Genomic DNA, 113,956 nt, shown 5'->3' on the forward strand with positions numbered 1-113,956 from the left:
GACCGCTCATCCGGCGGCCCACTGACTGCGCGTAGACACACGACTTCGCGAAGGCCGCCCGAGGGGCGGCCTTCGGCGTTCGCGGACCCGGGTCGTTCCTCTCCGAGATGCACGATCCGAGAGAAGGACCGCACCCGATGAATCTGCTCGACCTGCTGGACGATCCCCGTCCGTTCGCCCTGCTGCGCCGCCGCACGCCGGGCCGCGACCACGACGTGGTCGAACTGCTGCTGGGACCGGTGCGCGAGGTGGAGCGCCTCGCCGACATCCCCGACGAGGGTCTCGCGCTGATCCCGTTCCGGCAGATCCGGGAGCGTGGTTTCGACGTACGCGACGACGGCACCCCGCTCGCGGTGCTCGTCCCCGAGGAACGCCGTGAACTGCCCCTCGCCGAGGTGCTGGCCCAGCTCCCGGACCACGACGTACGGGTCGAGGGCGGCGGCTTCGACGTCGGTGACGAGGAGTACTCCGGGATCGTCGAGCGGGTGCTGCGCGAGGAGATCGGGCGCGGCGAGGGCGCCAACTTCGTGATCCGGCGGACGTACGAGGGCCGCATCCCGGGGTTCGGACGGGCGGACGCCCTGGCGCTGTTCCGCCGGCTGCTGACCGGCGAACGGGGCGCGTACTGGACGTTCGTGGTGCACACCGGGGAGAGGACGCTGGTCGGCGCGAGCCCCGAGGTGCATGTGCGGATGTCCGCCGGGACGGTCGTGATGAACCCGATCAGCGGGACGTACCGCTACCCGGCCGGGGGGCCGACGCCCGAGGACCTGCTGGCGTTCCTCGCCGACGGCAAGGAGATCGAGGAGCTCTCGATGGTCGTCGACGAGGAGCTCAAGATGATGTGCACGGTCGGTGACATGGGCGGGGTGGTGATCGGGCCGCGACTCAAGGAGATGGCCCATCTCGCGCACACCGAGTACGAGTTGCGGGGCCGCTCCTCGCTGGACGTGCGGGACGTGCTGCGGGAGACCATGTTCGCGGCGACCGTCACCGGCTCGCCCGTGCAGAACGCCTGCCGTGTCATCGAGCGTCACGAGGTCGGCGGGCGCGGCTACTACGCGGGCGCGCTGGCACTGGTCGGGCGACAGCGGGAGGACGGGCCGGACGGCGGGCCCGGGGCACAGACCCTCGACTCCCCCATCCTCATCCGTACCGCCGACATCGACGCGGACGGCCGGCTGCGGGTGCCGGTGGGGGCCACCCTCGTACGCGGATCGGACCCGGCGGGCGAGGTCGCCGAGACGCACGCCAAGGCCGCGGGTGTGCTGGCGGCGCTGGGGGTACGGCCCGGCCGGCCGCGCCCCGACGGCGCCCGGCCGCGGCTGGGCGACGATCCTCGGGTGCGGGCGTCGCTGGACGGACGGCGGGCCTCGCTGGCGCCGTTCTGGCTGCGGATGCAGGAGCGGTCCCGGGAACTCACCGGGCACGCGCTGGTCGTGGACGCCGAGGACACCTTCACGGCGATGCTCGCGCACGTCCTGCGGTCGTCCGGGCTCGAGGTGACGGTACGCCGCTACGACGAGCCGGGACTGCGCGAGGCGGTCCTCGCGCACGAGGGCCCCGTGGTGCTCGGCCCGGGTCCCGGCGATCCCTCCGACGCGGCGGATCCCAAGATGCGTCTCCTGCGCGGGCTCACCGCCGAGGTGCTGCGCGACCACCGGCACGGCGTCCTCGGTGTCTGCCTCGGGCACGAGCTGATCGCGGCCGAGCTGGGGCTGGAGATCGTCCGCAAGGACGTGCCGTACCAGGGCGCGCAGACCCGTATCGACCTCTTCGGGCGGGCCGAGACCGTCGGCTTCTACAACAGCTTCGTGGCGCGCTGCGACGACGAGGCGCTGGCGGAGCTGTCCGCGCACGGCGTCGAGGTCAGCCGGGCCGCGAACGGCGAGGTGCACGCGCTGCGCGGTCCCGGCTTCGCGGGGGTGCAGTTCCACCCGGAGTCGGTGCTGACGCTCGACGGCGCGGCCGTGGTGCGGGAGCTGACGGGTCAGATCCGGGGCACGAGCACGTTCTCCGAGCGGCGGCCCTCGGCGTAGTCGAAGACGTTCGCGGCGGTCGCGTCGACGATCTGGCCCACGGCGTCCCGGGTGTAGTAGGCCTGGTGCGAGGTGACCAGGACGTTCGGGAAGGTGACCAGGCGGGCCAGGGTGTCGTCCTCGACGGTTTCGAGGGACTTGTCGAGGAAGAACAGCCCGGCCTCCGCCTCGTACACGTCGAGGCCGACTCCCGTGAAACGGCCCTCGCGCAGCTCGGCGACGAGGGCCTGGCTGTCGATCAGGCCGCCGCGGCTGGAGTTCACCAGGATCGCGTCGTCCTTCATGACGCGCAGGGCCTCGGCGTCGATGAGGTGCTGCGTCTGCGGCATCAGCGGGACGTGCAGGGTGACGAGGTCGGACTCGGCGAGCAGGCGCTCCTTGGAGACGTACCGCATGCCGAGTCCGAGGCACGCCGGGTTCTCGGCGATGTCCCAGCCGAGGAGGTTCATGCCGAAGCCGTGGGCGATCCGGGCGAAGGCCTCGCCGATCTTCCCGGTGCCGACGACTCCCGCGGTGCGGCCGTGCATGTCACGGCCCATCAGCCCTTCGAGGCGGAAGTCGAAGTCGCGGGTGCGGTTGGCGGCGCGCACGATACGGCGGTTGACGGCCATGCCGAGGGTCCAGGCGAACTCGGCCACCGAGTAGGGCGAGTACGACGAGACCCGGGCGACCGTCATGCCGAGGCGCTCGGCGACGTCGAGGTCGATGTTGTTGAACCCGGTGGAGCGCTGGGCGACGAGATGGGTGCCGCCGGCCGCCAGGGTCTGCAGGACGCGGTGGCCCAGGGCGCAGTTGACGCTGGTGGACACGGCCTCGTAGCCGGCGGCGATGGGCGCGGTGTCCTCACTGAGGAAGACGTCGAGGCTGCGGACCTCGTGGCGTCCCTCGAAGGCCTTCTCGAGCAGGGGCTTCTCGTCGGACTGGACGCCGAACGCCAGAATCTCCACCGGTCTCTCCCGTGCTGGGGTACGGGCCGAATATACGGCCCGTACCCCCGGAGCCGCTCGGGCACGGCCGGGTGCCGCCGTCAGCCGAAGAACACCCCGGCCTCCGTGTACAGGCCGGGGTCGACCGTCTTCAGCTTGGCGGTGGCCTCAGCGATCGGGACGCGGACGATGTCGGTGCCGCGCAGCGCCACCATCTTGCCGAAGTCGCCGTCGCGGACGGCCTCGATGGCGTGCAGCCCGAAGCGGGTGGCGAGCCAGCGGTCGAAGGCGCTGGGCGTCCCGCCGCGCTGGACGTGCCCGAGGACCGTGGTGCGGGCCTCCTTGCCGGTGCGCCGCTCGATCTCCTTGGCCAGCCACTCCCCGACGCCGGAGAGCCGGACATGCCCGAAGGAGTCCAGGGTGCCGTCCTTGAGGACCATGTCGCCGTCCTTGGGCATGGCACCCTCGGCGACGACGACGATCGGCGCGTAGGAGGCCTTGAAGCGCGAGGTCACCCAGGCGCAGACCTGGTCCACGTCGAAGCGCTGCTCGGGGATGAGGATGACGTTCGCGCCGCCGGCCAGGCCCGAGTGCAGGGCGATCCAACCGGCGTGGCGGCCCATCACCTCGCAGACGAGGACGCGCATGTGCGATTCGGCGGTGGTGTGGAGGCGGTCGAGGGCCTCGGTCGCGATGTTGACCGCCGTGTCGAAGCCGAAGGTGTAGTCGGTGGCGGAGAGGTCGTTGTCGATGGTCTTCGGTACGCCGACGACGTTGATGCCGTACTCGTCGCCGAGCCGGGCGGCGACGCCCAGGGTGTCCTCGCCGCCGATCGCGATGAGCGCCTCGACCTCCTGCTTGGCGAGGTTCTCCTTGATTCTGCGGATGCCGTTCTCTTGCTTCAGGGGGTTGGTGCGCGAGGAGCCGAGGATGGTGCCGCCGCGCGGCAGGATCCCGCGCACGGCGGGGATGTCGAGCCGTACGGTGTCGCCTTCGAGCGGCCCTCGCCAGCCGTCCCGGTAGCCGACGAAGTCATAGCCGTACTCCTGCACGCCCTTGCGGACAATGCCCCGGATGACGGCGTTGAGCCCGGGGCAGTCGCCGCCTCCGGTCAGTACTCCGACCCGCATGGAAAGTCCCTTCGCCACGTTTGGCTGTCGGACTCACGCTAATAGTGATCCACGTCACTTCGGCATGGTGCGGACGGGCTGTTCCGGTGAATTGTCGGGTGGTTGATCAATAGATCACCCGGAAGGTGGCATCCGCGGCGGTCACGCCCCGTCCAGGCCGCGCTCTATGGCGTAGCGGACCAGCTCGACGCGATTGTGGAGCTGGAGCTTGCCCAGGGTGTTCTGCACATGGTTCTGGACGGTGCGGTGGGAGATGACCAGGCGTTCGGCGATCTGCTTGTAGCTCAGGCCCTTGGCGACCAGGCGCAGCACCTCGGTCTCCCGGTCGGTGAGCTGCGGGACCCGCGGCTCGTCGGTGCCCGTGGCCGGAGCGGGTTCCGAGGCCAGCCGGCGGTACTCGCCGAGGACCAGACCCGCGAGGCCCGGGGTGAACACGGGGTCGCCGACGGCCGTCCGGCGCACCGCGTCGGTCAGCTCCTCCGCGGACGCCGACTTCAGGAGGTAGCCGGTCGCGCCGGACTTCACCGCCTCCAGCACGTCGGCGTGCTCGCCGCTCGCCGACAGGACCAGGACGCGCAGGGACGGGTCGGCGCCGACCAGCTCCTTGCAGACCTGGACGCCGGGCTTGGCGGGCAGGTTCAGATCGAGGACGAGGACGTCGGGTGCGGCCGCCAGCGCGCGGCGCACGGCCTGTTCGCCGTCGCCGGCGGTCGCGACCACGTCGAACCCGGCGGCCTCCAGGTCCCGGGCCACGGCGTCACGCCACATGGGGTGGTCGTCCACGACCATGACCTTGAGGGGGTTCTCCCCCGTCCGCGGCTGGTCCGCGGTCCCGCCCGTCATCGTCCCACCGTCGCCTTCGTCATCGTGTCCTCGCCTTCCCCCGCGCGTCCTTCGGTACCTTCAGCTCGACCTCGGTGCCCTGTCCCGGGACGGAGATCAGCTCCGCCGTGCCGCCCAGCTCGCGCAGCCTGCCGCGGATCGAGAGCGCCACTCCGAGCCGCCCCTCGCCCTCGGCCTGGGCGAGCCGCCCCTCCGGGATGCCGGGGCCCTCGTCGCGGACCGTCACGATCACGGCGTCGGATTCGTCCTCGACCAGGATCCAGGCGCGGGCGTCCTCGCCCACGTGCCTGCGGACATTGTCCAGGGCGGCGCCCACGGCCGCGGCCACTTCCCGCGCGGCGGGCGGGTCGAGCGGCACCGAGGCGCCGGGCTCGGAGAGGGTCACGCGCGCGGTGGCGTACGGGGCGAGCAGGACGCGCAGGTCGAGCGGCCCCTGGGGATCCTCGTCGTCGGGTTCGTCGACGGCGCGCACCAGCGCGCCGAGCGCGGCGTCCTCCGACACCCGGGAGACGGGCACCAGACCGCCCGACACCAGCGTGCGCAGCGCGGCCTCCTGCTCTCCGGCCATCCGGCCGAGCTCCGCGGCCTCGCCGCCGATCGCGCTGCCGCGCCGCTGCACCATGGCGAGGACCTGGAGCACGCCGTCGTGGATGTCCCGGGCGAGGCGCTCACGCTCCCGGGTGGCCGCCTCGATCTCCAGGGCGCGGGCGAGGGTGCGCTCGGAGGCGCGGGCGACCTCGACGACGTAGCCGATGGCGATGGAGGCGACCCAGACGAGGATCACGTTGTGCACGGTGTCCCGGGTCGGGGCGCCGCGCTCGACGATGTTGGCCGCGGCGACGAGCGTGGAGGCGAAGGCCGCCCAGCGCCAGCCGCCCTTGATCGCGAAGGCCAGGACGGCGCCGGCCGTCCAGATCGACGGCAGCGTCGGGCCGCCCGCGTCGATGCGCGAGGCGGAGTCGGCGACGCGGGTGAGCAGGATGCCGGTCAGCGCGACGGTGAGGTCGGCGGCGAGGAACCGCTTGGTGCAGTTGGCCGCGCCGGAGACCCTGGGGAGCGTGGCCAGCGTCCAGACGAGCAGGAACGCGAAGAACGCGACGGCGACCCACGGGCGGTCGAACTTGTCGTACGTCGTGGCGAAGAGCCCGATCGCGTACAGCACGGTCAGCACCCGGTAGCCGGTCAGCGCACGCCACAGCGGCTGCTCGACCGACATCCTCATGACTCTCTCGCGCTTGGCCATGCCCCCCACCCCACCCTGCCCCGCCCTGCCGACGTCCCTACGGACGCTCCGGGGAGCCGGACCGTTGCGTGTCGGCCGACTCCGTCTCCCCCGGACCGGCCGGCGGACCCGCCTGTTCCACGTCGTGCTCCGCGGCCCGCGCCTCGGGATCGGCCTGTACCTCTTCGGGAGCGGCCTGCTCCTCGGCCCGCTTCTCCACCTGGGGCCCGGCCTGTTCCCCGGCCGTCTGCTTCGCGGCCTGCTCCGCCTGCTTCTCGGCCTGGGCGAGTGCCGCCCTGGCCGCCTTCTCGGCGTCCTTCTCGGCCTTCGCCGCATCCGCGATCTGCCGCTTGGCGGCCGTCGCGTACATGTCGACGTACTCCTGCCCGGACAGCTTCATGATCTCGTACATGACCTCGTCGGTCACCGCGCGGAGCACGAACCGGTCGTGCTCCATGCCGCTGTAGCGGCTGAAGTCCAGCGGCTTGCCGATGCGGATGCCCGGACGCATCAGCTTGGGCATCAGCTTGCCGGGCGGCTGGATCTTCTCGGTGTCGATCATCGCCACCGGGATGACGGGCGCGCCGGTGGCGAGGGCCACGCGTGCGAGGCCGCCGGGCTTGCCGCGGTAGAGGCGGCCGTCGGGCGAGCGCGTGCCCTCCGGATAGATGCCGAACAGCTCACCGCGCTCGATCACGTCTATGCCGCTCTTGATGGCCGCCTCGCCCGCGCCGCGCGCGCCGGAACGGTCCACCGGGAGCTGGCCGACGCCCTTGAAGAAGGCGGCCGTCATCCGGCCCTTGATGCCCGGGGTCGTGAAGTACTCGGCCTTCGCGATGAAGGTCACCTTGCGTTCGAGGACCGCCGGCAGGAAGAAGGAGTCCGAGAACGAGAGGTGATTGCTCGCCAGAATGGCCGGGCCCTCGGCGGGGATGTTCTCGAGGCCTTCCACCCAGGGTCTGAAGGCGAGCTTCAGCGGCCCTCCGATGGAAAACTTCATTGCGCCGTAGATCACCCGCGTGCCTCCTGTGTCGTAGATCAGACCTTAACCCGGAGCACCGTCGAAGGACCCGACGACCCTGGTCGGTGTCAGTACGGTCGCGTACGGTGATGCACACCCGGAGTCGTTTTCCGCCCAACTCATGAACAGGAGACCGAGGTGCCGGTCCTTCCTGGAGCCGAGCCGTTCCGCCACGACGGCGGAGAGGTCGGCGTCCTTCTCTGCCACGGTTTCACCGGCTCCCCGCAGTCACTGCGTCCCTGGGCCGAGTATCTCGCCGACCGGGGTCTGACCGTCGCGCTGCCGCTCCTGCCCGGGCACGGCACCCGCTGGGAGGACATGCAGCTCACCGGCTGGCAGGACTGGTACGCGGAGGTCGACCGCGAACTGCGCGCGCTGCGCCGGACCTGCTCGCGGGTGTTCGTCTTCGGGCTCTCGATGGGCGGCGCGCTGGCGCTGCGGCTGGCGGCCAAGCACGGCGACGACATCGACGGCGTCGTGGTCGTCAACCCGCTGAACAAGGTGCACGGCCCGGCCGCGCGCCTGCTGCCGGTCCTGCGCCACCTGGTTCCGTCGACGAAGGGCATCGCGAGCGACATCGCGAAGGAGGGCTCCGAGGAGATCGGCTACGGCCGGGTGCCGCTGCACGCCGCGCATTCGATGCGCCGGCTGTGCGCGGTCGTGGACGCGGAGCTGCCGCAGGTCACCCAGCCGCTCCTGCTGCTGCACAGCCTCCAGGACCATGTGGTCTCCCCCGCCGACTCGGCGCGCATCCTCGGGCGGGTGTCCTCCACGGACGTGACGGAGATCGTGCTGGAACAGAGCTACCACGTCGCGACGTTGGACCACGACGCGGACCGGATCTTCGAGGAGAGTCACTCCTTCGTCACCCGGCTCGCGCCCGGTGCCGGCAAGGAGGCCGACGCCGGTCGGGTCGGCGGGCAGGAAGGGACGACAGCCGGTGACTGAGCACGACGCGGACCGCGGCGATTCCGAGGAGAAGGGCGTGCCCGTCGGCGAGCCGCTCGACGGTGCCCGCGGCGAGGGGCTGGGCGACGCGCTCACCGAGCCCGCGGGGGACCCGCTCGGAGAGTCGTCCGGCGACGCCCGCGGGAAGTCCGCCGACGACGAGCAGAGCGTGCCCTTCGACGAGGAGGCCGCCTGGAAGTCGATCGTCGAGGGGTACGGCGAGGAGCCGGCGGACCCGCCCGGCTCGCGGCCCTTCCGGTCGATCGAGGATCTGGCGCTCCCCGAGCCCGGTCCCGACACCGGCTCCGAGACCGGCGGCGCCGGCTCCGGGGACGGCACCGGTGAGGACGACGCCCCGGCTCCGGGCGCCGGGTCCGAGCCGGAGGCCTCCGGCGACCTGCCCTCCGCCGTCAAGCCGCTCGGCAGTTCGATCTCGTTCGCGCCCGGTGTCGGCGGCCCGCGGGACTACCGCTCGCCCGAGCCGTCCGAGGACGACTTCGACGAGGACGACGAGGGCCACTTCGTCCCGCCCGAGCCGCCGCCGCTGCCCGCCGCGGACACGACCGCCAAGTTCGCCTGGCTCGGCGTGCTCGGCGGCCCCGCCCTGCTGCTGCTGGCCGTCCTGTTCGGCTGGGACATGACCTGGTGGCTCACCACCCTCGGCATCGGCGGTTTCCTCGGCGGCTTCGCCACGCTGGTGACGCGCATGAAGGACGACGACGAGGACCACGAGGACCCGGGGCGCGGCGCGGTGGTCTGACCGCGGAGCACGGCCCCGGGTGGAACGGCGGCTCCGGGGGTGGCGTGTGGTCCGGGCGTGGCGGGTGGTTCCGGGCGCGGCAGGTGGTCCGGCCACGGCGGGGTGGGTCCGGGCGCCGCGGGTGGTCCGGGCGCCGCGGCGGTTCCGCGTGGGTAAGTGGTTCCGGCCGCCGCCTCTAGGAAGCGGGCACTCTGAGCGCGGCCAGTACGGGCAGATGGTCCGTGGCCGCCCTCAGGTCCGCTTCGCTCACGCCCGGGAGACCGAGCGGCACCCCGCAGCCGAGCACCTCGATGCCGGGCGTGGCGAAGAGGGCGTCGATGCGCCGGTCGGGCCCGGCGAACGTCCAGGTGTGCTCCCCGCCCCAGGGCCGGGTCGCCCAGCCGTCCTGGAGCGCGCCCGCCAGACGGCGGAACGTCGGTCCCGCCGGGCCTTCGTTGAGGTCGCCGCCCGCGACGACATGCGGAGTGCCGAGACCGGCGAGACGGTCGAGGAGCATGCCGCCCTGCTCCTGGCGCTCGTCCTTCCGGAGCGACAGATGGCAGCTCAGCACGCCGAGCCGGGCACCCCCGAACCGCACGACCGCCGTGGCGAAGCCCCGGCGGTGCTGCCCCGGGGTGAGCGGGAGCAGGACGTCCTCGGTGCGCTCCACGGTGGCCCGCAGCGTGCACAGCAGCGCGGGCCCGGCGGCGGTGGCGCCCCCCGACAGCATGACGAGACCGGATGCGGCCGCGAGACGCGCGAGTTTCTTGCGCCAGCGGAAGAAGCGGGGCGCCTCCTGGACCAGTACGAGGTCCGGTGCGCAGGCGCTGATCACTCGGGCGAGCGCGGCGGTGTCGTCGCGCATCGAGCGGATGTTGTAGCTGAGCACGCGGATCACGGCCGAGCCGTCGGCTTCGGTACGGGACGCGGGCAGCGGACTGGTGGAGGACCTGGTCGGCATGGCGATCAAGATACGCGCCCGAAGCCCCCGGAAAGGGCCGAAGAAACACATGGCCCGCGTTCGGGCGGAGAAAGGGGCGGACACGGCCGCGCCCGCCGTCCTGTGCGGGGGCGGCGGGCGCGGTCGTGCGAGACGGGCGGGACCTACATGATCGGGTCGGGCTCCCGGGCCAGGTCCGCCGCTCCGACGAGACCCGCCTTGTTACCGAGCTGCGCGGCGATCACATCGGCGACCGGGCGCCAGTTGCCGCCGACCAGCCACCGCTTGTACGACTTGCGGATCGGGTCGAGGACCAGCTCGCCCTCGTCCGACAGGCCGCCGCCGACGATGAAGGCGGACGGGTCGAAGAGCGAGGCGAGGTCGGCCAGACCCGCGCCGGCCCAGCGGGCCAGCTCACGGTAGGAGTCCACCGCGACGTGGTCGCCCTGCCGGGCCGCCATGGAGATGTGCTTGCCCTCGATGCCGTCCGGGGTGCCGTCGCCGAGCCCCAGGAGGACCTCCGCCGCCTCCGGGGTCGCGTTGGCCCGCTGCTTCGCGTACCGGACGAGCGCGCGCCCGGAGGCGTACTGCTCCCAGCAGCCCTGCGAGCCGCAGCCGCACAGCAGTCCGTCCGGGACCATCCGGATGTGGCCGAACTCGGCGGCCACGCCGAAGTGGCCGCGGCGCAGCTTGTTGCCGATGATGATGCCGCCGCCCAGGCCCGTGCCCAGGGTGATGCAGATGACGTTGCGGTGGCCCTTGCCCGCGCCGAACTTGTACTCGCCCCAGGCGGCCGCGTTCGCGTCGTTCTCCACGACGACCGGCAGGCCCACGCGCCGCTCGACCTCGGCCTTGAGCGGCTCGTTGCGCCAGTCGATGTTCGGCGCGAAGTAGACCGTCGAGCGCTGGCGGTTCACATATCCGGCGGCACCGATGCCGACACCGACGATGTCGTGACCGGCGCGCGCGCCCTCCACGGCCGAGGCGATGGCGTCCACGATGGCCTGCGGCGTGGTCGGGGTCGGCACCTTGTGCGTCGAGAGGATATTGCCTTCCTCGTCGACCACACCGGCCGCGATCTTCGTGCCGCCGATATCGACGCCGATGGTGAGTCCCATGAATCCCTCAGTTTCGGTCGAGCCCCGCTACGGCCAACCGTACCCGAGGGGTGATTAGTCCAAGTCGATGTGTTCGCCGGGACCGGCCTCGTCGTCGCGGGAACCCGTGTCCCGAGTGGTCCAGCGACGCTCCTGGTTCTCGACGGCCGAGCGGTAGGCGGCGAGCAGTTCCGAACCCGCGGCGGCGAGGTGGTCGAAGACCTCGGGGTTGCGCTCCAGCACCGGTTCCACGGCGGCCTTGGCCTGCTGCACGACCTGGCTGACCATCTGCTGGGCGGTGCCGGAGGCGACCGCGCCGAACAGCGGCGACTGGAGTCCGGAGAGCTTGTCGGCCACGGCGTCGACGAGTTTGCGCAGTTCCTCGGCGGCCGAGCCGGGCGGCGGGCCCTGCTGGGCGCGGCGGCGGGCCTTCTCCTCGGCGAGGTCCTCGGCGCAGGCCGTCGCCCAGGCGTCGTCGTCGGTGGCGTGCGCTTCCTCGACGGGTACCTCGTCGACACGCACCTCGTCGGCCGTCTCCTCCTGAGCGGCCTCGGACGGTGGGCGCTCTTCGCTCATGGCGGGACTCCTGCCTACGTTTTCCTTGCTTTCGACGTTACCCGAACGGGGGTATCCCGTTCACCGTGCAGGTGCCCCGGATCGGCCAGGGTCACTTCTCGCGCGGCCACAGCCCGGGATCCGGCGCGAAGCGCACCCGCAGCTCGCCCTCGCGCAGTGCGGCTCCGGCCACCGTGCAGCGGCGGAGCGCGGACGGCAGCGGGACGATCCTGCGGGACTGGCCGACGGTCACGACGAGTTCGTCGCCGCGCCGGATGAGGTCGAGTTCGTCGCGTATCGCGCCGGGCAGCGGAATGTGCCACACGAGCACGCCGTCGTCGGCGAGACGGTCGATGACGGGCCACTCGACCGGGGTGGGCGCGGTGTTGACGCCGGGCACTGGGAGCGCGGCGAGGTCGTCGGTGCCGCGCGGGTCGTGGCCGCGGTGCGGGACCTCGTGGACCGCGTACGTCTCCCGCCACTCGTCCAGGGCCTTGCGCTGCTGGGCCGCGAGGGCTCCCAGCCAGGCGTCGTTGGTGGCGCCGGGCAGCACCCGGTTCGCCACGAGGCTGTCGACGGGCAGTCCGCGCAGGGCGAGGGCGGTGGCGGCGGTGCGGACGGCGTCCGTGCCGGCCGGGCCGGGTTCGGCGACCAGCCGTACGGTCGTGGCGCGGTCCTCGACCACCGCCTGCACGGCGGCCAGTTCGATGTCCCAGCGCCCCGCGGTCTCGTACAGCCACTCGGCGGGCATGGGCACCCCCGCGAGCCGTCCGAGGACCGGGCGCAGGGCGCGGGCCGCCTGGCGCTCCGGCGGGAGCAGGCGGCGCAGATAGCGGCGGAGTTCCTCGGGCAGGGCGAGGAGGGCGAGGGCCTGGGGGGCCGGGGGCAGGTCCACGACGAGCAGGCCGTACGACTCCGACAGCGCGGCGTCGCGCAGGGCGCGCAGGAGGGCGAGTTCCTCGGCGCCGGGGAGCGGGGTGACCTCCTCGGCGTCCAGGCGGGAGGCGCCGAGCAGGTCGAGGGCGGTGGTGGCGCGGCGCTGGAAGGCGGTGAGGTCGTCGCGGAAGCGGGCTGCGGCGTCGGGGCGCCAGGCGGTGAGGCCGGGGGCGGCTTCCACGGGGTCGGGGCCGGTGGGGACACCGAGGACGGCACCGAGGGTGTCGGTGCGGTCGGCGGTGAGCACCAGGGTGCGGGTGCCCTCGCGGGCCGCCCTCAGCGCGGTGGCCGCGGCGACGGTGGTACGGCCTGTGCCGCCTTGGCCGGTGATCAGGATGGTGCGCATGGGGGTGAACGCTACCGGTGCGGCGGCCTCGACGGTTTCCGGGTCCGGTCCGGGTCCGGTGGGTGGGTCGGGGTCCGGTTCCGGGTCCGGTCCGGGTCCGGTGGGTGGGTCGGGTCCGCTGGGTGGTCCAGAGTCCGGTTCCGGCCGGTGGGTGGGTCGGGGCCGTGCCGGTGCATCAGCCCGTCGCCGTTGGACGGAGATGTGACCGTCGGTGGCGACGGGCATCGATGTACCGGCACGTCCCCGACGGCGCGCGGCCGACTGCGGGTGTGGAGTGGTGGCCGCGCCGACTGCTTCGGCATGCGCCCGACTGCGGGCGCGTCGTGGTGGCCGCGCCCAACCCTTCGGCGCGCGGCCGACTGCGGGTGTGGAGTGGTGGCCGCGCCGACTGCTTCGGCATGCGCCCGACTGCGGGCGCGTCGTGGCCGGGCCGATCCCTTTGGCGCGCAGCCGACTGCGGGCGCGTCGTGGTGGCCGCGCCCAACCCTTCGGCGCGCGGCCGACTGCGGGTGTGGAGTGGTGGCCGCGCCCAACCCTTTGGCACGCGACCGGCTGCGGGCGCGACCGGGCAACCATTCAGCCCCTCCGGCGTTTGAGGAGCGGGGTCTGGGGCGGAGCCCCAGGGTGGGACGGGTAGGGGCGGAGGGGGCGAGGACGTGGTTGTGGGGGGCCGCTAAACCTGGGGCGGGATCAGATGCCGGGGAGACCGGGCCGGGGGTGAGGGTGGGCCCCCTTGGGGGACTAGGCCGTTTCCTCTACGCGCTTCTTCAGGCCGGCCAGGGCACGGTCGATGATGACCTTCTCGGCCTTGCGCTTGATCATGCCGAGCATGGGGATCTTGACGTCGACGGTCAGCCGGTAGGTGACCTCGGTGGCCCCCTCGCCAGCGGGCTTGAGCAGGTACGAGCCGTCGAGCGACCGCAGCATCTGGGACTTGACCAGGGTCCAGGAGACCTCGTGGTCCCCGGTCCAGGTGTAACCGAGGGTCTGGTCGTCCTTGATCGCACCGGCGTCCATGACCAGCCGGACCTGCTCGGCACGGCCGAGGTCGTCCGACTTGAGGACCTCCGCCTCCTTCACCTCGCCCGTCCAGTCCGGGTAGCGGGCGAAGTCGGCGATCACCGCCATGACGTCAGCCGGTGCCGCCTCGATCGTGATGCTCGAACTGGTGTGTTCCGCCATCGCGGTGGCTCCTCCAGATGCGGTCCGGTGAGGGAGGGTGGTGCGCACGTGTGTGCAGCGTGAAGGCTACCGCGCACGGCCACGGGCGCCGTCACCCCGCCCGCCCTTCAGCGCCGTCGCGGCGTCACCACTCCAGCACCCAGGGGCGGCCCGACCCCGCGAAGTGCCCCACATTGACGCATTCCGTCGCCCCGACACGCATCCGGCGGGCGAGGGGCTGATGGACGTGGCCGAAAAGCGCGTAGCGGGGGCGCGTGCGCCGGATCGCGTCCAGCAGGGCAAGGGAGCCCCGCTCGAAGCGGCGCGCCACGGTGTCGTACACGAGCTCCGGCACCTCCGGCGGGATGTGCGTGCACAGCACGTCGACCTCGCCGACCGCCTCGATCTTGGCCGCGTACTCCTCGTCGCTGATCTCGTACGGCGTCCGCATCGGTGTCCGCAGTCCCCCGCCGACGAACCCGAAGACGCGTCCGCCGATCTCGACGCGCTCGCCGTCGAGGACGGTGGTGCCCGGCCCGGCGTACTCCGGCCACAGGGTCGGCATGTCGACATTGCCGTAGGTCGCGTACGTCGGATTCGGGAACGCGGCGAACATCTCGGCGTACTGCTTGCGGACCGCCTTCTCGATCGCCGCGGCCCGGTCGGTGCCGATGCCCGACCACAGCCGGGCGCCGAACGCGCGCGCCTCCTCGAAGCGGCGGGCGGTGCGCAGCTCGACGATGCGGTCGGCGTTCTCCACACCGAAGAGGTCCGGAAAGATGCCGCGCGCGTGGTCGGCGTAGTCGAGGAAGAGGACCAGGTCACCGAGGCAGATCAGGGCGTCGGCGCCGTCACCGGCCCGGGCCAGGTCGCGGGCGTTGCCGTGCACGTCGCTGACCACATGGATGCGCGTCCTCGGACGGCCGACGGGTGTGGATGCCATGACGATCAAGCGTAGGCGGGTGTGGCAAACGTGAACAGAGGCGGCCGGACCTGCGATTACTGGCATGCCCGGAAGGGCGTGGACTACTGTGCGCGCAGGAACGCCACCACGTGTGACGCATGGAACATCTCGCCGGGACCCCCTGTCGAAGAGGCCATACCGGCGGGTAACGTCCGGGCAGTCCAGTCGTACTCGGGATTTCAACAAATGATCTCTTGAGTACTTGCCCGAGCCTTGGACCGCACCGTCGCATCACACAGAGTCGTGGCGTCGGCGCCCTATGAGGAGCAGCAGTCTTGCGCGAGTTCAGCCTTCCGGCTTTGTACGAGGTCCCTGCGGACGGAAATCTCACCGACATCGTCCGCAGAAACGCCGCGCAGCATCCCGACGTAGCCGTGATCGCCCGCAAGGTGGGCGGCACCTGGACGGACGTCAGCGCCACCACCTTCCTCGCCGAGGTGCGTTCCGCCGCCAAGGGCCTGATCGCCTCGGGCGTGCGGCCCGGCGACCGGGTCGCGCTGATGTCCCGTACCCGCTACGAGTGGACGCTGCTCGACTTCGCCATCTGGAGCGCCGGCGCCGTCACCGTGCCGGTGTACGAGACCAGCTCCCCCGAGCAGGTGCAGTGGATCCTCGGCGACTCTGGCGCGCGGGCCTGCATCGTGGAGCTGCCCGCGCACGCGGCCTCCGTGGAGTCGGTGCGCGACCGGCTGCCCGCCCTCGAACACGTCTGGCAGATCGAGGCCGGCGGCGTCGAGGAGCTGGGGCGCCTGGGCGCGGACGTCAGCGACGCGGCCGTCGAGGAGCGCAGCTCGCTCGCCAAGGCGGACGACCCGGCGACCATCGTCTACACCTCCGGGACGACCGGCCGCCCCAAGGGCTGTGTCCTGACCCACCGCGCCTTCTTCGCGGAGTGCGGCAACATCGTGGAGCGGCTGCGCCCGCTGTTCCGCACCGGTGAGTGCTCCGTCCTGCTGTTCCTCCCGCTCGCGCACGTCTTCGGGCGGCTCGTGCAGATCGCGCCGATGATGGCGCCGATCAAGCTGGGCTGTGTCCCGGACATCAAGAACCTCACCGACGAGCTGGCCGCGTTCCGGCCGACGCTGATCCTCGGTGTGCCGCGCGTCTTCGAGAAGGTCTACAACTCGGCGCGGGCCAAGGCCCAGGCGGACGGCAAGGGCAAGATCTTCGACAAGGCCGCGGACACGGCCATCGCCTACAGCCGCGCGCTGGACACCCCCGCGGGGCCGTCGCTCGGTCTGAAGATCAAGTACAAGACGTTCGACAAGCTCGTCTACAGCAAGCTGCGCGCGGTGCTCGGCGGTCGCGGCGAGTACGCGATCTCGGGCGGTGCCCCGCTGGGCGAGCGGCTCGGCCACTTCTTCCGCGGGATCGGCTTCACGGTCCTGGAGGGCTACGGCCTCACCGAGTCCTGCGCGGCCACGGCCTTCAACCCGTGGGACCGTACGAAGATCGGCACGGTCGGCCAGCCGCTGCCCGGCTCCGTGATCCGTATCGCCGACGACGGCGAGGTGCTGCTCCACGGCGAGCACCTGTTCCAGGGGTACTGGAACAACGAGGCGGCCACCGCCGAGGCCCTGGCCGACGGCTGGTTCCACACCGGTGACATCGGCACCCTCGACGAGGACGGCTACCTCCGCATCACCGGCCGCAAGAAGGAGATCATCGTCACCGCGGGCGGCAAGAACGTCGCCCCGGCCGTCATAGAGGACCGCATCCGCGCCCATGCGCTGGTCGCGGAGTGCATGGTGGTCGGCGACGGGCGTCCGTTCGTCGGCGCGCTGGTCACGGTCGACGAGGAGTTCCTGACCCGCTGGGCCCAGGAGCACGGGAAGCCGGCCGGCTCGACCGCGGCGTCGCTGCGGGAGGACGCCGACCTGGTCGCCGCCATCCAGGACGCCATCGACGACGGCAACGCGGCGGTGTCCAAGGCGGAGTCCGTCCGCAAGTTCCGTGTCCTCTCCCACCAGTTCACCGAGGAGTCGGGGCACCTGACGCCGTCGCTGAAGCTGAAGCGGAACGTGGTGGCGAAGGATTACGCGAACGAGATCGAGGCACTTTATCGGGGCTGATGCCCGAGCGACCGGGTTCCACCCCGGCCGGGAACTTCACGGCTCGGCCCCCTTCACTGGAGGGGGCCGAGCCGTTTTCCGTCCCTGGGGCCGATCGTCCCGGTCCGTCGGGGGAGGTTCCGGCTCCCGCCGTGGGGAGTGGGGTTCGTCCCGGGCGCGAGGTGCGTCGTGGTTGCTCGCGCAGTTCCCCGCGCCCCTGAACGGTCGCCCTGGCGGGCCCGTCAGTGGCGCGGGGAACTGCGCGGCCGGCCGAGATGCTGCCCGCGGGCGCCGACGGGCAGCAGGCGGCACCCCCGTAGGCGCACCCGGTATCGCTAGAGCAGCTCTCGCAGGCGGGCTGCCAAGAGGTCCCAGCGCCATGTCTCCTCGACCCAGGACCGGCCTCGTTCGCCCATGCGGCGGCGGAGTTCGGGGTCGCCGAGCAGGGTGACGATGCGGTCGGCGGCCTCCTCGGCCGAGCCGCCTCGGACGACCCAGCCCGTCTCGCCGTCGAGCACGGCGTCGGGCGCGCCCCCCGAGTCTCCGGCCACCACCGGAAGGCCCGTCGCCGACGCCTCCAGGTAGACGATGCCGAGCCCCTCGACGTCGAGTCCGCCCCTGCGCGTCCGGCACGGCATCGCGAACACGTCCCCGGCCCCGTAGTGCGCGGGCAGTTCCGACCAGGGCACCGCCCCGGTGAACCGGACCGAGCCCGCCACCCCGGTCTCGTGCGCGAGCTTGCGGAGCTCCTTCTCGTACGGCCCGCCGCCGACGATCAGCAGCACCGCGTCCGGCTCCTTGGCCAGGATCCGCGGCATCGCGAGGACGAGGGTGTCCTGGCCCTTGCGCGGGACCAGGCGGGAGACGCAGACGACGACGGGCCGGTCGGTGAGGCCGAGCCGGGCCCTGACCTCGTCGCCGCCCGAGCCGGGGTGGAAGGTCCGCTCGTCGACACCGGGCGGCAGGTGCGCCATGCGCGCGGCCGCCTCGGGGGTCAGCGCGGAGGCGATCCGCGAGCGGGTGTACTCCCCGAGATAGGTGATCGTGTCGGTGGACTCACCGATGCGGCGCAGCAGCGTCCGGGCGGCGGGAAGCTGGGCCCAGCCGGCCTCGTGGCCGTGCGTGGTCGCCACGAGGCGTGTCGCGCCCGCTCTGCGCAGGGCCGGTGCCATCAGGCCGAGCGGTGCGGCGGCACCGAACCACACCGACGTGCAGCCGTGCTCCCGCAGCAGGCCGACGGCCCGCCGGGTGGCGCCCGGCGTCGGAAGCAGCATGGTCGTACGGTCCCGTACGACGGTGAACGGCTGCTCGGCGTCGAACGCGGCGGTCGCCTCGGCGCCCTCGTGGCCGCGCTTCCAGGTGGAGGCGTAGACGACGAGCCGCTCGGGGTCCAGGCGCAGCGCCATGTTGTGCAGAAAGGCCTGGATGCCGCCGGGGCGGGGCGGGAAATCGTTCGTCACGATCAGGGTCTTGTGCATCGTGTTCGACACTATCGAATCTATACTCACAGCTCCGCGTGGCCGCGCTTGACGGCTCGCACACAGACCGGTGCGTCACCCTGGGTCCGCGAAAAGCGCGGTGGCGAGACACACGGATTCCGGACGACGAGGGCCAGGTGGGCATGACCGGGGCACGGAGCACGAGGTTCCCCTTCGCCATGACCGCCCTGCTGCTGATCTGGGGTCTGACCAGGCTGGCGCTGCTGCTCTTCGTGGCCAAGGTCTACGTCTTCCCCGGCCCGGACGTCACCAGCGACGTCTCCGTGATCTACCACGGCTGGTACGAGGTCCTGCAGGACGGCCGGTTCCCGCTGCACGACGTCACCTGGCAGTATCCGCCGGCCGCCTCCCTCGCGATCCTCTCGCCCGCCCTGCTGCCCTTCCTCGACTACGCGCACGCCTTCTTCGTGCTGGCCTTCGTCGCCGACCTGGTGGTGTTCGGGCTGCTCCTGTACGCGGGCTCGCGCTCGGGCAAAAGCGTGCGGGGTGCCTGGGTGTGGATGATCGGGGTTCCGCTGCTCGGCCCGACCGTGTACGCCCGCTACGACGTGATGGTGACGGCCGTCGCGGTCGCCGCGCTGCTCGCCGGCTCCCGCCACCCCCGGGTGATGGGCTTCCTCACGGGCTTCGGCGCGATGGTGAAGGTCTGGCCGGTCCTGCTGCTGCTCGGCGCCGTGCGCAAGCGGGCCTGGGCCTGGGCGGCGGGCACGGCGACCGGGGTCGCGGCGGTGTTCTTCGCGACGATGCCGGGCGCCTTCGCCTTCCTGACCTTCCAGCGCGACCGCGGCACCGAGGTGGAGTCTCTCGGCTCCCTCGTCTTCCACGTGGCCAGGCATCACGGCTGGAACGGGCGGGTGCTGCTCAACTACGGCTCGGTGGAGTTCGTCGGTCCCTACGTCGACGTGGTGAGCACGGCGGCCCTGGTCCTGACCGGGCTCGCCTTCGGCTGGCTCATCCTGTGGCGGCTGTGCGCCAAGCGGTTCCTGTCGCACACGCTGGCCGACGCGGCCTTCGTCGCCGTCCTGATGTTCACCGCGACCAGCCGGGTCATCAGCCCGCAGTATCTGGTGTGGATCGTCGGGATCGCCGCGGTCTGCCTGTGCTTCCGGGCGAGCCGGATGGTGCTGCCCGTCTTCCTGGCACTGGTCGCGTGCTTCGTGACGGTGCTGGAGTTCCCGACCTGGTTCGGCGACGTCGTCGGCAGTACGGACCTCGGCATCACCCTCCTCGTGCTGCGCAACGGCCTGTTGGTGGCCGCCGCCGTGCTGGCCGGCCGCGAGCTGTGGCGCTCCACGGTCTCCCGGCCGGCGCCGGAACTCCCCGCTCAGGCCGCCCGCGCCAAGGAGACCCTGGCGTCCTCCTGACGCCCGGTCCGCGCGCTCCGCCGGGCCCACAGCCACAGGGCCGCGCACTGCACCGTCATGGACAGCGCGAGGGCCAGGCAGATGCCCGCGAGCCCGAGTCCCGACAGGGCGAGGGCGAGGGGAAGCTGGACCGCCGTGCCGGTCAGCGTCACCCGCAGCAGCACCGGCGCTCCCCCGCTGCCCTCGAAGACCCCGCCGAGGGCGATGAAGCAGGCCATCAGCAGCAGGTAGGGGCCGACGCAGCGCAGGAACAGCACGCCGTCGTGGGCGACCGCGGGGCCGGCGCCGAAGGCCCGCATGATCCAGGGAGCCAGGGCGGCGAGCAGTCCCGCGGCGAGGAGGCCGACGGCCCCCGAGACGAGGACGGCCTGGCGTCCGATGGCGCCCCGCTCGTCCCGGCCCGCGCCCCTGCTGTGCGCGGTGTGGATCGAGGCGGCCTGCCGGACCGAGTAGAACGCCATGGTGGCGACGTACATGACCTTGTAGGCGATCGCGTAGGCCGCCACCGCCGTGGTCCCGAGGCGGGCCACGATCGCGACCAGGACCAGGGCACCGCCCTGCCGCACGGTGAAGTCGGCGGACATGGGCAGTCCGGTGGTGAGCGTGCGGCGCAGGGCGGCGCCGGTGGCCTCGGCGGGCCTCGCGGTGGCCGCCTCGGAGAGCAGCGGGTCGCGGCGCAGGGCGCGCAGGCCGGCGACGAGGGCCACCGAGCGGCACAGGACGGTCGAGAGGGCGGCGCCCGGGACGCCGTACGCGTGGATCAGGAACGGGTCGAGGCCGAGGATCAGGCCGTTGGCCAGCAGGGCGAGGCGCATCGGGGTGCGGGTGTCGCCGGCGCCCTTGAGGATGCCGTCGACGAGGTTCTGGGCGAAGAAGACGGCGATGCCGGGCAGGGAGACCGCGAAGTACTGGACGGCGAGGGCCGGCGCGCGCCCGTCGCCGCCGAGGACCAGCCGGGCCAGCGGTTCGCGCAGCAGGAAGCCGCCCAGGGCGATCACGGGCGTGACCGCGGCGAACAGCGCCCAGCCGCCGCGGACGGCCGCGCGGACGGCGCCCGGGTCGTCGGCGCCCCGGGCGTGCGCGACCAGGACGGTGGTGCCGGAGGCGAAGACCAGGGCGACGCCGAGCAGCACGTTCTCGGTGTTCGTCGCGACGGCGACGGCGGCCACGGCGGCGCCGCCAAGTTGGGAGACCCACACGGTGTTGATGATCCCGGCGGCGACGGAGGCGAGCAGCGAGAGATAGACGGGGTGGGCGAGCGCCACGAGCTGCTTGCGATGGGCGTTCACAGAGGCTCCCTCGATACGAGCTACCTCGTTTAGAGGTAACTCGATAAGAGATATCATGGGTGGGTGAACCCCGCAACCACCCGGACGCGAAGGCCCCGCGGGCCGTCGGCGCCCACGAAGGAAGGGCCGGCCGGATGCTGGAGCTGTCGATCCTGGGCTTCCTGTACGAGCAGCCGCTGCACGGCTACGAGCTGAAGGAGCGCATCAAGGCGCTCAGCGGCCATGTCCGGCCGGTCAGCGACGGCGCCCTCTATCCGGCGATCACCCGCCTGGTCGACGGGGGCCTGCTCGACCAGCACACCGAGCCCGGCAGCGGCGCGGCACCGCGGCGCACCCTGTCGCTCACCGGGAAGGGGCGCGCGGACCTCATGGAGCGGCTGCGCCACCCCAAGCAGGCCGAGATCACCGACCAGGTCCGCTTCAACACCCTGCTCGCGTTCCTGCGCCACCTCGGCGACCCCCACGAGCAGGCCGCGGTGCTGCGCCGCCGTCAGGAGTTCCTCCTGGCCCCGACGAGCTTCTTCTACGAGGGCGACCGGCCCGTGCGCGCGGAGGAGGCCGACGACCTGTTCCGCCAGGGCATGCTGCGGGTGGCGCGGGCGACCGGCGAGGCGGAGCGGACCTGGCTCGCGGAGGCCATCCACCGGCTGGAGGGCGAACGGGCTTGAGGGCCGGCCGAGTCGGTCGAATTGACCGACTTCGCCGCCGAGGTGTCGGCCGAGCCGGTACCTGAACGTCGGCCGAGCCGGTGCCTGACGCGTCGACCCGGCCGGCCCCGACGCGTCAGCCCAGTTGGTCGCCGAGGTACTGCCGCCACAGCGTGGCGAACCGCTCCGGCGTCGTGTGCAGCACCTCACGCAGCGCGTTCTCGACCGCCCCCGCCCGCTTCCCGTGGTCGCCCACCGCGCGGTAGAAGTCGTTCAGCCGGACCTCGCCCCACCGGTCCGCGATCAGCCGGCAGGCCATCCAGCCGCCCTCGTACGCCCGCGCCAGCCGGCCCGCGTCCCCGGTGAACCCGAAGTCCTCGTCCTCGGGCAGCGCGGCGGGGACGTCCCCCTCGGACACCGCGCGCTGGAGTTCCGGAGCGACCTGTCCGGGTGTCCGCCCGCTGCCGCGATAGCCGGCCCAGTCCGCGTACCCCTCGGACAGCCACAACGGGGTGGCGGCCGTGGTGTGGGCCCGGGTGGCGACGTGCGTGGTCTCGTGGGTGAGCACGACCTGCTTGCCGAGGTCGCCGAGGACGCCGTACGCGTCCGGGTTGACGATGATCCGGTCCGCGGGCGCCTTCCCCGAGCCTCCCGCCTCACCGGTGGTGACCGCGGCGATCCCCCGGTACCCGGACGCCGGAGCCCCGAGCAGCCCCGCCATCCCCTCCAGCGACTTCGGTACGAGGACGACGACGTGCCGCGACCAGTCCGCGCCCCAGGCGTCCGACACGGCCGGCACGGCACGGTCAGCGAGACCCGCGAAGGCACGCAGCCGCTCGCCGGACTGCCCGACCCCCAGGACGAGGCTGTGCTCACCCCGTACGGCCGTCACCGTCCCCTCGTCCCACAACTGGTCGCCGCCCTTGCCGGCCGGCTCGTCGGAGGTGACGCGCCAGGTTCCGCCGGCGCGGGTCAGCCGCAGGGTGCGGTCCACCGTGACCGGTGCGGCGTCGTAGCCCGCGATGCGGTAGCGCAGTTCGGCGCGGGCGGTGGCGTGGTCGCCGGAGCGGCTCAGACCGGCCAGACGGTAGGACCAGGCCGCGAGCGGCACGTCCCGCAGGTTCGCGAGCCCCTGTCCGGCGCCGGCCGCGGCGCCGGTGGCGCGGAACGCGGCGTCGTCCCGGTCCAGGACCGCGGCCGCCCGCCGGTCCAGGACCCGCCGCACGTCCGCCGCCGCGGTGTCCGGCGCGGCCCGGCCGCCGCAGCCGACGAGCCCGGCGAGCAGCAGCACCACGGAGAGTCCCGCTCGCGACGCACACCTTCGACCGGCCATTCTCCCGATCGTACGGTGCCCGCGCCCGCCCGCCGGAACGTCCGCCCGGCCCGCCCGGCGCCGGGACCGCGCACCCGTCAGACCCGGGTGACGGACGAGATCGGCATCATCCCGACCGGGTCGTAGCGCACCGGTGCCCCCGGGTAGGGCGCGTGGATCACCTGGCCGTTGCCCACGTACATGCCGACATGGCTGGCGTCGGACCGGTAGGTCACCAGGTCACCGGGCCGCGCCTGGGAGAGCGGGATCTGCCGTCCGGCGAACCGCTGGGCCTGTGAGGTGCGCGGCAGGCCGACCCCGGCGTGCTCGTAGGACCACTGCATGAGGCCCGAACAGTCGAAGCCGCCGGGCCCGTTGGCGCCCCACACGTAGGGACGGCCGAGCGCCGAGCGGGCCGCCGCGACGGCGACGGCCGCGCGCGACGAGGAGGCGACGGAGCCGTCGAGGTCCGGCAGGTCGCCGCGGGACGCGCGCGACGCCCGGTCGTAGGCGGCGCGGTCGGCGTACGGCAGCGAGTTGAGCAGGTGCCGCGCCTTGGCCAGTTTGCCCTCGATGACCCGCTTGTTCCGGGCGACGGCCGTGCGGCTGCGCTCCAGTTCGGCCAGCTTCCCGTCGGCCTCGCGGCGTTCCTGGGCGAGGTCGCGCAACGCGCGCCGGAGCCCCTTGAGTTCACCGGCCTGACGGGTGCCGATCCGGTCGAGCGCGGAGGCCTGGTCGAGATAGCCGTCCGGGTCGGCGGAGAAGAGCAGCGCGAGGGACGGGTCGAGGCCGCCCGAGCGGTACTGCGCCCCGGCGAGCGAACCCAGCGCGTCGCGCATGGTGTTGACGCGCTCCTGCTGCCGGGCGATCTCGTCCTGCGCCGTGCCGATCTGCTCGCGCAGGGCGTCGCCGCGCTCGTCGGCCTTGTTGTACGCCTCGGTGGCCTTCTCCGCCTGGGAGTAGAGGCGGTCCACCTCGGCCCGGGTCTCGTCGTGTGGCGCCGCCGAGGCGGGCAGGGTGCCGAGCGCGGCGGCCGCCGCGGACATCACGCAGGCGGCGGCACCGAAGGCGCCGGCGCCCCGGTGGAAGCCGGTCGGTGCAAGGCGGCGATGGAACCCCACGGGTGGCCGCACTCCCTTCCGCTGACGGTCCCCCGCCGTCGGGGGATCGCGGCAGACAGTAACCGCGCGACCACGCGTCGATCAAAGACTCCCGCGGGCACGCACAGTGACGCCCCGCCGGAGACGCAGGTCACCGACGGGGCGTGGGGTCAGCGCGAGTTGTCGCAATTCGCCCGTTTGGGCGGTGCGGCGGGAGAGCGCCTCGGGCGGCCCGCATCCCGTGCGGAACCGCCCGTCCGGATCAGATCCGGACGCCGAACTGGAAGGGCATGTTGCCGATCGCCTCGTAGCGGACGACCGCGCCGGTGTGCGGGGCGTGCAGCACCTGGCCGTTGCCCGCGTAGAGGCCGACGTGGTGCTGGTCGCCGTAGAAGATGACCAGGTCACCGACCTGGAGATCGCTCTGCGAGTAGATGCGGGTGCCCGCGTTGGCCTGGGCCTCCGAGGTGCGGGGTATGGTCACGCCGGCCTGGGCGTAGGCCCAGGAGGTGAGGCCCGAGCAGTCGAACGAGCTGGGGCCGGAGGCGCCGTAGACGTACGGGGAGCCGATCACGCTCTGAGCGGCCGCGAACGCGGCGCCGGCACGGCCCGAGCCCTTGCTGTTGCCGAGGTCGACGCGCTCGCTGGCGCGGGTGGCCCGCTCCTGCTCCTTGCTGGCCAGCGCCGCCTTCTCCTGCGCGGTCAGCGTGTTGAGGAGCTTCTGCGCGGAGCCCAGCTTGCTCTGGACTTCCTTCTTCTTCTTGGCGAGCTCGGCCCGGGTGTCGGCGAGGTCCTTGAGCTTCGCGGAGGCCTCGGCGCGCTGCTGGGCGAGCGAACGCTGCTTCTCCTGGACCTTCTTGAGCGACTCGACCTGCTGGGCGCTGAGCTGGTCCATGGCCGAGGCCTTGTCCAGGAAGTCGTCCGGGTCCGAGGAGAGGAAGAGGGCCACGGAGGGGTCGATGCCGCCGGTGCGGTACTGGGCACTGGCCATCGAACCGAGACCGTCACGCAGCTCGTTGAGGTCTTCCTGGCCGCGGGCGACGTTGTCCTGGAGAGCGCTGATCTGCTTCTGCAGCTTCTGCTGCTTCTCCTTGGCGCCGTCGAGCTTCTCCGTGGCCTGCTCGGCCTCTTCGTAGAGCTTGTCGACCTTGGTCTTGACCTCGTCCTTGTTGGGCTTCTCGGACGGCGCCGCGTTGGCGGCATTCGCGCTCAGCACAACGGCTGCTGCGGCGGCGGTGGTGAGCACGGTCACACGGGTGCGGCTCGGCTGCTTGGGTCGACGGTGGGACGCCACGAAGGCGAGCTCCTTCTTCCTCCAGCCGCCTGCCGAAAACGCCGACGGGCGGTGCCCCTCCACCGTCACTCCTCATGAGTGATCACCCTAGTTGGAGGTTCGAGGCATGACCCTAGTGACCTACTTGTGATCAGTTCAAATCCAAACCTGAAAATTCTTTGTCACGGAGAGCATTCTTTGCCATCAACTCACCTGCAGTGATGTTCGCTTGACACTACGTCGCGTGAATGTCCGACGAATTCGGGCATCAGTCCTAGACGTTACGCATGGGACGTAGGGGATTCACGCGACTTAGGGAACCGATCGCCGACAGCACGGAATCCGGCCCGGACGCGCCCCGAACTCGCTCCCAAAGCAGAGCGAAAAGGGCGAAAAGTGGGAAAGAACGCTCAGCCGCGTGAGTGGCTCGTGCTCAACCGCGTGAGTGCGCGTATTCAGCCGCGCGAGTGCGCGTGCTCAGCCGCGCGAGAAGCGCTTGAGGAGCACCACGGACGCCACCGGCCGGGCACCCGCCTTGGCGATCCCGTCGGCCACCTCACGGTCGGTCGAGACGACGATGACCGGGCGGCCGGGCGGCTCGGCCCGCACGAGCTGACGGATCAGCTCGTCCGCCGTGACGCCGGGCTTGGAGAAGAGCACCCGCACCCCGCGCGGGGGCGCGAGCAGCACCGGCGCGGCCAGTTCGGCCCCGTCGAAGACACAGGTGACCTCGGCCCCGGTCTGCGCGGCGAGCTGCGAGAGCTGCCCGAGCAGCCGCAGCCGCTGCTTCTCCAGCGGCATCTGGGGATAGCCGGTCTTGGTGACGTTGTAGCCGTCGACGACCAGATGCGCCTGGGGCAGCGCGAGCAACTGGTCCAGGATCGCGGGGTCGTTCTCGGACAGCGCGCGGGTGGCAATGTCCTTCGGGGTCATCCGCCCCGGCTCGACCGCCTCGACCGTCTCTGCGGGCCGTACCGAGACGGGAGGCAACGCCAGCTCTCGGCGCAGCCCCTGGGCCGCCTCCAGCACGGTGTCGAGCAGCAGCCGCACCCGCATGTCCTCGACGCTGCGCCCCTCCCGGGCCGCCTTCCGGGTGGCCTCCAGGGCCGCCTCGGCCTCCGAGAGCCGCGCCTTGAGGCGCCGCGACTCGCTCTCGGCCGCGGACACCTGCGCCTGGCTCTCCGCCTTCGCCCCGTCCGTCTCGGCCTGGAGCTTGCGCAGGGCCGCCTCGCCGCGCTTGACGTCGCTGAGGGCCCCGCGCAGCTTGCGGTGAAGCGATTCCGCTTCCTTCCTGGCCGACTCCAGTTCCGTACGCAGCCGTTCGGTCTCGGCGCGGGTCTGGCCGCGGGCCTCCGCGAGGTCCGCGCGCAGCCGGTCCAGTTCGGCGCGGCTCTCCTCGCCGGCGCGCTCGGCGTCCGCCCGCAGGGCCTCCTCGCCCGCGGCGGTCACGAGCTTCACCCAGCCGGTCGGGCGCACGACGTAGGCCGCGGCCGCCACGTCCAGCGGATCCGCGGCCGGGGGCGGCGCGCCCGAGTCGAGAGCGCCGACGAGCTCGGACTGGGTCTCTCTGAGCTTCTCGGCGATGCGCTGTCTGAACAGCGGGTCCGTCTCCAGCGCCGCCGCCATCGCGTTACCGGCGAACTTGACGCGGCGATTGGGGGCGAACCGGGCGTACTGCCTCAATTGCGCGGGCAGTTCGGACACCATGAGCCCGCCGAAGCCGTCCGAGACGATCTGCACGACCCGACGGCGCACGCCGTCGGGCAGCGGACGGTCGAGCACCTCGGCGGTGCCGTCGTCCGGCTCCCCGCCTGTGGTCTCCACCATCCGTTTCACCCCAATATCCGTGTGGGGCCCGCTCCGTCAGGAGCCGGCGCCCGGCCTGTCCACGAGTTCGACCTGATCCACCGCGTTGCACCAACGGCACCGCACCGCCTCGATGGTCTCACTGACCACCTCGCGCTCCTCGACCTTGGGCTCACCGGCCAGGTCCAGGTGCACATACTCGACGACCTTCGACGAGCGCGTCACGTCGAAACGCGTGAGGTTGCCGCAGAGGGTGCAGCGCCAGCGGGTCTTGGCATCGGGCAGGGGAACCGTCATAGGGCAGCCGCTTTCCTTCTAGTGTCCGTCGGCGCCGGTTTCCCGGCGCTTTGGCTCGTAACCCTACGGCCTGGCGGGTACTCGACGCTCGGGTGTCCACGGCGGCGAGGCGGTCCGTACGCATTGGCGTGGTTACGTCATGCTCTGCACCATGATCGGCAATTGGAGTGCGACGGTCGGCAGGGCGCTGCGGGGCCGGTCCGCGCCGGTGACGTACGGACTGATCGTCCTGTGCTGTCTGATCTTCGTGATCGGTCCCGCCTCGGGGCTCGATCCCGCGTACGGCACCGGGGACGAGCTGCTGGTCGCGCAGCGGGCGTACTTCCGCCGCTGGGGCGTGGTGCCGGCCGCCCTGTTCGACGGGGCGCCGGGCGAGGCGCTCACCCCGGCGACCGCCCTGTTCATCCACGGAAGCTGGCTCCATCTCCTGGGCAACATGCTCTTCTTCTACGTCTTCGGGCTCATGACCGAGGAGCGCATGGGCCATCTGGAGTTCGCCCTCTTCTATCTGGGCTGCGGGTATCTGGCCCTGCTCGGGTACGCCGCCGCCAACGCGACCTCGCAGCAGTCCCTGGTCGGGGCCTCCGGGGCGATCTCCGCGGTGCTCGGCGCGTTCCTCTACCTTTTCCCCAAGGCCCGGGTGACCAGTCTCTTCCCGTTCCTGTTCTTCCTGCCGCTGCGGTTCCCGGCCTGGGTGGTCCTGCCGTTCTGGTTCACCCTGCAATGGCTGGCGGCGGGCCGCAGCGGCTCGGGTCCCGGGGTCGCCTACCTGGCCCACCTCGTGGGCTTCTCCCTGGGTTTCGTCTACGCGTGGGCGCGCTTCCGGCGCCGCCCGGCCGTCGTGCCCGTCCGGGGGGTCCTGCCGGGGCCTCCGGTGGAGCGGCCGGGCCCCGTGGACCGCGAGTAGGGTGAGATCCCCAGCAGCGGCCCCCTAGGGAGAGAACCAGCCGTGATCACCGCGATCGTCCTCATCAAGACCAGCGTGGACCGCATCCCCGAGATCGCCGAGTCGATCGCGGCGCTGGAGAGCGTCAGCGAGGTCTTCTCCGTCACCGGCACCTACGACCTGATCGCCATGGTCCGGGTCCAGGCCCACGACGACCTGGCGGACGTGATCCCCGGCAAGATCAGCAAGATCCCGGGCGTCGAGGCGACGGACACGCACGTGGCGTTCCGTACGTACTCCCAGCACGACCTGGAGGCGGCGTTCGCGATCGGTCTCGACTCCTGACCGACGCGGCGCCGCCTCCGGGCGGGACTGCCGTGGGCGTCAGACCGCCGGGACGCAGCGGCCGTCCTCGGTGCGGTACTGCCAGCGCGCGCCGTCCCTGACGAGCTCGCGCACCGCGCGGACGAACCGCTCGACGTGCTCCTCGGGGGTGCCGGCCCCGAAGCTGACGCGGATGGCGTTGAGGGACTTCTCGCCGGGGGCCGCCTCGGGGGATCCGCACTCCCCCGCGGTCTCCGGGTCGCTGCCGAGCAGGGTGCGGACGAGCGGGTGGGCGCAGAAGAGGCCGTCGCGCACCCCGATGCCGTACTCGGCGGAGAGCGCGGCCGCGAAGTGCGAGCTGTTCCAGCCCTCGACGACGAAGGAGATGACGCCGACCCGCGGGGCGTCGTCGCCGAAGAGGGACAGGACGCGGACCTCGGGGACCTCGGCGAGGCCCTCGCGGACGGTACGGATCAGGTGCCGCTCGCGGGCGAGCAGGTTGTCGAAGCCCTCGTCGGTGAGCGCCTTGCAGGCCGACGCGATCGAGTAGGCGCCGATGACGTTCGGCGAGCCGGCCTCGTGGCGGGCGGCGCTGTCGTGCCACTCCACATCCACGCCGCCGTCCGCGCGCCGGGTGACCTTGCGGCTGGCCCCGCCGCCCGCGAGGTAGGGGTCGGCCTCGCGCAGCCAGTCGGAGCGGCCCGCGAGGACACCGGAACCGAAGGGCGCGTACAGCTTGTGCCCCGAGAAGGCGACCCAGTCGACGTCGAGGTCCTGGACCGACACCGGGTGGTGCGGGGCGAGCTGCGCCGCGTCGAGGACGATGCGGGCGCCGTGGGCGTGCGCGACGGCGGCCAGTTCCCGCACCGGCCACAGCTCCCCGGTGACGTTCGAGGCGCCGGTGACGCAGACCAGGGCCGGCCCGTACGGGTCGCGGGCGGCGAGGGCGCGCTCCAGGGTCTCGACGGCCTCGGCGGGGGTGCGGGGGGCGTTCAGGTAGGTCACCCGGGCGTCGCGCCAGGGCAGCAGCGAGGCGTGGTGCTCGGTCTCGAAGACGAAGACCTGGCAGTCGGCCGGGAGGGCCGCGGCGAGCAGGTTGAGCGAGTCGGTGGTGGAGCGGGTGAAGACCACCTGGTCGGCGGCGCGGCAGTCGAGGAACTCCGCGACGGTCCTGCGGGCGTTCTCGAAGAGGTCGGTGGAGAGCTGCGAGAGGTAGCCGGCGCCCCGGTGGACGCTGCCGTAGTAGGGCGCGTACGCGGCCACGTCGTCCCACACCCGCTGGAGGGCGGGCGCGCTGGCGGCGTAGTCGAGCGCCGCGTAGGTCACCTCGCCGCCGGTGACGAGCGGGACGGTGACATCCCGGCCGAGAACGGGCAGGGCCCCCGAAGAGTCACGGCAAACGGTCTGGTCGGCGGCAACGGTGGAAGCAGACATGGCGAGCTCCTGTGAGAGGCAGGCGAAATCACCGCGCGAGCAGGCTGCCCGGAGGCGGCGCTCAGCGCGGGAGAAAGGTGAAAGGGGTGTGCGGAGGCGGGGCTCGGCGCCCTAACGCATTCGCTTGCTCACAGAAGGCTCCCTCGAACGACCAGGACCCCTGGTGGTCCGCCCGGAGAGCGGGAGGGGTCCGCGCTTGCCGTAGGCCTCGCTGCCTACGACCTGGTCTTCACCCGGGGCACCCCGCCACGGACGGAGGGTTGCCGGACAGCCGGCCGGGGCCTGATGGCTGTCACTCATGACCTGGTACAGCATCTTGCCAGAGGATCTTCCCCGCGCAAGACGCGGTCCACGATCCGGACTGCGTCCCGCGCGGGGTCCCGGGTGGCTCAGGCGTTGCTGGCGGCCACCCAGCGCTCCAGGGTGCGCTTCGCGGCGCCGGAGTCGATCGCCTCGGCGGCCTTCTCCATTCCGGCGCGGAGCTGGTCGGCGAGCGGCGCGCCGGTCGGCGACAGCGCCACCAGGGCGGCCGCCGAGTTCAGCAGGACCGCGTCCCGCACGGGCCCCTTCTCGCCGTCCAGGAGGCGCCGGGCGACCTCCGCGTTGTACGAGGCGTCGGCGCCCCGCAGGGCCTCCACCGGGACGATGTCGAGCCCGACGTCGCGGGGGTCGAAGCGTTCCTCGGTGACCTTGCCGTCGCGGACGACCCAGACGTGGGAGCCCCCGGTGGTGGTCAGCTCGTCGAGGCCGTCGTCGCCGCGGAAGACGAGCGAGGAGTTGCCGCGCTCGGCGAACACACCCGCCACGATCGGCGCCATCCGGGCATCGGCGACGCCGACCGCCTGGGCCTTCACCCGTGCCGGGTTGGTCAGCGGTCCGAGCACGTTGAAGGTGGTCCGGATGCCCAACTGGCCGCGGGCCGCGGCCACATGACGCAGCGCCGGGTGGAACTTGACCGCGAAGCAGAAGGTGATCCCGGCCTCCTCGGCCACCTCGGCCACGCGCTTCACCGGCAGTTGGAGATTGACGCCGAGCTTCTCCAGGACGTCCGACGAGCCGGACGCGGAGGACGCGGCCCGGTTGCCGTGCTTGACGACCTTGGCGCCGGTGCCGGCCACCACGATCGAGGACATCGTGGAGATGTTGACGGTCTTCGCGCCGTCGCCGCCCGTTCCGACGATGTCGACGGTGTGTCCGGGCACCTCGATCACATTGGCGTGCGCGTACATCGCCCGGACGAGTCCGGCGATCTCCTGGACGGTCTCGCCCTTGGCCCGCAGGGCCACCACGAACCCGGCGATCTGCGCGTCGGTCGCCTCGCCGCGCATGATGCGGTCCATGGCCCAGGCCGTGTCGTCCGCGCTCTGGTCGCGGCCTTCGAGCAGTCCGTTCAGTACCGCGGGCCAGGAACGGCCCGCCGCGGTGTCGCCTCCAGCGGGGTTCACAGCGCTCATGGTCGCTCCTGGGTTCGTGGGTCACGCGGTCGCGGGTGACAGGTCGTGGGTGACGCGGGGTGGATCGCCCCGCACCACCGGGTGAGTCCACCCTATCCAGCCCGGGGGACGGCAAAGAGCCCCGTCCGTGTCATGGACGGGGCTCCAGCCGTGGCGAACAGCCGGGGATCAGTGGTGGCCGTGGCCGCTCGCGATCTCCTTGTACTCCTCGACGGTGGGCTTGGGGATCTGGCCTTCCTCCCCGTAGAAGCCCTCGCTCATCTTGGCGCGCAGCTTCTGCGCGCCCGAGACCTTGCGCTCGACACCGTTCTCGTCGACCGTCGGGCCGATCTCGGCCGGCTTGTACTGCTCGTGAGCGGTGAGCGTGTGCAGCGCGTCCTGGCTGAGCGGCTCGTGGACCTCGATGAACTCACCGTGCGGCAGGCGCTTGATGATGCCCGACTCGCGGCCGTGCAGCACCTTGTCCCGGTCCCGGCGCTGGAGGCCGAGGCAGATCCGCTTGGTGGCGATGAAGGTCAGCACCGGCACGACGAAGAAGGCGATCCGCACGAACCAGGTGATCGAGTTGATCGCCAGGTGGAAGTGCGTGGCCCAGATGTCGTTGCCGCCGCCGACGAGCAGGACGAAGTACCAGCTGATCCAGGCGACACCGAACGCGGTCCGGGTCGGGACGTTGCGCGGGCGGTCCAGGATGTGGTGCTCGCGCTTGTCGCCGGTGACCCAGGACTCGATGAACGGGTAGACCGCGATCGCGACCAGGACCAGCGGGAAGATGACCAGCGGGATGAACACGCCCAGGACGAGCGTGTGACCCCAGAGGTTGATCTCCCAGCCCGGCATGACACGGATCAGGCCTTCGGAGAAGCCCATGTACCAGTCGGGCTGGGCACCCGTGGACACCTGGTCCGGACGGTAGGGGCCCAGCGACCAGATCGGGTTGATCGAGGCGATCGCCGCGATGGCCGCGATGACACCGAAGACCAGGAAGAAGAAGCCTCCGGCCTTGGCCATGTAGACCGGCAGCAGCGGCATGCCGACGACGTTGTTGTTCGTCTTGCCGGGGCCCGCGAACTGCGTGTGCTTGTGGTAGAAGACCAGGATCAGGTGGCCGACGACCAGGCCGAGCATGATGCCCGGCAGCAGCAGCACGTGCACCGAGTAGAAGCGGGCCACGAAGTCGCCGCCCGGGAACTCGCCGCCGAACAGGAAGAACGACAGGTACGTGCCGACGATCGGCACGGACAGGACCGCGCCTTCCATGAAGCGGACACCGGTGCCGGAGAGCAGGTCGTCCGGGAGCGAGTAACCGGTGAAGCCGGTGAACATGCCGAGGACGAACAGCAGGAATCCGAAGACCCAGTTGACCTCACGGGGCTTGCGGAACGCACCCGTGAAGAACACGCGCATCATGTGCACGAACATGCCGGCGAGGAAGACCAGCGCGGCCCAGTGGTGGATCTGACGGATCAGCAGACCACCGCGCACATCGAAGGAGATGTGCATGGTCGAGTTGAACGCCTCGGACATCAGCTGGCCCTGCAGCGGGACGTAGCTGCCGTGGTACTCCACCTCGTTCATCGACGGGTGGAAGAACAGGGTCAGGTACACACCCGTGAGGATGATGATGATGAAGCTGTAGAGGCAGATCTCACCCAGCATGAACGACCAGTGGTCGGGGAAGATCTTGCGCATGTTGGACTTGGCCAGGGAGTAGATCCCGAGGCGGCCGTCCGCCCAGTCGGCGACCCGCTCACCGGCGGGTGCCTTCTCGCGCGAGGAGCGCGAGTCGGAGGTGGTGGTAGTGCTCATCCGCGCTCCCAGAATGCAGGACCGACGGGCTCCTTGAAGTCGCTGAGCGCTTCGAGGTAACCCTCAGCGTTCACGCCGATCTGCAGCTGCGGCAGGGCGTGACCCGCCGGGCCGAAGATGACCCGGGCACCGTCGGAGAGGTCGAAGGTGGACTGGTGGCACGGGCACAGCGCGTGGTGCGTCTGCTGCTCGTACAGGGAGATCGGGCAGCCGACGTGGGTGCAGATCTTCGAGTAGGCCACGATGCCCTGGTAGGACCACTCGAGTTCCTGCTTGTCCTTGATGTCGTCCGGCTGGAGCCGGATGATCATCAGGGCCGCCTTGGCGATCTCCTTCTGGAAGTCCTCGTCGTGCTCCTCCAGGCCCTCGGGCTTGGCGAAGGTGAGCGAACCGACGGCCAGGTCCGAGGGACGCAGCGGCTCGTTGGTGTTCATGTTGACGAGGAGCTTGCCCTTGGACCACAGCGTGTGGCGCAGCTTCGTGCCGGGCAGCGGGCCGAGGTCGCGCAGCAGCATGACGCCGGAGAGCGGGAACAGGGCCAGCGCGCCGAACATCGTGTTGCGGATCAGCTTGCGGCGGCCGAGCGCGGACTCCCTGGCGCCGTCCTTGAAGTCGGCCAGGACCTTGGCCTTGACCGCGGGCTCCGCCTCGATCGGGTGACGCTCGTCGGCGATCTCCACGTCGGACATCAGGGTGCGGGCCCAGTGGACCGCGCCCGCGCCGATCGAGAACAGCGCCACGCCGAGGCACATGCCCAGCGCGAAGTTCAGCGCGCTGATGTGCCCGATCGGGAACACGAAGATCGACTTGTCGTTCGGGATCGCCACGTAGGAGGCGATGAAGCCGACGGTCGCGACCATCGACAGCACGAACAGCAGGGCGACCAGGCGCTCGGACCGCTTGGCGGCCCGCTCGTCGATGTCCTGGATGCGGTGCTCGTGGGGCGGCAGCCCCGGGTCCGCGAACGGGTTCTGCTCGTCCGCGACGGCTACCGGACCGTGACCGTGACCGGCGTGGTCGTCGGAGGCCCGCTCGGCGGGCACGTTCTCTTCTGGAATGTCTTGGCTACTCATGACTTCTTGGCCTTTGCGGTCCGAGCGGCGACCCAGACGGCGACGGCGATCAGGGTTCCGAGACCGAAGATCCAGCCGAACAGGCCCTCGCTGACCGGCCCGAGGCCGCCCAGCTCAAGACCGCCCGGGCTCTCGGTGTTGTCACCGTTGACCGCGTCGAGGTACGCGATGATGTCCTGCTTGTTCTTCTCCGTCAGCGTGGTGTCGGGGAAGGACGGCATGTTCTGCGGGCCCGTCTGCATGGCCTCGTAGATGTGCTTCGGGTCGACACCCTCCAGGCTCGGCGCGTACTTGCCGTGTGTCAGCGCGCCGCCCTTGCCGGTGAAGTTGTGGCACTGGGCGCAGTTGGAACGGAAGAGTTCACCGCCCTTGGCGATGTCCGCGCCCTCGGGGCTGACCTGGTTCTTGGTCGGGATCGCGGGGCCGGCGCCGAGCGAGGCGATGTAGGCCGCGAGCTGGTCGATCTCGGCCTGGGTGTAGATCACCTTCTTGCGCGGGATCTGAGCGCCGGGCTGCTGGGCCGGCATACGGCCGGTGCCGACCTGGAAGTCGACCGCCGCGGCGCCCACACCCACCAGGCTCGGACCGTCGGAGCTGCCCTGACCGCCGGTGCCGTGGCAGCTTGCGCAGCCCACGGAGTACAGCTTCTGGCCCTCGGTGATACCGAGGGACTGGGCGGTTTCGTCGGCCTGCGCCTTGCCCGCGGGTGCGAACGCGGCGTACAGCCCCCCGGTGGCCGCCAGCGCGAGGAGTAGGACGACGACCGCCGCCAGCGGATGGCGTCGTCGTGCGGAGAGCTTTTTCACGGATTACCCCGGTGTCAGGATCTTCTGCGTCGGTGCTTCTGGATGTTTCGGGCGGTGGGCCCGATTACTTGATCAGGTAGATCGTGGCGAAAAGGCCGATCCAGACGACATCGACGAAGTGCCAGTAGTAGGACACGACGATGGCGGCGGTCGCCTGCTCGTGAGTGAACCTCCGAGCCGCGTAGGTGCGACCGAGGACCAGCAGGAAGGCGATGAGTCCGCCCGTCACATGCAGTCCATGGAAGCCGGTGGTCAGGTAGAACACCGAGCCGTACGGGTCGGAGGAGAGCGAGAGCCCGTCCTTCTTGACCAGTTCGGTGTACTCGAAGACCTGACCGCCGATGAAGATCGCACCCATGATGAAGGTGACGATGAACCACATCCTGAGCTTCTTCACGTCCCCGCGCTCGGCGGCGAAGACGCCGAGCTGGCAGGTCAGGGAGGAGAGCACCAGGATCGTGGTGTTCGTCGCCGAGAACGGAAGGTTCAGGCTGGACGCCATTTCCTTCCAGTGATCCGGCCCGGTCACCGATCGCAGGGTGAAGTACATCGCGAAGAGGGCCGCGAAGAACATCAGCTCGGAACTCAGCCAGATGATGGTTCCGACGCTGGTGAGGTTCGGCCGATTGACCGACGGGTGCGCGTGCCCGGTTTCTACTGTCGTTGCTGTCGCCACGACCGACATTATGTCGGTCGCTTATCCCGCCCTCACGCCGGGGGGTGCCGTTCGGGGTGTTGACCGGGTGTGTCCAGCCCGGATGGACCATCGAAGCCGTGTCCGAACCGGTGCTGACGAGGTGTTCAAGGGAGTAGCATCCGCGCATCGGGCCGGGGACGATCAGCCCGATACGCACGATGTCCGTACGACGCTGACGTCTCGGAGGAAGAATGCAGCCGACCGCCACGGTGCTGGTCTACAGCGACGACTCCAACACCCGCGCGCAGGTGCGGCTCGCCACCGGGCGCAGGCCCGCCCCGGACGCTCCGCTCGTCGAGTTCGTCGAGTGCGCGACACCGGCCGCCGTCATCAGGGAGCTCGACAAGGGCGGCATCGACGTCTGCGTCCTGGACGGCGAGGCGGTGCCGATGGGCGGCATGGGGGTGTGCCGGCAGATCAAGGACGAGATCTTCAACTGCCCGCCCGCGCTGGTGCTCATCGGGCGCCCGCAGGACGCCTGGCTGGCCACCTGGAGCCGTGCGGACGCCGCGGTGACCCTGCCGGTCGACCCGGTGGAGTTCGCCGCCTCACTGGCCTCCCTGCTGCGTCGCAAGAACCTTCTGAGCGCCTGAGCCACCCGCGCCCCGCCAGGGCCTGTCCGCACCCCTCCCGTCGTCCGTACGGCGGAGGGTCGGCGGACAGGCCCCGGGGCGCGGTCTCACACGCTCTCGGGGCGCAGCCTGGCGCGCTGGGCGGGGCTGGGGGCGTCCGGGGAACCGGCCACGATCGCGCTGCCCTCGCGCCAGTTCTTCCAGTCGAGGTTCCAGTCGCCGAAGCCGTTGCCGAACGCGTCCATCGTCTGGCCTTCGGAGTTGACGACCTTGACGATGTCGCCCTCGTTGAACGTGTTGAAGAACCACTCGGCGTTCTCGGTGCTCATGCCGGTGCAGCCGTGGCTGACGTTGGCGTACCCCTGGGAGCCGGTCGACCAGGGCGCGGCGTGGACGTACTCACCGCTCCAGGTGACCCGGGTCGCGTAGCGCACCTCCAGGTCGTAGGAGTCCGAACTGCCCTCGGCTATGCCGATGCTGGTACCGCGCATCCGTACGAGGGACTCCTTGCCGAGCACGACCTTGACGCCGTTGCGGGTGTCGAAGCCGGGCTTGCCCGTGGTGACGGGGATCTCTTTGATGTCCTGGCCGTTGCGGTAGACGGTCATGGAGTGGGTGGCGGCGTCGGTCAGGGCGACCAGGCTGTCGCCCGTGGTGATCTTCACAGTCTTGGCGTCGCCGCCCCACAGGCGTGTGCCGATCCTGAGGCCGGCGAGGTTGCTGTGGGCCGTGATGCTGGCGTGGGCGGGCCAGTACTCCTTGGGGCGGTAGTGCAGTGTCTTGTCGTCCACCCAGTGCCAGGCGCCGTCCACCGCGGGGGTGGAGTCGACCCGGAGGGCGCGTTCGACGATCGTGCGGGCCGCCTTGTCCTTGACGGGGGCGCTGAGTTCGGCGGTTATCGGCTGGCCGACGCCGTACTTGCCCGTCTTGGGCCCGAACTCGACGTTCAGCAGCTTCTTCGTCTTCGGCGTACTGGTGTCGAAGCCGATGACCTTGCGGCCGGGGGCGCCGTCCTCGTCCTCGGTGCTGACGCGCACCGTGTAGTGGGCGCCCGCGGCCAGCGGTGAGGTGCTGTGCCATCGGCTGCCGTCGGCGGCCAGTTCGCCCGTGACATAGCGCCCCGACGCGTCCGTGGCGGTCACGTCGGTGATGCGCCCCTCGTCACTCTCGGAGGTGATTTCCAGGGGCTTGTCGGGGTCGACCTTGGTCTGCTTCTTGCTGTCCTCGGAGAGGCCCTTGAACGAGATCTGTCCCGCCGCGTCGTACGGCTTCGCCGAGAGCGGGTGGTCGTCGGAGCCGCAGGCTGCGGCGCCCGCGCCGAGGGCGACCACCAGCGCGGTGCAGCTGACGACCGTGCGGATTCGCGGTGAGTGATTCATGAGTCCACGCTATGGACGCCCGTCAAGGACGGCGCGCCGGGTGAGCCGAGCGAGGGACACAAGTCGCGGCAAACGAGGGAGCCCGGACTCTCCTGACGGAGTGTCCGGGCTCCCGGGTGTTCAGCGCGTGCTACTGGGTGCGGTTCTCACCGTGGTAGTACTCGAAGACCCAGCCCCACAGGCCGAGCATGATCAGCGGCGCCGAGAAGTACAGCAGCCACCAGCCGAAGACGACGCCCAGGAAGGCGAGCGCGCCACCGGTGCCGAGCGCGAGCGGCTGCCAGCTGTGCGGGCTGAAGAAGCCCACCTCGCCGGCCTCGTCCGCGACGTCGGCCTCCTTGTCGTCCTGCGCCATGGCGTCGACCCGCCGGGCCGTGAAGGCCAGGTAGTAGCCGATCATCATGCTCAGGCCGAAGCCCATGAAGAGGGCCGTGGTGCCGGCCGGCTCCTTGGACCAGACGCCGTAGACGATCCCCATGATGAGGATGAACAGCGCCAGCCAGATGAACATCTTGCCTTGGACCTTCACTTGCCGGCCTCCTTTCCGCCAGGAAGGGCCGACGAACCGTGACCGGCGTTCTCGAGCTGGTCGAGGGCGGCGATCTCCGGGTGGTGCAGGTCGAACGCCGGGGATTCACTGCGGATCCGCGGCAGGGTGAGGAAGTTGTGCCGCGGCGGCGGGCAGGACGTCGCCCACTCGAGCGAACGGCCGTAACCCCACGGGTCGTCGACCTCGACCTTCTTGCCGTACTTGGCCGTCTTCCACACGTTGTAGAGGAACGGCAGGATCGACAGGCCGAGCAGGAACGAGCTGATCGTCGAGACCGTGTTCAGCGCGGTGAAGCCGTCCGCCGCGAGGTAGTCCGCGTAACGACGCGGCATGCCCTCGGCACCCAGCCAGTGCTGTACCAGGAACGTGCCGTGGAAGCCCACGAACAGCGTCCAGAAGGTGACCTTGCCGAGACGCTCGTCGAGCATCTTGCCCGTCATCTTCGGCCACCAGAAGTGGAAGCCGGAGAACATCGCGAACACCACGGTGCCGAACACGACGTAGTGGAAGTGCGCCACCACGAAGTAGGAGTCGGACACGTGGAAGTCCATCGGCGGCGAGGCCAGGATGACGCCGGTCAGACCACCGAAGGTGAAGGTGATGAGGAAGCCGACGGCCCAGAGCATCGGTGTCTCGAAGGACAGCGAGCCCTTCCACATCGTTCCGATCCAGTTGAAGAACTTCACGCCGGTGGGTACGGCGATGAGGAACGTCATGAAGGAGAAGAACGGGAGCAGGACGCCACCGGTGACGTACATGTGGTGCGCCCACACGGTCACGGAGAGACCCGCGATCGCGATGGTTGCGCCGATCAGGCCCATGTAACCGAACATCGGCTTGCGCGAGAACACCGGGATGACTTCGGAGATGATGCCGAAGAACGGCAGCGCGATGATGTACACCTCTGGATGGCCGAAGAACCAGAAGAGGTGTTGCCAGAGCAAGGCTCCGCCGTTTGTCGCGTCGAAGACGTGTGCCCCGAATTTTCGGTCCGCCTCCAGGGCGAACAGCGCCGCGGCGAGGACGGGGAAGGCCAGCAGCACCAGAACCGCGGTGAGCAGGACGTTCCACACGAAGATCGGCATACGGAACATCGTCATGCCGGGAGCGCGCATGCAGATGATCGTGGTGATGAAGTTGACCGCGCCGAGGATGGTGCCGAAGCCGGAGAAGGCCAGACCCATGATCCACATGTCGGCGCCGATGCCCGGCGAGCGGACCGCGTCCGACAGCGGGCTGTAGGCGAACCAGCCGAAGTCGGCCGCGCCCTGCGGGGTGAGGAAGCCACCGACCGCGATCGTCGAGCCGAAGAGGTACAGCCAGTAGGCGAACATGTTCAGCCGCGGGAACGCCACGTCGGGCGCGCCGATCTGCAGCGGCATGATCCAGTTCGTGAAACCGGCGAAGAGCGGCGTCGCGAACATCAGCAGCATGATCGTGCCGTGCATCGTGAACGCCTGGTTGAACTGCTCGTTCGACATGATCTGCAGTCCGGGACGCGCCAGCTCGGCACGCATGAGCAGCGCCATGACGCCGCCGACCAGGAAGAACGCGAACGACGTCACCAGATAGAGCGTGCCGATCGTCTTGTGGTCGGTGGTGGTGAGCCACTTGATCACGACGCTGCCGGGCTGCTTGCGCCGCACCGGCAGCTCGTTCTCGTACGAGTCTTCGGCGGCGGCACCCTGGGGTTCGTTGAGGATGCTCACAGGTTGTTCGTCTCCCGGTTCTTCTCGTGGCCCGTCTGCTCAATGCCGGCCGGGACGTAACCGGTCTGTCCCTTGGTCACGAGCTCCTTGAGGTGGGCCTCGTAGCGCTCGGGGGAGACGACCTTCACGTTGAAGAGCATCCGGGAGTGGTCGACGCCGCACAGCTCGGCGCACTTGCCCAGGAAGGTGCCCTCACGGTTGGGGGTCACCTGGAAGGAGTTGGTGTGGCCCGGGATGACGTCCTGCTTCATGAGGAACGGCACCACCCAGAAGGAGTGGATGACGTCACGCGAAGTGAGGATGAAACGGACCGTCTTGCCCGTGGGGAGCCAGAGGGTCGGACCCGGGTTGCCCGTCTGCGGGTTCCGCGTTGCGGGAGTGCCGACGTCGTAGACACCGCCGGCGTTCGCCGGGAAGTCCTTCTTGAACCGGTCCGGAATGGCGGCCAGGTTCGGGTCTGTCTTGGCGTTCCCGGAAGAACCGGGGACGTCCTCGACGTAGTTGAAGCCCCAGCTCCACTGGAAGCCGACCACGTTGACCGTGACGTCGGGCTTCGGCTTGAGGCTGAGAAGCTTCGTCTCGTCGCGTGCCGTGAAGTAGAACAGCACGGAGACGATGATGAGCGGGACCACCGTGTACAGCGCCTCGATGGGCATGTTGTACCGGGTCTGCGGAGGAACTTCGACCTTGGTCCGGCTGCGCCGGTGGAAGATGACACTCCACAGGATCAGGCCCCAGACCAGCACGCCCGTGGCGAGCGCGGCCGCCCACGAGCCCTGCCAGAGGGAGAGGATCCGCGGAGCCTCCTCCGTGACCGGGGTGGGCATACCAAGGCGGGGGAAGTCTTCCCAGTTGTACGAGCAACCAGTGGCTGTCGCCAGGACCAGGCCCGCAGTCATTGCCTGCAGCAGCTTCCGCCGCATCGGGCGCCGCGGCGAGCGGTCGGAGCCGTTGGGACTCACGTAGCGCCTTCCCGAGAGTCTCGCCCGCGCTGTTGGCTGCGGCCTTCTCGCTGGTCGGTCGCCGCCCTGCGTCGGGCAGGGGTTTGGATGTTTATGCGGACCAAACCCTACTGGACGCTATTTGGGGTCGCGCGGGGAGGGTGCCCAACGCGCCGCCCGACTCCCCGAAGGAGTGCTGTTTGGCCTTCAATGCCTTGTCAGAGTACCTGGAATGCCCCGGTCCGGATGGCTTCTGACGCCCCCTTGGGAGGGCCGGCGGCCGCCCGCCGTCGGCTCCCGCGGAGCTAGCGTGGGGGCGTGTCCTACTTCGACGCCGCGTCCGCGGCCCCGCTGCATCCCGTCGCCCGGCAGGCCCTGCAGGCCTCGTTCGACGAGGGGTGGGCCGATCCCGCCCGCCTCTACCGCGAGGGAAGGAGGGCCCGGCTGCTCCTCGACGCGGCGCGCGAGGCGGCGGCCGAGGCGGTGGGCTGCCGCCCCGACGAGCTGGTCTTCACCCCCTCCGGCACCCGTGCCGTGCACTCCGGGATCGCGGGTGCGCTGGCGGGCCGGCGGCGCGTCGGAGACCACCTGATCGTGTCAGCCGTCGAACACTCGTCGGTGCTTCATTCGGCGGACGCGCACGAGGCGTCGGGCGGTGCGGTGACCCGTGTTCAGGTCGCGCGCACCGGAAGGGTGTCCCCTTCTTCCTATGCCGAGGCCCTGACCCCGGGCACCGCGCTGGCCTGCCTCCAGTCCGCCAACCACGAGGTGGGCACGGAGCAGCCGGTGGCCGAGGTGGCACAGATGTGCCGGGAGGCAGGAGTGCCGCTGCTGGTGGACGCGGCCCAGTCGCTGGGCTGGGGACGGGTGGAGGGCGACTGGTCCCTGCTGGCGGCGAGTGCCCACAAATGGGGCGGCCCCTCGGGTGTCGGCCTGCTCGTCGTGCGCAAGGGCGTACGGTTCGCGCCCCAAGGGCCCGTGGACGAGCGGGAGTCGGGGCGGGCGGCCGGGTTCGAGAACATCCCGGCGATCGTCGCCGCGGCGGCCTCGCTGCGTGCCGTGCGGGCGGAGGCGGCGGTGGAGGCGGCACGGCTGCGTGAACTGACGGAGCGGATCCGGACGCGGGTGCCCGCGCTGGTGCCGGACGTCGAGGTGGTCGGCGACGCGGTCCACCGGCTCCCGGGGATCGTCACCTTCTCCTGTCTCTATGTCGACGGAGAGACTCTGCTGCACGAACTGGACCGGGCGGGCTTCTCGGTCTCCTCGGGCTCGTCCTGCACGAGCAGCACCCTGATCCCCAGCCATGTCCTGAAGGCCATGGCTGTCCTGAGCGAGGGCAATGTCCGGGTGTCGCTGCCGCCCGGCGCCGCGGAGGAGGACGTCGACCGGTTCCTGTCGGTGCTGCCGGGCGCGGTCTCGGGCGTCCGCGAGAAGCTGGGGGCGCCGACGGCGGTGACGAAGGTGCCCGCGTCCGCCGACGCGCTGGTGGTCGACGCGCTGGGCAGGCGCTGCCCGATCCCCGTCATCGAGCTGGCCAAGGTCATCGGGGACGTACCGGTCGGCGGCACGGTCCGGGTCCTGTCCGACGACGAGGCGGCCCGCCTCGACATCCCCGCGTGGTGCGAGATGCGGGGCCAGGAGTACGTCGGGGAGGAACCGGCGGACCGCGGCTCGGCCTACGTGGTCCGCAGGCTGTCGTAGGTCGTCGCACCGCGCCGGCCGCGGACCGGGACCCCGGCCTCCGCGGAACCGGGCGGGTCCGGCTGTCCCGGGCTCCCGGGCAGAGCTCCCGGTCCGCCTCCCCCGGACAGGGCTCCGGGCCCGCCCCCGTCGTACGGAGGCGGGCCCGGACCCTGGTCTGCCGCTCGGGTCTAGGACAGGTGCGCCCGGACCTCGGTGGCGGCGTCGTCGCCGTACGCCTTGGTGAAGCGGTCCATGAAGTGGGCGCGGCTGAGCTGGTACTCCTGCGTGCCGACCGTCTCGATGACCAGGGTGGCGAGCATGCAGCCGACCTGCGCGGCGCGCTCCAGGTCGACGCCCCAGGCGAGACCGGAGAGGAAGCCGGCGCGGAACGCGTCGCCGACGCCCGTCGGGTCCGCCTTGAGCTCCTCCTCGGGGCAGCCGACCTCGATCGGGTCGTGGCCGACGCGCTCGATGCGGACACCGCGCGAGCCGAGGGTGGTCACCCGGTGGCCGACCTTGGAGAGGATCTCCGCGTCGCTCCAGCCCGTCTTGGACTCGATGAGTCCCTTCTCGTACTCGTTCGAGAAGAGGAACGTCGCGCCGTCCAGCAGTATCCGGATCTCGTCGCCGTTCATGCGCGCGATCTGCTGCGAGAAGTCGGCGGCGAACGGGATCGCGCGCGAGCGGCACTCCTCGGTGTGGCGGAGCATCCCCTCGGGGTCGTCCGCTCCGATCAGGACGAGGTCGAGACCGCCGACCCGGTCCGCGACGGCCTTGAGCTCGATGAGGCGGGCCTCGCTCATGGCGCCCGTGTAGAACGAGCCGATCTGGTTGTGGTCGGCGTCCGTGGTGCACACGAAGCGCGCGGTGTGCAGCACCTCCGAGATGCGCACGGAGGCGGTGTCGACGCCGTGCCGGTCCAGCCAGGCGCGGTACTCGTCGAAGTCGGAACCCGCGGCTCCTACCAGGATCGGGCGGGTACCGAGCTGCCCCATGCCGAACGCGATGTTCGCGCCGACCCCGCCGCGGCGGACATCGAGGTTGTCGACCAGGAAGGAGAGGGAGACCGTGTGCAGCTGGTCCGCGACGAGCTGGTCGGCGAAACGGCCGGGAAAGGTCATGAGGTGGTCGGTGGCGATGGAGCCGGTGACTGCGATACGCACGGCTAGGACACGCTCCTGCGAGGGGAGGGGATTGACAGTTAACGCTACCGGGTCCGCACGCGACCCCTGAAGGGCCAAAACTACCCGATAGTAGATCTTTCTTCGTGACGGCAACGGTGCATACGGTTCCGGTATGACGAACCTCAAGGTCCACGGCACTGCTTCGCTCGGCCCGGTCGGCGACGCGGAAGGCGATCTGGCGTCGCTGCGCGGCGACTGCGCCCGGATGGCCGGTCACTGGGCGGCCCCCGCGCCTGTTCCCCCGCTCCACGTCTCTCCCTCCCTCATCCACGGGGTGACCGTTCCGCCCGCCTCGGCCCGACTGCTGGACGCGATGTCCGACTACGGCGACTGACCGGCGGCGTCCGTTCGGTGCCGCCGTACGGGTGAGAGCCCGGCGGCGCCGAACGGGTGAGGGTTTCCGGCGGCGCCGCCCGGGTGAAGAAGGGGTGCGCTCGCAGGGAACCGTGCGCTCCCCCGCCGCGTCCCATTGCCGTCCCCCGTAAAAGGGATGTGCCGTACGACCCTGGAGTGCCCGTCATCGACAGGGCCGGGTCATGGGACTGCAGTGGAGCCGAAGGAGCGATGCGGTGAGCACCGAGCGACCCGACAACGACGCGACCGATCCCGCCGGGAGTCACGCCGAGGGTCCCGCCGAGGAGGCGACCGAGAACACCGCCGAGGCCGCCCGGGAGACCGCTGCGGATCCCGCCGGGAACCGGGCCGAGAACGCCGTCGCGGACCCGGCCGACAGCACGGCGAAGGACCCGGCCGAGGTGTCCGCCGGGGACCACACCGAGGACCGGACGACCGCGGCTCCCGCCGGGGACCGGGCAGAGGACCACGCCGAGGTTGTCGCCGCCGGGGACCGAGCGGAGGGTGCCGCCGAGATTCCCGCCGAGGACCGGGCGGAAGCCACCGCCCAGGACGCGGCCGGCGGGGCGGTGGAGGATGCCGCCGAGGCGGCCGCTCCCGGTACGCGCGGCTCCGTCGCGGACTCCGCCGAGGAAGCCGACGCGGGTTCCGGCGAGGACTCCGGTGAGCAGGCCGACGCGGGCTCCGGCAAGGACTCCCCCGGTTCCGCCGCTCTCCCCGCTTCCCCCGAGGGTTCCGACGCGGGTGTCCCGGAGGGCTCCGGCGACGGTGGGGCCGGGGAGGGGTCCGGGGGCGAGCACTCCGAAGTCGCCGTCCTCGGGAACGGCTCGGGGACCGTCGAGGGTGACGGAGCCGGTGGGGGCCGGCGGCGCAACACCCCGGTGCTCGTCGCCTCGGTCGTCGCCGCCGTGCTGCTCGTCGGGGGCGGCGGCGCCTGGTTCGCCACGACGGCGTCCGGCGGCGGCCGTTCCGGCACCCCCGGCGCCGACGGCACTCCCCCGCCGCTCGCCCTCGACGGCTACTCCGCGAGCACCACCGGCGACGGGTCCACGGGCGGTACGGCGGGCATCGCGCCCGGCGAGCCCGATCCGTACGGCACGACGTACCGCGCGAGCGGCACACTCCCCGCGGGCCCCGGCTCGGCGCACGTGCAGTGGGCCGAGGGCAGGGTGAGCCGCGCCGAGGTGGCGCGGCTCGCGAAGGCCCTGGGCCTGGCGGGAACGCCCCGGCTCTCCGGGGACGCCTGGACGGTCGGCACCGCCAAGGACGGTACCGAGCCGAATCTGCGGGTGACCGCGGACGCTCCGGGAACCTGGACCTACAGCTCCGCCCTGCCGGGAGGCGACAACTGCGTCAAGGTCACGGTCTGCGAGTCCGTGGGCTCCGGCTCCTCGGCCGGCTCCGCGCCGGGCCCGGTGAGCGAGGCGGCGGCGAAGAAGGCGGCGGCGCCCGTACTGAAGGCGGTGGGCCAGGACGACGCGAAGCTCGACGCGAGCCAGCTCATGGACCGGGTACGGGTCGTGAACGCCGACCCGGTCGTCGGCGGCCTGCCCACGTACGGCTGGACGACCGGCCTGCGGATCGGCGCGGACGGTCATGTCGTGGGCGGCAGCGGCCAGTTGAAGACACCGGTGGAGGGAGACGCGTACCCGGTCGTCACAGCGCGGAAGACGCTGGACGAGATGAACGGGTCGGCGTCGGCGACGGGCGGTGACCGGCGCATGGGCATCGGCGGCTGCGCGAGCCCCGTACCGCTCAAGGACCGGGACGAGAAGCCGTGCGAGCACCCCTCCCCGGAGCCGGGGGCGGCGGTGACCGTCGAGAAGGCCACCTTCGGACTGGCGGCGCAGCGCGCGAACGGGCGGCAGGCGCTGGTGCCGTCCTGGCTGTTCGAAGTGCGGGCGCCGGGCGCGCAGGACACGTACACGGTGACACATCCGGCGGTCGACCCGGCGTTCCTGGCCTCGCCGGAATCGCCGGCTCCGCCGAGCGCGAAGCCGACCCTGCCGGCGCCGTCCGGCGAGCCCTCCTCGCCGGCGGCCACGCGTGACGTAGCCGTCCAGGGCTACACGGCCGACGGCAGGGACCTGACGGTCGGCTTCACCGGCGGGGTGTGCGCCGACTACACGGTGTCGGCGAGCGAGAGCTCCGGCAAGGTCACCGTGACCGTGACGGCGAAGCCCTGGAAGAACAAGGTCTGCATCATGATCGCCAAGTTCTACGAGAAGACCGTGCGCCTGGACGAGCCGCTGGGTGGCCGTGAGGTCGTGGGGAGCGACGGCAAGGCGGTCCACCACGGACGCGCCGGCATCCCCGAGACCTCGGGAGCGGCGTCGGCGGAGCCCCGGTAACGCGGCGGACCGGTCCCGGACACGCGAAGGCGGCGTCCCCCTGGCAGGGGGACGCCGCCTTCGTCCGTACTCCGCGTGTACGCGCCTTCGCCACGGGCCGTGGTCCAGGCCCCGGGGGCGGACTAGCTGAAGGAGTCGCCGCAGGCGCAGGAGCCCGTCGCGTTCGGGTTGTCGATCGTGAAGCCCTGCTTCTCGATGGTGTCGACGAAGTCGATCGAGGCGCCGCCCAGGTACGGGGCGCTCATGCGGTCGGTGACGACCTTCACACCGTCGAAGTCCTTCACGACGTCGCCGTCGAGCGAGCGCTCGTCGAAGAAGAGCTGGTACCGCAGGCCGGAGCAGCCGCCGGGCTGAACGGCGACGCGCAGCGCCAGGTCCTCGCGGCCTTCCTGCTCGAGCAGGGCCTTGACCTTGGCCGCGGCGGAGTCGGACAGGATGATGCCGTCGTTCACGGTGGTGGTCTCGTCCGATACGGACATCTGCTTCTCTCCCGGGTTGTACGGAGACTGCTTGCCGCAGGTTGCAACCCGCGGGGCCGCGGATTCATTCCGGGCCGAGCTTTTGTCTTCTGCCTTCTCTCTCATGCTCGCACATGCGCCCGCGCACGAACACCGGCCTGTGGACAACCCCACGGACACCCGGGTGTCACCCGCCGGAGAGGCGACCGGGATTCACGTCACATGGACGCTATGGCCATCGTCAACGTGACGTGAAGCGGTTATGATAGATAGCGTCAAATAGACGAAAAGGCATCGTACCGCCGGCCCGCTCCGCTAGGAGCCCGGCGACCCGCAGAACAGAAAGGGTGCGTGTCGTGACCACCGCCCAGACCCAGGAGCTCGACGTCCAGCCGACGCCCCTCGCCCTGCTGCTTCTCGGCCGCCAGGCCGATCCGAAGAGCGAGCGGGGCGTCGAGTGCCCCGGCGACCTGCCCTCGCCGTCCGACCCGGACCTGGTCGAACGCGCGCGGGCGGCCAAGGAGAAGCTCGGCGACAAGGTCTTCGTGCTCGGCCACCACTACCAGCGCGACGAGGTCATCCAGTTCGCCGACGTCACGGGCGACTCCTTCAAGCTGGCCCGCGACGCGGCGGCCCGTCCGGAGGCCGAGTACATCGTCTTCTGCGGCGTGCACTTCATGGCCGAGTCCGCCGACATCCTCACGGGCGACGCCCAGAAGGTCGTCCTGCCGGACCTCGCCGCGGGCTGCTCGATGGCCGACATGGCCACCGCCGAGCAGGTCGCCGAGTGCTGGGACGTCCTGACCGAGGCCGGCATCGCCGAGCGCGTCGTGCCCGTCTCGTACATGAACTCGTCCGCGGACATCAAGGCCTTCACCGGCAAGCACGGCGGCACGATCTGTACGTCGTCGAACGCCCAGCGGGCCCTGGAGTGGGCCTTCGAGCAGGGTTCGCAGGTGCTGTTCCTCCCCGACCAGCACCTCGGCCGCAACACCGCCGTCCGCGACATGGGCATGTCCCTGGACGACTGCGTGCTCTACAACCCGCACAAGCCGAACGGCGGGCTGACCGCGGAGGAGCTGCGCGGCGCGAAGATGATCCTGTGGCGCGGCCACTGCTCGGTGCACGGGCGCTTCAGCGTGGACTCGGTGAACGACGTGCGCGAGCGCATCCCGGGCGTGAACGTCCTCGTGCACCCCGAGTGCAAGAACGAGGTCGTCGCGGCGGCGGACTACGTCGGCTCCACCGAGTACATCATCAAGGCCCTGGAGGCCGCCCCGGCCGGCTCCAAGTGGGCGATCGGCACGGAGCTGAACCTCGTACGGCGTCTCGCGAACCGGTTCGCGCCCGAGGGCAAGGAGATCGTCTTCCTCGACAAGACGGTCTGCTTCTGCTCGACGATGAACCGCATCGACCTGCCCCACCTGGTGTGGACCCTGGAGTCCCTCGCCGAGGGCAACCTCGTCAACCGCATCGAGGTCGACAAGGAAACCGAGGCGTTCGCGAAGCTGGCGCTGGAGCGGATGCTGGCGCTGCCGTAGCAGCCGCCCCGCACGTACGTGACAAGAGAAGAGGCGCCCCTCGTGACCGAGGGGCGCCTCTTCTCTTCTTTGTCGGAACCGATCAGACTCCGGCCGGCTCCGGGGACTTGTCCTCGTCGGCGACGGCGCCCGTGACGGTGCCGGACTTCGCCTCGCGCTTCGCCGCCCGCTTCTTCGCCCGGCGCTCCTTGCGGAGTTCGAGCATCGCGTACAGCGTCGGGACGAGCAGCAGCGTCAGCAGCGTCGACGTGATGAGACCGCCGATCACGACCACCGCGAGGGGCTGCGCGATGAAGCCGCCCTCACCGGTCACGCCCAGCGCCATCGGCAGGAGGGCGAAGATCGTCGCCAGCGCCGTCATCAGGATCGGGCGGAGCCGGTGCCGGCCGCCCTCGATCACGGCCTCGACCACGCCGTAGCCCTGTGCCCGGTACTGGTTGACGAGGTCGATCAGCACGATCGCGTTCGTCACCACGATGCCGATGAGCATCAGCATGCCGATCATCGCGGGAACACCCATCGGGGTGCCCGTGACGACGAGCAGACCGATCGCGCCGGTCGCCGCGAACGGGATCGACACGAGCAGGATCAGCGGCTGGACCAGCGAGCGGAACGTCGCCACGAGCAGCATGAAGACGATCGCGATCGCCGCCAGCATCGCCAGGCCCAGGTTCTTGAACGCGTCGCTCTGGTCCGAGGAGACACCGCCGATCGAGGCGGTGGCACCGGCGGGCAGCTTCAGCTTCGCGAGCTTGGCCGTGAGGTCGTTGCTGACCGCGCCGGTGTTGTCGCCGGTCGGCCTGGCGGTGATCGTGGCGGCCCGCTGGCCGTCGATCCGGGTCATCGCGACGGGGCCGTCGACCAGCTTCACCTCCGCGATGTCACCGAGCTTCACCGCGCCGAGCCGCAGCCCGCGCAGCTCCGCGATCGTGGTGACGGGCTTCGCGGACTTGATGACGACGTCACGCTCGGCGTCGTCCAGGATCGCCTTGCCGGTGGTCGTGCCGCGGACCGCCTGGGTGACGGCAGCGCCGAGCGTGGCCTCGTCGAAACCGGCCGCCGCGGCCTTGGAGTTGGCCCGGACCGAGATGCGCGGCACGCTCTGGGAGAGGTCGCTCGTGACGTCGGTGACGTCGTCGAGCTTGGCGACCTCGTCGCGGACCTGGCCGGCCGCCTCGCGCAGCACGGCAGCGTCCGCCGCCTTCACCACGACCTTGAGGTCCTGGCTGCCGAACCCGTCGCCGGCCGCGACCGTGATGGTGCCGGCGCCGGAGAGCGTGCCGAGCTGCTTCTCCACGCGGTCCTGGACGTCCTTCGAGGACGCGGAGTCCTCCAGCATGATCTGGTACGACGCCTGGTTGGTGTCGGTACCGCCGCCGAAGGCCGCCATGAAGCCGGAGGAGCCGATGGTGACCTGGTAGTCCTTGACGCCCTTGACGCCGTCGAGGAGCTTCTCGACCTTCTTCGCCTGCGTGTCGGTCTCGGCCAGGCTGGTGCCCGGCTTCAACTGCTGCTTGACGCTGAGGACTTCCTGCTCGCCCTGGTCGAAGAAGTTCGTCTTCAGCAGGGGTGCCATGCCGAACGTGCCGACGAGGATCGCGGCCGCGATCAGCACGCTGGTCAGCCTGCGGCGGGTGGCGAAGCGCAGCACCGGGACGTAGAAGCGCTGGAGACGGCTGCGCTCCTCCTTCTCCTCGGCCTTGCGGCGGGCCTCCTCGGCGTCCGCCGGGGTGCCCTTGGGCGCGCGCAGGAACCAGTACGAGAGCACCGGGACGACCGTCAGCGAGACGAGCAGGGACGCCAGGAGCGCCGCCGTGACCGTGAGGCTGAAGGAGCCGAACAGCTCACCGACCATGCCGCCGGTCAGTCCGATCGGCAGGAAGACGGCGACCGTGGTGAGCGTCGAGGAGGTGACCGCTCCGGCCACCTCGCGGACGGCGGTGAGGATCGCCTCCTGGCGCTCCTCGCCGTAGCCGAGGTGCCGCTTGATGTTCTCCAGGACGACGATCGAGTCGTCGACGACCCGGCCGATCGCGATGGTGAGCGCGCCGAGCGTCAGCATGTTGAGCGACAGGTCGCGGGTCCACAGCACGACCAGGGCCAGCACCACGGACAGCGGGATGGACACCGCGGTGACCAGGGTGGAGCGGACCGAGGCCAGGAAGAGCAGGATGACCAGGACCGCGAACAGCAGGCCGAGGGCGCCCTCGGTGGTCAGCCCGTGGATGGACTTGGAGACCGCCGGGCCCTGGTCGCTGACGACGGTGATCGCCGAGCCGGCACCGAGGTCGGTGCGCAGGCCGGGCAGCTTGTCCTCGACCGCGTCGGAGATGGCGACGGCGCTGCCGTCGTGGGCCATGGTGACGGTCACGGCGAGGCTCGGGCGGCCGTCGGTGCGCGTGATGGAGTCGGCCTTGGCCTGCTCCTGCTCCACGGTGGCGACGTCGCCGAGGCGCACCGGCTTCTTGCCGGGCTGTCCCACGACCATCAGGTCCTGGATCTGGCGCAGTGAGGTGAAGCCGCCGCCGACCCGGACGGTGCGGTTGCCGCCGTCCTCGTCGAACGAGCCGGCCGGGACGGTCGCGCCGCCCGCCTGGAGAGCCTGGCCGAGGGCGGCCGGGGTGAGGCCCGCCTTGGCCAGCTTCCTGTCGTCGGGCGTGACGGTGACCTGGAGGTCGCGCACACCGGCGACCTGGACCCGGCCGACGCCGTCGATGCCTTCGAGGGCGGGGACGACGGTGCGGTCGAGGCGGTCGGCCAGCGCCTGCTGGTCCTGGCCGGAGGTGACGGCGAGGACGACGGTCGGCATGTCGTCCGTCGAGCCGGCGATGACCTGCGGGTCGACTGCGTCGGGCAGCTGGGCGCCGGCCCGGTTGACGGCCTGCTGGACGTCGGCGACGAGCTGCTTGGTGTCGTTGCCGTAGTCGAAGGACGCCATGATGACGGCGTTGCCCTCGCTCGCGGTGGAGGTGACACCGGTGATGCCGTCGACGCCTTCGAGGCTGTTCTCGATGGGCTCGACGACCTGCTTCTCGACCACGTCGGGAGACGCACCCTGGTACGGCGCGAGGACCGACACCACGGGCAGTTCGATGGTGGGCAGCAGCTGCTGCTTGAGCTGGGGGATCGCTATCGCCCCGAAGACGAGCGCGATGATCGACATCAGCCCTATGAGGGCCCGCTGCGCGAGGCTGAATCTGGACAGCCAGGACATGGGTGGTGGGTCTCTTTTCCGTGGTTCGAGCGGAACGCGGGGGACGGGGGAACTCCCCACGTCACACACCTTGGGTCATGGACGGGCGGTGATCCGTAGCCCTTGGGTCCATTTCCTTACCCGGAACCTACTCCAGCCGCAGTACGCGGAGGTAACGCTCAGTCCACCCTCGGGCGTACCAGCCCCGACTCGTACGCGATGACCACGAGCTGGGCCCGGTCACGGGCGCCGAGTTTGGCCATGGCCCGATTGACGTGCGTCTTCACCGTGAGCGGACTCACTTCGAGGCGTTCGGCGATCTCGTCGTTGGAGTGGCCCGCGGCGACCTGGACGAGCACCTCGCGCTCGCGCCCGGTGAGCGCGTCGAGCCGCTCGGAGCGGATGGCGCCCGGCTCGTCGTCGTCGCCCCGCGCGAGGAAGCGGGCGATGAGGCCCTTGGTCGCGGCCGGGGACAGCAGCGCCTCCCCGCCCGCGGCGATCCGGATGGCGTTCAGCAGTTCCTCGGGCTCGGCGCCCTTGCCGAGGAACCCGGACGCGCCGGCGCGCAGCGACTGCACGACGTACTCGTCGACCTCGAAGGTGGTCAGCATCACGACGCGTACGTGCGCGAGGCCCGGGTCGGCGGTGATCTGCCGGGTGGCGGCGAGTCCGTCGGTGCCCGGCATCCTGATGTCCATCAGCACCACGTCGGCCCGCTCCTCGCGGGTCACCGTCACGGCCTGGGCGCCGTCGGAGGCCTCGCCCACGACCTCCATGTCGGGCTCCGAGTCGACCAGCACGCGAAAGGCGCTGCGCAGCAGCGCCTGGTCGTCGGCGAGCACGACGCGGATCGTCATACGGGGTCCCCCAGGGCAGTCGCGCGGTTCTTGACCGGAAGGATCGCATGGACGCGGAAACCGCCTCCGTAGCGGGGACCGGCCGTGCAGCTCCCGCCGATCGCGGTGACGCGCTCGCGCATGCCGAGCAGCCCGTGGCCGCCGCCCTCCTGCGGCCCGGTGTCCGCTCCGGGGCCGTTGTCCTCCGCTCCCGGTCCGTGCGCCTGTCCCGGGACGGTCTCCCCGCCGGGGCCGGTGCCGTGTCCCGGGCCGTTGTCGAGGACGGTCACCTCCACCACGGGACCGACGCGGACCACGCTGACCTCGGCCTTCGCCCCCGGGCCCGCGTGCTTGCGCACGTTGGTCAGGGCCTCCTGGATCACCCGGTACGCGGCGAGGTCGGCGGCCGCGGGCAGCACCGTTCCGGAGTCGGAACGGGCCACCTCGACGGGGAGTCCCGCGTTGCGGAAGGTGTCCGCGAGCTCGTCGAGCCGGGCCAGCCCGGGGGCGGGCTCGGTCGGGGCCTCGGGGTCGCCGGACTGACGCAGCAGGCCGACGGTCGCGCGCAGTTCGTTCAGCGCGGACCGGCTCGCCTCCCGTACGTGGGCGAGCGCCTCCTTGGCCTGGTCGGGGCGCTTGTCCATGACGTGGGCGGCGACTCCGGCCTGCACGTTGACGAGGGCGATGTGGTGGGCGACGACGTCGTGCAGATCGCGGGCGATCCGCAGCCGCTCCTCGGCGACCCGGCGGCGCGCCTCCTCCTCGCGGGTGCGCTCGGCCCGCAGGGCGCGTTCCTTGATCGCGTGGACGAAGGCGCGCCGGCTGCGGACGGCGTCACCGGCCGCGGCGGCCATGCCGGTCCAGGCGAAGACGCCGAGGTTGTCCTGGGCGTACCAGGGCAGCGGCCCGGCGAGCATGGCGACCGCCGTCAGGACGGTCATGGTGAGAAGGCCGACGCGCCAGGTGGTGGGGCGGTCGGTGGACGAGGCCACGGTGTAAAGGGCGACGACGGCGGACATGGCCACCGGGGCGCGGGGGTCGGCGGTCACCAGTTCCACCACGGAGATGGCCACGGTCGCCGCGAGGACCTTCATCGGGGCGCGGCGGCGGAAGACCAGGGCCGCGGCGGCGAGGACCATCAGGGCGAGGCTGAGGGCGTCCGGGGTGCGGGCGCTCCAGGTCGTCCCGTCGGAGCCGTGCGGGTCGACGAAGGACCCGGCCACCATGGCGACGAGGACGCCGGCCGCGACGGCGGCGTCCAGGGCGAGGCGGTGGTCCCGCAGCCAGTCCCTCATACGCTCCAGGGTGCTCATCCGGTCCACGGTACGGGGCCCCGCCGGGCTGGGAACCTGCCGGTGCGGCACCCACCGCGGGCCCGGCCCGTCGCAGGCCCGGGGCGAGGGCGGCCCCGACGTCCCGGGCGGGCGCCCGGACCGCGGGAAGTGGTCAGCCGGGGATCAGGCCGTCGTCGCTGAGCATCTCGCGGACCTCTTCGAGGGTGGCGTCCGGAGACGGGAGGATGAGCTCCGACGGTTCCAGGGAGTCGTCGGGGAGCGGGGTCCCGGCGGCGCGCACCGCGTCCAGGAGGGCCGCCAGGGTGCGGCGGAAGCCGGACTCGTCACCCCTCTCCATCTCGGTGAGCAGTTCGTCGTCCAGCTTGTTCAGGGTGGTGAGCCGTCCGTCGTCCAGGCTCACCTGCCCCTCCCCCATGATCCGTACGATCATGTCGCCTCCTCAGGCATGGGCCCGCCAGGTCACTGCTTGTCGAAGCGCGGAGTGTCCTGCTGCTGCGAGGGCTGGGACTGGCCGTTGCCGCCCTCGATCGCCTGCTGCTGCGCCGAGGAACCGCCGGCCAGCTCGGCCTTCATGCGCTGCAGCTCCAGCTCCACGTCCGAGCCGCCGGAGATGCGGTCCAGTTCGCTCTGGATGTCGTCCTTCGCCAGTCCGGACTGGTCGTCCAGGGCTCCGGAGGCGAGCAGCTCGTCGATCGCGCCGGCCCGCGCCTGGAGCTGCGCGGTCTTGTCCTCGGCGCGCTGGATGGCGAGTCCGACGTCGCCCATCTCCTCGGAGATGCCGGAGAAGGCCTCGCCGATCCGGGTCTGTGCCTGGGCCGCCGTGTACGTCGCCTTGATCGTCTCCTTCTTCGTACGGAAGGCGTCGACCTTGGCCTGCAGACGCTGTGCCGCGAGGGTGAGCTTCTCCTCCTCGCCCTGCAGGGTCTGGTGCTGCGTCTCCAGGTCGGTGACCTGCTGCTGGAGCGCCGCGCGGCGCGACAGCGCCTCACGGGCGAGGTCCTCGCGGCCGAGCGCGAGGGCCTTGCGCCCCTGGTCCTCCAGCTTGGAGGACTGGTTCTGAAGCTGGTTGAGCTGAAGTTCCAGACGCTTGCGGCTGGTCGCCACGTCGGCGACACCGCGCCGGACCTTCTGGAGCAGCTCGAGCTGCTTCTGATAGGAGTAATCGAGGGTCTCGCGCGGGTCCTCGGCCCGGTCAAGGGCCTTGTTCGCCTTCGCGCGGAAGATCATCCCCATACGCTTCATGACACCGCTCATGGGCTTCGCGCGCCCCCTTCTGACGGACTCCAGCTCCAGGTACTGCAACAGGACCCACAGTACGGGCCCCGCATCCATTACCGCACTGTTCGGGGACGGATGCGCTCATCCCCAAGGACGACTGTGCCCGCCACCGCTCCGGCGTGAGGAGTAGGTGACACCCGGGGTGAACCCCGGAGCGACGTCCCCTCTGTCCAGCACAGACGCACGGTGTTGCCGGATCGTTCCCCACTCGATCGACGTCCATGCTCGCGGACCCCGTACCCTTGGGTTTTGTGTTCCGTAGCCGTGCGAAGGAAGAGAAGGCCCCCGCCGACAAGGCGCCGGTGACCGACTCCAAAGTGACCCGTGACCCTCAGGCCCCCAAGGGCCGCCCCACGCCGAAGCGCAGTGAGGCCCAGACCCAGCGCCGCAGCGTCGCCCAGACGCCGACGACGCGCAAGGAGGCCGCCAAGCGACAGCGCGACGACCGCCGTACGGCGATGGAGCGGCAGCGCCAGGCTCTCGCCAACGGGGACGAGCGTTATCTGCCCGTGCGCGACAAGGGCAAGGTGCGCCGGTTCGCGCGCGACTACGTGGACTCGCGACTGTGCGTCGCCGAGCTCTTCCTGCCGCTGGCCGTGATCATCCTCATGCTGAGCGTGGTGCCGGTCGCCGTTCTCAAGAACGTGGCGCTGCTGCTCTGGCTGGTCGTCATCGTGATGATCGTGGTCGACTCGTTCGTCATCGCGTTCCGCCTGAGGAAGCAGCTCAACGAGCGCTTCCCGGACGAGAACACGAAGGGCGCCGTCCGCTACGCGCTGATGCGCACGCTCCAGATGCGTCGACTCCGGCTGCCGAAGCCGCAGGTCAAGCGCGGAGAGCGGCCCTGAGCACTACGTCGTTCTCCGGGGGCGCGGCAGATGCCTGGCTGAGCAGGCTGGGCGGGCTGCGGGATGTCGTACGACAGGAACTGGTGGCCCGGCAGCTCGATGAGCAGATAACCGGGCGGTATCCGGTGGGACAGCGCCTGCGGGTGCTGGACGTCGGAGCGGGCCAGGGCACCCAGGCCCTGCGGCTCGCGCGGGCCGGCCACCAGGTGACCGGGCTCGAGCGGGACGCCACGATGATGTCCGTGGCCCGTGAGTCGCTGGCCGCGGAGCCCGAGGGCATCCGGAGCCGGGTGCGTCTCATCGAGGGCGACGGGCACGAGACCGGTGTGCACTTCCTGCCGGGCAGCTTCGACGTGGTGCTGTGTCACGGCGTCCTGATGTACGTCGAGGAGCCGGACGCCCTGCTGGCCGGGCTGGCGCGGATGCTGGCCCCGGGCGGGCTGCTCTCGCTGCTCGTGCGCAACGCGGACGCGCTGGCCATGCGGCCGGGGATCGGCGGGGACTGGACGACGGCCCTGGCCTCGTTCGACACGACCGCGTACACGAACCGGCTCGGACTCGACGTCCGCGCCGACCGTCTCGCCACGCTGACCGGCGCGCTCGCCGGGATCGGGGCCCCGCTGCACGCCTGGTACGGGGTGCGCGTCTTCACGGACACGGCGGCCGACGGCGCCCCGGTGCCGCCGGACGCGGAGTCGATGCTGGCCGCGGAGGAGCGGGCCGGACGGACGGACCCCTACCGCCAGGTGGCGGCCCTCCTCCATCTGTGCGGCGTGCGGGGCTGAGGGCCCACGGTCACCGACCGGCTCCGAGCCGCCGACGGGTCCCGGCCACTGTCGGGGCCGTCGGTGTCGGGTCCGTCGCCGTCGGCCGGCCCCGGGTCGCCGAGCGGCCCCGAAGCCCGTCCCGGATCGCCCGGCGGCCCGCCGGTGTCGCTCGCACGGGTGCCGTGGCGGGTGGCGGCGGGTTGCCGGGGTGTGGCCCCGGCAACCCCTACCGGCCTACTCCGCTTCGGCGTGCAGGCTCATCGGGCCGTAGATCTGCGTGCTGTCCTCGAAGAGGAACACCTGGTCGGCGCCACCCGCCACAAGGTCCTTCCACACCTCACCGATCCAGGACTCGGCGTCGCCCTGGGTGGTGAACTCCTCCGGCTGCACCGCGGGTTGGACCTCTGTCCCGTCGGACTTCTCGAACCGCCACGTCCATGCCGCCATGTACGCCTCCAAGGTGTGAGCACACTGCACAGCGGAAGCCGGACAAGATCCGTCTCCCGTCCGAAGCCTAGCCGGACGCGCAAGACGTCCGGGGACACGGAAAAATCGGCGGCGTGGAACTGACTCTGCTCGGCACCGGTGCCCCCGCGGGCCTGCCCCGCCCCGACTGTCCCTGCGCCGCCTGCGCGAGCGCGCTCGGCGAGGAGGCGCGGGCGGCCACCGCGCTGCTCGTGGACGGCACCCTGCTGCTCGACCTCACGCCCGGCGCCGCGTTCGCGGCAGCCCGCTCCGGGCACTCGCTGGGCGGCGTACGGCAGGTGCTGCTCTCCCATCCGCACGACGGGCCCGCCGTGGAGGTGCCGGCCGGGCTGCCGCAGCCCGGCCGGGTGCCCGACGGCCGGGAGTTGGCGCTGCTGACCGGTCACCGGGTGCGGGCGGTGCCGATGGACGCGCCCGGCACGGGGTACGCGGTGACCGGCCCGGCGGGACAGCGGCTCCTGTACCTGCCGCCGGGCGCGGCCCCGGCGGGTCTGGACGAGAACGGCGAGGCCTACCACATGGTGCTCCTGGACGTCGTGGGGCGGCCCGACGCGCTGGCGAGGCTGCGCGCGGCCGGCGCGGTCGACCCGACGACGGACGTGATCGCGGTGCACCTCGACCACGACGTGCCCCCGGGGGCCGAACTGCGCAGGCGGCTCGCCGCGGCGGGCGCGCGGGCCGTGCCCGACGGGACGACGCTCGACGTGGGCGTGTACGAGGACGTGCCCGACGTGCCGCGCAGGACGCTGGTGCTCGGCGGAGCGCGGTCGGGCAAGTCGGTGGAGGCGGAACGGCGGATGGAGGCCTTCGCCGACGTCCTGTACGTCGCCACGGGAGGGACGCGCGGCGGGGACTCCGAGTGGACGCAGCGGGTGAGGATCCACCGTGAGCGGCGGCCCGGCTCCTGGGGGACCGTCGAGACCTGTGACCTGGTCCCCCTCCTCGCGGAGGACGGCCCGCCCCTGCTCGTCGACTGTCTCTCGCTGTGGCTGACGGACGCCATGGACGCGGTGAACGCCTGGGACGACGCCGAGTGGTCGGGGGGCGGTGAACGCGCCCTGCGCGCCCGCGTGGAGGAACTCGTCGCCGCTGTCCGCCACACCCGTCGCACGCTCGTCGCCGTCTCGAACGAGGTCGGCTCGGGCATCGTGCCGGCCACGGCGTCCGGACGCCGCTACCGCGACGAACTCGGCCGTCTGAACGCGGCCTTCGCCGGGGAGTGCGAGCACGTGCTGCTGGTGGTGGCGGGGCAGGCCCTGACCCTGCGGGGCTGACGGGGGAAGACGCCGGGTCCGGGTCGCCCTGATCGCCGTCGGCGGCGGTCAGGGCCTCCTCGGGCCGGCCGGGGTTCAGTCCTCCTTGCGGGCGACGACGCGGTACGCGTTCGAGAAGCGGGTGCGGCGCAGCAGGGGGGCCAGCAGCCGGTCCAGCGCGGCGGCCGAGGCGAGGAGCGGGGCGGAGGCCCGGCTCAGGGCCCGGCGCGTGGTCCGCTGGAGGGGCGTCGGCGGTGCCGGGCGCCAGGGGGAGTCGGGTCCGGGGAGGGCGCGCCCGAGCACCAGGGCGAGGGCGCCCGAGAGGTCGTGGGGGATGTGCGGCTCGCGCCGGTCCGTGGCGACGACCACGCAGCCGAGGGCCTCCAGTTCGCCCAGCAGGTTGGGCAGCGGCATGAGGTGCAGATGGCGCGGCTGGCCGTACGCCGGCCACCACTTGCCGAGCAGCGCGCCGAACGCGCAGTCGGGGTCGGGCACTTCGACCAGGAGGTGCCCGCCGGGTCTCAACACCTCCAGCGCGGCGCGCAGTTCCTCGCGCGGTTCGGCGGTGTGCTCCAGGTGGTGGAGCATGCTCACGACGTCGTAGCGGGCGCGCAGCCGCTCGGCGATCCGCGGGTCGGAGAGCCGTCCGACGTGCGCCTCCTCCACCCGGCCCGCCGCCCGCGCCCGCTCGACGCGCCGGGTCGGGTCGAGGCCGTCGAAGGAGGTGTACGGGTGGACCTGCTTGGCCGCCGCCGGGAAGTGTCCGTGTCCGGTGCCGATGTCGAGCCAGCTCTCCGGTTCCGTGAAGGGCAGCAGGGCGCGGGCCGCCGCGAGGTGGCGTCCGGCTCCGCCGCGGGCGCCGAGCAGCCGTTCGGCGAGGCCGTCGTGGGCGTCCTCGCGCACCTCGCGGCGGTAGAAGGCCAGGCCCTCGGCGGTGAGCCGGGGGTTCTGGAAGGCGTGGGCGCAGTCCCCGCACGCGTCGACGACGAACGTTCCCGGCTTGCGCTGGCGCAGATCCGGCGTCCGCAGGCGGGTGTGCAGGCGGTTCGAGCCGCACCACGGGCAGTCGGCGCGGCGTGGTTCGTGGAACCGGGCGGTGCCCCGGGCGAGTTCGGCCGCGTAGGCGGCGCGGCGTTCGGAGACCGGCTGCGGGGTGGGGGGCATGGACGCTCCTGTCGGGGACGAGCCGTACGACAATCCGATACAAACGGTACGTATGTGATGGGGATCCGGAGCGCAACGACGTGGCGCGGACGCGTTCGATCAGTGCCGGTACTGTTCGGCGAATGAGCCCGCTTAATCTCGACGACTTCACCGATCTGATCGAGCGTCCCGACGGAGGCGTACGCCGTGACGCCGAGGCGTACCGGGAGCGCAGGACCGTGCCGCCCGGGGCGCTGGGCCGCCTCGACGACCTGGGTGAATGGCTGGCGGCGGCGCAGTCCGCGGTGCCGGTACGGCCGATCGAGCACCCGCGCGCCGTGCTGTTCGCGGGCGACCACGGCATCGCCGCCCTCGGTGTGTCGGCGCGCCCCGCGGGCGAGGCCGGCCGGCTGGTGCGGGCGGTCCTGGAGGGCGGGAGCCCCGCGTCGGTGCTGGCCCGGGGGCTGGGCGTGCCCGTGCGCGTGATCGACATGTCGCTGGAGTCGGATCCCGAGGGGCTGCCCGAGGAGGTCGTACGGCACCGGGTCCGGCGCGGTTCGGGGCGGATCGACGTCGAGGACGCGATGACCCCGGACGAGGCCGAGGCGGCGTTCCGGGCCGGTGTGGCCATCGCCGACGAGGAGGCGGACTCCGGTACGGATCTGGTGGTGCTCGGCGACATCAGCGTGGGCGGGACGACGGCGGCGGCCACCCTGGTCGCGGCACTGTGCGGGACCGACGCGTCCGTGGTGACCGGTCGGGGCGGCCAGTCCATCGACGACCTCGCGTGGATGCGCAAGTGTGCCGCGGTGCGTGACGCGCTGCGGCGGGCCCGGCCCGTGCTCGGGGACCAGCTTCAGCTTCTGGCGACGGTGGGCGGGCCCGATCTGGCGGCGATGACCGGGTTCCTGCTGCAGAGCGCGGTGCGCAAGATGCCGGTGATCCTCGACGGTGTGGTGTCGGCGGCGTGCGCGCTGGTCGGTCAGCGGGTCGCCTTCCGGGCGCCGGACTGGTGGCTGGCCGGGCAGCGCAGTGGGGAGCCGGCGCAGGCGAAGGCCTTGGACCGGATGGCCCTGGAGCCGTTGCTCGATCACGGGGTGACCGTGGGTGAGGGGGCGGGGGCGCTGCTCGCGCTGCCGTTGGTCCAGGCCGCGGCGCGCCTTGCGGCGGAGTTGCCGGAGGCCACCGCTGTTCCGGCGGCGGAGGAGACCCCGGACGAACCTTCCGAGTCCGGGTCGGACGCCGGGCCCGAGTCCGAGCCCACCCCGGGCCTCGACTCCGACGCCGACGCGTAGGCCCGGTCCGCCGGGCCGCACCACGAGCTTCCTTCGCCCCCTCCGCCCCTGCCCGTCCCGTACCCGGGGCGCCGCCCCGGACCCCGCTCCTCAAACGCCGGAGGGGCTGATACCTGCCCCGCGACCGACGGGCGGGCCGGAGGGGCTGGATTCTCGGGCACTCAATAACCTCATAGCACCCTTCTTGCCCCATATCATCCCGATACATGGGAGATGTCGGGATTGCGATCGCTGTTGAGCCGGAGCGGGCCTCGGGGCGCCGGAGTGACGGGGAGCGGCGGTCCACGGCCGGGTCCCGGCGGGCCGCCGCTCTCGCCGTCTGGTACCTGCGCGCGGTCACGTTCATCAACTTCCTGAGCGCCGCCTGGGTCTCCCTCGGACAGGACGTGCGACGGCACAACACCGAGAACTACTTCACGCCCTATCTGCTGACCGCCGGCTTCGCGTCCGGTGTGTTCACGATGTTCCTGGCCACCACGATGCGGCGGCGCAAGCGGGCCGCGTGGATCCTCAACTCCGTGCTCGGCGGGCTGTTCCTGCTGCTGTTCGGCGTCGCGATGGCGTTCCCGGAGATCCGCCAGTACACGCAGAACTGGGTCTCCCTCGCGCTGACCGCGGCCTTCGTGGGCTCCCTGGCCGTCGGCCGCCGGGAGTTCTACGCCAAGGGCGACCGGTCGAACCCGAAGCTCGCGGCGGCCGTCGCGATCGGCGGGCTCCTGGTCGCCTCGCTGCTCGCCGCGCTGCTGGTCACCGTCACCAACGACGCGCACGACGCGCACCGTTCGACCTTCCTGGACCGCTGGCGCTACGGCACCCTGCGGCTCGTCTCGGTCGCCGCCGACGACTCCCACTACCCCGGCATCGCCACCCCGAACTGGGTCAACGTCAGCATCAACGTGCTCAGCACCCTGCTGGTCCTCGCCGTCCTCTACGCCGCGTTCCGCTCCCGCCGCGCCGTCGACCCGCTCACCGAGGACGACGAGAAACGGCTGCGGGCGCTGCTGGAACGCAACGGCGACCGGGACTCGCTGGGCTACTTCTCGCTGCGCCGGGAGAAGAGCGTGGTCTGGTCGCCCACCGGCAAGGCGGCGGTGGCGTACCGGGTGGTGGGCGGGGTCTCTCTGGCGAGCGGTGACCCCATCGGGGACCCCGAAGCCTGGCCCGGCGCCATCGAGCCCTGGCTCGCCGAGGCCCGGGAGCACGGCTGGATCCCGGCGGTGATGGGCGCGAGCGAGGAGGCGGGCACCGTCTACTCCCGGCACGGCCTCGACGCCCTGGAACTGGGCGACGAAGCCCTCGTCGAGACGGCCGAGTTCACCCTCGAGGGACGGGCGATGCGGACCGTCCGGCAGGCCTACAACCGGGTCGCGCGGGCCGGGTACCGGGTGCGCATCCGACGGCACGAGGACATCCCGGCCGCCGAGATGACGTATCTGCTCCAGCGCGCGGACGACTGGCGCGACGGCGCGACCGAGCGCGGTTTCAGCATGGCGCTGGGACGGCTCGGCGACCCCGGGGACGGACGCTGCGTGATGCTCGAATGCACCGACGCCGAGGACGGCTTGAGGGCGGTGCTGTCCTTCGTGCCCTGGGGTCCCGGCGGTCTCTCCCTCGATCTGATGCGGCGCGACCGCGACGCGGAGAACGGGCTCATGGAGTTCATGGTGATCGAACTCCTGCGGCGCGCCCGGGAGATCGGGATCACCCAGGTCTCGCTCAACTTCGCGATGTTCCGTTCGGTCTTCGAACGGGGGGCGCGGCTCGGCGCGGGTCCGGTGCTGCGGCTGTGGCGTTCGCTGCTCAGCTTCTTCTCCCGCTGGTGGCAGATCGAGTCGCTGTACCGGGCCAACGCCAAGTACCGGCCCATCTGGGAACCGCGGTTCCTGCTCTTCGAGAAGAGCGCGGACCTGCCGCGCATCGGGGTCGCGTCCGCGCGCGCCGAGGGGTTCCTGGAGGCGCCGGGCCTGCCGAAGTGGCTGCACCGCAAGCACCTGGAGTCGCACCGATGAGACCGGCCGGGGCCGGCGCGAGGAGAGCCGTGGGGACGACCGGATGAGGGCACTCGCCCGCTGGGCCCGCGCCGAGTGGGGTCCGCTGTACGCGACCGTGCGCCGGGCCCTGCGGGCGAGGGGGTGGCGGGCGGTCCCGATGACCCTCGGCGCGGTGTGTCTGACGGCCGCCCTCCAGTTCGTCCAGAACCGGTCCTGGGGCTACCGGCTGGTGCAGAACACGGGTGCCGTCCGGGCCGAGGACCCGCTGTGGCTCGCCCTGGTCCGCACCCCGCTGTCCCTGTTCGTGCCGGCGCTGGACCTGCCCGTGTGGGGCGCGCTCGCGCAGATCCTGATCGTCTTCGGGATCGCCGAGATCTGTCTGGGCTGGTGGCGCACCCTCGTCGTGGCGTACGTCGCCACGCTGGCCGGGACGCTGTACGCCCGGGTCGGCATCGCGCTCGGGCCGCACGCCCCCCTGGGGCTGCCCGGGGCGGACGCGCTGGTCGTCGACACCGGTCCGTCGGCGGCGGTGGTGGGCCTCGCGGTGTTCCTGGGCTGGCGCTACCGGGCGTACGCGACGGCGGCGATCGTGATCGGGGCGATGGTGGCCGAGGTGATCGTCAAGGACAACCTCGCGGGCAAGGAGCACCTGGCGGCGATCGCCGCGGTGCTGGTGGTGTGCGCTCTGTCCGCCGCGCGTCACCGCCGTTCGGACAGGGAGCGGGCGGGAGCGGGGTCGGGTTTGCCGCCGATCCACTCCTGAAGCCTCCGGGCGGGGCCCGACCAGCGGCGGTCGTGCCGGTACGCGCGCAGCCTGGACTTGGCGCGGGCGCGCGGCCGGTTCCGGTAGAAGCGTTTCGCCCAGGGCGAGGCGGGCTTGGCCAGTCTGATGGCGCCGATGAAGGCGATGAAGGGCACGATCACTCCGAAGATCGCCATGCGGGCCTTGCCCTTGCTCAGGGTGAGCAGCACGAAGAGGAAGTTCAGGACGATGGTCACGATCGCGCTCGCGCGGTCCTGCGCCTCCTGGTCGCTGACGTCGTTGACGCCGAGCGGCGAGAAGCCGCTGAGCATCAGGCCGAGAAGGGCCGCCGTGACCACCACGACCTCCACGCTCTTGCGCCCGTCCTCGGTCCAGTAGACGTCGTCGAGGTGCAGGATCAGCGCGAACTCGTCGAGCACGAGGCCCGTCCCGACGCCGAACACCACGGCGCTCACACAGGGCCAGAAGCCGTAGCGGCTGCCGGCGACCGCGCCGAAGCCGCCGATCACCGTGAGCACGACTCCGGGGACCACGTGGTGGATGTGCAGATCACCGGCCTTGACGTTGCCGAAGGGTCCTCTGCCGGCGCGGATCATGCGCACGACGACGCGGGTGACCACGAAGGTCACGACGAACGAGGCCAGCGCCAGGAACAGGGGGAGCTTCCCGGGCTCGACGATGTTCCGATACAACCAATGACCCATATGTGAACTTTATCCAGCACCGCCGTATCCGCCCTCCGGGCGTCCGGGTAGCCTGCGCCGATGTCCAAGACCGCCTCCGGCGCCTCCCTGCCCGACAGTGTCCGCTTCGCCTTCGGCACCCTCACCGCGCTCCCGGTGAAGGTGACCCGCTGGGACCGTGACGCGGCGCGCGGCGGCATGCTGTGCGCCCCCCTGGCCGGTCTGGTGGTGGGGGCGGGCGCGGCGCTGGCCGGTGTGGCCCTGCTGGCCATGGGTGCGGGCCCGCTGCTCGCGGCCGTGGCGACCGCCGCCGTTCCGGCCGCGCTGACCCGGGGTCTGCACCTCGACGGTCTCGCCGACACCGCCGACGGGCTGGGCAGCGGAAAGCCGGCCGAGGACGCGCTGCGGATCATGAAGCAGTCGGACATCGGGCCGTTCGGCGTGATCACCCTCCTGTTCGTCCTGCTCGCCCAGGTGGCCGCACTCGCCCAGGCGTACGAGGTCTCGTGGGGCCGGGGTGTCCTCGCGGCCGTCGTCTCGGCCGCCGCGGCCCGCCTCGCCCTCACACTGGCCGCGCGCGCCGGGGTGCCCGCGGCCCGCCCCGGAGGTCTGGGCGCGGCGGTCGCGGGCACCGTGCCGGTGTGGGGCGCGCTGCTGATCGCGGCGGCCGTGACCGGGGCGGCGGCGGGCGCGGGCGCGCTCGTCGGGACGTACGACATCGTGCGCGCCGCGACGGCGGTGGCGCTGTCCGTCCTGACCGCCGAACTGCTGCTGCGGCACTGCACCAGGCGCTTCGGCGGTGTCACGGGCGATGTGTTCGGCGGTCTCGCGGAGACGGCGGCGACGACCGCGCTCGTGGTGCTCTCGCTGGGCTGATCGCCGCCCTCACGGGGTGGGGGCCAGCCCGTGGGGCAGGGTGCCCCACGGATGGTCTCCGGTGCCGGGGACGGCGCAGGAGAGTCCGGCACCCCGTTCCCGCGCGAGTGCCGCCGTGTCGACGCCGGCGGGCGCCCCGTGGACGAGATGGCACAGGCCCACACCGGTGCCCGTCCACGGCGGCGGGGGCCTCCTCCGGTAGGTGGCCCAGGTGCCCTCGAAGGTGACGAGGACATCGGCGATCCGGGCGTACGAAGGGTGCGGTGCCGTGCCGTGGTTGAGGACGAGGGTGCCGCCGGCCGGTCCCCGGACCTCGGTCGCCAGCCGCCGGTAGTAGCCGAACCCGCGCTCTGTCGCGGCCACCTGGTCCAGGAAGACGCCGTCGGTGGCGAACCAGTCGCGGTGGCGGGCCAGTTCGCCCCGGACGTCCGCGAGCGGCCTGCGCCCGTACGCCGTGTCGACGTACCCGAGGACCCGGACGTCCGCCGCGCGGAGCCGGGCGGCGACCGCCGCGAACCCCGGGTCGTGGCGGTCGCCGGGGCCACTGGCCGGGTTGAGCACCACGCCGTACAGCCGGGGCGCGGCGGCGACGAGCGCGTCCCACTCGGCCGGGCGGACGGCGGGGTGTTCGTAGTACGGGACGAGGAGGTCCTTCACCGGTGGGCCGTCACCTTTCCCAGCCGGGCGCAGACGAGCAGGGTCTGTGCGCCCGCCGCCGCGCCGCAGGCGATCAGGCCCACCCAGTGCGCGTCACCCGTGTGCGTGGCGAGGGCCGCGGTCTGGGCGAGCGCGGCGGCACAGACGACGGCGGCGGTGCCGGTGACGGCGCCGAAGGACTGGAGCAGCAGCCCGGTCCACATGACCACCCCCAGCAGGAGCAGTCCGCCGAGCCTGACCGCGTCCGCGGCGGCGGGCGCGTGCGGCCACAGCGCGGAGACGCCGAGGCCGAGAACGAGCAGCGCGGCAAGGTAGCCGGTCAGGCACCTCAGGAGCGCACCGGCGGTGACCCGCCGGAAACTCCTCGCCGAGGTGCTGGAGCGCAGTCCGGCGAGGCTGCCGCTGCGGAAGCGGAAGAGCAGCCACTCGGCGGGGCCCATGCTGAGGGTCAGCGCGACCGCGGCCGGTGCGGCGGCCGCCGCGCGCGCTCCGGTCAGGACGTCGCCGAGCGCCGCGTACAGCACGAGGACTCCGCTGCCGAGCCCGAAGAGGGCGTACCCGAGGGTTCCGGCGTGCCGACGACGCGGGGCGGACCGGCGGGAGCGCAGCCGCGCGGCGAGGCCGGCGAGGCGGCCCGGAGCCGTCACCCGCTTTCCCGTGACCGGCCGGCCCGCGGAGGCCGGCCGCGGATCACCGGCCCGCGCCGACGGCTCGGCGCCGCCCCGCAGGGTGCCGTACGGCAGCAGCGCGATCAGGCCCGCGCCCCAGCTCCCCTCCCCCAGATCCCTTACCGCCGGCGCCACTTCGAGGAGTCCGAGCAGGGCGACCGCCACGAGGGAACCGAGGAGCAGGGCCACGCGGGCCAGGTCGGGGACCGGGTGGAACACGGTGAGGGCCGCGCCCGCCGTCATGGGAGCCAGGGCGGCGAGCAGCGTGCGTTCCCTGCCCATGACCAGCAGAACGGTGGCCGCGCCGAGGTAGCCGGACTGTCCGGCGGCGAAGGCGACGGCGCCCCGGCCTGCCGATCCCGCCGCCGCGAGGGCCACCAGGGAGCCGAGCAGCACACCGACCGGGGTGCCGACGAGCAGGGCGCGGCGGGCGGCCGCGCGGTCGCCGAGCCCCATCCAGGTGTACGCGCGGTGGGCGAGCCCCTGGTTCCAGGTCCAGCCGCACAGCGCCCCGGCGAGCATCGGGACCGTCCCGGCCGGGAGCCCGAACGCGCCCCTCGGCCCCGCGAGGAGAGGTGCGGCGAGGACGTAGCCGAGGCCGGGGAGGGCGAAGACGACGCCCCGCAGGAGGCAGCCGATCAGACCGGTCACCCAGGGGTCGGGGGCCGGCGCGTCCGGTTCGGGATAGCCCCGGTCGACCCGCTGGAACAACTCCTCGGCGAGGGCGAAGGAGTTGGTGACGCCGTACCGTTCGCGGATCTGGTCGTCCGAGAGGCCCTCGGACTCGAGGTGCGCGGCCACCTCGTCGGGATGGACGGCCGCGGTGACGAACTCCGAGAGTTCGGAGGCGAGTTCGTCGATCGGGTCGGGCCGTCCCCAGCTCGCCGGGCGGCGCTGGCTCGGCACCAGGGGACGGGTGGCCTCGTGCGCTCCGGGCCGGATGCGCAGGGAGCCGCTCACCAGCCGGTCCCGTCCGTGGCGACGGCCTGGTACCAGGGGTCGCGCAGTTCGAGGGTCCAGTCGTCGACGGTCTCCACGGCGGGTTCGTACACCGTGGGCCGTCCGGCCAGTTCCTGGTAGACGGTCCTGAACGCGTCGACGGAACGGCGCAGCGTGAACCGGTCGATGACCCTCTGGCGGGACAGCTCGCCGAGGTCCAGGCGCCGTTCCTCGTCCCGCAGCAGGGCGAGGGCGGCGGCGGCCATCTTCTCCGGTTCGCGCGGCGGGACGACGATGCCGGTGTCGCCCACGGCCTCCCGGACCCCGCCCACGTCCGTGGAGACCGTCGTACGGCCGCAGGACATGGCTTCGATGATCGAGAACGGGAAGCCCTCCGAGATCGAGGACAGCATGACGACGTGGCCGGCCGCGTAGGCGCGCCACACCTCGGTGATGCGGCCCTCGAAGGTCAGCCCGTCGGTGACGCCCAGTTCGGCGGCCAGCTTCTCCAGACGGGTGCGGTACGCCTCCCCGCCGGGCGGTACCGGACCGAACAGCCGCAGCCGGGTCTCGGGCAGTTCGGCGCGCACCATGGCGTACGCGCGCAGGAGGGTCTCCAGGTCCTTGATGGGGTCGACCCGGCCGCACCAGGTGAGGGTGGGCACGGCGGGTTCGGGCCCCGCGTGCGGGAAGGCGTGCGGGTCGACGCCGTTGTAGACCGTACGGATCCGGTCCCCGTCGGCGCCGCCGCGCTCCTCCCAGCGGCGGTTGTACTGGTTGCAGGGGGTGATGAGGTCGGCGGCGCGGTAGCCGAGGGAGTTCAGCTCGCGGTAGAAGCCGAGCATGAACGCCTTGACGGGCCAGCGCTGTTCGGCGCCGCGGTAGCCGAGGTAGCGCTCGCGCAGATAGATGCCGTGCTCGGTGAGCAGGAACGGGACCCCGTCCAGGTGGTGCGCGACGAGGGCGGGCAGCGTGGCGAGGCCGCTGCTGACCGCGTGGGCGACGGAGTCCTCGGGGATCCGGACGCCGAGCGGGCGCAGCGCGTGTTCCAGCAGGTCCGTCGCGGTCAGCGCGTCGTGCACGGTGGGCCGGGCGGCGGCCGTCGGCAGATGCGGCATGGTCCAGATCCACATCAGCGAGCGCAGCGCCGCTTCGCCGCGCAGGGCGGCCGAGAGGCGTCCGTCGCGGGCGAGCGCGGCCAGTTCGAACAGGGCGTCGCCGAAGTCCTCGGCCGAGTCGGGGTCGAGGAAGGAGAGCAGGAAGCGTTCGTAGATCTCGGCGAAGCGGCGCTGGGCGCGGCCCAGCGGCGGGCGCGCCCGGCCGGGGCGCGGCCCCCAGGTCGGGACGCGGGTGTGCCGGTAGACGTTGGGCGGCAGCTCCCAGGTCACGGGTTCGCGGCCGCTGCCGGTGAGCGAGACGATGTGGAAGTCGACCTCCGGCATGCCCTTGACCAACTGGTCGCACCAGGTGCTGACCCCGCCGTGGACATGTGGGTAGGTGCCTTCGGTGAGCATGGTGACATGACGGCCGGTGCGCATCATGCGTGGTTCCCCCCTGGGACTGTTTCTTCCGGAGAGCCCCCCGGCTCCCCGTCGCACGGCTCACGAGCGCACCCCGGCCGGTCGGGCCGGGGTGCGCGTCGCGAGCCGCGTTGCCGCCGTGCTTACGCGGGCAGGTTCAGCTTGACCGCGGACTGGAGAAGCTCCGGCTTGGTCCAGTCGTTGCGCGCTCCCGCGTACGCCGTCCCGAACGGGGTGGTGCCGACCAGGAGTTGCTTGGTCGTCCCCTCGGGCACGGTCACCGGGATCTGCGTCCCGGACGGGGCGGTGACGGTGACCTGGTTGCCGACGCGGTAGGCCGTGACCCTGCCGCTCGCCAGGGCGGTCTGCCAGTCGGTACGGCGCTGCAGTTCGGTGCCGATGGCGCTCTGGCGGGGGTTCTGCAGCGGGGTGTTGTCGGCGTAGATCGCCTTGTAGTCGGCGAGCACCTTGTCCAGGACCGGGTAGAGGATGCGCCCCTCGGCCAGGTTGGACTGGTGGACGTAGTGCGGACGCGGGTCGTTGCCGATGGCGTGTCCGAGCGCGGTGCGCGCCTCGGCCGGGACGATGTAGTCGGCGTAGCCGGTGGCCGTGTTCAGCGGGGCCGACAGGCAGGTCGACGTCGCGTTGTTCTCGCACACGCCGCTGCCGCCGGCGGCCTTCGAGGTGTAGATGTAGTTGTACTCGTCGGCCATCTCCTGGGGTGTGCCGGTGTTGTAGTAGATGTTCATCGGGTAGCGGGGGACGGTCGTCACGCCGTTGCCGACCGAACGCTGCTCGGGCTCGCGGGAGTTGTCGGACCCGGTCCACTTGACGCCGTTGTCGGACATGGCGCGGGCGAGGTTCGGGTTGTCGACGGGCTGCTGGGGCAGCGTCTTGAGGCCCGAGTGCTCGCCGGTCACCAGCTCGGTGCGGTCGGTGGACAGGCCGTGGGAGGCCGCCCAGTTGTTGTTGTCCGAGATCTGCGCGGAGATGTCGGACCGGCTCACGTACTTCGTGGTGCCGTTGGTGTTCTTCGAGCAGGTCCAGGGGACGGTCGTGGTGTCCTGGACGCAGCCGAGGAACAGGTGCGTGTAGGTGTGGTTCATCCAGCGGAACTTGGCCTTGTCGGCGAGCAGCCGGTCCGTGAGGGCGTCGGTGCCGCCGTTCTCGGACTTCCACTCCTCGCCCGCGCCGGCGTTGAAGACCATGTCCAGGGTGAATCCGCGGTCGGCCTCCCACTGGGCGGCGTAGGCGGCGTCGGCCGCGGTCATCCGGATCGGCGTGGTGGTGTCCTCGCCGTCGCTGCCCGCGCAGTCGATGTCGCCGGGGGTGCAGTTGCGCTCGGAGTCCCAGCGGGCGTCGGGCGCGAAGACGTCGTCGACGTGGACGGAGAAGTAGTTCCTGGCCTGCCCGAGGTGGACCCCCTGGGTGAGCCATTCGACGATTCCGCGCGCCAGGACCTTGAACTGCTTCTGGTACTGGTTGTAGGCGAAGGTCACCACGAGTTCGCGGCGCCCGTCGTGCTCGTACTGCCCGAGCATCGAACCGCCGCCGGGCGCGTTCAGGTAGCTGGTGAACCCGGCCCTCGGGTGGGCCGCGTAGCCGTAGGTCTCCTGCACGGCCGGGTCGTTGTCCTCGAAGGCCAGGGGTCCGTCGAGGTAGCGGAACGGGCCGGTCGTGCCCGCCGCCGTGATCTGGGTGGTCTGGCCGTCCAGCACGCCGGACCAGCCGCCGTTCTGGTCGGTGTAGTCGAGACCGACCTCGGGGTGGGCCCACGTGTAGGCGTCGACCTGCGGGATGCCGAACGTCTTCTCGTAGGTCTCCAGGGCGGTCTGTTCGGCCGAACCCGCGCCGAAGGGCGCCTCGTTCGGCAGGACGACGCCCTGGTACTTGGCGCGCGGGGCGCCGTTCACGGTGTCGCTCAGGAACGTCGCGTTGATGGTCGGGCGGTTCGTGTCACCCAGGTTGACCGTGGTGTACGGGACACCCTCGTTCTTCAGCTCCGTGGTGATGGCTCCGACCTGGCCCGCGCCGTTGTCCACGACCAGGACCTTGAGATCGATCCGCGGCGTGGCCGCCGCGGCCGCGCCGGGTGCCCCCATGCCCAGCGCCAGGAGTCCGGCGGCCCCCAGGACGGCAGCCGTCCCTCTCCACCGATGCAGACTCTGTGCCATATGTAGCTTTCTCCCCCTCGAGCATCCCCCATGGGTGGAAACCATGGGGGATCTGTGGAAATCGTGCAAAGCAGTGGACGGCGTGCCCACTGAACACGATGAGTGTGTCTCAGGTCACCGGGAGTGAGGGGCGGGAATACGGCACGGCGCCACCTGTGGGTGAACGTCCGTAGAAATGAGCGAAACCCGGCCCCGAGCGTAGGCTCGTCCCGGGTACTGGCCCGGCCCTTCGGGGGCCCCGGCAAGGACCGCCCCCGAGGACGGATCTAGGGTCAGCCGTCGGGCCCGGTCGACCCACCCCTTCTCGGCCACACGAACTTCAATGGAAGCGGAGATCTCACCACCGTGACTGCTCTCACTCTCAGCACCGCCGCAGCGTCCGGTCTGCGGGCCGACGCGATCGTCGTCGGTGTCGCGAAGGGCCCCAAGGGCCCGGTCGTCGCACCGGGCGCCGAGGCCGTTGACAACGCCTACGACGGCGGGCTCGCCGGAATCCTGGAGACCCTCGGCGCCTCCGGCTCCGAGGGCGAGGTGACCAAGCTGCCCGCGCCGTCCGGATTCAAGACCCCCGTCGTGGTGGCCGTCGGCCTGGGAGCGGTCCCCGAGGACGAGGCCGGCTACGACGCGGAGACGCTGCGCCGCGCGGCCGGTGTCGCCGCCCGCGCGCTCGCCGGCGCCAAGAAGGCCGCGTTCGCGCTGCCGGTCTCGGACGCCGCCGACGCCGGTGCCGTCGCCGAGGGCGCCCGCCTGGGCGCGTACGGCTTCGACGCCTACAAGGAGACGGGCCGCAACGAGGCCGCCAAGGGCCGCAAGGGTCCCCTCGGCGAGGCGACCGTCCTCGGCGGCAAGCCCCGTGACGCGGCGTACAAGGCGGCCCTCGCGCGCGCCACCGCCGTGACCGAGGAGCTCAACCGCGCCCGCGACCTCGTCAACACCCCGCCGAACGACCTCAACCCGGAGTCCTTCGCCGCCGTCGCCACCGCGGCCGGCAAGGAGCACGGCATCAAGGTGCAGGTGCTCGACGAGAAGGCCCTGGTCAAGGGCGGCTTCGGCGGCATCCTCGGCGTCGGCGCCGGCTCGGCCGCCGGTCCCCGCCTGGTGAAGCTGTCGTACACGTCCTCGAAGGCCAAGAAGCACCTCGCCTTCGTCGGCAAGGGCATCACCTACGACTCGGGCGGCATCTCGCTGAAGCCCGCCGGGCACAACGAGACGATGAAGTGCGACATGGCCGGCGCCGCCGCGGTCTTCGCCGCCGTGGTCACCGCCGCGCGTCTCGGCCTGGAGGTCAACGTCACCGGCTGGCTCGCGCTCGCCGAGAACATGCCCTCCGGCTCCGCCACTCGTCCGGGTGACGTCCTGCGCATGTACAGCGGCAAGACCGTCGAGGTCCTGAACACCGACGCCGAGGGCCGGCTGGTCCTGGCGGACGCGCTGTGGAAGGCCTCCGAGGAGAAGCCGGACGCGATCGTCGACGTGGCGACGCTGACCGGCGCGATGGTCCTGGCGCTCGGCAACCGCACCTTCGGCGTGATGGCCAACGACGACGCGTTCCGTGCCGCGATCGTCGAGGCCGCCGAGGAGGTCGGCGAGGAGTCCTGGCCGATGCCGCTGCCCGAGCACCTGCGCAAGGGCATGGACTCCCCCACCGCCGACATCGCCAACATGGGCGAGCGCATGGGCGGCGGCCTGGTCGCCGGTCTGTTCCTGCAGGAGTTCGTGGGCGAGGGCATCACCTGGGCGCACCTGGACATCGCGGGCCCCGCGTTCAACGAGGCCGGTCCGTTCGGCTACACCCCCAAGGGCGGCACCGGTTCCGCGGTCCGCACCCTGGTCCGTCTCGCCGAGCTCACGGCGGCCGGCGACCTGGGCTGAGCCCTCGTACGGCACACCGGCCCCGGGCGTCACCGCGCCCGGGGCCGCTCGCATGGCCGAACCGGGGTTTCGCCCACGACGAAATCCGCAGGTTCACCCGGCTCCGCACCCCGTCGACGTGATGGATCAGACGTCCCACACACCGGCCCGGCGTCTCGCTCGCCCTCGACAAGTGCGAAGATGGGTTCTCGGCAGGACAGGGCCCCCACCACAGGGCCGTAGAAAGAGCGGCCGGACACCAGCCGACCGACCGGTCAACCACCCGTAAGGGACAAAGGTGCCCGGCGTAACGGCGCACATGCATGGAGGACGTGACGTGGCGAACGACGCCAGCACCGTTTTCGACCTAGTGATCCTCGGCGGCGGTAGCGGCGGTTACGCCGCGGCGCTGCGCGGAGCGCAGTTGGGCCTGGACGTCGCCCTGATCGAGAAGGACAAGGTCGGCGGTACCTGCCTGCACCGTGGGTGCATCCCCACGAAGGCCCTGCTGCACGCGGGCGAGATCGCCGACCAGGCCCGCGAGAGCGCGCAGTTCGGCGTCAAGGCCACCTTCGAGGGCATCGACGTACCCGCCGTCCACAAGTACAAGGACGGGGTCATCTCGGGCCTGTACAAGGGTCTGCAGGGTCTCATCGCGTCCCGCAAGGTGACGTACATCGAGGGTGAGGGCCGTCTGTCCTCCCCGACCTCCGTCGACGTGAACGGCCAGCGGATCCAGGGCCGCCACGTGCTCCTCGCGACCGGCTCCGTGCCGAAGTCGCTGCCGGGCCTGGAGATCGACGGCAACCGCATCATCTCCTCGGACCACGCGCTCGTCCTGGACCGCGTGCCGCAGTCCGCGATCATCCTGGGCGGGGGCGTCATCGGCGTCGAGTTCGCCTCGGCGTGGAAGTCCTTCGGTGCCGAGGTGACGGTCATCGAGGGCCTCAAGCACCTCGTCCCGGTCGAGGACGAGAACTCCTCCAAGCTTCTTGAGCGCGCGTTCCGCAAGCGCGGCATCAAGTTCAACCTGGGCACCTTCTTCTCGAAGGCCGAGTACACCGAGAACGGTGTCAAGGTCACCCTCGCCGACGGCAAGGAGTTCGAGGCCGAGGTCCTGCTCGTCGCCGTCGGCCGCGGCCCGGTCTCGGCCGGTCTCGGCTACGAGGAGCAGGGCGTCGCCATGGACCGCGGCTACGTCCTGGTCGACGAGTACATGCGGACGAACGTCCCCACCGTCTCCGCCGTCGGCGACCTCGTCCCGACGCTCCAGCTCGCGCACGTCGGCTTCGCCGAGGGCATGCTGGTCGCGGAGCGGCTGGCCGGTCTGAAGACCGTCCCGATCGACTACGACGGCGTCCCGCGCGTGACGTACTGCCACCCCGAGGTCGCCTCCGTGGGTATCACCGAGGCCAAGGCCAAGGAGATCTACGGTGCGGACAAGGTCGTCGCCCTGAAGTACAGCCTCGCGGGCAACGGCAAGAGCAAGATCCTCAACACCTCGGGCGAGATCAAGCTCGTCCAGGTGAAGGACGGTGCCGTGGTCGGCGTCCACATGGTCGGCGACCGCATGGGCGAGCAGGTCGGCGAAGCCCAGCTCATCTACAACTGGGAAGCGCTGCCCGCCGAGGTCGCCCAGCTCATCCACGCCCACCCGACGCAGAACGAGGCGCTCGGCGAGGCCCACCTCGCGCTCGCGGGCAAGCCGCTGCACGCGCACGACTGACCGGTCCGGCCGGGGATGTCCCCGGCCGCCCGCCGTCCCAGTCACCGCGTCGAGCAGGGCTCGACGACGACCACAGACTTCCGCACTTCCCCGAGCCCTCGATCCCGGTCGGGCAGGGGAGACCCCAATAAGGAGCAACAGAAACCATGCCGGTTTCCGTAACCCTTCCGGCACTCGGTGAGAGCGTCACCGAGGGCACTGTCACCCGCTGGCTGAAGGCCGAGGGCGAGCGCGTCGAGGCCGACGAGCCGCTGCTGGAGGTGTCGACGGACAAGGTCGACACCGAGATCCCCTCCCCCGCCGCCGGCATCCTCGCGTCCATCAAGGTCGCCGAGGACGAGACCGTCGAGGTCGGCGCCGAGCTCGCCGTCATCGACGACGGCACGGGCGCGCCCGCCGCCGCCCCGGCTCCCGCCGCCGAGGCCCCGGCCCCGGCCGCCGCTCCGGCCGCCCCCGCCCCGGTCGCCGAGGCCCCCGCGGCCCCGGCCGCCCCCGCCCCCGCTCCGGCCGCCGCTCCCGCCGGTGGCGCCTCCGGCACCGACGTCGTGCTGCCCGCGCTGGGCGAGTCGGTCACCGAGGGCACCGTCACCCGCTGGCTGAAGGCCGTCGGCGAGGAGGTCGCGGAGGACGAGCCGCTGCTCGAGGTCTCCACGGACAAGGTCGACACCGAGATCCCCGCGCCGGTCGCCGGCGTGCTGCTGGAGATCGTGGTCGGCGAGGACGAGACCGCCGAGGTCGGCGCCAAGCTGGCCGTCATCGGCGCTCCGGGCGCCGCTCCTGCCGCCGCGGCTCCGGCCGCCCCGGCCGCTCCCGCCCCGGCTCCCGCCGCCCCCGCCGCCCCCGCTGCTCCGGCCCCGGCCCCGGTTGCTCCGGCCGCCCCGGCCGCCGCCGCCCCGGCTCCGGTCCAGCCGGCCGCTCCGGTCGCGCCCGCCGCTCCCGCTCCGGCCCCCGCGCCGGTGGCCGCGCCCGCCCCCGTCACCCCGGCCCCCGCCGCGACCACCGGTGACGACGGTGCGTACGTGACCCCGCTGGTGCGCAAGCTCGCCGCCGAGAACGGCGTCGACCTGGCCGCCGTCAAGGGCACCGGCGTCGGTGGCCGTATCCGCAAGCAGGACGTCGTCGCCGCCGCCGAGGCCGCGAAGGCCGCCGTCGCGGCGCAGGCTCCGGCCGCTGCCGCCGCCCCGGCCGCCGCCAAGAAGGCGCCGGTCCTCGAGGTCTCCCCGCTGCGCGGCCAGACCGTCAAGATGACCCGCATCCGCAAGGTCATCGGCGACAACATGGTGAAGGCCCTGCGCGAGCAGGCGCAGCTCTCCTCGGTCGTCGAGGTCGACATCACCCGCCTGATGAAGCTCCGCGCGCAGGCGAAGGACTCCTTCGCCGCACGCGAGGGCGTCAAGCTCTCCCCGATGCCGTTCTTCGTGAAGGCGGCGGCCCAGGCGCTGAAGGCCCACCCGGTCATCAACGCCCGGATCAACGAGGCCGAGGGCACGATCACCTACTTCGACGCCGAGAACATCGGTATCGCGGTGGACTCGGAGAAGGGCCTGATGACCCCGGTCATCAAGGGCGCGGGCGACCTCAACATCGCCGGCATCTCGAAGGCCACCGCCGACCTGGCGGGCAAGGTCCGGGCGAACAAGATCACTCCGGACGAGCTGTCCGGCGCGACCTTCACCATCTCCAACACCGGCTCGCGCGGCGCGCTCTTCGACACGATCATCGTGCCGCCGAACCAGGTCGCGATCCTGGGCATCGGCGCCACGGTCAAGCGTCCGGCCGTCATCGAGACGGAGGAAGGCACCGTCATCGGTGTCCGCGACATGACCTACCTGACGCTCTCCTACGACCACCGTCTGGTGGACGGCGCCGACGCCGCCCGCTACCTGACCGCGGTCAAGGCGATCCTGGAGGCGGGCGAGTTCGAGGTCGAGCTCGGCCTGTAACCCGCGCCGCCGGCATACGGCACGCTGACACGGCACCCCCGTCCGGACCTCCGGGCGGGGGTGCCGTGTTTCCGTGGCACCCGGGTTCCCCGGCCGCCGATCTTCCGCCGCGCCCCGGGTTCCGCGATCACATCGACGGCACGAATCCGGACTTCACCCGGTACGAACCCGTACGGCCGGGAACACTCTGACAGCGTGTAAGTCTCGTCTCACCTGCGGGAAAGCGCCGCCATGCGCCCCTCACGGGCACAGCGGCGGCCTTATTGTCTAAAGGTCAAACGCCCACGAGGGTTTCGCCGCCCCTCCCCAAGGAGCTTTCATGACCGCGCCCGTCGTCCACTCGCTGCGCGAACAGATCCGCGAGCACATCGTGGAGGGGATCGTCAGCGGGCGCTGGAAGCCGGGCGAGCGGATCGTGGAGCGGCGGATCGCCACGGAGCTGGAGGTCAGCCAGACCCCGGTCCGCGAGGCGCTGCGCGAGCTGGAGTCGCTGCGGCTGATCGAGTCGGCGCCGAACAAGGGCGTGCGGGTACGCAATCTGACCGCCGCCGACCTGGAGGAGAGCTACCCCGTACGAGCCGGCCTGGAGGCCATCGCGGCGGAGCTGGCGGCCGGAAGGCTGGCGGAGGACTGCTCGGCCCTCGAACCGCATGTGGCGGCCCTGTACGAGGCCGACCGGCTGGCCGACGGGACCGGTCAGGTCCGGCACACCGTGGGCTTCCACCGCGAGCTGGTCCGGGCGGCCGGGAACTCCGTCCTCCTGCACACGTGGGAGGGCCTGGGCATCGAGGTCTTCACGGCCCTGTCCATCCGCTGGCTCGGGACCGTGCAGCAGTCGTACGCGGAGGAGCACGAGGCCCTCGTGGACGCCTTCCGGCGGCGCGATCCGCAGATCGCCGACCTCGTGAAGGCCCACGTCCTCGGCTGCGCCCCGCGTCCCTGAGGCCCTTCTTTGCGCCCCTGAGGCTCCGCCCCGCGTCCCCGAGGGGTGCCCGGACGGCACCGGCACCCGGCGTCGAAGGTACCCGGACCGCACCGGCGGCCGGCTTCAAAGGCGTCCGGACGACACCGGCGCAGGGGAGCACGCCTCCGCTCAACCGTGCTCTCACCTGCGAAAACCGTCGATTTTCGAGGCACCCGGTGCCTGACTCCAAGGCACCCCGTGCCGACTTTCCGATCTGAAGAGGATTTCCCCCGGATTCCTTTGATCGATCATCGATCAGGGGGTTACAGTCCTCGACGGGCTCCCACAAGAGCCCGCCGCCCTGTCCTGCCACAGACCAAGGGCACCCCCCGAAAACCCCTTGCCGATGAGGGAACCCCCCTCCGCATCCGGAAGGCGGCGCAATGACCGACCCCACCGCAATCCAGCCGAGCGAGCTCGACCAGCTCCCGGACCGCGACCCCGAGGAGACCGCCGAATGGCAGGCCTCCCTGGACGCCGTCACCCAGGCGGCCGGGCCGCACCGTGCCGCGTACCTGATGCGCCGCACGCTGGAGCGCGCCGAGGGCAACGGTCTCGCGCTGCCCAAGCTGCTTGAGACCGACTACGTCAACACCATCCCCACCGCCGCCGAGCCCGCCGCGGCCGGCGACGAGGCGATGGAGACCCGGATCACCGCGTGGAACCGCTGGAACGCGGCCGCGATGGTGACCCGGGGCGCGAAGCACGGCGTCGGCGGCCACATCGCCACCTTCGCCTCCGCGGCCTGGCTCTACGAGACCGGCTTCAACCACTTCTTCAAGGGCAAGGAGGGTGACGGGTCCGGCGACCAGCTCTTCATCCAGGGCCACGCCTCTCCCGGCATCTACGCCCGCGCCTTCCTCGACGGCCGGCTGACCGAGCAGCACCTGGACAACTTCCGCCAGGAGTCCGGCGGCAGCGGCCTCCCGTCGTACCCGCACCCGCGCCGGCTGCCCTGGCTGTGGGAGTTCCCGACCGTCTCCATGGGCCTCGGCCCGCTGTCGGCGATCTACCAGGCCCGCTTCAACCGGTATCTGACCAGCCGCGGCATCAAGGACGTCTCGCAGTCCCACGTGTGGGCGTTCCTCGGTGACGGCGAGATGGACGAGCCGGAGTCGACGGCGGCACTCACGCTCGCCTCCCGCGAGGGTCTGGACAACCTGACCTTCGTCATCAACTGCAACCTCCAGCGCCTCGACGGCCCGGTCCGCGCGAACTTCAAGATCGTGCAGGAGCTGGAGGCCCGGTTCCGCGGTTCCGGCTGGAACGTCGTGAAGTCGCTGTGGGGCTCGGCCTGGGACGAGCTGTTCCAGCTCGACACCACGGGCGCGCTCGTACGCCGGCTGCGCGAGGTACCCGACGCGCAGGTGCAGACGTACCAGACCCGTGACGCCGCCTACATCCGCCAGGACTTCTTCGGCTCCGACCCGGCGCTCGTCGAGATGGCGAAGCTGCTGAGCGACGACAAGATCATCGAGTGCTTCCGCTTCTCCCGCGGCGGCCACGAGTCGCGCAAGGTGTACGCGGCCTACCGCGCCGCCGTGTCCCACAAGGGCGCGCCGACGGTGATCCTGGCCCAGACGGTCAAGGGTCACACCCTCGGCGAGGGCTTCGCGTCGAAGAACGCCAACCACCAGATGAAGAAGCTGTCGGTGGACGAGTTCAAGCAGATGCGTGATCTGCTCGAACTGCCCATCTCCGACAGCCAGTTCGTCGACGGTGTGGTGCCCTACGGCCACCCGGGCGCCGACGCCCCCGAGGTCCGCTACCTCCAGGAGCGCCGCGCGGCCCTCGGCGGCCCGGCCCCGGCCCGCCGCACGCACGCCGTGGCCCCGCTTCCGGCCCCCGCCGACAAGACGTTCGCGTCCTTCGACAAGGGCTCCGGCTCGCAGAACCTCGCGACCACGATGGCGTTCGTCCGCCTCGTCAAGGACCTGGTCCGCGACAAGCAGACCGGCCGCCGCTGGGTGCCGATCGTCCCGGACGAGGCCCGCACCTTCGGTATGGAGTCGCTCTTCCCGTCGCTGGGCATCTACTCGCCCAAGGGCCAGACGTACGAGCCGGTCGACCGCGACCAGCTCATGTACTACAAGGAGGCCACGGACGGCCAGATCCTCAACGAGGGGATCACCGAGGCCGGCTCCATGGCGGACTTCATCGCCGCGTCCACCGCGTACTCCACGCACGGCGAGACGATGATCCCCTTCTACATCTTCTACTCGATGTTCGGCTGGCAGCGCACGGCCGACCAGATGTGGCAGCTCGGCGACCAGCTCGGCCGCGGCTTCCTGGTCGGTGCCACGGCGGGCCGTACGACCCTGACCGGTGAGGGCCTCCAGCACGCCGACGGCCACTCCCCGGTCATCGCCGCCACGAACCCGGCGGCCCTGTCCTACGACCCGGCGTTCGCGTACGAGATCGCGGCGATCGTCAAGGACGGTCTCCGCCGGATGTACGGCGAGGCGGCCCCGGGCGAGGACCAGGACGTCTTCTACTACCTGACCGTCTACAACGAGCCGATGCCGCAGCCCGCCAAGCCGGCCGGTGTGGACGAGGGCATCGTCAAGGGCCTGTACCGCTTCAACACCGTGGAGTCGGCGGGCCTGAACGTGGCCGCGGCGAACGCCCCGCGCATCCAGCTCCTCGGCTCCGGCACGGCGATCCACTGGACGCTGGAGGCGCAGAAGCTGCTCGCCGAGGAGTGGGGTGTGGCCGCCGACGTGTGGTCCGCGACCTCCTGGACCGAGCTGCGCCGTGACGCGCTGGAGGCCGACGCGGCCCTGCTGCGCGGCGAGGAGCGGGTGCCGTTCGTCCGCCAGGCGCTCCAGGGCGCCGAGGGCCCGGTGCTCGCGGTCTCCGACTACATGCGCCAGGTCCCGGACCAGATCGCGCAGTGGGTCGAGCAGGACTGGTCCTCGCTCGGTGCCGACGGCTTCGGCCTCTCCGACACCCGTGCGGCGGCCCGCCGCCACTTCGGAGTGGACGCGCAGTCGATCGTCGTCGCCGCGCTGGCGCAGCTCGCCCGCCGCGGCGAGGTCAAGGCGTCGGCCGTGAAGGAGGCCCGGGAGCGCTACGGCCTGTAGGGCCCGGGGCATGACACGGGGAAGGGGTACGGCGGCCGCCGTACCCCTTCCCGGCTTTTCCGGCTTTCCCGGCTGCCGGTGGTGTCCGGTCGACCTCGCCGGCTGTCGGTGGTGCCCTCTCGGCTTTCCCGGCTGTCAGTGGTGCCCGGCATCATGAACCCATGCGTGCCGCTCGTCTGATCAAGATGGTGCTGCTGCTCCAGACCCGCGCGTCGATGACCGCCGCCGAGCTGGCGCGGGAGCTGGAGGTGTCCGAGCGCACGGTCGCCCGGGACGCGCAGGCGCTGTCGGAGGCGGGGATCCCGGTCTACGCCGACCGGGGCCGGACCGGCGGCTACCGCCTGGTGGGCGGGTACCGCACGCGGCTGACGGGGCTGGCGCGGAACGAGGCGGAGGCACTGTTCCTGAGCGGGGTGCCGGGGGCGCTGCGCGACATGGGTCTTCAGGACTCGGCGTCGGCGGCCCGGCTGAAGGTGTCGGCGGCGCTGCTGCCCTCGCTCCAGGACGCCTCGCGGTCGGCGGCGCAGCGGTTCCATCTGGACGCGCCCGCCTGGTTCAGCGAGCCGCGGACGCCCGGGCTGCTGCCCGCGCTCGCGGACGCGGTGTGGGACGACCGCCCGGTCCTCGCCCGCTACCGGCGCGACGGGGCGGAGGTGGAACGGACCCTCGAACCGTACGGGCTCGTGTTGAAGGCGGGGCTCTGGTACCTGTGCGCGAGGGTGGCCGACGCGGGTGCCTTCCGTGTCTACAGGATCGACCGGTTCACCGCGGTCGAACCCGGCCCGGAGCGGTTCCTGCGGGACGAGGAGTTCGACCTACCGGCGTTCTGGGAGGAGCGGGCCGAGGAGTTCGCCCGGTCCGTCCTGCGGTCCGAGGTCGTCGTGCGGCTGTCCCCTGAGGGCGTGCGGACGCTGCCGTACGTCCTCGATCCCGCGTCGGCGAGGGAGGGGCTCGGCACGGCGGGCGCCCCCGACGGGCGGGGCTGGGTGACCCTCACCCTGCCGGTCGAGTCCGAGGAGGTCGCCCGTACGCAACTGCGGGGGCTCGGGCCCGAGGTGGAGGTGCTCGCTCCGGCGGCTCTGCGCAGGCGCTGCGCCGAGGACGCGGCCGGTGCGGCGGCGCTCTACCGGTCTCCGACCGCTTGAAATCCGTAGGAACCCGGCGGTTTTACCTTCGGCATGTGCATGCATAACAATCTGCTCCGCTCCACGTGCGTCGCTCCCGCCCAGGCCCGATGCTGGACCCGTGATGGACGAGACGGAGTTCTGGGAGCTGGTGGACACGACCCGCGAGACGGCCGAGGGAGACCCCGAGGAACAGGCGGATCTGCTCGTCGAGCGGCTCGTCCAGCTTGATCCGGACTCCGTCCTGGACTTCGCCCGGCACTTCGAGTCCCGCTACAACCGCGCGTACCGCTGGGATCTGTGGGGCGCCGCCTGGGTGCTGCTCGACGGGGCGAGCGACGACGCCTTCGACTTCTTCCGGTGCTGGCTGATCGGCCAGGGCCGGGACGTCTTCGAGGGGGCGATGCACGACCCCGACACGCTCGCCGAGCTGCTGGACGACTTCGACGAGGAGATCGACGGCGACGGCGAGGAGCTGGGGTACGCGGCCGACGAGGCGTACGAGCAGCTCACCGGTGCCGTCGCGCCCGCTCTGGGCATCCCGGCCGCGGCCGCCGAGCCCGAGGGCACCCCGCTCGAATTCGAGAACGAGTCGGTCGTCGCGGAGCGCTACCCCAAGCTGTGGGAGCGGTTCAGGGAGGACTGAGGGAGGACTGACGGGCCGAACGGACCGGTCTGTCAGGACGTGCCCGTGCGGCTCCGGGGTACGGCGGCCAGGCGCGTCCGGTCCACGGGGACGTACGCCCGCGCATCGTCGGCCCGCGTCGTGTGGTGCCGCGGGGCCGCGTTGGCCTGGTCCAGCGCGGAGGCCGTGACCGCCGCCGGGCCCAGGACGACCGTGACCACGGCGCACACCACCGCCCACGGACCCCGCGCCACCGTCCACGGCCCTCGCGCCGCCGTCACCCGGCCACCGGACGGTTCCACGGCCCGTGCGTCCTGTCCGCCCCCGGTGCGCCCCGCGTGCGCCCCGCTCCCCGCGCGGCGCGCGGGCCCCGTCCGACTGATCCTCATCATCCCCGCCTCCGGTCGGTGCGTACGACGCCGTGCGGCGCCGTACGTGGACGGTAGGGCGCCCGGCTCTGGGGACCCTGTGAGCCGCCGGGGGTGTGCCTGTGACCGACGGCGCCGGGCGCTCAGCGGCCCTGGATGCGGGCGGCGAGCTCGCGGATGTCGGGGAGGCGGTCGCTGAGGGCGGCGCCCGGGCAGCTCGTCATGAAGGCCGCGTCGTGGCCGGAGACGGTGGCGAGCACGGCGGCGGTGCCCGCGGCGTAGCGGCTGAGGCTGTTGCTGGAGACGAGACGGACCGTGCCCCGGGGGTCCACTCCGCCGAGCCCGAGCTTCCAGGCCACGAGCCGGGCGATCGCGTCGGTCATCGCCTTCGGCACCTGCGATCCCGCCGTGAAGGTGCCGATCGCGGCGATCCCGGCGGAGCGGTGGTTGAAGCCCTGCGTGTGCGCTCCGGTGACGGGCCGGTCGATCCCGCCCGCGCGGCCCTCGTAGATCGTGCCGCAGCGGTCGACGAGGAAGTTGTAGCCGATGTCGTCCCAGTCCTTGGCGCCCGTCTGGCCCGCGTACACGTCACGGATGATGCGGGGCACGTCGGCGCAGTCGTAGCCGTTCGGCGTGTCGGTGTGATGGACGAAGACCGCCACGACGCGGTCGTCGTAGCGGGGCGGCGGCTGCTTTCGGGTGCTCGCGGTGTCCAGCCACGCCGTCCGCGGCACGATGGGCGGTCTGGCGACCGGACGGGGGACGGTGATCCGGGCCGCGACCGGGGGCGGGGTGGCGGTGCGGGACGCCGTGCGGTCCACCCCGGCCGCGCACATCACCAGTGCCAGGACCGCGAGCAGGCCGGGCGCGCATCCGAGGGCGATGAGGGCCGGTTTCGAGAGCTTCAGCGGCGCGCGCCGGCGTGCGCCGGGCGGCACGGGCGCACGAGGGGCCCGCGCCGCCCGGCCGGTGCGCTCCTCGCGGGCCCGGGGCCCCGGGCGTCCGTGCCGCCCGTGCCGGGACGCCCGCTCCCCGCTCCGTATTCGAGGCCCCCGCGGATTCCGGAAGACACGCATGGAGCCACCCTGACCCGGATCCGCGCGGGCCGCGATGTGGGGTGTGCCACCTGGTGGAACCATCGGTCGTGTCCGGGACGTTTCTACAGGTCCACGGGTGTGTGGCCGTTTCCGCGGGCACCGAACGCGCGTGGCTGATCACTGGGCCCGCCCGGCGCGTACTAAGGGGCCCTAGAGAAAGGCGGCTCCGTGGACGTTCTCGACCTCCTGCTGGTGCTGGTCATCCTGGTCTACGCGGCCTCCGGGTACCGCCGCGGCCTGGTGGCCGGGTGTGTCTCGCTGGCCGGCTTCGTGGGCGGCGCCGTCATCGGCGTATGGGTGCTGCCGTGGGTCATGGAGCTGGTCACGGCGGGGACACCGGCGGCGACGGTCACGGCGGTGCTCACGGTGCTGGTGCCCGGGGTCGTGGGCCACGAGCTGGCCGGACGGCTGGCGCTGAAGCTGCGCCGCGAGCTGGACCAGGGGCCGCTGCGAGTGGCCGACGGGATCGGCGGAGCCGCGGCGAACACCGTCGCCGTGCTGCTGGTGGCCTGGGTGGCGGCGAGCGTCCTGGGCGCGTCCTCCTCGACGGTGGTGACGCAGTCGATCCGCAACTCGGCGCTGCTGGGCGCCGTGCAGAACTCGATGCCGGAGACCACGCCGACCTGGTTCTCGCGCGCGACCTCGGCCCTCACCGAGGCGGGCTTCCCGCAGGTCTTCAACCCGTTCGAGAACGAACCGGCGGCCGGTGTCGCCAAGCCCTCCGGGGACAGTGTCACGCCCTCCGCGACGAACGCGGCCAAGCTGAGCACCGTGAAGGTCGAGGGCGCCTCGGGCAACCAGGGCCGGGAGGGCAGCGGCTTCGTCTACGCCGCCCACCGCGTCATGACCAACGCGCACGTGGTGGCCGGGATCGACCGGCCGACCGTGCGGGTGGGCGGGGTCGGCCGCCCCTACCAGGCGCGGGTGGTGCTCTTCGACCCGCAGAAGGACGTCGCCGTCCTGTACGTGCCGGCGCTGCGGGCGCCCGTCCTCCACTTCGACGGGGTCGCCTCGCGCGGCGACTCCGCGGTGGTCGCGGGCTACCCGCAGGACGGCGGTCTCGACCTCCAGGCGGCCACCGTCGCGAGCCGCATCAACGCGACCGGCCAGAACATCTACAACACCGGCACCGTCACCCGCGAGATCTACGCGATCCGCTCGACCGTCCGGCCCGGCAACTCCGGCGGCCCGCTCCTGACGACGGACGGCAAGGTGTACGGCGTGGTCTTCGCGCGTTCGACCTCGGACGCCGAGACCGGTTACGTCCTGACGGCGCACGAGGTCGCGAGCGACGCCCGCAAGGCGGCCCACGCCACGGCCCGCGTGGACACGGGCGACCTCGTCACGTCCTGACCCGGGGCCCGCGTCCGGCCGGGTCCGCGGGCACGCTCCCGGCGTACGCTCTGCGCGTGAGCAGCCAGCCGCCCGAGGCACCCGCACCGTCGCTGACCGAGCGCCGCAAGGCGGCCACCCGGCTCGACATCGCGCGCGCGGCGGCCGAGCTCTTCACGGAGCGCGGTCCGGACGGCACCACGGCGGAGGACATCGCCCGCCGCGCCGGGGTGGGACCGCGCACCTTCTACCGCTACTTCCGCGACAAGCGGGACGCCGTGGGCCCGCTGCTCGCGGCGGGCGGCGACCACTGGCGTGCGCTGCTCGCGGCGACGGAGCCGGGCACGGCCCTGCCGGCGGCGCTGGAGCGGGCGGTCCGGGAGGCGCTGGCCGCCCCCGACACCCACGCGGCGGAGCGGCTGGAGCAGACCCGCGCGCTGCTGCGGGCGGCCACCGGCGATCCCGCGCTGCGCTCGGTGTGGTACCGGGTGAACCAGGAGTCGGAGGAGCTGCTGGTCCCGGTGACGGCCCGGCTGGCGGGCAGCGGCGCGGACCCGCTGGAGTCCCGGCTGGCCGCCGCCGCGGCGACGGCCGCGATCCGGATCGCCCTGGAGACCTGGGCGGCCACGGACGCGCCGGCCGAGGGGCCGGGTTCACCCGCCGAACTGGCCGTCCGCTGTCTGCGTCACCTCATGGCCGGCCCGCGCCCGCCGGGCACCGACGGCGGCCACCCGTCGGGGCTGGCGGCGCGCCACGGGCGGGACCCGTCGATGCGGTGAGAGCGGGTCAGAGCGGGCGTCCCATCAGGACGTCGTCCACGTAGGCGCCGTCCAGCAGGAACTCCCCGGGCAGGACACCCTCGACGACGAACCCCTCGGACTCGTACAACGCGCGCGCCGGGGTGTTGTGGCCGAGCACGCGCAGCGTGATGCGCCGGGCCCCCTGACGGCGGGCCTCCTCGCGCGCCGCCCGCAGCAGGGCGCGGCCCACCCCGGCGCCGCGGGCCTCGTCGGCGACGGCCAGTCCGAGGATCTGCCGGACATGCGCGTTGCAGGCCAGCGGGGTCGGGAAGCCCAGCCGGAGGTACCCCACGAGACGGCCGTCGAGCTCGGCGACGAGGTGGTCCCGGGGTCCGAACCGCTCGCTGTAGAAGGGTTCGTACGGCGGCCGGGGGCGCGGCATGACGGCGTGCAGCGTGGACCAGGTGTCGCGGTCGATCCGGCCGAGCGCGTCCTCGTCGTCGAGGGTGGCCGTGCGTATCCGTGGGGCTGACATACCGGTCACTGTACGGCCGCCGCGCTGCGGTCCTTTCCGTGAAGTCCGCGGCGGCGCGGGCAGGATGGACCCATGAGCGACTCACCGCTGTCCCCGGGTTCCCGCATCGCGATCGCCGGCGCGTCCGGTCTGATCGGTTCCGCGCTGGCGCGCTCCCTGAGCGCCGAGGGGCACGAGGTGGTCCGGCTCGTGCGCCGTGAGCCGCGTTCGCCGGACGAGATCCGCTGGGATCCGCAGCGGCAGCGGATCGACGCCGTGGGACTCATCGGCTGTGCGGCGGTGGTCAATCTGGCGGGGGCCCCGGTCGCGGGGCGGCCGTGGACGCGGACGTACAAGCGGATGATCCGGGACAGCCGGGTGCTCGGGACCGTGACGCTCGCGGAGGCGGTGGCCTCGCTCGACGAACCGCCGCGGGTCTTCGTCAACGGGAGCGCGATCGGGTTCTACGGCGGGACGGGCGACCGCGCGGTGGACGAGTCGGCGCCGCCCGGGGACGGTTTCCTGCCGTCCGTCTGTGTGGAGTGGGAGGAGGCGACCGCTCCCGCGCAGGAGGCGGGGGTGCGCACGGTGATCCCCAGGACCGGGCTCGTGGTGGCCCGTGAGGGCGGGGCCTGGGCGAGGCTGTTTCCGCTGTTCAAGGCCGGTGCCGGGGGGCGGATGGGGAACGGGCGCCAGTACTGGAGCTACATCGCGCTGCACGACGAGGTGGCCGCGATCCGCCATCTCATCGACACGGAGTCGCTGTCCGGGCCGGTGAACCTGACGGCCCCCGACCCGCTCACCAACGCAGAGATCACCGAGGCCATGGGACGTGTCCTGCACCGGCCGACCCTGCTGACCGCGCCCGCCCCGCTGCTGCGGCTCGCCCTCGGCGACATGGCCGAGGACGTCCTGGGCAGCCAGCGCGTCCTGCCCACCCGCCTCCTGGAGTCGGGCTTCACCTTCGCGTTCCCGTCGATCGACGCGACACTGCGAGCCGCACTGGGCTGAGGGGCGCGGCTCCGGGGGCCGGAGACTCCTGGTATGCCCCGGGACGGGGCCCGGCTCGGGGTCCCGAGGGTCGGCCTCCGGACCGGGGGCGGTCTCCAGGCGGGGCGTCGGCTTTGAGTGCTCCGGCAGGGCTCGGCGGCCCAAGTTGCCGGCCGGGCGCCGGGTGTCGCCGGTTCGGGGCGAAGTCGCCCGAGGCGTCCGGGGCGGTTCCGGTGAGGTCGCCGCACCCGCCGGGCGGGCACATGCACCCCCCATGCCCCCGTGCACGGCCGCCGCGCGGCTTCCCCCGGGCGGCCGAACCTCGCACCCTCGATCCGAACTCGGGCATTCCAGAAGCGTGTTGGGGGCATGACGTCCCCACCGGCCGCGCAACCTCGAGGAGGGGCACGTGCTAGAGCCCGCACGCCACGCCGCGCACACGGCGGAGATCACGGAAGACGTCGACGTCGTCGTCGTGGGAGCCGGTGTCGCCGGCCTCGCGGCCGCACGGCACCTGACCGGGGCGGGGCTGAGGACCGCCGTCCTGGAGGCCGCCCCTCATGTGGGCGGGCGCATGTCCACGGAGAAGGTGGACGGCTTCCGGCTGGACCGGCTCGGCCGGCTCCTGTCCACCTCGTACCCGGAACTGCGCCACACCCCGGGCCTGGGCGGCCTCGTCCTGTGCCCGTTCTCGCCGGGCGTGCTGCTGCACAGCGACGGCCACCGCCATCAGACGGGCACGCCCAGCGCTCCCCGGAGCGCGAGGGGCGCACTCACCACCGCACGCGCCCTCGCGAGCGCCCCCCGGCTTCCGCTGCCCCGGCCCGCGCGCGGCACCACCCGCCCCGGACAGCTCGGCAGCCCCCTCGATCAGGCCCGTCTCGGCGCGGCCCTCGCGCGGCTCGCCGCCACCACGCCGGAGCGTCTGCTCGCCCGCCCCGACCTCACCGCGGCGAAGGCGCTGACCGCCCGGGGACTTCCGGCCCGTACGGTCGAGACCTTTCTGCGCCCCCTTCTCGCGGCCCTGCTGTGCGACCCGGAGCTGCGGACGTCGAGCCGCCTCGCCGACCTCGCGCTGCACTCCTTCGCGACGGGCCGGCTGTGTCTGCCCGAGGGCGGCGCCGACGCGCTCCCGGAGCTGCTCGCCGCCGGGCTTCCGCCCGGCACCGTGCACACCGCCGTCCAGGTCACCGCCGTGTCCACGACCCGGGTCACGACGAAGGAGCACGGCGAACTCCGCTGCCGGGCCATCCTGCTCGCGACCGGGGCCCGCGCCGCCGCCGGGTTCCTGCCCGGGCTGCACGTGCCCGCCTTCCATCCGGTGACCGTCCTGCACCACACCACGGACGAACCGCCGCTCGGCGATCCGGCGCTGCTCCTGGACGCCGACCGGAGCGGGCCGGTGGCGCACACGGCTGTCGTCAGCCAGGTCGACCCGACCCGCGCGCCCGCGGGCCGCGCCCTGATCTCATCGACCGTGCTCGGCACCCCGCCCGCCGCGGCCCATCTGGACGCGACGGTCCGCGCCCAGCTCGCCCGTCTCTACGGCACGTCGACGAATCGCTGGGAACTGCTGGCGGTCCATCACGAGCCGGAGGCGGTCCCGGCGATGCCGCCGCCGCACGACCCGCGCCGCGCCGTACGGCTGCTCGCGGGCCTGTACGTGTGCGGTGACCACCGGGACACCGGCACGGTGCAGGGCGCGCTGCACTCGGCCCGGCGGGCCGCCCACGCCCTCCTGACCGACCTGGAGGTCCACGTCCCCACCCTGTCGGCCGAACCCCTGGAACCCGCCGCGGCCTGACCCACCCGCCCCCGCGACTCCGGCCCGGGGTCTCATGACTTCGGCGCCGGGTCCCGCGACTCCGGCACGGGGCTCCGGAGCTCCGGGACCCGACGCACGAGCCCACGGGCCCACCGGACCCGCGCCCCCCGGAAAACCCCGAAAGGTGGCTCCGAACCTCCGAACCACACCCCCCGGCCCCGGCGGGCGCGCCCCACTCCCGCCCGCCGGACCGGGCTTCCGACAGACGGGCCCCGCCCCGGGAAGCGACCCCGCCCCGGTGGGGCAACCCCGGCTCCGGTGGGCCGGTTTGCGGGCGCCGGGGGCGAACTCCCGCCCCCGGTGCGCGCGTCGGGCTTCCCGGTCTCCGGTTCCCCAGGCCGGAGACCGGGGACGGTCCGGCGGCACGGGGCCCGGCACGCCCGTCCGTGCCCGCACGGCACCCTGCGCCCCGCCGGACAGACCCTCGCTCAGCTCAGCGCGGCCACCTTGTCGCGGTAGCCGCGCACGGGAGCGGCGTCCTTGTACGGTTCGAGCCGTTTCTCGAAGTCCCGTACGTACTCGACGGCCCGCGCCGACCGCATCTCGGCCGCCTGCCCCGCGGCCTCGGCGCCGAGCAGACAGGCCTGGTCGAGCTCGCCGAGCCCGAGCCGCGCCGAGGCGAGCACCACCCGGCAGAACAGCCGGCTGCGCGCGTAGCCGGGCGCCCGCAGTTGCAGCGAGCGTTCGGCGTGCTGCGCCGCCGCCCGGAACTGCTGGAGGTCCCGGTGGCAGTGCCCGAACTCGTCGGCGAGCTGCGCCTCGTCGAAGTACCGGGCCCAGTGCGGGACCTCGTCGCCGGTCCGGGACGCCTCCAGCGCGCGCTCGGCCCGGACCAGCGAGGCCGTGCAGGCCCGCACCTCGCCGAGCACCCCGTGCCCGCGCGCCTCGACGGCGTGCAGCAGCGCCTGCACGACGTGCGGCCCCCCGGAGCCGAGGCCCTGCTGCGCGACCCGCGCCAGCTGCACGGCCTCACGTCCGTGCCCGAGGTAGACGGCCTGCCGGCTCATGGTGATGAGCACGTACGAGCCGTACACCCGGTCCCCCGCGGCCTGCGCCAGCCGCAGCGCCTGGACGAAGTACCGCTGCGCGAGTCCGTGCGCGCCGATGTCGTACGACGTCCAGCCGGCGAGCCGGGTGAGGTCGGCGGCGGCGGCGAACAGGTGGCGGCCGGTCTGCTCGCCGTACGCGCCGCGCAGCATGGGTTCGGCCTCGTGCTCCAGGTAGCGGACCAGTGCCTGGCGGGCGTGGCCGCCGCCGTAAGCGTTGTCGAGGGCCCGGAAGAGTTCGCCGACCGAGCGGAGCGCGGCGATGTCCCCGCCGCTGACCCGCTGGCCGGGGCCCCGCTCGGTCCGGCCGCGCCGGGAGGCGGGTCCCCCCTGCTCGGGCGGTGCCGTGAGCTTGGGCGAGGCCGGGCGGCCCTGGGCGGGGATGCGGGAGGGCTGCTCGCCGCGGGCGACCCGGTCGTCGGCCCGGCCGATCAGCCAGTCCCGGCTGGGCACGACGAGCCCGGCCGGGGTGAAAGCGATCTTGCGGAGCTCCGCGTGGCTTCCGGAGTCCTTGCGCCACAGGCCGCTGACGATGTCCACGGCCTCCTCGGGGGTCGCGGCGAATTCGAGCCCCGCGTACACGGGGGCGCAGGCGTCGAGCCCGAGGTCCTGCGCGCTCAGGCGCCGGCCGAGGCGGCGGGTGAACACCTCGGCGATGAGGGCGGGGGTGGTCCCGCGGGGCTGCTGGCCCCGCAGCCACCGGGTCACCGAGGTCTTGTCGTATCTCAGGTCCAGTCCGTGTTCGAGTCCGAGCTGGTCCACGCGACGGGCGAGACCTGCGTTGGAGAACCCCGCTTCTGCGATGAGCGCGGCGAGCTGTCGATTGGGCGTGCGCTGCGCGGGTCGTTCCGTCATCTGCGGTGCGGTCTCCTGCCTTCGGGTCTCCAGGGGGTCTCGGGGCGGCGTGAGAACGTGCTTGCGCCTCCCCGCGGCCCCCCTGTGCCCGGATTGCCTGTGAGCAGCCCTTATGGCCTAGTGAACGGCGCGAATGTAGCGGAGCGTGAGCACGTCATCGCACACATCGACTTTCATTCATCCGATCGTGTGAGGATTGACCGTCGGGCTGACGCGGATCGGACGGACGTACAGTGGCGTGGGCGCGCCACGGACCTGACGAAAGGTTCCTCCGCGTGCCCCGCACGGGGATCACCACGTGCCCGAGGAAGCTTCTAGGGAGGCGCTTGCCGTGAGTGGGTTGCGGTTCGTCCGCATGGGATTCGGTGCCGAGGCCGTCGAGTACCAGGAGGCGTGGGACGAGCAGCGCCGTGTGCACGCCGCCCGGTTCCTGGACGAGGTCCCCGACACCTGTCTGCTCCTGGAGCACCCCCCGGTGTACACCGCGGGCCGGCGCACGGCGGACAACGAGCGGCCCCTGGACGGCACTCCCGTCATCGACGTGGACCGCGGCGGCAAGATCACCTGGCACGGTCCGGGCCAGCTCGTCGGCTACCCCATCCAGAAGCTCCCGCGTCCCGTGGACGTCGTAGCCCATGTACGCCGTCTGGAAGAGGCCCTCATCCGCACCTGTGCCGAGTTCGGCCTGGAGACGAGCCGGGTCGAGGGCCGCAGCGGCGTCTGGGTCCTCGGCGACGCCAAGGACCCCCAGGGGACCTCCGCGCTCGGGGGCCTCTCCCTCGACTTCGACCCCCGGCTCCAGGACGACGAGTTCGACCCGCGGCTCAACGGCCCGGAGTACGCCCCGTCCAACGCCGGCCAGCGCCGCGAGGACCGCAAGATCGCCGCCATCGGCATCCGCGTCGCCAAGGGCGTCACCATGCACGGCTTCGCGCTGAACGTGAACCCGGACAACGCCTGGTTCGACCGGATCATCCCGTGCGGCATCCGCGACGCGGGCGTCGCCTCGCTCGCGGGCGAGCTGGGCCGCGACGTGAGCATCGCCGAGGTCCTGCCGGTGGCCGAGAAGCACCTCGGGGACATCCTGGCGAACGCGGACCTCAAGCCGCGCGTCGTGGAACGCACCCCGGCCTGAGCCCCGCGCGTCCCCCTGGGGCGCGGCGCCCGCCCGGCCCCGCGCCGCACGGCGGAACGCCTCCGGGAATGCACCCCCGCTCCCGAAGGTTGCCCACCTCGGGGGCCGAGCACCGCACGGGCGTACCCTGGTGTACGCCGAAGAATCGAAGTTACAGGGAGCCGATGTGTCCGCAGTCGCACCCGACGGACGCAAGATGCTGCGCCTGGAGGTCCGGAACAGCCAGACCCCCATCGAGCGCAAGCCCGAGTGGATCAAGACCCGGGCGAAAATGGGTCCCGAGTACACGAAGATGCAGGCGCTCGTGAAGGGCGAGGGCCTGCACACGGTCTGCCAGGAGGCGGGCTGCCCCAACATCTACGAATGCTGGGAAGACCGCGAGGCCACGTTCCTCATCGGCGGTGACCAGTGCACGAGGCGCTGCGACTTCTGCCAGATCGACACCGGCAAGCCGGAGGCCCTGGACCGCGACGAGCCGCGCCGTGTCGGTGAGTCCGTCGTCACGATGGACCTGAACTACGCCACGATCACCGGCGTCGCCCGCGACGACCTGGAGGACGGCGGCGCGTGGCTGTACGCGGAGACGGTCCGCCAGATCCACGCGCAGACGGCGGGCCGCGAGTCCGGACGCACCAAGGTCGAACTGCTCGCCCCGGACTTCAACGCCGAGCCCGAGCAGCTCGCGGAGGTCTTCTCCTCGCGCCCCGAGGTCTTCGCCCACAACGTCGAGACGGTCCCGCGGATCTTCAAGCGCATCCGTCCGGGCTTCCGCTACGAGCGCTCGCTCAAGGTCATCACCGAGGCCCGTGACTACGGTCTGGTCACGAAATCGAACCTGATCCTCGGCATGGGCGAGACCCGCGAAGAGGTCAGCGAGGCGCTCCAGCAGCTCCACGAGGCGGGCTGCGAGCTCATCACGATCACGCAGTACCTGCGCCCCTCCGTGCGCCACCACCCCGTGGAGCGCTGGGTCAAGCCGCAGGAGTTCGTGGAGCTCAAGGAGGAGGCCGAGGAGATCGGCTTCTCCGGCGTCATGTCGGGCCCGCTGGTCCGCTCCTCGTACCGGGCCGGGCGCCTGTACCAGATGGCCATCGAGAAGCGGGGCGCGTACGTCGCCTCCCAGGCGGTCTGATCCCCCGAACGGCACACGTTGCGAAAGGAAAGCGGTGGCACTCGGTGCCACCGCTTTCGTGTGAATCCGCGCACAAGCAACTCGCCCTTCACAACGGCCCGTTCACACCCCCTCGGGGCATCCCCGCAGTTGAACGCCGCATCAGGAACGGGTCAGGAAAACGACCCGCGGTATCAAGGTTTCATTGGTGTTTGACCGCTCGGTCACGTACTGGTAACACCAATCAGTGACTCTGGTTCCACGTCACACCCGTCCCCGTCCGAGCCGTCGATCCCTAGGGGGGATCTCCATCATGCAGGCCGCGCCCGTACGCGCCACCGCGATTCCGTCGTTCACCGATGCACTGCGTGCCGTCGAGTCGTTGCTCATGAGCAGTGGGCAGCGCACCGCCCGCCGCAACGCCTGGACCTCCGTCCTGGAGGACCGCCGCCGCGCCAAGGACCGGGTCGAGGCGCAGCGCGTACTGGAATCCGTCGTCCCTTCCTGACCGGCGCCGGCCGGCGCCGGTCGTTCCGCCACGGCAGCAGCCTCCCCCGCTGCCGCGGCGCCGCTCGCCCGGTACTGCCGTCGTCGGCACTTCGCGGGCCACGTAGACTCGTGGGCATGGCGAGGAAGGAACCCGCAGCGGACGCTGCGAACCCCGGGCGACTCAAGCAGATCGCTCAGACGTACAAAATGACCCGCAAGGCCGATTCCAAGATCGGTCTTGTACTCGCGGCTGTCGGAATTCTCACCCTTGGTGTCTTCCTCGCGATCGGCTTCTTGATCGGCCACCCTGTCTATCTCGGGATTCTCGGGCTTCTGCTCGCCTTCCTCGCGACGGCGATCGTCTTCGGACGCAGGGCCGAGCGGGCGGCCTTCGGGCAGATGGAAGGCCAGCCGGGCGCTGCCGCGGCGGTGCTCGACAACATCGGCCGGGGCTGGACCACCACTCCGGCGGTCGCGATGAACCGCAGCCAGGACGTGGTGCACCGGGCGGTCGGCAAGGCCGGCATCGTGCTGGTCGCCGAGGGCAACCCGAACCGGGTGAAGACCCTGCTGGCCGCCGAGAAGAAGAAGATGGCGCGGATCGTCTCGGACGTCCCGGTGCACGACATTCTCGTGGGCACCGGCGAGGGCCAGGTCGAGCTGAAGAAGCTCCGCACGACCATGCTGAAGCTGCCGCGTGTGCTCGCCGGCCCCCAGGTCACCGCGACCAACGACCGACTGCGGGCGATGGGCGACCTGATGAGCAACATGCCGCTGCCGAAGGGCCCGATGCCCAAGGGCATGCGGATGCCTCGCGGCGGCCCCAAGAGGTGACGCTCGCGCTCGCTTGACCAGTCCTACGGCGGTGGGGGGGCCCGCGATGACCCGGCCCCCCCCCCCCCCATTTAGTAGCCCCCCCACCCCCCCCCCCCCGGGGGGAGCGCCGGTGGGGGGGGCGGGTCGCATCCACCGGGGGCCTCGCCGCAATGCCGATCGCCGCACCGCGGCGACCTCGGCCGCGTGGGCCGCCTTCGCGGTGGCGCGCCGGCCGCTCGCCGTAGCCTGCCGGCTCCGCCACGGAGTACCGCCTCCGGCGGAGCGGATCCCCCGGGTGGGGTCAGGCCCGGACCTCGATCGTGCGGGCGAGACGGTCGTGGAGGCCTCGGCCGTCGCGGTCCCAGATCAGGGCCGGGACGGCCACGCACAGGAGCGCGGTGCGCAGCACGGCGCGCAGCGGGTTCAGCCGGCCGCCGGCCTCGGGCACGACGCGCAGACCCAGCAGCCGCTTGCCCGGAGTGAAGCCGACGGTACCGACCGTCAGGACCCCGAGAACGAAGAAGACGAGCAGGGCCCAGTTCCCCGTGGCCTGGTCATAGCCGTCGGTGAGCAGCCCGTATGCGATCAGGAGGCACAGGCCCCAGTCGACGGCGAGGGCGCCCAGCCGGCGCCCCGGGCGGGCGATCGAGCCCGGTCCGTGCTCCGGCAGACCGAGCTGTTCGCCCCGGTAGCCGAAGTCGACGCCGGCTTCCTCCGCCGCCGCGCGGGGGCCGGAGAGCCACGATCCGATTGCTTGCCTGTTGTCCACCCGTCCAAGGTACTGTGCCCGTTTTGCCATACGGACAGGAGGGGCCCGCCGGGCCGAGGTCGGTTAACTTGGGCGAAACAAATGGGTCACGCTGGAGAAATCCCCCGTCCCTATGGTCGGCCCCAGCGTGTGCCACCGCACTGGCCGCACGAACGAACTACCACCCCGGTCCACAGTGGGCGGGAGTAGGAGGAGCTGGATGTTCCAGAACGCCGACGAGGCCAAGAAGTTCATCGCGGACGAGGACGTCAAGTTCGTCGATGTCCGTTTCTGCGACCTGCCGGGTGTGATGCAGCACTTCACGATCCCGGCCGAGGCCTTCGACCCGACCGAGGAGCTCGCCTTCGACGGCTCCTCCATCCGCGGCTTCCAGGCCATCCACGAGTCCGACATGGCGCTCCGCGCCGACCTGTCCACCGCGCGCGTCGACCCCTTCCGCCGCGACAAGACGGTCAACATCAACTTCTTCATCCACGACCCGATCACGGGCGAGCAGTACTCCCGTGACCCGCGCAACGTGGCCAAGAAGGCCGAGGCCTACCTCGCGTCGACGGGTATCGCCGACACGGCGTACTTCGGTCCCGAGGCCGAGTTCTACGTGTTCGACAGCGTGCGCTTCAAGACCGCCGAGAACGAGTCCTTCTACCACATCGACTCCGAGGCCGGCGCCTGGAACACCGGTGCCATCGAGGACAACCGCGGCTACAAGGTCCGCTACAAGGGCGGCTACTTCCCGACCCCGCCGGTCGACCACTTCGCCGACCTGCGTGCCGAGATCTCCCTGGAGCTGGCCAACTCCGGCCTCCAGGTCGAGCGCCAGCACCACGAGGTGGGCACCGCCGGCCAGGCCGAGATCAACTACAAGTTCAACACGCTGCTCGCCGCGGCCGACGACCTCCAGCTCTTCAAGTACATCGTGAAGAACGTCGCCTGGCGCAACGGCAAGACCGCGACCTTCATGCCGAAGCCGATCTTCGGCGACAACGGCTCGGGCATGCACGTCCACCAGTCGCTGTGGAGCGGCGGCTCCCCCCTGTTCTACGACGAGGCCGGCTACGCGGGTCTGTCGGACATGGCCCGCTACTACATCGGCGGCATCCTCAAGCACGCCCCGTCGCTGCTCGCCTTCACCAACCCGACGGTGAACTCGTACCACCGTCTGGTCCCCGGCTTCGAGGCCCCGGTCAACCTGGTGTACTCGCAGCGCAACCGCTCCGCGGCCATGCGTATCCCGATCACGGGCTCGAACCCGAAGGCCAAGCGCGTCGAGTTCCGCGCGCCCGACTCCTCCGGCAACCCGTACCTGGCGTTCGCGGCCCTGCTGATGGCCGGTCTGGACGGCGTCAAGAACAAGATCGAGCCGGCCGAGCCGATCGACAAGGACCTCTACGAGCTGGCTCCCGAGGAGCACGCGGGCGTGGCCCAGGTCCCGACCTCGCTCCCGGCCGTCCTCGACTCGCTGGAGCGCGACCACGAGTTCCTGCTCGCGGGCGACGTCTTCACGTCCGACCTGATCGAGACGTGGATCGACTACAAGCGCACGAACGAGATCGCGCCGCTCCAGCTCCGTCCGCACCCGCACGAGTTCGAGCTGTACTTCGACGTGTAAGCCCGTCGGTCCAGCCGCACACGTATCGGCCGCGTCCTTCCTCCGGGAGGGGCGCGGCCGACGCGTTTCTCCCCCGCCGGCGACGGGCGCGGGCCCGCGCCCGTCGGCTGGTTCTTTGCCCGCCGCGGGGCCTATCGGCACCGGTTCATGGGGAACCGCGGGCGCACAATGGAGAGCGGGACGAGTGCCCTACTGCGGGGTGGTGCGAGATGCGGAGCCGATTCCGGAACGACCGGGAGCTGACCGTGCGCATGACGGTCACGCTCTTCCTGCTCGGATTGCTGTACGTGGCCTTCGTCGCCGCGTTGATCGTGTTGCTGAAGTCGTGGGTGCTGGTCGTCGTGATCGCGGCCGGGCTCCTCATCGCGCAGTACTGGTTCTCGGACCGGATCGCGCTGTACGCCATGCACGGACGGATCGTGGAGCGGGAGGAGTATCCCCAGCTCCACGGGGTCGTCGACCGGCTGTGCGCCGTGGCCGACATGCCCAAGCCGCTGGTCGCCGTCTCGGACATCGACATGCCGAACGCGTTCGCCACGGGGCGCAACGCCGACCACGCCGTGCTGTGCGTGACCACCGGGCTGCTGCGCCGTCTGGAGCCCGACGAACTGGAGGGCGTTCTCGCGCACGAGCTGTCGCACGTGGCGCACAAGGATGTCGCCGTGATCACCGTGGCGTCCTTCCTCGGCGTCCTCGCCGGACTGATCGTGCGGTTCGCGTTCTACTCGCAGCTCTTCGGCGGGCGGGGCCGCAAGGACCAGAACACCGTCGCGATCTTCATGGCGGTGATGGCGGTGTCCGCGGCCGTGTACGCCATCAGTTTCCTGCTGATCAGGGCGCTCTCCCGGTACCGCGAACTGGCCGCCGACCGTTCCGCGGCCCTGCTCACCGGCCGCCCCTCGGCGCTGGCGTCCGCGCTGACCAAGGTGACCGGGGACATCGGCCGGATCCCTACGAAGGACCTGCGGACCGCGCAGGCCTTCAACGCCTTCTACTTCACCCCCGCGCTCGGCGCCCAGCCGGGCATCGCCAACCTGTTCTCGACCCACCCGAGCCTGGAGCAGCGGCTCGGACAACTGGCCCGTATCTCCGCCGAGCTGGGCGAGCACGCGGTGCCGGACGCGAGCGCCCCGACTCCCGGAGAGGCTCTTTGACCGCATGGGGTTCCTGGACATCCTGCTGGGCCGCAGCAAGCCCGCCGCACCCGACCTCGACCGGCTCTTCGGGCTGCCGTCGGCGGCCGTGACCCTCCAGGCCGCGGCCGGGTTCATCCCCACCGGCACCGGAGCGGTGTGCTTCGCGTCCGTGGAGGGCGCGGCCTTCGCCGAGGCCCACCAGGAGGTGCGGGACCTGCTGGACGCCGACACCGGGCGGACGGGCTCCCCGGTGGAGATCGGCCGGGACGAGTACGGCTACTCGTGGCTGGTCTCCCGCCGCGCCCCCGACGACCTCCCGGCGCTGGTGAGCGATCTGCACGCGGTCAACAGCTCACTGGAGGGCACCGGCTTCGGTCCTCAGCTCCTGTGTTCCGTGGTGGCTTTCGAGGACGCCGAAAAGCGGCGGCTCGGCCTGGTCTACCTCTACAAACGCGGGACCTTCTACCCCTTCGCGCCGCTCACCGGCGAGGGCGAGCGGCGCGACAACGCGCTCGAACTCCAGGTCAAGGCGGCCCTGACCGACGATCTGCGTATCGAACAGGACCTCGCCCGCTGGTTCCCGATCTGGGGCGCCCCCGGACTCTGACCGACTGCACCCCGCCCCATATCCCTATAAAGTCGTACGAAATCGACACAAGGGGTGCCCTCATGAGCAATCTGTTCGTCGTCGCCTACGACGATGTCGCCACCGCGAGCCAGGTGCGCGACAAGTTGTTCGAGCTGTCGAAGCAGCATCTCGTCGAGCTGGAGGACGCGGTCGTCGTCGAGCGGAGCGAGGACGGCAGGATCAAGCTGCACCAGGCGGTCAGCCACACGGCCGTCGGAGCGGCCGGCGGCGCCTTGTGGGGCGGTGTCATCGGGCTGCTCTTCCTGGCGCCGCTGCTCGGCGCGGCGGTGGGCGCGGCAGCCGGTGCCGCCGGAGGCGCCGTCACGGACACCGGCATCAACGACAAGTTCATGAAGGATCTCAGCCAGAATCTGCGGCCCGGCGCGGGCGCGCTGTTCGTCCTCGTCAAGCAGGCGGCCGGGGACAAGGTGATCCCCCAGATCGCCGAGTTCGGCGGCCAGTTGGTGCAGACCTCGCTGAGCCAGGAGCAGGAGGACCACCTGCGTGAGGCGGTCGCGGCGGCCCAGGCGAAGTCGGCCGCCTCCGGCACGGGCACGACCCCGGCCTCCGGTGCCGGCGCCGCGGGCGCACCCGCTCCGGCCGCGTCCGGCACCACCGGGCCCGACGCGAACGGCACTCCCGCCGCTTCCTGAACGACCCGCCCGCTCCCGCCGACCGGTCGGTCATCCCCGAAGGGGAGTTGTTCAGCCACTCCCGCTTCGGGGGCGGTGCGGCCGGCGTGCGTAAATGGGCGGATGCTCTCCCCTTTCACGCACGACCACGACGGTGAACGACTGAGCTGCGTCGGCAGCCGCGGCGCCGACGCCGGTGACGGGGCGGCGACGGCCGTCCTGCTGCACGGCGCGGGCAACGGCAGCAAGGAGCGGCTGCTCCCGCTGCTCGACGACTTCGCGGCCCGCGGCTGCGCGGGACTCGCGTTCGACTTCTCCGGACACGGTGAAAGCACCGGCACACTGGGCGAGTTGAGCCTCCGGCGGCGTTTCGAGCAGGCCGTGTCGGTGATCGACGCGACGGTCCCGGCGGACGCCCCGCTGATCCTGGTCGGGTTCAGCATGAGCGGCCAGACGGCCGCCGATCTCGCACGGCACTACGGGAAGCGCGCGGTGGCGCTCGTCCTGTGCGCGCCCGCGGTGTACGCCGCCGAGGCCTGGCCCCTTCCGTTCGAGGACCCGGAGAGCGCCCCGCGGCAGGACGGCCCGGTGACACAGAGCCGCTTCAGCGGGATCATCCGCACCCCGGAGAGCTGGCGGCAGGCGCCCGCCCTCGACGCGCTGCGGGACTACGAGGGACGGGCGGTGCTCGTCGTACCGGCCGCCGACGCGGTCATCCCTCCCGCCGTGACGCGGGCCGTCGCCGACGCGCTCTCCGCCCGCGCCGACCTCACCCGCCTCGAACTGCCCGACGCCGATCACTTCCTGGGTCTCTGGTTCCGCGACCACGCCGAGGACCGGCGCCGCCTCGTGGACCTCGCGCTCACCGGGCCCGGGTCCCCGGCTCCGACGGCGGCCGACGCCTGACGGACCGCGCGGCCCGGCCGACCGGGGCCGCGCTGTCCACACCGTCCGAAGCACCCCGCGGCTCACACCCGGCGGCCCCACGGCCCCGCGGCTCACACCCCCGGGGCCGCCGGGACCACGCCCGCGATGACCGCCGCGCCCAGTGCCGCGTGGTCGGTGGCGTTGCGGTCCGTGTAGCGCAGCGCGAAGTCCGCGACGGCACGCTCGAAGGTGTCGGCGCCGCCGAGATAGGCGGCGATCGCGACACGGTCGCCGGAGCGGGCGTGCGCGCGGGCCAGCGCGCTGCCGCACAGTCGGGCGTAGGCGCGCAGTTCGCCCGGGCTCATGCCGGCGACGTCCGCGGACCCCTTCGTGTCGTGGAGCTGGCGCCAGTAGAACGCGCGCCCCTCGGGGCCGGTCGTCCAGCCGAGGAAGGCGTCACCGGCGGCCTGCATCAGCCGCTGGCCCGCGACGACCCGGCGCCCGGGATGGACGTACGGACCGCTGGGCAGATGCTCTTCGAGCACGGACCGTCCCGCCTGCTTGATCTGGAGGAACAGCGGGTCGTCGGCGTCCCGCCCGGCGAGCAGCACGATGAAGCAGCGGGTGCCGACGCTGCCCACGCCGACGGTCTTGCGGGCCGCGTCGACGAACCGGTAGCGGTCGAGGAGCAGCCGTCGTTCCTCGGGGAGCGTGGAGCGGTAGTCGCTGAAGATCTTGCGGAGCGAGGCCATGTCCATGGCTCCGGCCGGTTCCAGCAGGGGCGGATCGTGGACGATGCGGCGGCGTCCGCCGACGTTCTCGGTGAGTTTGCCGAGCGCCTGGAGGCTGGTGCGCCGGCGGACCCGGGTGAGGGTGGCCTCCGCGCGCCGGCGACGGCGTCCCGAGCGGACCAGCGGCAGCAGCAGATCGGCGTCGATGTGCTGGTACCAGACGGTCAGTTCGCCCTGCCGGGCCAGCCGTCGCACGGCCTCGCGGTACTGCCCGGCGGCGGCTCGTGCCGCGCCGAAGACGTGCCCCTCCTTGTGCCCGTTCTCGCGGGCCGCGACGGCGACGCTGGCCGCGAGCCGTTTGACGTCCCACTCGAAGGGGCCGGGGAAGGTCTCGTCGAAGTCGTTGAGGTCGAAGAGCAGGGGACGTTCCGGGGCGGCGTACAGCCCGAAGTTCAGCAGATGGGCGTCGCCGCAGAGCTGGACGGTGAGTCCGGTGTGGGGCTGGGCGGCCAGGTCGGCCGCCATGACGGCGGCGCCCCCGCGCAGGAACGCGAGCGGTGAGGCCGCCATCCGGGCGTACCGGATCGGCAGCAGTTCCGGGAGCCGGTCCCTGCCCTGCGCCTGGAGGAGGCCGACGGGGTCGGGGCGGTCGGCGGCGGGGATCCAGGTGCCGTGCGCGGACCGGGGCACCCGCTTGCGGGCCGCCCTGCCCACGGCGGCCCGGTCCGCGGTGGTGGCCGTGACGCTGTTGCGGAGCACGGCCGTCAGTGCCTCGCGGCGCGGGCGACGTCGGTCTTGACGTCGCCGGTGAGGGAGCGGTTGCTGCGGGCGGTGCCGTCCTTGGAGGCGTTTCCCGCGACGTCGTTCACCGTCACGACGGTCGTGTCGAGGAGGTTGCCGCTCTGGTCGCGGAAGTCGACCTGGACGACGTACGACTTCGCCGAGGAGGTGGGATTGGCCGCCGTCACCTTGACCGTGGCGCGCCCGTCGGAGTCGGGGCTCGCGGTCCCGTCGATCTTCACCTCGTCCTTGGCGTCCGCGCCGCCCTTGAACTCGTCGAACTTCCGGCCGGCCTCCGCGGTCGCGGAGGCGAGGGCGTCACCGGCCTCGGTGGCGGCGGAGGCGGCCTCGGAGACGGCGGACGCGGCCCTGGAAGCGGCGGAAGCGGCCTTGGAAGCGGTGCTGGAGGGGCTGCTGTCGTCGGAACAGGCGGTCAGTTGCGCGGCCAGGGCCGCCACCACGGACACGGCCAGGATCAGCCGGACCGGTCCTCGTATGCCGTCCCTGCGCTGCATCGTCTCTCCCCACGTGGTCCTGGTGCGCCTCGGGATCCCGCTTCCTCGCGGTGGCCCCAGTCAAGGCCGCGGGCAGGTCCGCCGCATGCCCGGCTGCGTCCAACGGGTGAACCCCGCCCCGTGACGGGCGAACGTTCGACAGGATGAGGAACGCGGAGTACGGCGTACGGGCCGCGAAGGGCGCGGCACGGAACGCGGAGCACGGGGCGACCGGACGGAGACGACGTGACGGGGAAACCGCGGCACATCGGGGTGGCGGAGCGGCGGGCACGGCTCGGACTGCGGCAGCGGCTCGCGGACGCGGCACGGGGCACGACCCCCGAGGAGGTGGCGGACTCGCTGGTCGCGCTGCACGGCACCGACCCGGCGACGGTGTACCTGGCGGTGGGCGCGCGTCTCGCGGACGCCGGGGAGACGGTGGCCCAGGTGGAGCGGGCGCTGTACGAGGACCGTTCCCTCGTACGGATGCACGGCATGCGGCACACGGTGTTCGTGTTCCCCGGCGCCCTGGCGGCCGTCGTGCACGCCTCGACGGCGCTGGACATCGCCGCGAAGGCCCGTGCCGGACTGGTCAAGGACATGACCGCCGGAAGCGGCGGGCGGCTGACCGAGGCGTGGCTCGACGAGGTCGAGGCGTCCGCGCTCGCCGCGCTGGCCCGGCGCGGACAGGCCACGGTGAACGAACTCACCGGCGACGAGCCGCGGTTGAAGGAGCAGTTCCCCTACGCGGCCGGGAAGAGCTACGAGGGGGTGCACACCGTGTCGTCCCGCCTGATGCGGGTGCTGGGGGTCGAGGGGCGGGTGGTGCGGGGGCGTCCGCTCGGATCCTGGACGTCGAGCCAGTTCCGCTGGGCGATCGCGCCGCCGTATCCCGAACTCCCGCCCGCCGAGGCCCGCTCCGAGCTGCTGAACCGCTGGCTCATGGCGTGCGGGCCCGCCACCGAGGCGGACCTGAAGTGGTGGACGGGGTGGAAGGTCACCGACGTACGGCGGGCGCTGGCCGCGAGCGGGGCGGTCGCCGTCTCGCTCGATGACGGGCTCACGGGGTATGTGGCGGCGGGCGACGACGGCCCCGTCGAGGAGCCGGGCGCGCCCTGGGCCGCCCTGCTGCCCGCCCTCGACCCGGCGCCCATGAGCCGGCCGGAGCGGGACTGGTTCCTCGAACCGTCCATGCGGCCCGCCCTCTTCGACCGCAGCGGCAATGTCGGGCCGACGGTGTGGTGGGACGGACGGGTGGTCGGCGGGTGGGCGCAGCGGCCCGACGGCGAGATCGTCTGGCGGCTGCCGGCCGGCCAGGACGTCGGCCGCGAGGCCCGGGACGCGATCGCGGCGGAGGCCGAGCGCCTGCGGGCATGGGTGGGCGAAACCCGGATCACACCCCGCTTCCGGACACCCCTGGAGCGGGAGTTGTCGGCGGAGTGAGAACCGGGCCGGGCCCGCGGACGGTTCCGGCGCCGAGGCGGGCCCGGTGCCGGGGCGGGCCCGGTGCCGGGGCCTGGATCAGCGCTGAAAGCCTGGCCCGGGTTCCGCGCCGGGGCGGGATCAGTGCCGAGGCCGGTCCGGCGCCCGGCGTCGGCACCTCGGTCGGCGTCGGTGCCGGGATCGGGAGCGGTGTCGGGTGCTCCCGCTGTGGGGCGGGTGCACCCGGCACCTCAGGGTCGCGCCCGGACTCTCAGCGCGCGTACCTCATCAGGGCACGCACCATGTGGCACGTGGTGTCCGACGGCGGGTGCACGCCGATGAGTCGCGCGGTGCTGCGGATCTTCTCGTCGCGGGCCTGGTTCGGCACGTGGACGCCGGAGTCGAGCAGGGCAATGGCGATGCGCATCGCCTTGAGCCGGCGGTTGTGCGTGACGTACCAGTCGCGGGGGCGCCCCGGCGGGAGCGGGCGCTTCGCCACGGGCTCGTACGGCAGATCCAGCGGGACCGCCGTCTTGGACGTGGACTGGGTGGGCAGCGGCTTCAGTGCGGCAGCGGGCACAGGCAATCCTCCTGTCGTGGTCAGGGCGCCGTCCGGACCCCCCGGCGACACCCTCGAACACTGCTTCTATTCTACCGCCGCCCACTGACAATAGTCGCTGGCCACAGGGGCTTTGGGGGTGCCGTGACGGCAGCGTCGAAGGGTGTCTGCCGTAACGTGTGCTGCATGGAGATCTGGATCAATCCGGCCTGTTCGAAGTGCCGCAGCGCGATCAGCCTGCTCGACGCCGAGGGCGCCGAGTACACCGTCCGCCGCTACCTGGAGGACGTGCCCTCCGAGGACGAGATCCGGGGCGTCCTCGACCGTCTCGGCCTCGAACCGTGGGACATCACACGCACCGGTGAGCCCGAGGCGAAGGAGCTCGGGCTCAAGGACTGGGCGCGGGACGCCGGTTCACGGGACCGGTGGATCAAGGCGCTGTCCGAGCACCCGAAGCTCATCCAGCGGCCGATCATCACCGCGGACGACGGGACGGCGCTGGTGGGCCGCACGGAGGACGCCGTACGGGACGCCCTGTCCCGGTAGCCGGGCCGCTCTCCCCAACTTCCGTGTGATCCAGGTTACTTAAGTGAATGCCGTAACCGTTGAGCAACCTCGTTCGGCATCTCGTACATAGCGACGTAACGCTCCCCCACCCTCTGGAGGCGCGCATGTCGCGTAGGAGAACTCTCAGCACGAAGAAGAAGATCGCCCTGCTGGTCAGCGCGGCGACCGTGGCCGGCGGCGGGGCCTTCGCCCTGGCCGCCACCTCGAACGCGGCCTCCGTGCAGACCGCTCAGACCTCGGTCGCGTGCCAGGGTCTGGCCACCGCGCTCGGCAACAACCAGAATTTCATCGCGGACCAGAAGGCCCACCCCGACTCCCAGTCGGCGGCCAGAATCGCGAACCGTGAAGCGGTCATCGCGCAGATCAAGGTTCAGCAGCAGGCGTCGGGCTGCGCTGTCGGGGAATCGGCTCAGGGCTCCCAGACCGGTCAGCAGAACGCTCAGCAGCCCGCGCAGTCCGCGCCGGCCCAGGCCGCCCCCGCGGCTCCGGCGCAGAGCGCCCCCGCGAACAACGCGGGCGGCGGTGCCGCGACCGGGCAGCAGGTCTGCAACGGTTCGACCGTCACGCTCTCCGGCGAGGGCGGCGCACCGGCCGCGTCCAGCAACCAGTTCCCGGCCGGGACGAAGCTGAAGGTCACCAACCTGGACAACAACAAGTCCACGACCGTTCAGGTCACCTCGGTGTCCGGCAGTTGCGCCCTGCTGAACAACGCGGCCTTCGAACAGGTCCGCGAGCCGGGCAAGTTCCTGATCCGCCGGGCCCTCATCCAGAAGGTGGGATAACGGGCAGAACGCACCGAAAGCCCTGTCGTCGCCGACCTGTTCCGGGTCGGCGACGGCAGGGCTTTCGCGCGCGCGGGCGGCCCTTCACGAAGACGCGGCGACTCCCCTCGTACGGACAACTCGACCTGAAACGGGGCACATACCCCATGACCGCTCTCACCCGGATCGCATACGAGCGGACCCCGGCGGACCTCCTGGTCCACGGCGGGTGACCCGCCGGGCCGTCGCGGTCGCGAACGATCGCACGCGGACGGCCACGGCGGAACGGGCCGTGTGAGACCGGGCACATACGACCCAGGTAACACGGGGTTCACATTCGGGCAACGCTCGGGAAATCGCTGGTTGACAGGCTTCCGGACATCCCCGGCGGCGCCCCAGTGCCGCAGCGCCGCAGCACCCGCAAGTGCGTTCAAGACCCACCCCGAAGGATGTGGCCCGTGAGCTTCAAGGCTGAGTACATCTGGATCGACGGCACCGAGCCGACGGCCAAGCTTCGTTCCAAGACGAAGATCCTGGCCGACGACGCAAAGGGTGCGGAGCTGCCGATCTGGGGCTTCGACGGCTCCTCGACGAACCAGGCCGAGGGTCACGCCTCGGACCGCGTACTCAAGCCCGTGGCCAGCTTCCCGGACCCGATCCGCGGCGGCGACGACATCCTCGTCCTGTGCGAGGTCCTGAACATCGACATGACGGCGCACGAGTCCAACACCCGCGCCGCGCTGGCCGAGGTCGCGGAGAAGTTCGCCGCGCAGGAGTCGATCTTCGGCATCGAGCAGGAGTACACCTTCTTCAAGGGCGCCCGTCCGCTCGGCTTCCCCGAGGGCGGCTTCCCGGCCGCGCAGGGCGGCTACTACTGCGGTGTCGGCGCCGACGAGATCTTCGGCCGTGACGTCGTCGAGGCGCACCTGGACAACTGTCTCAAGGCGGGCCTCGGCATCTCCGGCATCAACGCCGAGGTCATGCCCGGCCAGTGGGAGTTCCAGGTCGGCCCGCTGTCGCCGCTGGAGGTCTCGGACCAGCTCTGGGTCGCCCGCTGGCTGCTCTACCGCACCGCCGAGGACTTCGGCGTCTCCGCGACGCTGGACCCGAAGCCGGTGAAGGGCGACTGGAACGGCGCGGGCGCGCACACCAACTTCTCCACCAAGGCGATGCGCGAGGGCTACGACGCGATCATCACCGCGTGCGAGTCGCTCGGCGAGGGCTCCAAGCCGATGGACCACGTCAAGAACTACGGCGCCGGCATCGACGACCGTCTGACGGGTCTGCACGAGACCGCCCCGTGGAACGAGTACAGCTACGGCGTCTCCGACCGCGGTGCCTCGGTCCGCATCCCGTGGCAGGTCGAGAAGGACGGCAAGGGCTACATCGAGGACCGCCGTCCGAACGCGAACGTCGACCCGTACGTCGTGACGCGTCTCATCGTCGACACCTGCTGCACCGCCCTGGAGAAGGCCGGCCAGGTCTGATCCCGCCCAGTTGTCCCGAAGGGGCGCCCACCGTGACGGTGGGCGCCCCTTCGCGTCGTCCTCGGGGCCCCGCCCGACGGGCTGATCGGCGCGGTGTCCGGTTCGCGCCAAGAAGGCGTCCGAGCAGTGAGAGGAGGGTCCTGTTACGGGGCTGTGTCTGCTTCAATGGAGTCATGTGCATCTTCCAGAAGCGCCTCGCGACGGGTCGCCATGACCTCGAGCCCTTCTGGCCCTCCCGTCAGCACCACGACTTCGACCGGGTGTGTTGTCGCGCGACGAACGCGCCGGCCCTCTAAAGCCGTACACCCCGGCCTTCGGCCAGCGCGCACGACGTACGTCCTCGACGGCTCCGACCACGAACTCGCGGTCGTCGAACCTCCCGACGAACTTCTCGCGCGAAAGAGCTGACCTCTCATGGTGACCACTCGTTCCCTCTCCTCCGTCGCACCCCCTCCCGCCCCCTCGACCGCCCCGGCACGGCACCGGCTGCGCGCCGTCGACCGGGACGAGGACTGGGGCCTCCCCCGCTCGAACGAAGCCGAGAGCGGGGTCACCTTCCTCCCGCCGGGCGCCACTTGGCTGCCCGCTCCGCAGAACGCGCTGCCCGTGCTGCCGGGGCAGCCGGGGCAGCCGCCGATGATCGGTTACCTGGTCCTCGTACCGGCGGACCAGCAGCCCCTGCTGCCGGTCGCCGTGACGGGCCCCGCGCAGTTCCCGGCCGCCCCCGGCACCGTGACCGACACCCCGAACACCACCGCCGGCGACGGCGCCGTCGACCCGCTGGTGCGCGTCGACACGGTGCAGCGCACCGCCGAGGTCGACGGACACGTACTGGACCTGACCTACCTGGAGTTCGAGTTGCTCGCGCACCTCGTCCGCCATCCGCACCGGGTCCACACCCGTGACCAGTTGGTCTCCACGGTGTGGGGCTACGGACACGTCGGCGACGGACGGACCGTCGACGTCCATGTCGCCCGGCTGCGCCGCAAGCTCGGCGCCCGGCACCGGCTGGCGATCCAGACGGTGCGCCGGGTGGGGTACAAGTACACCCCGCCGACCGGCCGTTGACCCAGGGGCTCGGAGAACGGCCCGGCCGCGGCCGGGCACCGGCCGGCCCCGCGCATCTTCTGTCAGCAGATTCGCGTGCCGCGGGGCGGGCCGTGCGGGCAGAGTCGTCCGTATGACACGGAGACTTCTGATGCTGGGCGGTACGGAGTTCGTGGGGCGCGCGGTCGTGGAGGCCGCGCTCGCGCGGGGGTGGGACGTCACCGTCTTCCACCGCGGCCGGCACGAACCCCCGGCCGGGGCGCGGTCGCTGCTGGGCGACCGCACCTCGCCGGACGGGCTCGCGGCACTCGCCGGGACCACGGACACGTGGGACGCCGTCGTGGACACCTGGTCGGCGGCGCCTCGGCACGTACGGGACGCGGCACGTCTGCTGGCCGGGCGGGCGTCCCGGTACGTGTACGTGTCGAGCTGCTCGGTGTACGCGTGGCCCCGCACCGCCGGGTACGCCGAGAACGCGCCGCTCGTGGAGGGCGCGTCGGCCGGCGCGGACGCGACCGACTACGCCCGGGACAAGCGCGGCGGGGAACTGGCCGCCGTCGAGGCGTTCGGCGGCGGGCGTTCGCTGTTCGTGCGGTGCGGACTGATCCTCGGGCCGTACGAGAACGTCGGGCGGCTGCCGTGGTGGCTGACCCGGATCGCGGCGGGGGGTCCGGTGCTCGCTCCCGGGCCGCGCGAGCTGCCGCTCCAGTACATCGACGTCCGGGATCTGGCGGAGTGGACGCTCGGCGCCGTGGAGGCGGAACTCGACGGACCGTACAACCTGGTGAGCGCCCCGGGGCACGGCACGATGGGGGCGCTGCTCGACGCGTGCGTCCGCGCCACCGGGGCGCGGGCCGAGCTCCGCTGGACGGACCCCGAGGCCGTGCTGGGCGCCGGGATCGAGCCGTGGACGCAGCTTCCGGTGTGGGTGCCCCCGAGGAGCGAGCTGCACACCTCGGTGTACTCGGGCGATGTCTCGCGGGCCCTGCGGACCGGGCTGCGGTGCCGCCCCGTCGAGGAGACCGTCGAGGACACCTGGAGCTGGCTCCGGTCACTCGGCGGTGCCGCGCCCCTGCGTACCGACCGGCCGGCGGTGGGACTGGATCCCGCGCTGGAGGCGAAGGTCCTCGGCATGTGAATGCGGGAATTCCCGGCTCGGCCGTTCCGAACCCGCCGCACGGACGGAGTGCGGACTGGACGGCCGGGACCGGGACGGCCCCGGGCCGGCCTCGAACTCGACCGCGCGGTCCGGCAGTTGAGGTCGGTCCGGACACACCCCGCGACGACCGGCCGTGCTCTCGCGGAGTCGTCGGTTACTGAATACGAGTCAAGAATTGACTCTCAAACCTGAATTCCGAGATCAACTCCCGGGAATTCGCGGGCTTCTGGGGCCATTGTGACCGAATTGGTCTCACGGCTTTCTAAGATTCTTTCGAGACCCCTGAACACCTCGCGCACCTCCCGCGTATGGAATGGAGCCGCTTCACTCCTGTCGGGCGCCTCGCTGCCCCGCAAGGAAGTCAGAGGAGTTCCATGGGACGCAACATTCGAAAACGCCGTTCGCCGCTGGCCGTTCGCGCCATCGCCGCGTCGGCAGCGCTCGCGATCGGCGGGGGTGGGCTGGTCTGGGCGAATTTCTACGCCTCCGCACACGAGAGCAACAACTCGGGCCAGAACACCACCAAGGCCGCGCCCGCACAGGTGGCCACCATTCAGTGTCCGGACGTCGGCCAGAAGCTGTCCAACGTTCCGAATCAGGCGCGGGGCCAGGTCGACGGAGAGCTGGCGACGCTCGACCAGCAGATCACCGCCGCCTACCAGCGGCTCGCGACCACGCGTGACGCGCAGGCCAGGGACGCGAGCTTCGTCCAGAACTCCATCCTGACGCCGCTCAAGCAGAACCGGTCGGTGATCATCGACCGGATCAAGCTGGAGATCAACCGCGTCGGCGGCAAGGCTCCGGGCTGGCTCGACGGTCTCTCCAACTGCACGGGACAGCCCGCGGCCGGACAGGCCAACGGCGGACAGAACAACGGCGGTGCCACGGCCGCTCCGTCCGCGAGCGCGAGCGCCGGCGCCGGTGCCAACGCCGGCGCGGGTGCCGGTGCGGGTGCCTCCGCGAGTGCGAGCGCCCCCGCCGCCGGCGGCGGTGCGCAGGCGGGCAACGGCGGACAGGCCGGCAACGGCCCGGTCGCGGCCGACTTCGTCGACATCACGAAGGTCCAGCCGAACGTCGCCCGCAAGGCCCGTACCCAGGCGGCCGGTTCGTCCGGTGTGTTCACGACGTCCTGCGGTGTCAACGCGAACAAGAAGTTCAACACGGACAACGTGATCGTGGCGCCCGGTGTCACCAACGGTGCGCACCACCTGCACGACTACGTCGGCAACCAGTCGAACGACGCCTTCGCCACCAACGACACCTTCGCGGCGGCCCAGACGTCCTGCGCCAACCAGGGCGACAAGTCGTCGTACTACTGGCCGGTCGTGCGTATCCAGAACGGCACGCAGGACTTCGACCAGAACAACCTGGGTGGCGGCAAGGAACTCAACGTCGGCCAGATCCAGCAGGTGCGGCAGGCGCAGATCAAGTTCGTCGGCAATCCGACCAGCAAGGTCGTCGCGATGCCGAAGTTCCTGCGCATCATCACCGGTGACGCCAAGACCACGACCAACGGTCTCGCGAACGCCAACGCCCACTGGAGCTGCACCGGCTTCGAGAACAAGGTGCAGCTGACGGCGCAGTACCCGATCTGCCCGCGCGGCAGCACCGTGGTCCGCACCTTCGCCTTCCAGAGCTGCTGGGACGGGGTGAACGCCGACAGCGCGAACCACCGCACCCACGTGGCCTTCGCCGACGCCCAGGGCAACTGCGCCAACGGCTTCAAGGCCATCCCGCAGCTCACGATGCGCCTGGTCTACGGCTTCCGGGCCCCGACCCTCACCAACGGGCAGATCAAGAACGCCTACGCGGTGGACGGTTTCCCGGAGCAGCTCCACAAGGCCACCACCGACCACGACGACTTCATCAACGTCTTCGACGAGAACCTGATGAACAAGATGGTCACCTGCATCAACAACGGTCAGCGTTGCAAGTAACACCCTGAGACGAAGGCCGGTGACGGGATCTCCCGTCACCGGCCTTCTGTCGTGTACGCCCGGAACCTGCCCGGTCGGGCCGGTCGGCCGCTGTGGCGACCGCGCCGGGAACCCGCTCCGGTCAGCCGCCGTGGTGACCGGAGTGCCCGGCCCCGTGCGAGGTCCCCTGCTCCAGGGTCCCGCCGAGCCGGCCGCGCAGCGTCGTGACCATCTTCTGGTCCCCGACGGCGACCCACTTGGCACCCACGAGGTACGAACCGCCGTAGTCCTTGGCCCCGTCGAGCCACTCGCGCTGGCCGCGGTCGGTGGCGAAGGTCGCCAGGATGAACTTGCCGGTGCCGATCTTGCAGACACCCTGGCGGATCTCGTCCGCGTCGGTCTGGATGCTTGGCTTGCACTTCACCTCGGCGGCCAGCTCCTCCAGACTGCCGGTCGCAGTCGCCGGGACGGTGGTCTCCTCGGCCGCGCCGTCCTTGGCGTCCGATCCGCCGCCGCAGCCGGTCAGGGCCAGCAGAGCGGCGACGGCCGCCCCGGCCAGAAGCTTCCCGCGTGTCAACCTCATACGTTCCTCCGGTACCTGTCGGCGTTCACGCCGAGAAGAGCCCCGGCGAGGGCTCTGCCTTCGATACGGCTGCGGGCACTCCCCTGCTCAATGCGCCCCGCCCGCGGACGGGAACCCGGTACCGCCCGGGACACGGCTGTGCGAGGGTGGCACCCGTGAACGAAGACTGGGAAGAGCGTACGGCGGCCGCCTGGGCCCGTTTCGACGACTACGAGGAAGAGCGGGCGGCGGACTTCCGGGCGGTGATCGACGCGCTGGTCGCCGAACTGCCCGAGGACAGCCCCCTCGGCCTCTTCGAGCAGGCCTGCGCCTGGGACTCGACGGGCCATTCCGACAAGGCCGTCCCCCTGTACCGGGAGGCACTCGCCCACGGCCTGAGCGGGTACAAGGGCCGCCGGGCGAAGATCCAGCTCTCCAGCTCGCTGCGGAACATCGGCGAGGCGGACGAGGGCGTCAAGCTCCTCACCCCCGAACTCGTGACCCCCTCGGACGAGTTGGACGACGCGGTACGGGCCACGCTGGCGCTCTGCCTCGCCGACCTCGGCCGCGAGCGCGAGGGCCTGGCCCTGGTCATCGGCGCGCTGGCCCCCCATCTGCCGCGCTACCAGCGGTCGATGGCGAACTACGCCCGCCTTCTCGTGGAACCCGGGGAATCCGCGGACTGAGTCCCCGGACGCGTCCGCGGATTCCCCGGCCGCCCGGCGGGGCCGGTGACCATCCGCCGATTCGCTCGTTCTGCTGAACGTGCAGTCACAGGATGTAGCCCCGCGCCCCGCACCCTCCTCCGGAGCCGTCGTCGACGTCGAGCAGGCCGAGGCCGCCCTCGTCGAGCACTATCCGCGGCTGGTCCGGCTCGCCTATCTGACGCTTCCGCCGAGCCTCGGCCGCAACCGGCGGGTGCTGACCGCGCACGCCCTCACCCAGCGCGCGCTGCCCCGGGGCCGGGCGGCGGGCGACGCCTCGGTGATCCCCACCCAGCAGAGCGGCGGGGGCCGTGACGGCGACCCGGGCTACGCCTTCGTACGCCTCCAGGTGGTGCGGATGGCGCTGGAGGCCGGGCTGCCGCTGAAGCGGTGGGCGTGGCCCAAGCGGTCCCAGCTTCCGCCGTTCCTCCCCCAGGTGTGGGGTCTGCGGCTCTTCCCGCGCTCGGGCGGCGCCGACGAACTGACCCTGGACCAGCGGCTGTCCGCGCTCTCGGGGCCGGCCCGTGCCGCGTACGTGCTGCGCGCCCTGGACAAGCTGGCCGACCCGCGGCTGCGCCAGGTGCTGACGGCCGCGGGGGTCGAGGACCCGGCCGCGGCGCTGAAGGAGGCCTCGGCCGTCGAGGCGCGGGACGCGCTGCTCGACTCCCCCGAGTTCGACCCCTGCTCGCTGCAGGCCCGGCCCACCGATCTGATGCGGCGCAGGCAGCACATGAAGGCCGCGCTCGTCGCCACCGCCGCCGTGGCCGTGTGCGGGGCGCTGCTCGCGCTGCCCGGCGACGGCTGGGGCCCGGACGGCGCCGCGGCCCCCTCCTACGCGCAGAACCCGGCCGCCGAGGCCGCGCTCGACCCGGCCAGGGTGCAGCGGGTGGCGCCCGCGGCCTGGGAGACCTCCGCGCGCACCGACTTCTCCGTCTGGCCCGCGCGCGGCGGTCTCGTCGACGACTCCGCGCTGCTGCGGCGCGCGCTCGCCGTCTGGGCCAGGCCCGGCGACTCCGTCCACGTGGCGGGGACGCCCGGCACCCCCACCGGCGCCCCGCCCGGACCGCCCCAACTGCTGTACGCGGGCATTGTCGACCAGGCCCGCGTGGTGCTCTTC

Annotated in this window: 100 protein-coding genes, 1 pseudogene and 1 riboswitch (2 of these 102 cut by a window edge); of the genes and pseudogenes, 50 read left to right on the forward strand and 51 right to left on the reverse strand. The window is 71.9% G+C overall.

The window, feature by feature from the left end; all coding sequences use genetic code 11:
* Positions 1-25: the end of a trp operon leader peptide gene (locus ACIQ7M_RS12785; protein ID WP_101392327.1), read on the forward strand. It extends 32 nt beyond the left edge of the window; the window shows 25 of its 57 coding nt (coding positions 33-57); its start codon lies off the left edge, out of view; it ends in the stop codon at positions 23-25.
* Between the two features lie 112 nt (positions 26-137).
* The gene (locus tag ACIQ7M_RS12790; protein WP_403642992.1) at positions 138-2,039 is read left to right on the forward strand and encodes an anthranilate synthase family protein; all 1,902 of its coding nucleotides are present in this window, start codon (positions 138-140) and stop codon (positions 2,037-2,039) included.
* Here ACIQ7M_RS12790 and ACIQ7M_RS12795 read toward each other — a convergent pair.
* The 5 genes and pseudogenes from ACIQ7M_RS12795 to ACIQ7M_RS12815 all read right to left on the reverse strand — a co-directional run.
* The gene (locus ACIQ7M_RS12795; RefSeq protein ID WP_403642995.1) at positions 1,991-2,986 is read right to left on the reverse strand and encodes a 2-hydroxyacid dehydrogenase; all 996 of its coding nucleotides are present in this window, start codon (positions 2,984-2,986) and stop codon (positions 1,991-1,993) included. The genes ACIQ7M_RS12790 and ACIQ7M_RS12795 overlap by 49 nt on opposite strands.
* Before the next feature lie 80 nt (positions 2,987-3,066).
* The gene (locus tag ACIQ7M_RS12800) at positions 3,067-4,095 is read right to left on the reverse strand and encodes a 6-phosphofructokinase (protein WP_355769818.1); all 1,029 of its coding nucleotides are present in this window, start codon (positions 4,093-4,095) and stop codon (positions 3,067-3,069) included.
* Between the two features lie 141 nt (positions 4,096-4,236).
* Positions 4,237-4,938 (reverse strand): response regulator, encoded by a 702-nt coding sequence (locus tag ACIQ7M_RS12805; RefSeq protein ID WP_389850199.1) that lies wholly within the window; start codon positions 4,936-4,938, stop codon positions 4,237-4,239.
* A 19-nt stretch (positions 4,939-4,957) separates the two neighbouring features.
* Positions 4,958-6,181 carry a MacS family sensor histidine kinase gene (gene macS, locus ACIQ7M_RS12810; protein WP_403643000.1) on the reverse strand — a complete coding sequence of 408 codons (1,224 nt, stop codon included), beginning with the start codon at positions 6,179-6,181 and terminating at the stop codon, positions 4,958-4,960.
* 190 nt (positions 6,182-6,371) lie between these two features.
* Positions 6,372-7,160 (reverse strand): annotated as a pseudogene (locus ACIQ7M_RS12815) (lysophospholipid acyltransferase family protein); the annotation flags it as partial.
* Between the two features lie 159 nt (positions 7,161-7,319).
* Here ACIQ7M_RS12815 and ACIQ7M_RS12820 point away from each other — a divergent pair.
* Together ACIQ7M_RS12820 and ACIQ7M_RS12825 are read left to right on the forward strand one after the other, a co-directional pair.
* On the forward strand, positions 7,320-8,129 hold the full coding sequence (locus ACIQ7M_RS12820) for an alpha/beta fold hydrolase (protein WP_355769811.1): 810 nt from the start codon (positions 7,320-7,322) through the stop codon (positions 8,127-8,129).
* On the forward strand, positions 8,122-8,889 hold the full coding sequence (locus tag ACIQ7M_RS12825; RefSeq protein WP_403643002.1) for a hypothetical protein: 768 nt from the start codon (positions 8,122-8,124) through the stop codon (positions 8,887-8,889). Before ACIQ7M_RS12820 ends, ACIQ7M_RS12825 begins: the two co-directional genes overlap by 8 nt.
* Positions 8,890-9,064: 175 nt before the next feature.
* Here ACIQ7M_RS12825 and ACIQ7M_RS12830 read toward each other — a convergent pair whose 3' ends face one another.
* From ACIQ7M_RS12830 to ACIQ7M_RS12855, 6 genes are all read right to left on the reverse strand, one after another.
* Positions 9,065-9,829 carry an endonuclease/exonuclease/phosphatase family protein gene (locus tag ACIQ7M_RS12830; protein ID WP_403643006.1) on the reverse strand — a complete coding sequence of 255 codons (765 nt, stop codon included), beginning with the start codon at positions 9,827-9,829 and terminating at the stop codon, positions 9,065-9,067.
* A 143-nt stretch (positions 9,830-9,972) separates the two neighbouring features.
* Positions 9,973-10,926: an ROK family glucokinase gene (locus ACIQ7M_RS12835; protein ID WP_037623263.1), complete on the reverse strand. Its 954-nt coding sequence runs from the start codon at positions 10,924-10,926 to the stop codon at positions 9,973-9,975.
* A gap of 54 nt (positions 10,927-10,980) precedes the next feature.
* On the reverse strand, positions 10,981-11,481 hold the full coding sequence (locus tag ACIQ7M_RS12840) for a DUF5304 domain-containing protein (RefSeq protein ID WP_355769805.1): 501 nt from the start codon (positions 11,479-11,481) through the stop codon (positions 10,981-10,983).
* Between the two features lie 91 nt (positions 11,482-11,572).
* The gene (locus ACIQ7M_RS12845) at positions 11,573-12,742 is read right to left on the reverse strand and encodes an ArsA family ATPase (protein ID WP_403643011.1); all 1,170 of its coding nucleotides are present in this window, start codon (positions 12,740-12,742) and stop codon (positions 11,573-11,575) included.
* 741 nt (positions 12,743-13,483) lie between these two features.
* Positions 13,484-13,924, reverse strand: a complete 441-nt coding sequence (locus ACIQ7M_RS12850; protein WP_355769797.1) for an SRPBCC family protein — start codon at positions 13,922-13,924, stop codon at positions 13,484-13,486.
* Positions 13,925-14,048: 124 nt separating this feature from the next.
* Positions 14,049-14,804, reverse strand: coding sequence for a metallophosphoesterase (locus ACIQ7M_RS12855; RefSeq protein ID WP_403643531.1), 756 nt, complete (start codon positions 14,802-14,804; stop codon positions 14,049-14,051).
* Positions 14,805-15,142: 338 nt separating this feature from the next.
* On the opposite strand from ACIQ7M_RS12855, the gene ACIQ7M_RS12860 reads away from it, so the two are divergent.
* On the forward strand, positions 15,143-16,939 hold the full coding sequence (locus tag ACIQ7M_RS12860; RefSeq protein WP_355769794.1) for an AMP-dependent synthetase/ligase: 1,797 nt from the start codon (positions 15,143-15,145) through the stop codon (positions 16,937-16,939).
* A gap of 314 nt (positions 16,940-17,253) precedes the next feature.
* Here ACIQ7M_RS12860 and ACIQ7M_RS12865 read toward each other — a convergent pair whose 3' ends face one another.
* Complete coding sequence (locus ACIQ7M_RS12865) at positions 17,254-18,396, reverse strand: glycosyltransferase family 4 protein (protein ID WP_355765827.1); 1,143 nt, start codon at positions 18,394-18,396, stop codon at positions 17,254-17,256.
* Positions 18,397-18,539: 143 nt separating this feature from the next.
* On the opposite strand from ACIQ7M_RS12865, the gene ACIQ7M_RS12870 reads away from it, so the two are divergent.
* Entirely contained in the window at positions 18,540-19,781 is a 1,242-nt protein-coding gene (locus ACIQ7M_RS12870) for a glycosyltransferase 87 family protein (RefSeq protein ID WP_403643015.1), read from the forward strand.
* Here the strand turns inward: ACIQ7M_RS12870 and ACIQ7M_RS12875 are convergent.
* Positions 19,742-21,070, reverse strand: coding sequence for an MATE family efflux transporter (locus tag ACIQ7M_RS12875; protein ID WP_403643018.1), 1,329 nt, complete (start codon positions 21,068-21,070; stop codon positions 19,742-19,744). The two genes, ACIQ7M_RS12870 and ACIQ7M_RS12875, sit on opposite strands and share 40 nt — an antisense overlap.
* Positions 21,071-21,204: 134 nt before the next feature.
* On the opposite strand from ACIQ7M_RS12875, the gene ACIQ7M_RS12880 reads away from it, so the two are divergent.
* A complete protein-coding gene (locus tag ACIQ7M_RS12880) occupies positions 21,205-21,738 on the forward strand; it encodes a PadR family transcriptional regulator (RefSeq protein ID WP_355765901.1) in 534 nt (177 codons plus the stop codon).
* A 115-nt stretch (positions 21,739-21,853) separates the two neighbouring features.
* Here the strand turns inward: ACIQ7M_RS12880 and ACIQ7M_RS12885 are convergent, their stop codons facing one another.
* The 5 genes from ACIQ7M_RS12885 to ACIQ7M_RS12905 all read right to left on the reverse strand — a co-directional run bounded on the left by ACIQ7M_RS12885 (position 21,854) and on the right by ACIQ7M_RS12905 (position 27,505).
* Positions 21,854-23,050: a hypothetical protein gene (locus ACIQ7M_RS12885; protein ID WP_403643021.1), complete on the reverse strand. Its 1,197-nt coding sequence runs from the start codon at positions 23,048-23,050 to the stop codon at positions 21,854-21,856.
* Positions 23,051-23,127: 77 nt separating this feature from the next.
* Positions 23,128-24,150 (reverse strand): NlpC/P60 family protein, encoded by a 1,023-nt coding sequence (locus ACIQ7M_RS12890; RefSeq protein ID WP_403643024.1) that lies wholly within the window; start codon positions 24,148-24,150, stop codon positions 23,128-23,130.
* 241 nt (positions 24,151-24,391) lie between these two features.
* The gene (locus ACIQ7M_RS12895) at positions 24,392-25,423 is read right to left on the reverse strand and encodes an NlpC/P60 family protein (RefSeq protein ID WP_355765842.1); all 1,032 of its coding nucleotides are present in this window, start codon (positions 25,421-25,423) and stop codon (positions 24,392-24,394) included.
* Between the two features lie 456 nt (positions 25,424-25,879).
* Positions 25,880-27,229 (reverse strand): NYN domain-containing protein, encoded by a 1,350-nt coding sequence (locus ACIQ7M_RS12900; RefSeq protein ID WP_403643028.1) that lies wholly within the window; start codon positions 27,227-27,229, stop codon positions 25,880-25,882.
* A 36-nt stretch (positions 27,230-27,265) separates the two neighbouring features.
* Positions 27,266-27,505, reverse strand: a complete 240-nt coding sequence (locus ACIQ7M_RS12905; protein ID WP_355765848.1) for a hypothetical protein — start codon at positions 27,503-27,505, stop codon at positions 27,266-27,268.
* A 151-nt stretch (positions 27,506-27,656) separates the two neighbouring features.
* Between ACIQ7M_RS12905 and ACIQ7M_RS12910 the strand changes: the two genes are divergently transcribed.
* Positions 27,657-28,412 (forward strand): rhomboid family intramembrane serine protease, encoded by a 756-nt coding sequence (locus ACIQ7M_RS12910; protein WP_355765851.1) that lies wholly within the window; start codon positions 27,657-27,659, stop codon positions 28,410-28,412.
* Between the two features lie 42 nt (positions 28,413-28,454).
* Positions 28,455-28,736, forward strand: a complete 282-nt coding sequence (locus ACIQ7M_RS12915) for an Lrp/AsnC family transcriptional regulator (protein ID WP_403643033.1) — start codon at positions 28,455-28,457, stop codon at positions 28,734-28,736.
* 39 nt (positions 28,737-28,775) lie between these two features.
* On the opposite strand, the gene ACIQ7M_RS12920 is transcribed toward ACIQ7M_RS12915, so the two are convergent.
* The 6 genes from ACIQ7M_RS12920 to ACIQ7M_RS12945 form a co-directional block, all read right to left on the reverse strand.
* On the reverse strand, positions 28,776-30,149 hold the full coding sequence (locus tag ACIQ7M_RS12920; protein ID WP_403643036.1) for an aminotransferase class V-fold PLP-dependent enzyme: 1,374 nt from the start codon (positions 30,147-30,149) through the stop codon (positions 28,776-28,778).
* Positions 30,150-30,336: 187 nt separating this feature from the next.
* A riboswitch (SAM riboswitch) is annotated at positions 30,337-30,453 on the reverse strand.
* Between the two features lie 85 nt (positions 30,454-30,538).
* On the reverse strand, positions 30,539-31,603 hold the full coding sequence (gene trpD / locus ACIQ7M_RS12925; RefSeq protein WP_355765858.1) for an anthranilate phosphoribosyltransferase: 1,065 nt from the start codon (positions 31,601-31,603) through the stop codon (positions 30,539-30,541).
* Between the two features lie 168 nt (positions 31,604-31,771).
* Positions 31,772-33,412, reverse strand: coding sequence for a cytochrome bc complex cytochrome b subunit (locus tag ACIQ7M_RS12930; RefSeq protein ID WP_403643039.1), 1,641 nt, complete (start codon positions 33,410-33,412; stop codon positions 31,772-31,774).
* Positions 33,409-34,485: a Rieske 2Fe-2S domain-containing protein gene (locus ACIQ7M_RS12935; RefSeq protein WP_355765864.1), complete on the reverse strand. Its 1,077-nt coding sequence runs from the start codon at positions 34,483-34,485 to the stop codon at positions 33,409-33,411. The genes ACIQ7M_RS12930 and ACIQ7M_RS12935 overlap by 4 nt, the downstream gene beginning before the upstream one ends.
* On the reverse strand, positions 34,482-35,291 hold the full coding sequence (locus ACIQ7M_RS12940; protein ID WP_403643043.1) for a c-type cytochrome: 810 nt from the start codon (positions 35,289-35,291) through the stop codon (positions 34,482-34,484). The genes ACIQ7M_RS12935 and ACIQ7M_RS12940 overlap by 4 nt, the downstream gene beginning before the upstream one ends.
* A 64-nt stretch (positions 35,292-35,355) precedes the next feature.
* Complete coding sequence (locus tag ACIQ7M_RS12945) at positions 35,356-35,976, reverse strand: heme-copper oxidase subunit III (RefSeq protein ID WP_328453310.1); 621 nt, start codon at positions 35,974-35,976, stop codon at positions 35,356-35,358.
* A gap of 203 nt (positions 35,977-36,179) precedes the next feature.
* Here ACIQ7M_RS12945 and ACIQ7M_RS12950 point away from each other — a divergent pair, with 203 nt between their 5' ends.
* Positions 36,180-36,581 (forward strand): hypothetical protein, encoded by a 402-nt coding sequence (locus ACIQ7M_RS12950; protein ID WP_403643047.1) that lies wholly within the window; start codon positions 36,180-36,182, stop codon positions 36,579-36,581.
* A gap of 86 nt (positions 36,582-36,667) precedes the next feature.
* Here ACIQ7M_RS12950 and ACIQ7M_RS12955 read toward each other — a convergent pair whose 3' ends face one another.
* From ACIQ7M_RS12955 to coxB, 4 genes are all read right to left on the reverse strand, one after another.
* Positions 36,668-37,939, reverse strand: a complete 1,272-nt coding sequence (locus tag ACIQ7M_RS12955; protein ID WP_403643050.1) for an Ig-like domain-containing protein — start codon at positions 37,937-37,939, stop codon at positions 36,668-36,670.
* A 130-nt stretch (positions 37,940-38,069) separates the two neighbouring features.
* A complete protein-coding gene (locus ACIQ7M_RS12960; protein ID WP_355765877.1) occupies positions 38,070-38,468 on the reverse strand; it encodes a cytochrome c oxidase subunit 4 in 399 nt (132 codons plus the stop codon).
* Complete coding sequence (gene ctaD, locus ACIQ7M_RS12965; RefSeq protein WP_384784736.1) at positions 38,465-40,198, reverse strand: cytochrome c oxidase subunit I; 1,734 nt, start codon at positions 40,196-40,198, stop codon at positions 38,465-38,467. The genes ACIQ7M_RS12960 and ctaD overlap by 4 nt, the downstream gene beginning before the upstream one ends.
* On the reverse strand, positions 40,195-41,160 hold the full coding sequence (gene coxB / locus ACIQ7M_RS12970; protein ID WP_403643054.1) for a cytochrome c oxidase subunit II: 966 nt from the start codon (positions 41,158-41,160) through the stop codon (positions 40,195-40,197). Before coxB ends, ctaD begins: the two co-directional genes overlap by 4 nt.
* 297 nt (positions 41,161-41,457) lie before the next feature.
* Here coxB and ACIQ7M_RS12975 point away from each other — a divergent pair, with 297 nt between their 5' ends.
* On the forward strand, positions 41,458-42,840 hold the full coding sequence (locus tag ACIQ7M_RS12975; RefSeq protein WP_403643057.1) for a cysteine desulfurase/sulfurtransferase TusA family protein: 1,383 nt from the start codon (positions 41,458-41,460) through the stop codon (positions 42,838-42,840).
* A gap of 170 nt (positions 42,841-43,010) precedes the next feature.
* Here ACIQ7M_RS12975 and ACIQ7M_RS12980 read toward each other — a convergent pair whose 3' ends face one another.
* Complete coding sequence (locus tag ACIQ7M_RS12980; RefSeq protein WP_355765889.1) at positions 43,011-43,985, reverse strand: carbohydrate kinase family protein; 975 nt, start codon at positions 43,983-43,985, stop codon at positions 43,011-43,013.
* Between the two features lie 133 nt (positions 43,986-44,118).
* On the opposite strand from ACIQ7M_RS12980, the gene ACIQ7M_RS12985 reads away from it, so the two are divergent.
* Both ACIQ7M_RS12985 and ACIQ7M_RS12990 read left to right on the forward strand, forming a co-directional pair.
* Entirely contained in the window at positions 44,119-44,340 is a 222-nt protein-coding gene (locus ACIQ7M_RS12985) for a hypothetical protein (RefSeq protein ID WP_403643061.1), read from the forward strand.
* 235 nt (positions 44,341-44,575) lie between these two features.
* A complete protein-coding gene (locus ACIQ7M_RS12990) occupies positions 44,576-46,711 on the forward strand; it encodes a hypothetical protein (RefSeq protein ID WP_403643064.1) in 2,136 nt (711 codons plus the stop codon).
* A gap of 122 nt (positions 46,712-46,833) precedes the next feature.
* On the opposite strand, the gene erpA is transcribed toward ACIQ7M_RS12990, so the two are convergent.
* On the reverse strand, positions 46,834-47,190 hold the full coding sequence (gene erpA, locus ACIQ7M_RS12995) for an iron-sulfur cluster insertion protein ErpA (protein WP_355765895.1): 357 nt from the start codon (positions 47,188-47,190) through the stop codon (positions 46,834-46,836).
* 335 nt (positions 47,191-47,525) lie between these two features.
* On the opposite strand from erpA, the gene nadA reads away from it, so the two are divergent.
* Positions 47,526-48,710 carry a quinolinate synthase NadA gene (nadA, locus tag ACIQ7M_RS13000; protein WP_403643067.1) on the forward strand — a complete coding sequence of 395 codons (1,185 nt, stop codon included), beginning with the start codon at positions 47,526-47,528 and terminating at the stop codon, positions 48,708-48,710.
* A gap of 82 nt (positions 48,711-48,792) precedes the next feature.
* Here the strand turns inward: nadA and ACIQ7M_RS13005 are convergent, their stop codons facing one another.
* The 5 genes from ACIQ7M_RS13005 to ACIQ7M_RS13025 form a co-directional block, all read right to left on the reverse strand.
* A complete protein-coding gene (locus ACIQ7M_RS13005) occupies positions 48,793-51,924 on the reverse strand; it encodes an efflux RND transporter permease subunit (RefSeq protein WP_403643070.1) in 3,132 nt (1,043 codons plus the stop codon).
* Positions 51,925-52,082: 158 nt separating this feature from the next.
* On the reverse strand, positions 52,083-52,760 hold the full coding sequence (locus tag ACIQ7M_RS13010; RefSeq protein WP_355772567.1) for a response regulator transcription factor: 678 nt from the start codon (positions 52,758-52,760) through the stop codon (positions 52,083-52,085).
* Positions 52,757-54,052, reverse strand: coding sequence for a sensor histidine kinase (locus ACIQ7M_RS13015; protein ID WP_403643074.1), 1,296 nt, complete (start codon positions 54,050-54,052; stop codon positions 52,757-52,759). Before ACIQ7M_RS13015 ends, ACIQ7M_RS13010 begins: the two co-directional genes overlap by 4 nt.
* 133 nt (positions 54,053-54,185) lie before the next feature.
* A complete protein-coding gene (locus tag ACIQ7M_RS13020; RefSeq protein ID WP_355772573.1) occupies positions 54,186-54,464 on the reverse strand; it encodes a hypothetical protein in 279 nt (92 codons plus the stop codon).
* Between the two features lie 29 nt (positions 54,465-54,493).
* Positions 54,494-55,288, reverse strand: coding sequence for a PspA/IM30 family protein (locus ACIQ7M_RS13025; RefSeq protein ID WP_355772592.1), 795 nt, complete (start codon positions 55,286-55,288; stop codon positions 54,494-54,496).
* A gap of 245 nt (positions 55,289-55,533) precedes the next feature.
* Between ACIQ7M_RS13025 and ACIQ7M_RS13030 the strand changes: the two genes are divergently transcribed.
* Both ACIQ7M_RS13030 and ACIQ7M_RS13035 read left to right on the forward strand, forming a co-directional pair.
* Positions 55,534-56,160 (forward strand): DUF3043 domain-containing protein, encoded by a 627-nt coding sequence (locus ACIQ7M_RS13030; protein WP_355772576.1) that lies wholly within the window; start codon positions 55,534-55,536, stop codon positions 56,158-56,160.
* 83 nt (positions 56,161-56,243) lie between these two features.
* Positions 56,244-56,945 (forward strand): methyltransferase domain-containing protein, encoded by a 702-nt coding sequence (locus ACIQ7M_RS13035; protein ID WP_355772579.1) that lies wholly within the window; start codon positions 56,244-56,246, stop codon positions 56,943-56,945.
* Between the two features lie 216 nt (positions 56,946-57,161).
* Here the strand turns inward: ACIQ7M_RS13035 and ACIQ7M_RS13040 are convergent, their stop codons facing one another.
* A complete protein-coding gene (locus ACIQ7M_RS13040; protein WP_355772582.1) occupies positions 57,162-57,374 on the reverse strand; it encodes a hypothetical protein in 213 nt (70 codons plus the stop codon).
* 113 nt (positions 57,375-57,487) lie between these two features.
* On the opposite strand from ACIQ7M_RS13040, the gene ACIQ7M_RS13045 reads away from it, so the two are divergent.
* Positions 57,488-58,687, forward strand: a complete 1,200-nt coding sequence (locus ACIQ7M_RS13045; RefSeq protein ID WP_403643079.1) for a bifunctional adenosylcobinamide kinase/adenosylcobinamide-phosphate guanylyltransferase — start codon at positions 57,488-57,490, stop codon at positions 58,685-58,687.
* Positions 58,688-58,762: 75 nt separating this feature from the next.
* Here ACIQ7M_RS13045 and ACIQ7M_RS13050 read toward each other — a convergent pair whose 3' ends face one another.
* A complete protein-coding gene (locus ACIQ7M_RS13050; RefSeq protein WP_403643082.1) occupies positions 58,763-59,830 on the reverse strand; it encodes a class I SAM-dependent methyltransferase in 1,068 nt (355 codons plus the stop codon).
* 122 nt (positions 59,831-59,952) lie between these two features.
* Between ACIQ7M_RS13050 and cobT the strand changes: the two genes are divergently transcribed.
* From cobT to ACIQ7M_RS13065, 3 genes are all read left to right on the forward strand, one after another.
* Positions 59,953-61,104: a nicotinate-nucleotide--dimethylbenzimidazole phosphoribosyltransferase gene (cobT, locus tag ACIQ7M_RS13055; protein WP_403643084.1), complete on the forward strand. Its 1,152-nt coding sequence runs from the start codon at positions 59,953-59,955 to the stop codon at positions 61,102-61,104.
* 206 nt (positions 61,105-61,310) lie between these two features.
* Positions 61,311-63,113 carry a phosphatidylglycerol lysyltransferase domain-containing protein gene (locus tag ACIQ7M_RS13060; RefSeq protein WP_403643086.1) on the forward strand — a complete coding sequence of 601 codons (1,803 nt, stop codon included), beginning with the start codon at positions 61,311-61,313 and terminating at the stop codon, positions 63,111-63,113.
* Between the two features lie 43 nt (positions 63,114-63,156).
* Positions 63,157-63,858 (forward strand): hypothetical protein, encoded by a 702-nt coding sequence (locus tag ACIQ7M_RS13065; RefSeq protein ID WP_355765457.1) that lies wholly within the window; start codon positions 63,157-63,159, stop codon positions 63,856-63,858.
* On the opposite strand, the gene ACIQ7M_RS13070 is transcribed toward ACIQ7M_RS13065, so the two are convergent.
* Entirely contained in the window at positions 63,795-64,562 is a 768-nt protein-coding gene (locus tag ACIQ7M_RS13070) for a hypothetical protein (protein WP_389850112.1), read from the reverse strand. The two genes, ACIQ7M_RS13065 and ACIQ7M_RS13070, sit on opposite strands and share 64 nt — an antisense overlap.
* Before the next feature lie 60 nt (positions 64,563-64,622).
* Here ACIQ7M_RS13070 and ACIQ7M_RS13075 point away from each other — a divergent pair, with 60 nt between their 5' ends.
* Positions 64,623-65,417 carry an adenosylcobinamide-GDP ribazoletransferase gene (locus ACIQ7M_RS13075; RefSeq protein WP_403643090.1) on the forward strand — a complete coding sequence of 265 codons (795 nt, stop codon included), beginning with the start codon at positions 64,623-64,625 and terminating at the stop codon, positions 65,415-65,417.
* A gap of 9 nt (positions 65,418-65,426) precedes the next feature.
* Here the strand turns inward: ACIQ7M_RS13075 and ACIQ7M_RS13080 are convergent, their stop codons facing one another.
* From ACIQ7M_RS13080 to ACIQ7M_RS13095, 4 genes are all read right to left on the reverse strand, one after another.
* Positions 65,427-66,074 carry a spherulation-specific family 4 protein gene (locus tag ACIQ7M_RS13080; protein WP_403643092.1) on the reverse strand — a complete coding sequence of 216 codons (648 nt, stop codon included), beginning with the start codon at positions 66,072-66,074 and terminating at the stop codon, positions 65,427-65,429.
* Positions 66,071-67,702: a hypothetical protein gene (locus tag ACIQ7M_RS13085; RefSeq protein ID WP_403643095.1), complete on the reverse strand. Its 1,632-nt coding sequence runs from the start codon at positions 67,700-67,702 to the stop codon at positions 66,071-66,073. Before ACIQ7M_RS13085 ends, ACIQ7M_RS13080 begins: the two co-directional genes overlap by 4 nt.
* Positions 67,699-69,222, reverse strand: coding sequence for a GT4 family glycosyltransferase PelF (gene pelF, locus ACIQ7M_RS13090; protein ID WP_355765472.1), 1,524 nt, complete (start codon positions 69,220-69,222; stop codon positions 67,699-67,701). Before pelF ends, ACIQ7M_RS13085 begins: the two co-directional genes overlap by 4 nt.
* A gap of 122 nt (positions 69,223-69,344) precedes the next feature.
* Entirely contained in the window at positions 69,345-71,375 is a 2,031-nt protein-coding gene (locus tag ACIQ7M_RS13095) for a hypothetical protein (RefSeq protein ID WP_403643098.1), read from the reverse strand.
* A 345-nt stretch (positions 71,376-71,720) separates the two neighbouring features.
* Between ACIQ7M_RS13095 and ACIQ7M_RS13100 the strand changes: the two genes are divergently transcribed.
* From ACIQ7M_RS13100 to ACIQ7M_RS13130, 7 genes are all read left to right on the forward strand, one after another.
* A complete protein-coding gene (locus tag ACIQ7M_RS13100) occupies positions 71,721-73,247 on the forward strand; it encodes a leucyl aminopeptidase (protein ID WP_355765477.1) in 1,527 nt (508 codons plus the stop codon).
* Between the two features lie 316 nt (positions 73,248-73,563).
* On the forward strand, positions 73,564-74,952 hold the full coding sequence (lpdA, locus tag ACIQ7M_RS13105) for a dihydrolipoyl dehydrogenase (RefSeq protein ID WP_403643102.1): 1,389 nt from the start codon (positions 73,564-73,566) through the stop codon (positions 74,950-74,952).
* Between the two features lie 146 nt (positions 74,953-75,098).
* Positions 75,099-76,895: a 2-oxoglutarate dehydrogenase, E2 component, dihydrolipoamide succinyltransferase gene (gene sucB, locus ACIQ7M_RS13110; RefSeq protein ID WP_403643105.1), complete on the forward strand. Its 1,797-nt coding sequence runs from the start codon at positions 75,099-75,101 to the stop codon at positions 76,893-76,895.
* A 319-nt stretch (positions 76,896-77,214) separates the two neighbouring features.
* Positions 77,215-77,838, forward strand: coding sequence for a GntR family transcriptional regulator (locus ACIQ7M_RS13115; RefSeq protein ID WP_355765485.1), 624 nt, complete (start codon positions 77,215-77,217; stop codon positions 77,836-77,838).
* A 404-nt stretch (positions 77,839-78,242) separates the two neighbouring features.
* A complete protein-coding gene (gene aceE / locus ACIQ7M_RS13120; protein ID WP_386988379.1) occupies positions 78,243-80,942 on the forward strand; it encodes a pyruvate dehydrogenase (acetyl-transferring), homodimeric type in 2,700 nt (899 codons plus the stop codon).
* 161 nt (positions 80,943-81,103) lie between these two features.
* Complete coding sequence (locus tag ACIQ7M_RS13125; RefSeq protein WP_403643109.1) at positions 81,104-82,087, forward strand: helix-turn-helix transcriptional regulator; 984 nt, start codon at positions 81,104-81,106, stop codon at positions 82,085-82,087.
* Positions 82,088-82,190: 103 nt separating this feature from the next.
* Complete coding sequence (locus ACIQ7M_RS13130; RefSeq protein ID WP_355765523.1) at positions 82,191-82,712, forward strand: DUF4240 domain-containing protein; 522 nt, start codon at positions 82,191-82,193, stop codon at positions 82,710-82,712.
* 32 nt (positions 82,713-82,744) lie between these two features.
* Here the strand turns inward: ACIQ7M_RS13130 and ACIQ7M_RS13135 are convergent, their stop codons facing one another.
* Both ACIQ7M_RS13135 and ACIQ7M_RS13140 read right to left on the reverse strand, forming a co-directional pair.
* Positions 82,745-82,993 (reverse strand): hypothetical protein, encoded by a 249-nt coding sequence (locus tag ACIQ7M_RS13135; RefSeq protein ID WP_403643112.1) that lies wholly within the window; start codon positions 82,991-82,993, stop codon positions 82,745-82,747.
* A gap of 209 nt (positions 82,994-83,202) precedes the next feature.
* The gene (locus ACIQ7M_RS13140) at positions 83,203-83,895 is read right to left on the reverse strand and encodes a peptidoglycan recognition protein (RefSeq protein WP_403643536.1); all 693 of its coding nucleotides are present in this window, start codon (positions 83,893-83,895) and stop codon (positions 83,203-83,205) included.
* Positions 83,896-84,324: 429 nt separating this feature from the next.
* Here ACIQ7M_RS13140 and ACIQ7M_RS13145 point away from each other — a divergent pair, with 429 nt between their 5' ends.
* Both ACIQ7M_RS13145 and ACIQ7M_RS13150 read left to right on the forward strand, forming a co-directional pair.
* Complete coding sequence (locus ACIQ7M_RS13145) at positions 84,325-85,509, forward strand: MarP family serine protease (protein ID WP_355765493.1); 1,185 nt, start codon at positions 84,325-84,327, stop codon at positions 85,507-85,509.
* 56 nt (positions 85,510-85,565) lie between these two features.
* Positions 85,566-86,267 (forward strand): TetR/AcrR family transcriptional regulator, encoded by a 702-nt coding sequence (locus ACIQ7M_RS13150; protein WP_403643117.1) that lies wholly within the window; start codon positions 85,566-85,568, stop codon positions 86,265-86,267.
* A gap of 7 nt (positions 86,268-86,274) precedes the next feature.
* On the opposite strand, the gene ACIQ7M_RS13155 is transcribed toward ACIQ7M_RS13150, so the two are convergent.
* Positions 86,275-86,763: a GNAT family N-acetyltransferase gene (locus ACIQ7M_RS13155; RefSeq protein ID WP_355765499.1), complete on the reverse strand. Its 489-nt coding sequence runs from the start codon at positions 86,761-86,763 to the stop codon at positions 86,275-86,277.
* Between the two features lie 72 nt (positions 86,764-86,835).
* Between ACIQ7M_RS13155 and ACIQ7M_RS13160 the strand changes: the two genes are divergently transcribed.
* Positions 86,836-87,753 (forward strand): TIGR01777 family oxidoreductase, encoded by a 918-nt coding sequence (locus tag ACIQ7M_RS13160; RefSeq protein ID WP_355765502.1) that lies wholly within the window; start codon positions 86,836-86,838, stop codon positions 87,751-87,753.
* Positions 87,754-88,141: 388 nt separating this feature from the next.
* A complete protein-coding gene (locus tag ACIQ7M_RS13165; RefSeq protein ID WP_403643122.1) occupies positions 88,142-89,536 on the forward strand; it encodes an NAD(P)/FAD-dependent oxidoreductase in 1,395 nt (464 codons plus the stop codon).
* A gap of 449 nt (positions 89,537-89,985) precedes the next feature.
* Here the strand turns inward: ACIQ7M_RS13165 and ACIQ7M_RS13170 are convergent, their stop codons facing one another.
* Positions 89,986-91,458, reverse strand: a complete 1,473-nt coding sequence (locus ACIQ7M_RS13170) for a regulator (RefSeq protein WP_386989531.1) — start codon at positions 91,456-91,458, stop codon at positions 89,986-89,988.
* Between the two features lie 331 nt (positions 91,459-91,789).
* Here ACIQ7M_RS13170 and lipB point away from each other — a divergent pair, with 331 nt between their 5' ends.
* From lipB to ACIQ7M_RS13190, 4 genes are all read left to right on the forward strand, one after another.
* Positions 91,790-92,593, forward strand: coding sequence for a lipoyl(octanoyl) transferase LipB (gene lipB / locus ACIQ7M_RS13175; RefSeq protein ID WP_403643126.1), 804 nt, complete (start codon positions 91,790-91,792; stop codon positions 92,591-92,593).
* A 166-nt stretch (positions 92,594-92,759) separates the two neighbouring features.
* Positions 92,760-93,725 carry a lipoyl synthase gene (gene lipA, locus ACIQ7M_RS13180; RefSeq protein ID WP_386989526.1) on the forward strand — a complete coding sequence of 322 codons (966 nt, stop codon included), beginning with the start codon at positions 92,760-92,762 and terminating at the stop codon, positions 93,723-93,725.
* Positions 93,726-94,017: 292 nt separating this feature from the next.
* Positions 94,018-94,212, forward strand: coding sequence for a hypothetical protein (locus ACIQ7M_RS13185; RefSeq protein ID WP_355765517.1), 195 nt, complete (start codon positions 94,018-94,020; stop codon positions 94,210-94,212).
* 116 nt (positions 94,213-94,328) lie between these two features.
* Positions 94,329-95,027, forward strand: coding sequence for a DUF4191 domain-containing protein (locus tag ACIQ7M_RS13190; RefSeq protein WP_384793567.1), 699 nt, complete (start codon positions 94,329-94,331; stop codon positions 95,025-95,027).
* A 283-nt stretch (positions 95,028-95,310) separates the two neighbouring features.
* On the opposite strand, the gene ACIQ7M_RS13195 is transcribed toward ACIQ7M_RS13190, so the two are convergent.
* The gene (locus ACIQ7M_RS13195; RefSeq protein ID WP_355776072.1) at positions 95,311-95,778 is read right to left on the reverse strand and encodes an RDD family protein; all 468 of its coding nucleotides are present in this window, start codon (positions 95,776-95,778) and stop codon (positions 95,311-95,313) included.
* Positions 95,779-95,977: 199 nt separating this feature from the next.
* Between ACIQ7M_RS13195 and glnA the strand changes: the two genes are divergently transcribed.
* The 5 genes from glnA (at position 95,978) to ACIQ7M_RS13220 (ending at position 100,689) form a co-directional block, all read left to right on the forward strand.
* Positions 95,978-97,387, forward strand: a complete 1,410-nt coding sequence (gene glnA / locus ACIQ7M_RS13200) for a type I glutamate--ammonia ligase (RefSeq protein ID WP_355776070.1) — start codon at positions 95,978-95,980, stop codon at positions 97,385-97,387.
* A gap of 209 nt (positions 97,388-97,596) precedes the next feature.
* Positions 97,597-98,541: a zinc metalloprotease HtpX gene (htpX, locus tag ACIQ7M_RS13205; protein ID WP_355774769.1), complete on the forward strand. Its 945-nt coding sequence runs from the start codon at positions 97,597-97,599 to the stop codon at positions 98,539-98,541.
* Positions 98,542-98,545: 4 nt separating this feature from the next.
* A complete protein-coding gene (locus ACIQ7M_RS13210) occupies positions 98,546-99,130 on the forward strand; it encodes a hypothetical protein (RefSeq protein ID WP_403643132.1) in 585 nt (194 codons plus the stop codon).
* Between the two features lie 62 nt (positions 99,131-99,192).
* Positions 99,193-99,804: a DUF1269 domain-containing protein gene (locus ACIQ7M_RS13215; RefSeq protein ID WP_403643135.1), complete on the forward strand. Its 612-nt coding sequence runs from the start codon at positions 99,193-99,195 to the stop codon at positions 99,802-99,804.
* Between the two features lie 102 nt (positions 99,805-99,906).
* Positions 99,907-100,689: an alpha/beta hydrolase gene (locus tag ACIQ7M_RS13220; RefSeq protein ID WP_403643138.1), complete on the forward strand. Its 783-nt coding sequence runs from the start codon at positions 99,907-99,909 to the stop codon at positions 100,687-100,689.
* 92 nt (positions 100,690-100,781) lie between these two features.
* On the opposite strand, the gene ACIQ7M_RS13225 is transcribed toward ACIQ7M_RS13220, so the two are convergent.
* On the reverse strand, positions 100,782-102,140 hold the full coding sequence (locus ACIQ7M_RS13225; protein WP_403643141.1) for a DUF2252 domain-containing protein: 1,359 nt from the start codon (positions 102,138-102,140) through the stop codon (positions 100,782-100,784).
* Between the two features lie 5 nt (positions 102,141-102,145).
* Positions 102,146-102,676: a hypothetical protein gene (locus tag ACIQ7M_RS13230; protein ID WP_355774783.1), complete on the reverse strand. Its 531-nt coding sequence runs from the start codon at positions 102,674-102,676 to the stop codon at positions 102,146-102,148.
* Positions 102,677-102,901: 225 nt separating this feature from the next.
* Here ACIQ7M_RS13230 and ACIQ7M_RS13235 point away from each other — a divergent pair, with 225 nt between their 5' ends.
* Positions 102,902-104,098, forward strand: coding sequence for a winged helix DNA-binding domain-containing protein (locus tag ACIQ7M_RS13235; protein WP_403643144.1), 1,197 nt, complete (start codon positions 102,902-102,904; stop codon positions 104,096-104,098).
* Positions 104,099-104,348: 250 nt separating this feature from the next.
* Here ACIQ7M_RS13235 and ACIQ7M_RS13240 read toward each other — a convergent pair whose 3' ends face one another.
* Positions 104,349-104,657 carry a hypothetical protein gene (locus ACIQ7M_RS13240; protein ID WP_355776186.1) on the reverse strand — a complete coding sequence of 103 codons (309 nt, stop codon included), beginning with the start codon at positions 104,655-104,657 and terminating at the stop codon, positions 104,349-104,351.
* Between the two features lie 165 nt (positions 104,658-104,822).
* Here ACIQ7M_RS13240 and ACIQ7M_RS13245 point away from each other — a divergent pair, with 165 nt between their 5' ends.
* From ACIQ7M_RS13245 to ACIQ7M_RS13270, 6 genes are all read left to right on the forward strand, one after another.
* Entirely contained in the window at positions 104,823-105,182 is a 360-nt protein-coding gene (locus tag ACIQ7M_RS13245) for an arsenate reductase family protein (protein ID WP_355776188.1), read from the forward strand.
* A gap of 125 nt (positions 105,183-105,307) precedes the next feature.
* A complete protein-coding gene (locus ACIQ7M_RS13250; protein WP_355776190.1) occupies positions 105,308-105,985 on the forward strand; it encodes a hypothetical protein in 678 nt (225 codons plus the stop codon).
* Positions 105,986-106,422: 437 nt separating this feature from the next.
* A complete protein-coding gene (gene glnII, locus ACIQ7M_RS13255) occupies positions 106,423-107,451 on the forward strand; it encodes a glutamine synthetase (RefSeq protein ID WP_355774851.1) in 1,029 nt (342 codons plus the stop codon).
* A 414-nt stretch (positions 107,452-107,865) separates the two neighbouring features.
* On the forward strand, positions 107,866-108,519 hold the full coding sequence (locus ACIQ7M_RS13260) for a winged helix-turn-helix domain-containing protein (RefSeq protein WP_403643149.1): 654 nt from the start codon (positions 107,866-107,868) through the stop codon (positions 108,517-108,519).
* A 130-nt stretch (positions 108,520-108,649) separates the two neighbouring features.
* On the forward strand, positions 108,650-109,636 hold the full coding sequence (locus ACIQ7M_RS13265) for an NAD-dependent epimerase/dehydratase family protein (protein ID WP_403643538.1): 987 nt from the start codon (positions 108,650-108,652) through the stop codon (positions 109,634-109,636).
* Positions 109,637-110,031: 395 nt separating this feature from the next.
* Complete coding sequence (locus tag ACIQ7M_RS13270; RefSeq protein ID WP_355774842.1) at positions 110,032-111,594, forward strand: DUF1996 domain-containing protein; 1,563 nt, start codon at positions 110,032-110,034, stop codon at positions 111,592-111,594.
* 121 nt (positions 111,595-111,715) lie between these two features.
* On the opposite strand, the gene ACIQ7M_RS13275 is transcribed toward ACIQ7M_RS13270, so the two are convergent.
* Positions 111,716-112,156 carry a hypothetical protein gene (locus ACIQ7M_RS13275; protein WP_355774839.1) on the reverse strand — a complete coding sequence of 147 codons (441 nt, stop codon included), beginning with the start codon at positions 112,154-112,156 and terminating at the stop codon, positions 111,716-111,718.
* Positions 112,157-112,311: 155 nt separating this feature from the next.
* Between ACIQ7M_RS13275 and ACIQ7M_RS13280 the strand changes: the two genes are divergently transcribed.
* Both ACIQ7M_RS13280 and ACIQ7M_RS13285 read left to right on the forward strand, forming a co-directional pair.
* Positions 112,312-112,821 carry a tetratricopeptide repeat protein gene (locus ACIQ7M_RS13280; RefSeq protein WP_403643153.1) on the forward strand — a complete coding sequence of 170 codons (510 nt, stop codon included), beginning with the start codon at positions 112,312-112,314 and terminating at the stop codon, positions 112,819-112,821.
* Between the two features lie 79 nt (positions 112,822-112,900).
* A protein-coding gene (locus ACIQ7M_RS13285; protein ID WP_403643156.1) for a hypothetical protein crosses the window boundary here: on the forward strand, positions 112,901-113,956 show its 5' portion. Its footprint extends 873 nt past the window's final position; only the first 1,056 of its 1,929 coding nucleotides appear in the window; the start codon lies at positions 112,901-112,903; the stop codon falls past the right edge of the window.

The organism is Streptomyces sp. NPDC096324, assembly GCF_044763015.1.
In the GTDB taxonomy this organism is placed as follows: domain Bacteria; phylum Actinomycetota; class Actinomycetes; order Streptomycetales; family Streptomycetaceae; genus Streptomyces.

Bases quoted from the DNA above. Each gene is read 5' to 3' on its own strand.
- ACIQ7M_RS13220 (WP_403643138.1), top strand. From the start codon at position 99,907: ATGCTCTCCCCTTTCACGCACGACCACGACGGTGAACGACTGAGCTGC.
- ACIQ7M_RS13270 (WP_355774842.1), top strand. From the start codon at position 110,032: ATGGGACGCAACATTCGAAAACGCCGTTCGCCGCTGGCCGTTCGCGCC.
- ACIQ7M_RS13125 (WP_403643109.1), top strand. From the start codon at position 81,104: ATGCGTGCCGCTCGTCTGATCAAGATGGTGCTGCTGCTCCAGACCCGC.
- ACIQ7M_RS13215 (WP_403643135.1), top strand. From the start codon at position 99,193: ATGAGCAATCTGTTCGTCGTCGCCTACGACGATGTCGCCACCGCGAGC.
- ACIQ7M_RS12850 (WP_355769797.1), bottom strand. From the start codon at position 13,924: ATGGCGGAACACACCAGTTCGAGCATCACGATCGAGGCGGCACCGGCT.
- macS (WP_403643000.1), bottom strand. From the start codon at position 6,181: ATGGCCAAGCGCGAGAGAGTCATGAGGATGTCGGTCGAGCAGCCGCTG.
- ACIQ7M_RS13115 (WP_355765485.1), top strand. From the start codon at position 77,215: ATGACCGCGCCCGTCGTCCACTCGCTGCGCGAACAGATCCGCGAGCAC.
- aceE (WP_386988379.1), top strand. From the start codon at position 78,243: ATGACCGACCCCACCGCAATCCAGCCGAGCGAGCTCGACCAGCTCCCG.
- ACIQ7M_RS12845 (WP_403643011.1), bottom strand. From the start codon at position 12,742: ATGCGCACCATCCTGATCACCGGCCAAGGCGGCACAGGCCGTACCACC.
- ACIQ7M_RS13260 (WP_403643149.1), top strand. From the start codon at position 107,866: ATGGTGACCACTCGTTCCCTCTCCTCCGTCGCACCCCCTCCCGCCCCC.
- sucB (WP_403643105.1), top strand. From the start codon at position 75,099: ATGCCGGTTTCCGTAACCCTTCCGGCACTCGGTGAGAGCGTCACCGAG.
- htpX (WP_355774769.1), top strand. From the start codon at position 97,597: ATGCGGAGCCGATTCCGGAACGACCGGGAGCTGACCGTGCGCATGACG.
- ACIQ7M_RS12880 (WP_355765901.1), top strand. From the start codon at position 21,205: ATGCTGGAGCTGTCGATCCTGGGCTTCCTGTACGAGCAGCCGCTGCAC.
- ACIQ7M_RS13245 (WP_355776188.1), top strand. From the start codon at position 104,823: ATGGAGATCTGGATCAATCCGGCCTGTTCGAAGTGCCGCAGCGCGATC.
- ACIQ7M_RS12950 (WP_403643047.1), top strand. From the start codon at position 36,180: ATGCAGCCGACCGCCACGGTGCTGGTCTACAGCGACGACTCCAACACC.
- ACIQ7M_RS13010 (WP_355772567.1), bottom strand. From the start codon at position 52,760: ATGACGATCCGCGTCGTGCTCGCCGACGACCAGGCGCTGCTGCGCAGC.
- ACIQ7M_RS12935 (WP_355765864.1), bottom strand. From the start codon at position 34,485: ATGAGTAGCCAAGACATTCCAGAAGAGAACGTGCCCGCCGAGCGGGCC.
- ACIQ7M_RS13025 (WP_355772592.1), bottom strand. From the start codon at position 55,288: ATGAGCGGTGTCATGAAGCGTATGGGGATGATCTTCCGCGCGAAGGCG.
- trpD (WP_355765858.1), bottom strand. From the start codon at position 31,603: ATGAGCGCTGTGAACCCCGCTGGAGGCGACACCGCGGCGGGCCGTTCC.
- ACIQ7M_RS13130 (WP_355765523.1), top strand. From the start codon at position 82,191: ATGGACGAGACGGAGTTCTGGGAGCTGGTGGACACGACCCGCGAGACG.
- ACIQ7M_RS13050 (WP_403643082.1), bottom strand. From the start codon at position 59,830: ATGCCCCCCACCCCGCAGCCGGTCTCCGAACGCCGCGCCGCCTACGCG.
- ACIQ7M_RS13185 (WP_355765517.1), top strand. From the start codon at position 94,018: ATGCAGGCCGCGCCCGTACGCGCCACCGCGATTCCGTCGTTCACCGAT.
- ACIQ7M_RS12800 (WP_355769818.1), bottom strand. From the start codon at position 4,095: ATGCGGGTCGGAGTACTGACCGGAGGCGGCGACTGCCCCGGGCTCAAC.
- ACIQ7M_RS13070 (WP_389850112.1), bottom strand. From the start codon at position 64,562: ATGGGTCATTGGTTGTATCGGAACATCGTCGAGCCCGGGAAGCTCCCC.
- ACIQ7M_RS12865 (WP_355765827.1), bottom strand. From the start codon at position 18,396: ATGCACAAGACCCTGATCGTGACGAACGATTTCCCGCCCCGCCCCGGC.
- ACIQ7M_RS13075 (WP_403643090.1), top strand. From the start codon at position 64,623: ATGTCCAAGACCGCCTCCGGCGCCTCCCTGCCCGACAGTGTCCGCTTC.
- ACIQ7M_RS12930 (WP_403643039.1), bottom strand. From the start codon at position 33,412: ATGAGCACTACCACCACCTCCGACTCGCGCTCCTCGCGCGAGAAGGCA.
- ACIQ7M_RS12985 (WP_403643061.1), top strand. From the start codon at position 44,119: ATGACGAACCTCAAGGTCCACGGCACTGCTTCGCTCGGCCCGGTCGGC.
- glnA (WP_355776070.1), top strand. From the start codon at position 95,978: ATGTTCCAGAACGCCGACGAGGCCAAGAAGTTCATCGCGGACGAGGAC.
- ACIQ7M_RS13250 (WP_355776190.1), top strand. From the start codon at position 105,308: ATGTCGCGTAGGAGAACTCTCAGCACGAAGAAGAAGATCGCCCTGCTG.
- ACIQ7M_RS12910 (WP_355765851.1), top strand. From the start codon at position 27,657: ATGATCGGCAATTGGAGTGCGACGGTCGGCAGGGCGCTGCGGGGCCGG.
- ACIQ7M_RS12900 (WP_403643028.1), bottom strand. From the start codon at position 27,229: ATGGTGGAGACCACAGGCGGGGAGCCGGACGACGGCACCGCCGAGGTG.
- ACIQ7M_RS13065 (WP_355765457.1), top strand. From the start codon at position 63,157: ATGAGGGCACTCGCCCGCTGGGCCCGCGCCGAGTGGGGTCCGCTGTAC.
- ACIQ7M_RS13005 (WP_403643070.1), bottom strand. From the start codon at position 51,924: ATGTCCTGGCTGTCCAGATTCAGCCTCGCGCAGCGGGCCCTCATAGGG.
- ACIQ7M_RS13275 (WP_355774839.1), bottom strand. From the start codon at position 112,156: ATGAGGTTGACACGCGGGAAGCTTCTGGCCGGGGCGGCCGTCGCCGCT.
- ACIQ7M_RS12805 (WP_389850199.1), bottom strand. From the start codon at position 4,938: ATGACGGGCGGGACCGCGGACCAGCCGCGGACGGGGGAGAACCCCCTC.
- ACIQ7M_RS12955 (WP_403643050.1), bottom strand. From the start codon at position 37,939: ATGAATCACTCACCGCGAATCCGCACGGTCGTCAGCTGCACCGCGCTG.
- ACIQ7M_RS13155 (WP_355765499.1), bottom strand. From the start codon at position 86,763: ATGTCAGCCCCACGGATACGCACGGCCACCCTCGACGACGAGGACGCG.
- ACIQ7M_RS12840 (WP_355769805.1), bottom strand. From the start codon at position 11,481: ATGAGCGAAGAGCGCCCACCGTCCGAGGCCGCTCAGGAGGAGACGGCC.
- ACIQ7M_RS13030 (WP_355772576.1), top strand. From the start codon at position 55,534: ATGCTCGCGGACCCCGTACCCTTGGGTTTTGTGTTCCGTAGCCGTGCG.
- ACIQ7M_RS12945 (WP_328453310.1), bottom strand. From the start codon at position 35,976: ATGTCGGTCGTGGCGACAGCAACGACAGTAGAAACCGGGCACGCGCAC.
- ACIQ7M_RS12920 (WP_403643036.1), bottom strand. From the start codon at position 30,149: ATGTCTGCTTCCACCGTTGCCGCCGACCAGACCGTTTGCCGTGACTCT.
- ACIQ7M_RS12790 (WP_403642992.1), top strand. From the start codon at position 138: ATGAATCTGCTCGACCTGCTGGACGATCCCCGTCCGTTCGCCCTGCTG.
- ACIQ7M_RS12835 (WP_037623263.1), bottom strand. From the start codon at position 10,926: ATGGGACTCACCATCGGCGTCGATATCGGCGGCACGAAGATCGCGGCC.
- ACIQ7M_RS13095 (WP_403643098.1), bottom strand. From the start codon at position 71,375: ATGGCACAGAGTCTGCATCGGTGGAGAGGGACGGCTGCCGTCCTGGGG.
- erpA (WP_355765895.1), bottom strand. From the start codon at position 47,190: ATGTCCGTATCGGACGAGACCACCACCGTGAACGACGGCATCATCCTG.
- ACIQ7M_RS12870 (WP_403643015.1), top strand. From the start codon at position 18,540: ATGACCGGGGCACGGAGCACGAGGTTCCCCTTCGCCATGACCGCCCTG.
- ACIQ7M_RS13020 (WP_355772573.1), bottom strand. From the start codon at position 54,464: ATGATCGTACGGATCATGGGGGAGGGGCAGGTGAGCCTGGACGACGGA.
- ACIQ7M_RS12830 (WP_403643006.1), bottom strand. From the start codon at position 9,829: ATGCCGACCAGGTCCTCCACCAGTCCGCTGCCCGCGTCCCGTACCGAA.
- ACIQ7M_RS13015 (WP_403643074.1), bottom strand. From the start codon at position 54,052: ATGAGCACCCTGGAGCGTATGAGGGACTGGCTGCGGGACCACCGCCTC.
- ACIQ7M_RS13040 (WP_355772582.1), bottom strand. From the start codon at position 57,374: ATGGCGGCATGGACGTGGCGGTTCGAGAAGTCCGACGGGACAGAGGTC.
- ACIQ7M_RS12885 (WP_403643021.1), bottom strand. From the start codon at position 23,050: ATGGCCGGTCGAAGGTGTGCGTCGCGAGCGGGACTCTCCGTGGTGCTG.
- ACIQ7M_RS13210 (WP_403643132.1), top strand. From the start codon at position 98,546: ATGGGGTTCCTGGACATCCTGCTGGGCCGCAGCAAGCCCGCCGCACCC.
- ACIQ7M_RS13060 (WP_403643086.1), top strand. From the start codon at position 61,311: ATGGGAGATGTCGGGATTGCGATCGCTGTTGAGCCGGAGCGGGCCTCG.
- ACIQ7M_RS13265 (WP_403643538.1), top strand. From the start codon at position 108,650: ATGCTGGGCGGTACGGAGTTCGTGGGGCGCGCGGTCGTGGAGGCCGCG.
- ACIQ7M_RS13170 (WP_386989531.1), bottom strand. From the start codon at position 91,458: ATGACGGAACGACCCGCGCAGCGCACGCCCAATCGACAGCTCGCCGCG.
- pelF (WP_355765472.1), bottom strand. From the start codon at position 69,222: ATGATGCGCACCGGCCGTCATGTCACCATGCTCACCGAAGGCACCTAC.
- ACIQ7M_RS13190 (WP_384793567.1), top strand. From the start codon at position 94,329: ATGGCGAGGAAGGAACCCGCAGCGGACGCTGCGAACCCCGGGCGACTC.
- ACIQ7M_RS13160 (WP_355765502.1), top strand. From the start codon at position 86,836: ATGAGCGACTCACCGCTGTCCCCGGGTTCCCGCATCGCGATCGCCGGC.
- cobT (WP_403643084.1), top strand. From the start codon at position 59,953: ATGAGCCCGCTTAATCTCGACGACTTCACCGATCTGATCGAGCGTCCC.
- ACIQ7M_RS13230 (WP_355774783.1), bottom strand. From the start codon at position 102,676: ATGCAGCGCAGGGACGGCATACGAGGACCGGTCCGGCTGATCCTGGCC.
- ACIQ7M_RS12905 (WP_355765848.1), bottom strand. From the start codon at position 27,505: ATGACGGTTCCCCTGCCCGATGCCAAGACCCGCTGGCGCTGCACCCTC.
- ACIQ7M_RS13140 (WP_403643536.1), bottom strand. From the start codon at position 83,895: ATGTGCGCGGCCGGGGTGGACCGCACGGCGTCCCGCACCGCCACCCCG.